Raw genomic sequence first — 115,343 nt, forward strand, 5'->3', positions numbered from 1 at the left:
CACCGCTGGAAACTACGTCCAACCCAATTTGGTTGCTAATAATTTACATATATTACCGCTAAACTGCTTTGAAATAGCTTTTCCTGCGCAATTAGCTGCTAATTATACCGATGATACCGATATGATTTTAACAGTCAGCAATGATGCTTGGTTTGGTGACTCTCATGGCCCACATCAGCACTTTGAAATTGCGCGAATGCGTGCACTAGAGTTTGGCCGTCCATTAGTAAGGGCAACGAATAACGGTGTTACCGGTATGATAAACCATTTAGGAGAAGTTACCGCAATTGCGCCGCAATTTGAAGAAGTCGTATTAAAGGGCACGGTCGAATTTGTAAAGGGTGATACACCCTATAGTCAATGGCCAAACCTTATATTATGGCTAATGATATTGCTACCGATAACCTTGATGAAAATAGCTAAACTCTAGCAATGTAATACCAAAGCATTCAGTTATTTCCCTCTCAGCGAGAACTAATAGCCTTAGAGGTTGGCATTGAGAAAGGAAGTGGTTATTCAGGAGAAAATGCTGCAGCATTACCTATTAAGCTGCATTCATCAGCATCCTTGCCAGAAAAGCTATATCGGTACATATTTTATTTGTTATAGTCCTACTGGTATAGCTTTGATAATTAACAACGAAAGTATTGATTATTCGTGTAAAATGACAAGTAGAATAAATAAAGTGAGTAGTGACAATACCTTATTTATTCTTGTAAGGCTGTTACCTTTGTTGCTTTGGGTGCAATGACGTCTTGTTCCGGCCTGTCTCTTTAGAGTTATACAAAGCAGCATCAGCGCATTGAATCCAAGCTTCTGGACTGGTAATTCCTGCATCAACTTCAGCAACACCGACACTTATGGTGTAATTAATGTCAATATCATTATAAGTAACGATGGCTGCCGCGACTTCCCTACGCAGTCGCTCAGCAAATACATAAGCATTTTTAAGTGCGGTATCTGCCAATAAAATAGCAAACTCTTCTCCACCATAACGACCACAAATATCAGTCTCTCTCACATGAAGGCTTATGAAGCTAGAAAGGTGGCGAATAACTTCATCACCCACGACATGCCCATAGGTATCATTAACATTTTTGAAATGATCAATATCTAACATCACTAATGAGCTAGGGTGTTTACTTCGCCCCCAGCGTTTATATTCAGCAAATAAGCATGATTCCCAATGCGCACGATTAAATAGTTGGGTTAAACCATCTGTTTGACTCAACACAGCCAACTCTTCATTCGCTTTTTTCAAGCCTTGTTTATGTACAGCATTGTCTGTGACATCATAAACTAATAGGCATAAATGGCTAACATCGCCGGTAGATGACAACAGCGGAATAAACGTGGTGTTCTGATACATAAAATCAGCACTTCCGGTTACAGGGCGATAACTATCAAACTTAAATAAGTAAGGTCTTTGCTCCCATATGGTAAAGGCTTTGTTTTTTAATAAAAAAACTGATTCAGCTTTACGAGTAAACCAATCTTTAGGGATTTCTTCGAATAAATCGAATATCAATTTCCCCTTTACTTGACGTGGCAATAAACCACTATGATTTTCCATAAAACCATTAAATATTTGAATGGTAAATTCTTTATCTAGCACAACGAGACCAACATCAATGTTATGCAACATTTCCATTAACCAATGTAGTTCATTTAATTGTGATTTTTCTAACGTCATAAACAATTCCTGTCGTCGCTTTGTCGCGCTAACTCATGCCCATTTTATTAATACCAAGTGAATATTACTTTGCAACTCATCAGTTATTCAATTAGATAGGCCAGTTTGTTATTAAGTGTTTGCATCGATTTTTCCGTAAAGAGTAATAACAAATCACACTTTATTGGGTAGTTTTCTATGCTATAACTAATTTCTATTGCGAGTGTTTTTTTCCATTTATTGGCATTGTTAGCGATGAGGTCTGAGATTTTTCTATGTTGCCCTAATACCTCAGGGTGTCCTTGACTAAACTGTATATCAAGTTGTTCAGATATCCCTTTCAAGCAGGCGCCAATAAGAACATTTGCTAAGTCCATTAATAGCTCTAATTCAGTTCCCATATCAGCATTATATTGATAGTTCATCAAAGACGCGACATCTTTAAAGCTTGAATCATTTAGGATCAACAAAGCTTCCCCTGAAATCCCTGCGCTAATAAAACCCTGACAAATACCCGATGTACTTTCATGGTTTTCAATATCTTTCAATGCCATTCGAAGCTCACTCACTTCGATAAAATTAACATTAGGAATAGGTAACTCAACAAAAACATTGAGTAAACGAGCTAACAAATCGCCCGCTCTTCCCATAGCAACATTCGCTATTTCTTGATAACAATCCCGAATGTCTGTTGATAAGGTAATATCAGATTCAGCAAACCGTGCTTCACTATCATTGGAAGGAACATTATCTTGAGTATTTATAGGCTTCTCAGGAGTAGTTATAACGTCAACGCTTGAAGCAACAGCGGCATTGTTTAACGCACTGTCCAGTGTTTCTGGTTCATCATCCGTATCAGACGTTTTATTCGTAAATACTCCATAAGATGATAGCACTTCAGTAAGAATATCTTTATTGACAGGTTTCTTAATAAAACCTAACGCCCCTAAACTGGTAACACGTTGATGAGCTTCAGGTTGGATATCACCAGATATCACGATGGTAAGTGTTGGTAAATCTTGTGCTAAAATAGCTTCAAGCACCTGATAGCCATCCATCTTTGGCATATTAAGATCAAGCAAAAGCACATCGCCTTTTCCTGCCTTTATCGCTTCAATTCCTTCAACACCATCAGCGGCAAAACTTATATCTACATCCCAACCATCAGGTAATGAGCGTGCAACTTGCTTGCGCGCCATATTAGAGTCATCGCAAATTAATAATTTAGTGGTCATATTAATCTTAGGCCTTACATAAACAATAACAACGGCCGAGTTTACTCCCACCACCATGTAAAGAGCTGTATTTCAGTAGACGTTGAAATAACTTTAAGTAAGTGAAAAAACTAATGCATAGTTATTCTATGAATTAGTGATTTTACGTGGGATAAAGTGATTTAACCTCATCAAATAAGTATTTGTACAACATCACTTTTTCGTTGAAATGATAGAATAACAGGTTGACCATTACTTCATCACAACATCTTGGGTTGAGATTGTTCATATACTTTGAAATTACACCTTGATGGTAATGGGTATAAATATATCTAGCCTCTATTGATAACCTTAAAGTATCCAAGATAAAACACAATGATTAAGTTCTATTTATAGAAATTTTATTGCTAAACAGCTAAGATAATTTCACCTTAACTATTAATTTCAATAAATCATGAATTTTCCTACTTCAAACATTGCCTTATGTGTGTTTTTTATCGTCAGTTTTACAATCGCTTTTAATGGCCACAGCGATAACTTTGACTCAAAAAAGCTGCAATCAACACAGAATCTCGTCAAAGCTGGGGATAAATATATCACCCTATTAGGAGAACAAGTAAATGTTGGCGAGCAGGCGCCTCAATTTAAAGTTGTTGACAAAAACTTTGCTCCCGTGACATTGGCTGACTTTCACGGACAAACAATACTGATTTCAGTAGTACCAAGTTTAGATACTGGCGTTTGCTCTATACAAACAAAACGCTTCAATGAAGAAGCAGCCAAGTTGCCTGACAATATTGTCATTCTTACCATTAGTAATGATCTGCCTTTCGCTCAAAAAAGGTTTTGTGATGTAGAGAAAATTGACGGCATTAAAGTACTCTCTGACTCTGTCTGGCGTGATTTTGGCGTAAACTATGGCTTATTAATTAAAGATATGGGACTGCTCACACGGGCAATTTTTGTCATAAATAACCAAGGCAAGATTGTTTACAAAGATTTAGTCGCTAACATTTCTCAGCACCCTGATTATGATAAAGCGCTAGCTAAAGTTAGGTATACAGCACCTGTTATTGTTATTGATCCAGAAGCAGAAGTTGAAGCGACTAAAGCGCTTCCTACGGAAGAAACAGAAAAATAACAAAAAAATAAAATTTAATATTTCATTATAAAACAACAAACTAAACGAGTTGTAATTTTTTATTCAACTTTTTTCTTGAAAAAATAGTAAACAATCCCATCTCTAATTGTGTAGTCGCCGTAAGGGACTACACAACAAAAATTGCCTGTTCATTGTGAAAGGCAGCATTATTTTAAATAACACTTTTTTTAGTTCAACTCTAGGCAATTTCATTGCTAGAAAATCACTAAAGTACAAACGTCGCTATTTAAAATAATAATCATTTTATTGCTATATTATAGGATAACTTATTATGCGTAACTCTACAGATTTCAGCCCTCTATATCGTTCATTTATTGGTGTCGACCATTTAGCTAGCTTAATTGACAAAGCTTCTCAACCTGGAAAACAATCATCATACCCGCCTTATAACATTGAGTTATTGGCCGAAAATCAATACCGTATTACTATGGCCGTTGCAGGTTTCAGTGAAGATGATATTGATATTGAATCTAAAGACAATAGTTTAATCATTGTTGGTACTAAGCAAGTTGCTGCCAATTCAGATCAGGAAAATACTTCAGCTCCTCGTCATTTTTTACATCAAGGTATTGCCGAGCGAAATTTTGAACGTAAGTTTCAGTTAGGTGAACACGTAAAAGTCATCGGTGCCTTTATGGAGAACGGATTATTGCACGTGGATTTAGAGCGAGAGGTGCCAGAAGCATTAAAACCTCGAAAAATAGCGATTAACGGCAAAAGCTTATTAAATGTAAATTCATAAACCTTCACTTATTCATGTTTCTCCTTTTGTTTTGCCCAGTCTTTGACTGGGCTTTTTTGTTTTACTATGCTACTTAAATAGTTATACCAATTTCACTAACTAAGTTTTATATTCAGGCGGTCAAAATATCCAACAACATTGTTGCTTAAAATTCCAAAAGCCAGCTAATACTTAATCAAGCGCATTGTTCTTGAAAATTTATTCTCACTGCATATTTTACATTGGAAACTGTAACCTTAATTAATGCGAATGGTATTAAATAGTCTGAAAATAATTAAGTAGCAACGCCATTGACTGAATTATCAAACTTTAAAGATAAAATTACTATCGCCGGGGCAGGTCCTGTTGGCGCTATGCTAGCCATTATTCTATCGCGTGCCAATCACCTAGTCGATGTCTATGAATCACGCCCTGATCCTAGAGCGCACAATGCACAGCAAGGTAGATCTATTAATATTACCTTATCAGAGAGGGCGTGGGCAGCCCTTGAAATTATCGGTCTTGATAAACAGGTACGTCAATTTGCTACGCCCCTCTATAAACGTGTATTTCATAGTAAAAATGGACACTTATCAGAGCACAGTTATGGTAAAAAAAATCAAGCTATCTGGTCTATCTCAAGAGAAAAGTTAACTGAAATATTGCTCAACCAAGCCGAGCAAGAAGCACAAGTGAACTTGCATTTTGAGCAGCGATTAACACACATTGATTTTACCACTGCTTGCACTTCTTTTAGCTACCTGAAAGCTGGCAGAAAAGGTCATAAAGAAGTCGATGCAGATTATGTATTTGCCGCTGATGGTGCCTTTTCTAAAGTCAGGCGTCTCGCTCAGGAAACGCCACGCTTTAGTTATTCTCAACGTTATATGGAGCAATCTTATATAGAATTAACCATAGCAACAAATGTCGATGGTAGTCCAAAGCTATCTCCTAATGCCAGTCATATTTGGCCTCGCAAAGACTTCTTATTAATTGCACTCCCTAATAATGACGGTAGTTTTACTTGTACCTTATATTTAAATTACCAAGGGGAAACTTCATTTTCTTCACTTACAACCCAAAAGACAGTTCAGGATTTTTTTCACCATAACTTTAGTGATGTTATCTCCCTGTTAGAAAACCCAGTCACTGAATTTCTAAAAAAAACACCTAACCCACTATTTTTAGTAAATGTTGACCCTTGGGTGATCAATAACAAAGTCGCGTTAATTGGTGATGCTGCTCATGCCATGTTGCCTTTTTATGGTCATGGTTTAAATAGTAGTTTTGAAGATTGCCATGTCATTGCAGAGCTTATTCAGCGACACAATGATGACTGGATAAAAATTTTACCTGCTTATTATTTACAGCGTAAAGATAACACCAACGCGATCAGTAAATTATCTAATGACTATTTTTTTGACATAAGCCATTTTGATACAGATAACGATGAGTTATTAAGTCAAAAGATAGCCGATAAATTCGCACTAAAATCCCCCGAACTATGGCCCTCACTCGATCATATGATCAGCTTATCTCGTGATATTTCATATGCAAAAGCCAGAGAAATATCATTAGAACAAAAAAAGATCATGACAGAAATAATGAACATTAAAGATATTCATTTATGCTGGCAGGAAGATGACATTTACCAGAAAATAAAAAAAATGGCCTTAATGAGGCTTCTACCACTATTGAAGTAACCCAAAAATAACAACCATTAAGCGATAAAAGTTAATTAAAACTCAAGAGCAAACAACAACTCAGATAAATCTGGTTGCCACTGGAAATCCTTCAGTTTAATTCTACTACCGATCACAACGACCTGCTCGTCTTGCAAATGATGCTTTTGTTTATCAAAATTATCACTGCCCGGAGGAAACGAAATCTTGCCTTGAGAATTAATGACTCGAAACCAAGGAACCGCTTGCCCTCTCCAGCCATCCTTTGGCACTTTGCCTAATGACTTGCCCACAAGACGCGCTCTACCAGGTAAGCCTGCTAAATCAGCGATTTGTCCATAACAAGCAACTTTACCTTGAGGAATTAATTGCACCGTTTGCCATATTTGTTGGTAATGTGGGTTTAGCATTTTATCTGTCCTGTTTGTACCCAAATTTTTAATTGCCGCATAAATTACTGTATCATAGCAGCATAAGTAAAAATAACGCGAGTGGTCAATAGACCCTAAGGTAAAACATGAAAATTTGGGTGGATGCAGATGCATGTCCAGTGGTGATCAAAGAAATATTATTTAAAGCAGCCGATAGAGCGAAAATTGCCATAACTTTAGTCGCTAATCATTATGTTCGAATTCCCCCTTCCCCCTTTATCAGCTTTATGCAGGTAAGTAATGGCTTTGATGTGGCTGACGATGAAATAGTTAAGCGTGTCGAGGCAAATGATTTAGTTATCACCAGTGATATCCCCTTGGCAGATGAAGTAATAGGTAAGTCGGGTATTGCCTTAAGCCCACGTGGAGAGCTTTATACTAAAGAGAATATAAAATCACGACTCAATATCCGTGATTTTATGGATACCATGCGTGCTAGTGGCGTACAAACTGGTGGGCCATCGGCATTAAATCAAACAGATAGGCAAAACTTTGCAAACCACCTTGACCGTATCATTACCCAATTTAACAACCACAATAGATAATCTATCTATTAACAATAGGCAGTGACTTTGGTGGATACTGCCTATTAATATGACTCACGATTTATTCAACACAAACTCATATCACTGCTCATTTTTGTCTAATAGCAGAGCTTTAATTTCAGCGATTTCATTTTCCAACTTATCAATTTGCGCACGACTAGCAGGCTCGCCACCATCACCCGTTTCTCCGTGTTGCTCAGCCCGAAACTGCTCATGTTCTTGGCCCATCACTTCCAATACCGTACCCACCATCATATTTAGAAAAATGAAAGCGGTTAGAAAGATAAAGGTTAAATAATATATCCAACTAAATGGATGTACTGCCATAGTTTCATACATGACATCAGTCCAATCTTCAAACGTCGCAACACGAAATAATGTCAACATAGATATAGAAACATCCCCCCATAATACTTCGTTGATTGGGTGGAAATACATACTACCAATAGCAGCGTAAATATAGAAAATGACAAACATCAGTAGCGCAATATACCCCATACGCGGTATCGCTTTAAGTAATGCATTAATCAACAGACGTAATTCTGGCACCATAGACACTAGACGTAGCACACGAAATACTCTCAATAATCGCGCCAACAACACGCCTGAGCCACCCGATGGTATTAGGCTGCCAATAACGATAACAGTATCAAAAACATTCCAACCATTTTTGAAAAAATGCTTTTTCTTGGGGCACGCTAAATAACGAATAGAGATTTCTATCGCAAAAAATACCGTAACCGCAACATCCAGAAGCAATAAAATTGAAACAACCTTAGAAGATAGGTTATGTGTTTTTGCGCCAATCAATAACGCTGATAATAAAATAACAGCAATGACAATACCTTGAAAAACCTTACTATTATCTATTTTTCTCAGTTGGCGTTGAGCCTTAAGTACCAACACCCCCATTATCTCAATCCTAGTGCAGCATCACTGACATGAGGGTTACTTCTTCGCTCTTGGCCAAAAGTACTCATAGGGCCATGTCCGGGAATAAAACGTACTTCATCACCTAAATTGAATAAATTATTACGAATTGAATTAATCAGCATTGCGTGGTCACCACGGGGGAAATCAGTACGACCAATTGAGCCACTAAATAACACATCGCCAACTTGGGCAAGTTTTGACTCGCGATGAAAAAACACAACATGCCCAGGTGTATGACCGGGACAAAAATACACTTCCATCACAACATTGCCAAAGCTAACCGTGTCACCTTGTTGCAAAAATCGATTTGATGTAAATTTTTTAGCATAAGCAAAAGCACCGCCAAAACGTTGCTTTTGCTCTTCAATACTGTCAATCCAGAATTGATCTTCCTTGTGTGGTCCTTCAATAGCGACATCGTAAGATGTTGCAAGATCATGAGTTGCGCCCGCATGATCAATATGCGCATGAGTGATCAAAATTTTTTCAAGAGTTAAACCATTTCTGGCAATGCCCGCTTTGATTTTTTCTATATCTCCGCCAGGGTCAACTACTGCTGCCATTTTAGTGTCACTACACCAAAATAACGTACAGTTTTGCTCAAAAGGAGTTACTGGGATAATTTCATGCTTTAACATATATTGCTCTTCAGTCGTTATTAATTTCAAAATGACAGTATTATATACTCAAGCTACTTCAATATGCGAGTTTAGGTCGTGCCTGTGTCCATAATTTATTCCACTACTTTGCTAACAAAAATGCAACAAAAGCCATCAATAGTACTTCCCCTCCGCGTCTTAACTCGGTAAGCTTTGCGCAACTAACTTTATCGACTACTCACTATTTATGACCACTGCTTCTTCTCGTGATTCCTTTCATTCTCGTCTTGGTTTTGTTCTCGCCGCTGCTGGTGCAGCTATTGGTTTGGGCAATATATGGGGTTTTCCCACTCAAGCGGCAAATAATGGTGGTGGAGCCTTTTTAGTTGTTTATTTAATCGTAACTTTTTTACTTGCCCTACCCGCGTTATACGCGGAGATATATATTGGCAATCAAGCACAAACTAATCCCGTGTCGGCCTTAGCGAGTGCATGTGGTAAACGCTTTAAAAGCGTTGGTCACTCTGCCGGCATTATAGGGATTATTGGCGCTATGATGATGCTAAGTTTTTACACCATAGTGGCCGGGTGGATGCTGTCCCATGCGCTTTCATCCTTAGCGGAACTCATCGGTTTGTTAGACTTATCACAATGGCTTTCAACCTCCAGTACAATGCGAAATGTGGTATTTACCCCAATCTTTATCGTGTTAGGCGCTGCTATCGTCCACCAAGGCGTACATAGTGGCATTGAGCGTTGGTCAGCTCGACTAATGCCATTATTATTAGTGATGTTACTTGGTCTGATTATATATATATTGCAGCAAGATGGCGCAAAAGAAGGATTGACGCTTTATTTAGTTCCAGATTTTACTCAGGTAACTGAGCCAACGTTGGTTATTTCTGCGATGGGACAAGCCTTTTTCTCACTGGCTATCGGTGTTGGTGCAATGATGGCCTATGGCTCATACATGCCTAAAGGACAAAGTGTTGGCAAACTCGTTTTATCGATAACATTACTTGATACTTTTATTGCTTTTATTGCTGGCTTACTGATTATTCCTGCTCTCTTTGTCGCTCAACATAGTGGACAAGAAGTCTTTATAGATGGTCATCTCATTGGTGAAGGACAACTTATTTTTAATATTTTGCCAACACTTTTTAGTTCTATGGGGAGCATTGGTTTACTAGTTTCTTTTGCTTTTTTCACCCTATTATCAATTGCAGCTCTCACGTCGACCATTTCATCTACTGAAGTACCCGTTGCATATTTAATTGAAGCTAAAGCAATGAACAGAAAGCGCGCGACCTGGTTAATCTCTGGGATAGTGTTCATCGCCAGTATGTTACTCATTGCCTTTTTTGAACAACTCTTTGGTTTAGTGATCCAACTTTTAACCACTATTTTACAGCCGCTGATGTCATTATTTTACTTTATCGTTGTCGGTTGGCTTTGGAAACGTGGTAATCAGCTGACGGATATTGCTCAGTTAAACAAACATACATCACTGAAATTACTAGCATTTTATTTGCGTTTTATCTGTCCTGTACTTTTAATATTCGTCTTTATTAATGTCGCTTTTTAAACGTTACTATCTGATAGTTTAATAAGACTAGTTACTGTGAAGAAATGAGAATTAAAGTGAATTGCATGTTCAACTAAGCAGAGTTATTTGCTGTTGATGCATTAGGAATATTAACCAAATTAGCGATGTTTCCGATAAATAGCTTCTATCGTTCCGTCAGTCGTCAGGTCTTTAATAATCTGGTTAACAGAGTCTCTTAGCGCTTTATCTTTAAAAGCAATATGTGAATAGACGTCTGGCCACAACCTATGAATGGTGAAGTCTTTTACTGCTGTTTTCTCTTCGTTTTTATAACGTTTGTCCGCTAAATCATGGAGAAAAATATGTATATCTCCAATGCGGACATCTTTCTCACCAGCAACCATCATATAAGTGGTTTCATCTGGATGAGAATACTCACTGTAATTAGGATTAGCCAGCGCCATTGCTTTAAAGTCATCTCCAAGCATCTCTTTAGCCCCCTGATAGGCAGCAATAGAATGACCTTGTAAATCAGAAATGTTGCTAATCTTTAGTTTGGCTGAATTTTTTGACACAGCGACATCGGTATAGCGAAAAACAGGTGTGGATAGATAACCATTAACTGGTGAGTTTAAAAAAATATTACACGCAACATCAATTCTCTGTCCTGAATTTATTTCATGTAACAATCTATTGTTACTCATATAAATAAACTTCACATTATAGTTTGGTAATTGCTTAAATATTTCCTCAGTCAGTTCAAGAAACAAACCATGGTGATCTTTTTCAACAAGAAAAGGTGCAAAGTTGCCAATACCTATCTTTAAGTCTTGCTTAGCCATTAGCAAACTTGATGTACAGAGTAGTGAGACCAATAACAAACGGCATAATATTTTAATCATATAAAATAGCCCTCTGACATAATGTTATAATGAGATTAAAGCAACTGATCAACGACCTTAGTCACTTTGCACAAGTCACAAGAACCAATAAAGCACAAATAAACAGCAAATAGTAGCTATTTTCTATAAATTAGACAGAAAATAGGACTATTATCACTTGGAATCAAGTAACTCTAACGGTTCTTTTTCACTGAGATCCACCTGTTCAATTTTCTCAAAACGGCTAGATATCTTATCTGCCGAGGTATGTATCTGCTTCACATCTGTCGCAGCTTGATCTATATGTCTAGCAAGATTGGCAAAGCGGCCTTTAAAGCGATTAAAGTCTTGTGCTAAATCTGACAAGTGCGCCTGAATAATATGTATTTGTTGACGTGTCGCCTCATCTTTAAGTACTGAGCGTGCAGTTGTTAATATCGCCATTAAGGTCGTTGGCGATGTCAACCAAACGCGTTTTTTATTTGCATATTCAACCAGTTCACTTTGGTGTCCATGAATCTCAGCAAAAATAGCTTCTGCGGGTATAAACATTATCGCACCATCTGCTGTTTCATTATCAATCAGGTACTTATCACTTATATCATTAATATGTTTTTTGATATCCATTTTAAACTGACGCATCGCTGATTTTCTTTCAGCCTCATGGGTTTCAAAGTCCACCATTTTTCGATAGTTCTCTAACGGAAACTTAGAATCTACAACAACATTACCTGTAGGTTTAGGTAAAAAAAGTACGCAATCGGCAATTTTACCATTTGACAATGTATGCTGTAATTTAAAGCTTTGTTCTGGCAATACATTTCTTATCAAACTATTTAACTGTACTTCACCAAATGCCCCGCGAGAGCGCTTATCATTAAGTACTTCTTGCAAGCTCACTACATTGGTCGATAACTCGGTGATTTTCTTCTGCGCATCATCGATTAATGCTAAGCGCTGCAAAATATCACTAAAAGTTTTTGTCGTTTTTTCAAAGCCCTCAGCCAAGCGTTTTTCTACTTGGCCACTAATCTCTTGTAAGCGGTTATCGGTCGCCTGAGTTAAGCCGTCAATGCGTTTACTCATTTGCTCACTGCTTTGTGCCAGCGTTTTAGCCAATTCTTCTCGGTTTGCTTGGCCGGTATTATTTAGATGGTTAATCACCTGGTCTAATGATTGACTTTGGTTAGTAGCCAGCTGGGTTTGTAACTCGTTAATTTGCCGCATAAGCTTGATACGTAAATCAGCCATTTGCTGTTCAATATTATTCGATAAATGCAGTTGTTGCTTATCATGGGCTTGTGTTAACTGCTGTTGGTTTACTTGTTGATAATGTTGCTGTAGATGCAACAATTGTTCTGAAAAGTGTTGACCAAATAACACTTGCATACGTTCTTCTTGTTCAAGACTTTGCGCGAGCACAGCATTTTTGATACTGCTTAATCGAAATAACACCCATATCAGCATTAAGAAAAACACTACTGCCAAAGTAAGCGCGAGTGGTAAAAGCTGTTGTGTCTCTATGAAAAAGTTCATACTGGATACCAATGTCATTAAATAATTGTTCACTTGGACTAACTAGACACTGTATTTTATTACAGTACTCATGAGCTATTAAAACATAACTCACTATATTCAACCAGCATTTTAGTAAGCTAACTGTTCAATAGCTGCTGCACAGGCTTTGAGCGCAGGTAAAATGCTCGTTAATACTTGCTGTTTTGTTGTTTGAGAAATATGCGTACTGATACTTAACGCCCCAAGAGCTTTTCCAGCCTGACTTCTTACTGGAACAGAAATAGAGGTTAAACCTAATTCTAGTTCTTGTTCTACCAAAGAATAACCTTGTTGTTGTACCCGTGAAATTTCAGCTGTTAATTCTGCTTTGTTCGTGAGGGTGAACGCAGTATATTGCTCTATGTGACAGGTTGATAAAAAGTCATCTAATACCACATCTTTCATATCTGCTAATAATACGCGACCTAGAGAGGTTGCAAATGCAGGTAAGCGAGTACCCACATTTAGGCTAACAGACATCACCCGTTTAGTGGTTGCAACACGCCCAACGTACACAACATCTTCACCTTCTAAAACCGCTGCAGAACATGACTCATTGAGCTGCTCAACTAACTGTTTCATCAAAGGTTTTGCATTTTTCCATACATCTTGAGAAGCCAGATATGAGAAACCCAACTTAAGAATTTTTGCCGTTAACGAAAACTGCTTTCCTTCTTGTTTTGCATAACCTTCACTGACTAAAGTTAGTAGAAATCGCCTTGCTGCAGCTCTCGTATAACCTGTTTCAGCCGCAACTTCAGACAAGGTCATCGTGGGTCTTTGCTGATCAAAGGCCTGAATAACCACTAAACCTTTGAGCAATGATTGTACAATTTCAGATGATTTGATCATAACTTGATCACCATCATGTTTTTCTTGTTCTTGCTTTGACATTGAATTACCTCAAACCTACACTAATGTTCGATATACTAACAAGTGTGCGCATGACGCACAAATTATTTTGATTAACTTAGTTTAATTAACCTTAACTAATTGTCTGGTGAATCACCTAGACTCTTAAATAATGCCAATAGGACGTATTTATTGCTCCGTTAGGTATAACACGAACATGATATGAGTAGGGCTAAATGATTGATAAAAGAGTAGCAAGTTGCGCCAGTGCTGTTGCCGATATAAAAGACGGCGATACAGTAATGATTGGTGGTTTTGGTGAAGCAGGTAGTCCAATAGAGTTGATTCACGCGTTAATCGATCATGGGGCAAAAAACTTAACCGTGATTAATAACAATACCGGCAGTGGCCGAGTAGGTTTAGCCGCGCTAATTGAAAATGGTCAAGTGGCTAAAATGATCTGTTCCTACCCGCGCACGGCTAATTCTTTAGTTTTCCCCGAGCTGTATCGCAGTGGAAAAATTGAACTGGAGCTTGTTCCTCAGGGTACATTAGCCGAACGTATTCGTGCTGGTGGCGCAGGCATTCCAGCATTTTTCACTAAAACCTCAGTCGGAACCCCACTTGCTGACGGTAAAGAATGTCGACGTTTTGAAGGCGATGATTATGTTATGGAACGCGGTCTAAAAGCTGACTTCGCCCTTATCAAAGCCAAACAAGCTGATAGATACGGTAACTTAACATTTAACAAAACAGCCCGTAATTTTGCGCCAATAATGGCGATGGCGGCAAAAAACACCTTAGTACAAGTCAATGAAATGGTTGAATTGGGTGTGCTTGATCCCGAAAACGTCATTACACCAGGCATATTCGTTAATGCGTTAATTGAGGTGACTCACCCCCAGCAAGAATCTCAACTAGTGAAAGATGGCATTGTTTATCCACAAACAAACAACCCAGCAACAAGCAGTATAAAAGAAGTAAACGTAGGAGAAACACAAGCATGAGCCAAGTAGCAGAAAGACAAAGCATTGAAACCAGCAAACAAATAGGCTGGAATCGAGAGCAAATGGCGCAACGCTGTGCACAAGATATTGAAGATGGTAGCTATGTAAATCTTGGCATAGGTATCCCTGAAAAAGTCGCTCAATATGTTCCTGATGGTAGAGAAGTTATCTACCACACAGAAAATGGTCTACTTGGCATGGGCGATTCTCCCAGTGATGAAGAGTTAGATGCTGATTTAATCAATGCCGGTAAAAAAGCAGTAACCGCTATTCCTGGTGCTTCATATTTTCATCATGGTGATAGCTTTGCCATGATCCGTGGCAATCACATCGATGTTTGTGTGCTCGGTGCCATGCAAGTTTCGATGAAAGGTGATTTAGCCAATTGGTCGACTGGCGCCGTTGATGCAATTCCTGCTGTAGGTGGTGCCATGGACTTAGTAGCAGGTGTTAAAACCATCTATATTATTACCCAACACACAACCAAAAATGGCGTAGCTAAAATATTACCTGAATGTACTTTCCCACTCACAGGACAAAAGGTTGTTAACCGAATTTATAGTGATTTATCTGTCATTGATGTCACAGAAAAGGGTTTGATACTTATAGAACTTGCCCCCGGTATTAGCTTTGATTACGTGCAAGAACGCACAGGGGTTGCATTAATTAATGGCCTTGCTCAAAAAAATGAACTTGCCAACAAAAACATTGTTAATAGCACAGATAAGGCGCAGCACTAATGACGACTAAAAGCGAGACATTATTTAACAAAGCAGTGAAGGTTTTACCCGGTGGTGTGAGTCGTAATACTATTTTTAGAAAGCCCTATCCATTTTACGCTGATAAAGGTGAAGGCTGTTATGTTACCGATATAGAAGGTGTTACCCGCATCGACTTTGCTAATAACATGGCCTCATTAATTCATGGTCATGCCTATCCGGCAATTGTTGAAGCCGTATCAGAACAACTGACTAAAGGCAGCTGTTTCACTATGGCGACTGAAGCTGAAGTTAACTACGCTGAGTTTTTATGCGAGCGAGTATCTAGCTTTGATAAAATTAGGTTTGTAAATTCGGGTACCGAAGCGGTCATGGCAATGCTAAAAGCATCACGTGCTTATACAGGTAAAGCCAAGATAGCCAAAGTTGAAGGTGCTTACCATGGCGCTTACGATTATGCTGAAGTAAGCCAAACAGCAAACCCCAGTAATTGGGGAGAACAAGATAAACCAAGCAGTATTCCCGTCGCTGTTGGCACACCAGCAAAAGCATTAGAAGATGTTGTGGTTATTCCTTTTAACGATCCCGAGCGAGCAATTAACATTTTAGAGCAACACAAAGATGAAATTGCCTGTATTCTTGTTGATTTACTACCTCATAGAGTTGGTCTAATTCCCGCCAGTAATGACTTTGTTAAGGCATTACATCAGTGGACCCGTGATAACAAATCACTTTTAGTTTTTGATGAGGTCATTACTTTTAGAACTAATTACAGTGGTGCTCAACAAAACTATGATGTTACGCCTGACTTAACGGCAATGGGTAAAGTGATTGGTGGTGGCTTCCCAGCAGGGGCTTTAGCGGGTTGTGATAAAGTAATGAAAGTACTCGATCCAACTGAGCCAAAGGTTTTATTACCTCACTCAGGTACTTTCTCGGCCAACCCAATTACCATGACAGCAGGTTTAGCCGCCATGAAAGACTTTGATCAAGCAGCCGTTATCAAGCTTAATCAACTTGCCAGCTATGCAAGAGAAGCCATTACACAAGCGATAGCCGATGTCGGTATTAAAGCATGTGTGACTGGTGCAGGCAGTATGTTTAGAATACACCTTAAAGCACAGCCGCCTAAAAACTATCGTGAAGCTTATGTCGATAAAAAAGAAAGCCAATTAATCACAAAATTACTCGATCATTTATTCGATAATGGCATTATGATGATAAATACTTGCACAGCAACATTATCAACCGTCATGACTAAAACAGAAATTGATCACTTAGTTTGCGCACTAAAGGATGGCTTTGAACTCATAAAACCAGACATGGCTTAACATGCTTTGTTATTCCAGTAGTTATTGGACAATGGATTCCCGCTCAAACACGTTGGGAATGACTTAAATTATAAGATGTAGGAGTTCAATTCAAAGATATTTGAATTAATTTCTAGGAAAAAGTACGGAGTTGATGACTATCAATGAGTACTTTTGACAACGAAATTATTCACATAGCAAAGGAGTGAAACCTACAAAGGAAATAAAAAATGAAAGACGTTTACATCTGTGACGGCGTACGCACGCCAATTGGAAAATATGCAGGCGCTTTATCATCAGTACGCGCTGATGACCTAGCCGCCATTCCACTTAAAGCATTAAAAGATAGAAATCCTACCTTAGATTTAGCACAAGTAGATGATGTTATTTTAGGCTGTGCCAACCAAGCTGGCGAAGACAACCGTAACGTCTCTCGCATGGCACTGTTATTAGCAGGCTACCCAACTCAAGTGGCGGGTTGTACCATTAATCGTTTATGTGGCTCGGGTATGAATGCCATCGCCATGGCGACAAATGCAATCAAAGCTGGCGAAGCAGAGATGTTAATTGCTGGTGGAGTTGAAAGTATGTCGCGCGCTCCCATGGTCATGGCTAAAGCTGAAACAGCTTTTTCACGAAGTGCGGAATTATTCGATACCACCTTAGGCTGGCGCTTTGTAAATCAAAAACTGCATACTGCCTATGGCACAGACTCTATGCCTGAAACTGCAGAGAATGTTGCTGAGCAATTTAATATTAGCCGTGAAGCGCAAGACAAATTTGCATTTGCTAGTCAAAGCAAAGCAAAAGAGGCACAAAATAAGGGCCGATTTGCCGAAGAAATAGTCCCTGTGGTTATCCCGAAACGTCGCGGTGACGATGTTATCGTTGAGAACGATGAACACTTGCGCCTTAGCCCGTTAGATAAACTAGCAAGTCTCAAAGCTCCTTTTCGCGAAGGAGGCTCAGTTACCGTAGGTAATACCTCTGGCGTAAATGATGGCGCAGCAGCGGTTATTCTCGCTAGTAAAGAGGCGGCCTTAGCAAATGGCTTATCCCCAAAAGCAAAAATACTTGGCTCTGCTGTTATTGGTGTTACGCCAGAAATTATGGGGATTGGCCCAGCGCCAGCGAGTGCTAAACTATTAAAACGTTTGGGCCTTAGCATTGACGATATGGACATCATTGAATTCAACGAAGCTTTTGCCGCACAAGCGCTCGCCAGTGCGCGTGAATTGGGCCTTGAAGATGATGATGCACGTTTAAACCCACAAGGTGGCGCAATTGCTTTGGGTCATCCATTAGGCATGAGTGGCACACGTTTATTAATCACAGCAACAAAACAGCTTGAGCGTAGCGGTAAGCGTTATGCGCTTTGTGCTATGTGTGTCGGTGTGGGCCAAGGCATTGCCATGGTCATTGAACGGTATAGTGAAAAATACAGTGAGAACGTACAGTAGCTATCTACCATAAAAACTATCACGAGAGAGAATAAGTAAAACGATAGTAACAAACGAATGATAAAAAGGGAGAATAACCTCCCTTTTTATCCTTTTTTCACTTTTAGCATGTTACTAATATTGTCCTATTTCTTTGTTCTTCCAAGCCGTGATCAAATAAGACGAAATTGAATCAACACTACTCATTTTGTATTCTGGCTTATCAAGAACATCTTGCTTTTCGTTTACTAAACTATTAACGCCAAAGTTAGCGAGTTGCTCGCGGGAAAACCACTGAGCATCTTCTAAATCATCTTGGCTAATATCAATATTGTCTGAAGTAGCCACTGCAGTAAAACCTAACATAACCGAGGCAGGAAATGGCCATGGCTGTGAGGCAATATACTGTGGATTTTCAACATGTATCGCTGTTTCTTCAACGACCTCTCTAATTACCGCTTGCTCAAGCGTTTCACCAGGATCAACAAAGCCTGCTAATGTTGAGTACATTCCCTCAGCCCAACTAGCTTGCCGACCTAATAAGCACCGTGGAATACCATCAGCGAACATTTTTTCTACCAACATGATCACCGCAGGATCGGTGCGAGGAAAACTCATATTCCGACAATCAGAGCATCGCCTTGCATGCCCCGCTTCTACTGAACGGTTGACATGCCCACATTGGCCGCAAAATTGATGACTTTTATGCCAATGTACTAAACCTTTAGCCAACGCTAATATTGAAGCATCAATGGCTGATAAGCTGGCAGTCACTTTTCTTAATCCTTGCCATTGCCCCAATTCACATAATACTTCTTGTGTTGAAAAGCGTAATTTATCAAAATCGATAGCAAAAATTGAAATTGCTGAAGACTGACGAGTATTACTATTACCGGTAATAGTAATATCTAAACGGTCATTTTCTCTCTTCTCAAGAGCAAGACTTGGTTCTTTTAGCTCTCCTTTACCTAAGTAAATACAGCTTTCCACACTTACTGTAGGTACTTGTGATTTACTAAGATAAATCGGCGAAAGAACATCACCTTGTTCAAAGAGACATTGGCCATCATTAATAACGCAAAATAGCGTCTCTTTACGGCTAAATTCTGCGGCTAACCAGCGCTTATTTTTTCGTTGGTTAGTCGCTCTATCTAATGGCATATTGCCATACGCTAATGTCATTACTTACTGTCTTCCTTAAGTACTTGTGCCCATCGAGAAGACCAGCTTCCTAACGGAGAAATAATGTCAAATAGGTCACGACCTTGATGAGTTAATTGATAACCAACTCCTTTGCATTCAACAAGTTGTAATGCTTTAAGTTCTTTTATTCGCGTATTTAACAAGGTGGGTGAAATTTTCTCACAGCGTTGTTGTAACTCTCTAAACGTTGCAGGACCACTGTGTAAATGCCAAATAATACCTAACGACCAAGTGCGGCCAAGTAAATCCAGTAATGCCATAATAGGCTTACCCGATTTTGAACCACGCACTTCTAATCCGGGAAATGGTATTGTCATAGTTACTACTACAAAGAGAAAACACCATGCTACAATATTTGTAGCATGGTTACCATAACAATATCATTGATAGTAGGTGCTTATTAAAAAAGAACATTTACCGCTCTTTTTTAATAGGAAAAAACATTGAATGCACTACAAGTTGACCACCAGTCTATTTAATACAATTTTTCCAGTACTTATTGATGCAGCTAAAGAATGTTCAGCATTGACTATCAAGTCATCATTGAGAGTGCCCTCTAAGTTGGCAATGCCTAAACTAGGCAGAGTTAGATAAGGGCTCTTTTTGGCTAACCAAGTAATCCGCTTCGCGAGTAAAATAGCATCATCGGCACTCGTTTCGATTAATAAAATGGCAAAAGTATTTTCGCCCCACTTTATTAATAGGTCTGATGATCTGCGCTTTAATAAGGTGCTCATTTCTGTGTCTTTATTTAAAAAAGATGATTTCCTACCGATTATTTCCATCTTTATCATCAGCAAACTTAAGGAGTGCTGAAATCGTTGTGCGCGTGATATTTCATAATCTAGCCAATACTCTATAAATTGATGTTTAGTTAAAATACCATCATATTCAATATAAGCTGTCGTCTTGTTTGCGCTTTGATTAAATAAACTATTTTCAATACGAATAAGCAAAGTTTTTATGTCAAAAGGTTTGATAATATAGTCATCTGCGCCAGAGAGTAAACCTGCACCTTCCTCAGATATTTCACACGTTAACATCATGATTTTCGTTGCAGAAAACTTGTTATCATTTCTTAAAATACGGCAAGCTTTTAAACCATCCATTATCGGCATGCGCATATCCATAATAATTAAATCAGGAAGAAAACTGTTTGCCGAAGCAATTGCTTCTTTACCATTGCTCGCCTCACTAATAGAGACTCTATTTTCTTCTCTATTAAATTGGCGATGTATGCCTCTTTTTAATGCCTGTCGAACACCTTTTTCATCATCAACTATAAGAACACTTTTTTCTTTTAACATCCGCTTCCTCCTGCTGGAAAATATAAAAGGAAATAGCTAAATTGAGTTCTCGCTTGTAAATTCAAAGCGAGTAAGCCTTGAATAACAGCTAAAATGCAATTGATATACCAAGGTATACAGGTAAGCTTGAAAATTTATTTAGCCCTTTATTTATCGACGTTATGCTATTACTCAGTTTATATAAGGAAGTTCAACGGTGAAGATGATATTTTCAATTTGAGATAGCTTTTGCAAAAAACATTGCAAGAGAAAAAAGCTAAAGTGACAATAATTTTAAAGTTCTTTTTAATCTAAAGCGACTGCAAAAGGGATTATATAAGCAATTAAAAAAGCCAGCGATTTGCTGGCTCCGAGCGAGTGAGCATAAGAAAAGACAGGACTAAATTCTTACACCTTCAATATGTAATGCCATTTCAACATGTGTTGAGGCTGGACCTAAATTATAGCTAATACCATAATCAGCTAACTTAAAGCTGGTGGTACCAGAGAAACCAGCACGATAACCACCCCAAGGATCTTGTCCTTCACCTATTTTTACAACAGGAAATGAAATAGTTTTAGTTACGCCTTTCAAGGTAAACTCACCGGTAACAATAGCATTTTCATCGTCACTAAATTTAATATTTTTGCTTACAAACGTTGCTTTAGGGAATTTACTAACGTTTAGAAAGTCTTTACCTTTAAGGTGCTTATCACGCTCTGCATGGTTTGAATCAATACTTTTTGTGTCTATTTCAATATTGATATTTGCATTGTTTGGTAACTTATCATCATAAGAGAAATCGCCATCAAAGGTATTAAAACGACCAAGCAACCAGCTATAACCAAGATGTTTGATTTTAAATTGCACAAAAGCATGTGCCCCTTTTACGTCAACTTTATAATCGGCGGCAAGTACTGTAGTCGGCGCTAAAGTGGCCAATAGCGAGCTTGCTAAAAATGTGCTTGCTAGCGTCGTAGTCATTAATGTTTTTTTCATGTGATGTTCCTTGTCTATTCTTAATTTAAAAGGGCTGTAGTGTAAATCAACAGTAAATGAATTAATTTACCGCTATAGATAAGTTAATTTGTTCTTTATTTATTGATTCAATTCAATATTATTCAGGTATTTCTAAGTCTTTATCTAATCTAATTATTTTCTCGGAAGTATTTTAACCATACGTACTAAGGTATTATTTTTATTAATAAAGTGATGTTTAAGTGCTGCAAGTGCGTGGCCAGCACTGAGCACAATTAAGCTCCATGCTAAAACTTCATGAACAAAACCAGTAAGATCTTCTTGGTTAGCAAACTCAATGGGCAATGCGGGAATCGATACTAAACCAAAAACATCAATTGCTCTGCCATCGGCTGTTGAGATCAAAAAGCCACTCATCATCAAAACGACCATCAAGCAATATAGTGCTATGTGTGCGTAGTGTGCAGCTTTCACTTCAATTTTACTCGCAGAATTATCAGCACTTTTTGGCGTAGCATTAACCATGCGCCAAACGATTCTTAGCATCAATGCAACAAAAAGCGTCATACCTATATTTTTATGTAAATCTAACGAGCCTTTATACCAGGCGTCGTAGTATGTTAATTCAACCATATAGAGACCTAAGCCAAATAAGGAAAATATACTTATCGCCATAAGCCAATGAAACATTATGGCAATGAGGCCATAGCTGTCTTCGGTATTTTTTAATATATTATTATTCATGATGTAATCTATCTATTAGTCAGCATATTAATCAAAGTGCTAACAAAACCTTTGTAAGTAGTTAAGGCCACTATATCGAACTCCCCCCTATTAAAAAACATCAATAAATGCGAAACTATTGTGCATATATGCACAACTCAACAACTTTTATATAGTGTAAATAACCAGGTGTAACATGAAAGATATCTCGTGGGATGATTATAAAATTGCGTATCAAGTCGCTATCGACGGCAGCTTAAGTCAAGCAGGCGTGTCCCTTAGAATAAATCATGCCACCGTATTAAGACGTATCAATCAATTAGAACAAGCACTTGAAGTTAAGCTTTTTATTCGCCATCAACGAGGGTACAAACTTACCGATGCTGGCTGTGTTTTAATGGACGAAATGCCCGAAGTGCTGGCGAGATTTTCCAGTTTAGAAAATAAACTTCAAAATGTAGAGGGTGATATTAGTGGTGAATTAAGAATTACCACCGTCAGCTCATTCTCTCCGGTGATCACTCCCGCATTAAAAGCTTTTCGAACAAAGTACCCTAAAATACGGCTTAAACTTATTTCCACTGATGACATTGTACCACTCGACTCAGGTGCTGCGCATGTGTCTTTACGCGCGGGTCCAAGTCCTGTTGGCGTTGATCTTGTTGTTAAAAACCTAATCCAACTGCAAACAGCATATCATGCAACACAAGAATATATTGATGAATTCGGTCAGCCTAAAAGCATCCATGAATTTAACGATCATCATTGGGTATTACCGACACCTGAAAAATATCGAATTCCTTTTGTTAATTATATTGTCGATAAAATTGATAAAAACAGAATAGTTTTTCAAAGTAATAACTTCTCAGATATACACGACGCAGTAATTACAGGTATGGGTATTGGACCTTTGAGCGATCATCAAGCGAGTCTAAATCCATCAATGGTTAAAATAGATTTAGACATTCCCAATACCGGTGAGTCAATCTGGTTCGTGTACCATAAAGATTTAAAACATAGTGTCCGCATTCAAAGTTTTTATCATTTTTTAAAAGCGGCCTTGTCAGATATAAAACAAGAACATTTACCCGCGAAAAATAAAGTAGCTAGCAATACCTAGCACTCTTAGCAACCGATAATAGTTTTAACTGGTTAGCTTTCTAGACAGCGTTTGTTCAAGCACTTTGTTTAGTATCAACAAACCTGCTTGCTATTAAAGACAGTAACGCGATAAATGCGCCCGCATAAAAAACTAACGAATGATCATAAAGCCAAATTAAACCGAAAGTCGCAGGGATCACAACAGCAGCAATATGATTAATACTAAAGCTTACCCCGGCACTTGAAGCAATATCTTTCGGGTCTGCAATTTTTTGAAAATAGGTTTTTAAAGCAATAGCCATGGCGAAAAATAAATGGTCGATCACATAAAGCGCTGCAGCCATATTAGCCGACTCAACCAATGCATAACCAACAAAAACAGTAATCAAGCCAATATACTCTAGCGCCAGCGCTTTACGCTCCCCTACTTTTGCAATCCAAACTCCTATTTTGGGTGCTAAAAAGAAGTTAACAACATGATTAATCATATACAAAACAGTGATTTGTTGAACACTGTAGCCGAATTTTTCAACCATAAGAAAACCAGCAAAAACAACAAATATTTGTCTACGTGCTCCCGATAAAAAGGTCAGTAAATAATACAAACTATAACGTTTTCTTAAAATTATTTTTTTATGTTGTGGATGCTCTATAGGAAAGTTAGGCATTGTAAATGCTAGCCATAACGTCAGTAATAAACCACTTAAACCAAAAAATAAATACATCACTTGATAATTAGCGGAGAAAACACTGAACCCCAGCCAAATCAAAGCATAACAAGTTAATGAAGCTGCAGATTTTATTGACATCAATTGACCAAGCTTGGCCGCAGCCTCATCTTTTTTAAACCATTGCAAGCTTAATGAGGTATTTAATGTTTCGTAATAATGAAAACCAATAGACATCAATACCGTTGTTGCGTATAGGCCGTAAATGCTGGGAAATAGCCCTGTAGCAGCAACGCCTATGGATAATAAACACAAAGCGATTAAAGCAAAGACTTGTTCGGAAAATACCAGTAAGACAAAAATAGCAGTGAAAGCTAAGAAGCCAGGGATTTCTCTTAAAGACTGCAACATACCTATTTCAGCCCCGGTAAACGCGGCTTGCTCAATAACAAAGTTATTGAGCATCGCCATCCAGCCGGCAAAAGTTACTGACATGACAATGCTGGCAATCGCTAAAAAAACAAAAGGGCTATGCCATGTATTACCCTGCTCAGCTAAAACGGATGTTGCTTTTTCTGCGGTTACTTTTTCCATTGAATCTATTGCCTTAAATTAACTAACGCTCAGTTACTGATATTCAATCACTCGATGAAGTAGTTCACATGCAGTAATTCGACTTTTTAACTCCATTTAAGTTAAAAAGTGTCACTACCTAAGTATTTTTAATACGCTCAACTTGTGTCACTACACCGACCATTATATGATGCTTTCAGCATGACCAAAAGTGACAATTATGACAGTTAGTTTATCAATTCAGACAAAAAGCACGTGGCATCAAGAAAGTCCTAGCAGGCTTTACCCAAGTTTGCCTCGCTCTGTATTACCTTTATCGGCAGAATTTAAGCCGATGACACAGATTATTAGCCACTCTCATCCATGGTCGCAACTATCTTATTCCTGTGTTGGTGTTATGCATATTGAAACTGATGCAGGTGTATTTGTTATTCCGCCAGAGCAAGCATTGTGGCTCCCACCTGGTATGGCGCATCAACACTTTTGTAAAAACAAGGTCAGTTACCGTAGTTTATATATCGACCCAGTGTTAAGTGAAGCATTAGGTAATGAAGTACGTCCGTTAACGGTAGATCCTTTATTAAAATCATTGATATTAGAGATTTCAAACTGGCCTGAAGACTATAAAGAAACAGCAGAAACACAACGTTTCCTGCTAGTATTATTAGATCGCTTAGCGATGGCAAAAAGTCATCAACTTTTTATGCCAACCATTCAAGATAAAAGACTTTTGCCTATCATTGAAACTTTAAACCAAGAACCCGCCAATAAACTTACCGTTGAGCAATGGGCTCAAAAAGTAGGTGCATCAAGTCGCACCTTAAATAGGTTATTTAATCAAAATTATGGTATGGGTTTTAGTCGATGGAAGCAAAAACTGAGAATACTTAAATCATTAGAATTACTTAACAGCAATTCGCAACTTGTTGATATCGCTTTTGAGTTGGGTTATGAATCGACATCGGCTTTTATAACTGCTTTTAAGAAACATTTAGGTTGCTCACCTAAAAAGTACCTTGCTACATAATCGACCAAGAGGAGAATTAAAAGAAAGAAAAAATTAAGCTGGTCGGCTCTCCCCATTTATCTAGAGATTTTAGTAAAAAAAAGCCCTGCATTTTGAACAGGGCTTTGGAGTAAGTTTACTCAATGATAACGATTAAATTATCACAAATATTATTGTTGTAATCTTTTGGTTAATGCTTGAGCTAAATCATTCTCAATTGTCTCAAGTTCATCCTCAAAGAAAAACTTGTCAGTATCAAATGGTTTGAGTAATTTTACATCGTTAGTAGTTTCATCATATTTTGCTAAAAATACTTTATCCATCCATTTCATGTTTCGCCCTTCGGTAAACATCAATGCAAAGGCTCTTTCTCCACCAACCTCACACTCGCCCATAATCGAAATCTTACCCGCTGAAGTCGTCATAGAGAGATGGCGTGATGGGCGATTTATTGATGGTAACTCACGGTATATTTTATCAAATATTTGACTAACGGCACTTAGCGGCGCGGTAAAGTAATGATGTTCACCTGTTGGTCTAGCACAATACATAGAATGAAAGCTGATGAGCATGGTTGCTAAGATATTAGATAAATCAATCCAGTTTTGCGCACTGCGATCTATATCGATAGAGCCGTCTTCATGCTCGAATAAACTGATATGATTCATCATAGGGCTTTGACTTCGAATAACCACACCATGGCGTTGCAAGCGACGAATAGCAGCAATCGTTGTAGGATTTAATAATTCACGTGGTGTAGAAAAATGCGCCATCCATGCCAGTTGAATACCATTTTCATGTAACTTATCAAATACCGCTAACATGTTATCGTATTTACTACTTAGAATCATTTCCGGCTGGAAAGTTAAGGCACGCGTAGCAAGGCGAACTGTTTTAATGTGCAATAAATCTCTATCTTCCATTAATGGCGTAACATATTGTTCAAAACGACTAGCCGGCATATAACCGCCGTCACCACCAGTAATTAACATATCAGTGACTTCTTTATGCACTTTTAAGTAACGATGAATTTGATCAATTTCTTTTTGGATAAACATATCTTCATCACCACGAACTTGTGCATGACGGAAACAGTAAGTACAAAATGAAAAACAGTTTTGGGTGGTTTTATCAAAAATCAACTGACACTGTGGGTATTTATGCTGACTACCATCAAGAAACTCTATTTCACCTTGCTCATTTTCAAACCAAGGTTTATTGAGTTGCTGGTTGCCATCATGCGGGCTGGTTCTTTCTTGATACTGGGCAACTATTATTTTTTTCTCGGCCACACTTGCCGCTAAATATTCATCAACGGTTTCTTGGTTAATCATATTTGGTTGTGGCATCACTAATTGAAAGACAGAGTCTTCATAAAAGTTAGTCCAGTCAATGCTATTTAAACTGTGTTTGGTGGCTAAAAAGCGGTACACCTCGATGAAAAGTTCACGCTCTTCAATATCGCCAATATCAATATTATTCGCTTCAAGAATTTCAACAACACGGCGAAAGCCTGAAAGCCCAGTGTATTGATCTTTCTCATCAAACATATGGGGTTCTTTATCTAACAGACCCGAGTGTTGAGGATAAGACGCATGTAAACGGCTCAGTAAACCTGGTGACAGTAGTTTTTCATCTTTTATAGTTTGGCGAACATCATCACTGTAGTGATATACATCCATCATGTCATTTATGTCGACTTCACTTACATCACTAATCCCTCTTTTTCGAACATGAACATTACCATCTAGCACTAAACTATTAGGCTGACAGTCACTGGGGTTAAGCTCTTTTGGATCGAGTAAAGCCACATCAATATGTTGCGCTTTATTGGCTGAATCTTTAGAGGTGGAATTAGTCATAACAAGGCTCTCTTGTGCAAACTCAATATATTAATGAGTTGACACTTTTGTTTAAAGTTATTGAAAATATGAGTACAAAATTAACTATTTTATGCGCTAATTTTCAAAGAAAGCATCACATGAATCAAACGAGTAAAAATCACCAAGTCATGAGCTTTGGTAATAACCTTAATAAAAAAGTGTCTTTCGAGAACTTTTTTGATGTTAAGTAATAAACTGAACCTTTCTCTTAGATATACTGGCAAGCATGTAACGCGGGCTTATTAATGACCGTCAGCTTATTAATTATTACTTCAATACCTATTACACAATGAATTACTTAGCCAATGACCTCACTGCCTACTGAAAGTCCACAATCAAAAAAGCTACTACCCAGTACCAGTATGTTGGCTGCCTTTGATGCTGCAGCAAGAACAGGCAGCTTTACTGCCGCAGCAAAAGAGCTAGCATTAACGCAAGGGGCGATTAGCCGCCAAGTGAATGCGCTAGAGCTGCAAATAAGTGTGAATTTGTTTCACCGTCATAAACAGAATATATCACTCACCGAAGCAGGGAAAACTTACGCTAAAGAAGTCAATTCAGCGTTAAGTCATATACGTTCTGCTACATTAAACCTCATGACCAATCCCGAAGGTGGCATACTTAATATTGCAATATTACCCATGTTTGGTTCTCGCTGGTTAATGCCGAGACTAGCCGATTTTTTAGCAAAACATCCTCGCGTAACTATCAACACGGTATGCAAACTTTCACAATTTGATTTTTCTCACGAGGATATTCATTGCGCCATTCATTTTGGTAAAGCTGACTGGTCAAAAGCCAATTGCACTTTTTTAATGGCCGAAGAAAGTGTTCCTGTGTGCTCACCTAAGTTATTCGAACAAGCCCAATTGGCAAAAACCGATAATGTTTGTGCCAGTCTAATTCATTTACCGCTTTTGCATATAACAACTAGGCCTAATGCATGGCCGCGCTGGTTTGATGAGCATAAAGTTAGCTCACTAACCAAAGAGCAAACAAAGAAAAAAACACTACAAGATATGCATTTTGAACAATTCTCCATTGCGACTAATGCTGCAGTGGCAGGACTAGGCGTAGCACTATTACCAAAATTTTTAGTTGAAAGTGAATTACAACGAGGTGAGTTGCAGGTAATTTGTAACAAAGCCCAACGCACCGATAATGGCTACTACTTAGTTACCCCTAATGACAAGCTTAGCTATGCTCCTATGATTGCTTTTACCCGATGGTTATCAGAAGTGATTAACAGTGAAAAGCCTCATCTACTTACTAAATAAAAATCTTTGTTGAGCTAATAACAATTGAATTTATTTTCAGATAAATTCAACATAATGCTTTTTTAATTATATTGATATTTCAACTAATTAAGGTGGATTAAAGTTCATTCGCAGACTATAACTATTTAACTTTTGCTATCAGAAGCTGTTCAATTATAATCAGTAGTAATCAAAATATAAATTTTCTATAGCGATAAAAACCAAACTAGCGAATTGAACCAGACTTGTAAAAGTTGGCTATACTCCGCTAGGCCTCACATGTTGAAAACTATTACTTGCCTCTCAATATGGCAAACAGTTACTAGGAGCCATCAATGAAATCAATATTTTTTATTTTACTTTGTTTCATAACTAGCAGTATCCATGCAGAAGAGCCTGAGCATGGTTTTGTTAATAAAAGCGACTCAGGGGTGCTTCAGGCTTGGAATGCCGACAAAAATGAGTGGAATGATATTGATGCCTTTTGGCATGATTTTGCTCAGAACAATCAGGCAAAGTCATGGGGCATTACCGATACATACCCCCAATATGACGAGGTAAATGAATTTGATACGCTTGTCATCAAGTTAAAACAAGGCACCTGTTTGATGCAGTTTTATCATGCCCGTTGGAGACGTGCCAATGACGTTCAACGTTGGCACGATGCCTTTAATGAGTATAGTGCTTGCCCTTATGTCTTTGATTAACTAGAGTATCGATGCAAACTATCACGTTTTAGTTTAAATATAATAAACAATAAGGAGAGTCCAATAATGGATTATTTTATAGGCGCACTAAAAAAATATGCTGACTTTACTGGCAGAGCTCGTAGAAAAGAATACTGGATGTTCATACTTATTTATATAATTATCAATGTTGTTTTAGGGATTCTTGGTTTGGAAGTTATTTCCGCATTGGTAGGTCTTGGACTATTAATTCCCAGTATCAGTATCGCGGCACGAAGATTACATGATACAGGCCGTTCAGGTTGGTGGCAGTTAATAGTATTAGTTCCTGTCATCGGTATTATTGTGCTTATCGTATTCTTAGCGCAAGATGGACATGATACAAATGATTATGGCGTTAATCCTAAATCTGGTGCAACCGCATAACACCTATTAGCTCAGCAATGCAGAAGTTATCGCCGCGTTGCTGGGTTGAGAAAAATAACTGGCGACTGCTTAAGTAAAACTTGCTGGACGACTACCTTCCATTAAACTATCTAATTTCACTTGTGCTTTTTTGGGGTTAGTTATATCTATGACTTCAATCATTTCACATTCATCTCTAATCATTTCAGCAATAAGGCTAGGATAATGACGACAATCTTCAGGTCTGTCTAAGTATATACTGCAGGTATACATGTTTTTCTCGAGTGGACTTTTCTTCACGGCAATCTCGAGAAAGGGGCAACTTGTTTGCTTTTTTCCTGTTTCAGGATCAAACCATATCTCGTTGTTTTTTACGTACTTGAATATATCAGGGTTAAATATCTCCCACAGGTCAATTTCTTCTTTGGTGGCACTAAGGTCTTCTCCCCCGTACTTGATACAACATTTTCCGCATTGATTACAGTCTTTCATAGTTCGCTATATAACTCATTAAATACAAAAGTATTATAACCCCGTTAGCAGTCGAAGTGCACATTGGGTAGTGTTTGAATCATGAAAGCTAGCTCATTTGAAGCTTAGGCAATGATTGAATTAACCACTAATAAGGTAAATAAATAGTAAAGGTAGTGCCTTCATTTTCCTGACTTGTTACCTCTAGTTTACCTTCATGTTTTTCGATGATGCCAAAAGAGACGGATAAACCTAACCCTGTGCCAACACCAATAGGTTTAGTGGTAAAAAAAGGATCGAAAATTTTATTGATTATATCCTGAGGTATACCTACACCATGATCACTGATTTCAATCGTTAAGTATCCCTTTCCCTCTTTTTTTACGATACCAGTAGAAATGTCTAACACACCTTTATCTTTTGTTGCATGAGCCGCGTTGATAAATAAATTCAACAGCACTTGATTTATTTCACCTGGATGGCAATAAACTTTAGGTAACGGTTTAAAATGCTTACTCACTGTTAAACAATATTTCAGTTCATTCCAAACAACTTTAAGCGACTCATCAATAAGTGCGTTAATATCACAAGGCTCTTTTTCAAAAGTACCTGAGTGACTTACTTTGTTCAAATTGCTAACTATTTCTTTAACTCGATTTAAGCCTTTATCTGTTTCAGCTAACATCGATTTTATATCGCCTTTTATATAATCAATGTCTTCTTGTTCCCTCAATTGTTGATATGCTTGTGCAATATCTTGTGATGCTAAGGAAGGTAAGTGAGCTATCATGAGTTCATCTAGCATTAAAAAAGAGTCGAAATACTCAGACAACATAGATAAATTACTGATTGAGTATCCTATTGGATTGTTTATTTCATGAGCAACGCCTGCAGCAAGTTGGCCTATTGAGGCCATTTTTTCAGATTGTATGAGCTGTTGCTGAGTTGTTCTTAATTCTTTGACAGTAGACTCGAGCTGAATGCAGTTGTCGTAAAGACTACGCGTTTTATCATTTAATAACTGCTCAGCAAGTAATCTCGCCTGCCTCTCTCGCTCGTAGGCAATTCTATAGGGATCTGGGTTATTCATTGTAACCTTCAAAGCTTACGACTAATTTACAGCGCGAAGCACCCTGGTGCATACATTCAGGATGGTCGATTGATACTTTTTCATTGAACTGATCAGCGGCCCCCAGAATTAGTCCAATACTCACATGACATAATTTACGCTTAGAGCTGTAATACATTATGAGAGTCTTATCATCTACCGTCTCATACTCAAAAGTAGGTAAATAAGCTTTAGGGTGAAGGCGTTTTACTTCGACATGAATAAGGTTGTCTATAGCCAGCAAGAAACTTTTTAAGCTATCGATTGTGGAGATGTCTACTGGGCTTGTATCATATAATTTTTTAAATAAATAACGACCAAACTTTTCGATTAATACTTCAATTTCAATACCAGTTTTAGTCGATAGAGCAACCACCATATTAATCAATTCGCTATCTAGATATTGCTCGCCACTTGTATATATTCCGTGTGATGGAGGGTTGGTTTGCTCAATTAACTCATTCCACTGCTCCATGCCCATTTGCTCAACAATCATATCTGAAAATGCTGTATATATAGATCCTTGCATACTATCTCCATTATTTTTATATAATACGAATGATATTAACTCAGTTTAGTACTTAATTGATTAAACCCATAACTAATATAAAAATCAATAGATAAGGTCGCTTTACTGTAAGACTTCACTATAAAGCTTGCTAACAAAATCAATAAAAGCTCTAACTTTAGGTATTTTGGCTCGATGTTTTGGGTAAAGGGCATACACATCAACTTTGGCCATGCCCCAATCGGGCAGAATATTAACTAATTGTCCTGCTGCTACTTCTTGTCGACACATATAATCGGGGAGCACAGCAATGCCCACCCCATCAACAATACTTTGTTTAAGTATGGAGAAATCATCAACTAATAAGCGAGGCTGACAGTGCACCGTGATGCCTTCACTTGTTGCTGAGAGTAAATTGAGTTTGAAGTCATTATTTTCTGGAAAACTGCCTGAATTATTAAGTGGGTTCATGATTAACAGCTGATGCTCAGATAAATTCTCGACCCTACCTGGATTACCTTGTTTGGCTAAATAACTTGGGCTGGAGAATATTTTTCGGCTAACTGTGCCTAATTTTTTTGCCATTAGCATAGAATCTTTTAACTGCCCAATGCGAATGACTACATCAAAGCCCTCTTCAATAAAATCTACCCGCCTATTAACGATATTGAGTTGTACTTTAAGATCAGGGTACTGGTGCATAAACCTGCTTATGGCCGGTCTTAAAATTTGTTGGCCCGTCGCAACAGATGCTCCAATTTTTAAATCACCAGCATAACTGTGAAAAAGCTCACATACTGAGGCTGTCGCTAAATCGAGTTCTGTGTGTATGCGTTTACAGTGTGCTAAATAACGTCGCCCCGCCTCAGTTAAATGCTGAGATCGTGTGGACCGCTCGAGTAAAATAACATTAAGGTTTTTCTCTAAACGCGATACTTTTCGACTGACGTTAGCTTTAGGCATTCCAAGTCTGTCTGCAGCAAGAGTAAAACTCCCCGCTTCTATAACCGCTAAAAAGATCATCATGTCATTTAAATCATGTTTCATAACATTCCTTAATCCATAGAGACTTAGATAAGCCCACATTGATAAGGCTCAAACAGACCTATCAATACGCAAGCATTGTTGTTGATAATGAAATTATCATATCAATAAAGCGGTATTTATCAAACAATGCATAACACTTAACATTGTACTCACTGAAACAACTTATCTCATGACTAGGAGCAGAGCATGCAAGTACTTAGCAAAAAATCACTACCATTAGGCGGTTTTGCCGGCCTAACCGAACATCGTTTAGTAACGGATCGTCGTGTTTTTGGCTCACGCAAAGCCCCTAATACTTTTGATGGTATTGGCAATTTTGTTTATTTAGCTGACGCACAGTTTAACCCTCGCGGTGAGACTCACATGCACCCTCACAAAGAGATTGATGTGATTTCGATCATGCTGTCGGGTCGAGTAAGCCACGAAGGCTCTTTAGAGCATGGACAAAGTTTAATAGCGGGTGAAGTACAAGTGCAGCGTGCTGGTGGTGAAGGGTTCTCACACAACGAGATAAATCCTGACAGCACTAAAAACCGCATGCTGCAATTATGGGTATTACCTGAAGTGGCAGGAGAGCCAGCGGGTTATAAGCATTACCCATTAAAGGCAAATGGTATCAACCGTATTTATGGCGGTAAAAAATCAGCTGGCCAAAAGAATCAAAATGAAACGTTTTCGAGTAAAACAACCATAGATATCGTGCGCTTAACTGCGGGTGAAAATATAAATTTTAATGAAGAGATTCTTGCCTATGTCAGTATGGGCACAGCGGACTTCACAGATGAAAACAATCACTTTAGTGCCGAAGAAGGTGATTTAATTCGTAGCTATAAAACCGATATTTTAGCCACTAGCGAGGTAGAAATAGTCGTGGTGGGTGAAAATCAGCCATAAGACATAATAGTGGGATACTGGATGATGGTTCACTATCGGTCAATATGCAGTAGCTAACAGTGTTTAATTATAATATTTGGAGTTATGTATGAAACCACCTAACAAACACTTGCTTGCAGTGATTAATTATATCACGCTAGTGCCTTTAGTATATTTTATTCCTACCTGGATTAGCCCTTATCTTCCCAATAGCAAACTACTGCAAGTTTCTATTGTCGTCGCTATTATCGTGCCGATTATTTCTTATATTGTGATGCCTATGACTGTGAAAATATTAGTAAGAAAAAAGTCTGAGCACTGTGGTCCGAAAAGCTATACCACAAGTTAACATTCAACATGCTCGTACAGCATGACTTCACCTCTAAGACAAATCACACCTCCAGATTTCAGGCACAAAAAAGGCGCGATAAGCGCCTTTTCATCAAGTGCTAATGAGTAGTGACTAGCCTCAGCTAACTACCTATTAGATTAAGACGTTGCTTTGTCTTCAGCTTCTTGAATTTTAACTTTCCAAATTTCAGGGCCTGTTACATGAGCTGATTCGCCAGCGCTATCAACAGCAACAGTTACTGGCATGTCTTCTACTTCAAACTCATAAATAGCTTCCATACCCATGTCTTCAAAGGCAACAACTTTGGCTTTCTTGATTGCTTTTGATACAAGGTAAGCAGCGCCACCGACAGCCATTAAATAAACAGACTTGTGGTTTTTAATGCACTCAACGGTAGCTGCGCCACGCTCTGCTTTACCGATTGTGCCTAATAGGCCTGTTTCAGCTAACATCATTTCAGTAAACTTATCCATACGTGTTGCGGTTGTCGGGCCAGCAGGACCTACCGCTTCATCACCGATAGCATCTACAGGACCTACGTAATAAATAAATTTGTCAGTAAAATCTACCGGCAGTTTTTCGCCTTTAGCTAACATATCTTGAATGCGTTTATGTGCGGCATCACGACCCGTTAAAATGGTACCGCTAAGTAAAACAGTTTCACCTGTTTTCCATTCACTAATGTCAGCTTTACCTAAGTCATCAACATTTACACGACGAACATTTTCCCCAACTTCCCAAGTGATTTCAGGCCATTCTTCAAGCTTAGGTGGTATTAAATCAGCCGGACCCGATCCATCAAGGTGGAAATGAACATGACGAGTCGCCGCACAGTTAGGGATCATAACAACGGGCTTAGAAGCAGCATGTGTTGGCACTGAATTAATCTTTACATCAACTACGGTTGTTAAACCACCTAATCCTTGTGCGCCAATGCCTAATTTATTAACACGCTCAAAAATTTCAAGACGTAACTCTTCTTCCGCATTTTGTGGGCCACGAGCCATTAAGTCTTGAATATTAACTGGGTCCATTAAGCTTTCTTTCGCTAAGACGCCTGCTTTTTCAGCCGTACCACCAACACCTATACCTAACATGCCTGGTGGACACCAACCTGCGCCCATTGTAGGTAGTGTTTTAACAACCCAATCAGCAATCGAATCAGATGGGTTTAACATCACCATTTTAGTTTTGTTTTCACTACCGCCACCTTTAGCAGCAATCATGATTTCAAGCCCTGAGCCGGCAACCATATCAATATGTACAACAGCTGGTGTATTGTCTTTCGTGTTCTTACGTGCGCCTGTTGGGTCTGCAACGATAGAAGCTCGTAATGGGTTATCAGGATTTAAGTATGCACGACGCGTACCTTCATCAACCATTTGCTGCACTGTCAAATCAGTTTTATCCCACTGAACATCCATACCTACTTTAACAAAACAGGTAACAATACCAGTATCTTGACAAATAGGACGTTTACCCTGTGCAGACATACGTGAGTTAATTAAAATTTGTGCTATTGCGTCTTTCGCCGCCGTTGATTCTTCTTTGTTATAGGCTTTTTCTAATGCCTGAATGAAATCAATCGGATGATAATAAGAAATATATTGCAATGCATCTTCAATACTATCGATTAAGTCTTGTTGTTTAATGATGGCCATAGTGCTCTCTATTAACTTGAATATTCTTTAATATTCTTTATACCCTTTAATACTGGGTGGTTGAAAGTTATAATAATTCTACTTCATATAATAACCTGCTATTGAAAGTGCTACCAGTCTCTTATCACTGATAATAACTATTTAATTAGCGAATACGTAGAGTATGTAAACCTTGTTCAAGCCCACTAACAATACATTTACTTCTAGCATTAATGCCAACCTTAATAAGATAAAAAGCAAGGTATTAATTACAGCCAAAGAACTGCCTCTAAAAAGTGGTACTACTACAGAGGACATTTTTGCGCCTATAGCTCAACAACCTTGGGCAATGTGGTTAGACTCCGGCAATAGCGATCATATAGATAGTCGTTACGATATTTTAGTATGGCAGCCGATAGTAACCCTGACATCAAAGGGTAATAGTACTGACATATATTTTCCCAAATCAAAAAACACGGTCAAAAGCACTGACGACCCGCTTTTACTGCTTAAGCAACTGCAACTTCAGATCTTTAATCCCCCCAAGTCCCCACATGAATCCCTGCCTTTTTTAGGGGGAGCACTCGGTTATTTCTCTTATGATTTAGGCCGTCGATTTGAGCGACTACCTAACATAGCTAAACAAGACATTGATTTACCTGACATGGCTGTTGGACTATATGATCGCGCCGTTATTTTTGACAGCATCTCAGCACAGTTTTATCTAGTTTGCCCTGATGATGAACGCAATGAGATTGAATCGACATTAGTTAACTCAATGATCAGCTCAAATGAAACACTAAATAGCCTAAAAAATGAAGAAGAAACAAAGCACTTTCAATTAACAAGTAACTGGCAATCAAATATGGATAAAGCTGGTTACCTTGATAAATTTAATCAGGTGCAAAATTATTTACTGAGCGGAGATTGTTACCAAATCAATTTAGCCCAACGTTTTAGTGCACAATACCAAGGTGACGAATTCGAAGCATATTTAGCATTAAAGTCAGCAAATAAAGCGCCATTTTCTGCTTTTATACGCTTAGAAAATGCGGCTATATTAAGTGTATCTCCTGAACGTTTCTTGCAATTATCGCAAGGTAAGGTACAAAGTAAGCCAATTAAAGGCACAATGCCACGCAGTGATGATAAAGTGCAAGATACTAAAAATGCCGAGATATTAAGGCACTCAAGTAAAGATAATGCTGAAAACTTAATGATTGTTGATTTACTGCGTAATGACATCAGTAAAAGCTGTCAAGCGGGGTCGGTAAAGGTACCTAAACTATTTGATATTGAAAGTTTCCCTGCGGTACATCATTTGGTGAGTACCGTTGAAGGATCACTTGCTAGTGATAAACATGCAACTGATTTACTACGCGGCGCCTTTCCTGGCGGCTCAATTACTGGCGCACCGAAAATACGTGCCATGGAAATCATTGAAGAGCTAGAGCCTCACCGTCGCAGTGTCTATTGCGGCTCAATTGGCTATCTTTCTAATTGTGGCACTATGGATACCAGTATTACCATTAGAACCTTAATTTGTCAGCCTAGCGACATCTCAGCTAACGCCTCTGAGACTGATGAGAAGACAATTCATTGCTGGGCAGGCGGCGGATTGGTCGCTGATTCAACCGCAGAAAGTGAGTATCAAGAAACCTTTGATAAAGTTAATTGCATTTTACCTGTATTATCAAAGCTCAATCAGGTGTAGGATTTAACTAACACCTTAGTTAATGCCTTTCCTAAGACCTTAACTAAGCAAACAAATCAATACTAATTACGTAGTACTGTTAACGAGTGATGACAATGACTAAAGATGAATTTTTATTACGCTTTAACTTGCTACAGTTGACCGAATCTGAACATAACTATCAGCACCCATTACCGCTAAGGTCGGCAGCAGTACTCATCGCTTTGGTAGAATCGGACAGTGATGATGGTTTACAGGTATTATTAACAAAAAGAGCTAGCCACCTTAAACATCACCCTTCGCAAGTGAGTTTCCCTGGTGGAAAAGTAGAAAGGGAAGATAAATCACTAATAGATACTGCTCTTCGGGAAGCTTTTGAAGAAATAGGCTTGTCTCGTGAAGCGGTAACTGTGGCTGGACAATTGCCCCCCTATGAGACTATCAGTGGTTTTCAAGTTACCCCGATTATTGCCATTGTTGCCAGTTCTCAAATTTACCAAATAGATAAAAATGAAGTCACTGAAGTATTTCAGGTACCTTTACAACACTTTTTAACCACTACTGACCACCATGTATTTGTCGCCCATAGAGGGGGCAAACAACACAAGGTGCACTTCTTACCCTATAAAGACTATAATATTTGGGGTGCTACCGCGGTTATGCTCAAAGATTTAGTTGCCCACATAAACTAGTTGCTCCGCTAATATTATCTTATAGCCAAGCTAGTTGCAGATGAAGATTTTTATTCGCTATATAACCCAACTAAAATAAGACCTCCTCTATTTAGCCTCATCTATACTGCTACCTTATCAAAATTAATAGCACAGTATAAACCGGATCAAAGCCAGGCTGGCTGTGACTTCTCTTCAAGTGACTCGAATATATATTTCCTTATTAGTGCATTTAGTTCTTTAATAGTTGAATATTTTGGTTCTTTATTTGTTCACTTTCAGCTAGAATTACTACCGATAAAAAGAATCGACAATAATCCCATTATTCAGACAAAAACCAGTTATAATTCGGAAAATAGCGTAAAAATCTAATTTTGATATTGTAACAGCCCATATGTTCGAGCTTTCGCTTAGAGGGCATTGGGTCTATAATTAAAGAATAGTGCAAATTACATAAGCAGAGCGAAGGTAAAAATTATGATCAGTGTATTTGATATGTTTTCTATTGGCATAGGTCCATCAAGCTCACATACAGTGGGCCCTATGAAAGCAGCGAAACTTTTCGTTGATGAGTTAGTTAAACAGAATTTATTAACTAGCGTTGACAGAGCAAAATGTGAACTGTTCGGTTCATTAGGACAAACAGGTATTGGTCATGGCACGGGTAAAGCAGTTATTTTAGGCTTTACCGGACAAACACCTGAAGGCATTCCTGTTGAATCAATAGAATCGACCTTAGCCGACGTTGTAAGTAGCCAAAAAATATCACTTAACGGTACTCACGAAGTTAGTTTTCCTAAAGATGACGCTATTATTTATCACCGTAAAAAAACCTTGCCTGCTCATTCTAATGCTATGACTTTGTATGCCTACCAAGGAGATAGCTTGCTATTAGAACAAACCTATTATTCTATTGGTGGTGGTTTTATTGTTGAAGATTGTGACTTCGAAAAAGAAAAAGATGAAGCATTAACGCTACACACCAGCATTAATCCTCCTCATGTATTTTCTACTGGCGATAAATTACTCCATGAAGCCAAAGAGCATGGTTTAAGCATTAGTACCATTATGATGAATAATGAAAAGTGCTTAAACGATGAAGCGACAATACGCACTAAATTAATTGAAATTTGGCATGCGATGAAATCAAGTGTCGACCGAGGAATTGCTACAGAAGGTATTCTCCCTGGTGGCCTAAACTTGAATCGTAGAGCCCCTGCCCTTCATCGCGCCTTGATGGTAGAAAATTCTAACGATCCTCTTAACGCTATGGACTGGGTTAACTTGTTCGCAATGGCGGTAAATGAAGAAAATGCATCAGGAAGTCGCGTAGTTACCGCACCAACAAACGGCGCTGCCGGTATTCTTCCCGCGGTACTTTGTTACTACGACAAATTTATTAAACCTGTTACCGATGATGATTGTATTCGTTATTTACTTACCGCTGCAGCTATCGGTATTTTATATAAAACCAACGCATCAATTTCTGGTGCTGAAGTAGGCTGTCAAGGTGAAGTTGGTGTTGCTTGCTCAATGGCCGCAGGTGCATTAACAGAAATAATGGGCGGAAGTCCTTCACAGGTGGAAAATGCTGCTGAAATTGGTATGGAGCATAACCTCGGTTTAACTTGTGATCCTGTTGGCGGGTTAGTGCAAGTACCTTGTATTGAACGAAATGCAATGGGTTCAGTTAAAGCAATAAACGCTTCACGCCTTGCCCTTCGCGGTACAGGCACACAAAAAGTATCTTTAGATAAAGTAATCAAAACCATGTGGGAAACAGGTAATGATATGAAAACTAAATATAAAGAAACATCACGTGGTGGTTTAGCGGTTAACATTATCGAGTGTTAAAAACTATTCTTGGCGCTATTTAGATATCACTCGCAATTAATGATGACAGTTCAATAGCGTCAATACCGTTAAAATTTCAGAGCTCCAATAAGTAATACTTACTGGAGCTTTTTTATTTAGTCATTTCTTTAGCGCTTTTATTTTTCAACGGAACTTGTTGGATAGGTAAATAATACCCGATACTTAGCTTTTAGCCCTTTTGCATCAACAGTTTTTTTAAATAGATAAACCCACTGATGGAAACTAATATAAAATGGGTTGTTGGATTTTATTTGACCAACAATACCATAACGACAAGGACCATTTTTCTCAGTATTTTCTTCAACATAAGTGCCAAACATCTTATCCCAGATAATTAATACACCGGCAAAATTTCTGTCTAAATAGGCTTTATTGGTGGAGTGATGCACTCGATGATGAGAAGGCGTATTAAATATTTTTTCAAACCAACCTAACTTATGTACTATCTGAGTGTGAACAAAAAATTGATACGCTAAATTCAGTGCAACTACGGTAAATACAGTAATAGGGTCAAAGCCGATAATGATCATCGGCATCCAAAAAATCCACATACCTGCTAGTGGGTACATCAATGATTGTCTAAATGCGGTTGAGAAATTCATATGAGTAGAGCTATGATGCACAACATGAGCGGCCCATAACCAATGGATATGATGTGACGCTTTATGAAACCAATAATATAGAAAATCTTGTAATAAAAATGCGATAAAAATAGTCGCAAAGTTGAGTGAGATTTCAAATACTGCAAATTGATGTAACCAATAAAAAAAAGGCATTAATACGATTAAAGAAAGTGCATCAGAGCCTTGGTGTAAAAGTGCTAACGCCGTATTTGATAAACTGTCTTTAATGTCATACAGTTTACGGTGCTTAATAAATTCGTAAACAATGAAAGTTAAAAATATTGGACTTAATGCCAGTAATATTATTTCAATACTCATGCGGCATCCTCCAAAGAAATACGCTCGTTAGCAAAGTGCAGTGCTAATTTTTTCATCGCCTTGCGAATATCATTACCAACAAAGAACTTTAGCAAAAAAGAAGGCAACCATTTAGGTCCATTAAATTTAATCACGTAGTTAAGCTGCGTGGTTTGATTGTCTTCGCCACGTGACATTAACTGAATATCGCCATGATGATCTGATACCGGATAGTTACCAACAATCTGATAACAAATATGCTCATTACTGGCACTTAATATCTCTTCCTCAAAGACTACTTTTCCAATAGAGACTTGACGAATAGCACCCTTACCGCCGATAAACTCACCACTGTTTTGTGATTTAACTAAGTTAAATTTGGCATTAAAAAATCGATCTAACTGTCGATGTTCTAATAACACTTGCCTCACTTTTTCAGCAGAAGCCAATATTTTCTGTGTCACTTTAATGGTGATCATAAGTCTCACAAAATAATTCATACACGCGTTTAATTAAATCGATTCAACCAGAATTAGTCTGAAACAACAAGCCTTTATTTTCTACGATAGAATAAACTTGGCATATAACAATCGGCGAGACTTGTGTAAACCGAACATTTCTCATCTTAATCTATGTGCGCTGATGACAAGTAAAGCGGGGATATATCTTAAGTTAATCGAAACTCATGCATGAATAAATAGACTATGATTCAAATAAACACTGTCTAGCAAAAAATTGTTAATTCTATCTTCACTAAGGCGATTATTCACATTTTCGTCTAGGTGCAGATACGTTATAATGAGTTGTTCATAATAGTTTTTTTTGACTATATTTGGTTATGGCTCAGTAAGTCAATTTAGAATACGGCTTAACCATTATTTACATAACACCACAGCCCCTAAAGTTTTTTCAAACACTTACGGGAATACATATCGACAATAATAAGCCGCATAAGTTTGGACTTAAGAACTTAGCGTTTATTAAATTAAAGTAGAGGATCGAAAATGTCCGATATCAAACCAGTATCGCAAACCCACATTATCACCGCGAGTTGTCCTAGCCAACCAGGTACGGTTGACGTGGTTACCCGTTTTTTATTTGAACAAGGGTTTTATATTAACGAAATTCATTCATTTGATGATACCGATGAGAGTCGTTTTTTTATACGTGCAGAGTTTAGAGCCGATACTGCGACAAACTTTAATCGAGATGACTTTTGCCAAGAATTCGGTGAACGCGCAAGTGAATTTGACATGAAATGGGAACTGGCATCGAGTCCTTATAAGTCTAAAGTTGTCATCATGGTATCTAAGCATGATCATTGTCTTAATGACTTGTTATACCGCTACCGTACTGGTGATCTTAGTATTGAAATTCCTGCAATTATTTCTAATCACCCCGATCTAGAAGAGTTGGCTAAATGGCATGATATTCCTTATTACCACCTACCAATCACTAAAGAAACTAAGCCTGAGCAAGAAGCGAAGGTTTATAAAATTATTCAAGAATGTGATGCCGATTTAGTGGTATTAGCACGGTACATGCAAGTACTCTCTCATGATTTGTGTGAAAAACTTTCCGGCAAAGCCATTAACATTCACCACTCTTTATTACCTGGTTTTAAAGGCGCAAGACCTTATTATCAAGCCTATGATCGTGGTATTAAGTTGGTTGGCGCTACAGCGCATTATGTCAGCGACGATCTTGATGAAGGGCCAATTATCAGCCAAGGTGTTGAAACAGTTGATCACAGTTATTATCCTCAAGATTTAGCGGCTAAAGGACGTGATATTGAATGTTTAACGCTAGCCCGAGCGGTGAGCTGTCATATTGAGCATCGAATTTTCTTGCACGGTAAAAAATCCGTGGTATTTGCTAAGTAATACCTAGTAAGCGAGTACAAGACCACAAAAAAGGCCACTTTATCAAGTAGGCTGGTAGAATATTAAGGGATGATTTTCATCCCTTTTTTACGTCAACTCATTGAATTCATTAAACTTGCAAAACTAAATCTTCTTGTTGAAACATAAGTTTGCACATTATTTTTCATTAAAAACAATAGATTATGTGTCAATCCGTATTAAGCAATAATTAAGTCTAATAATATCAACAGGTTAAAATATATATTTTTGTTTTTTTATTTCAATTTCATAAAGTTAAAATCCTTTTAAATCAAAGTATTAAAAAGCAAAGTTTAGATGAGTAACCTAACCGCATAATATTAAAAGAAAAAAGCCCGTAAACTTATCATTTACAGGCTTTTTAATAACCATTTAATGTGGCTTTGAGGGGAGTTTTTGTAAAAAAATATCCCTCAGTTTCCTACCGTCCTATTTATCAAGTGGCCTTTTTATTTAAATAATTTAGCAAGACTTTTAATAATTACACAGCAAATGGGTACTTAATCGCGTCATGGCATTGATAACCTTCAACTTTGAAGTCATCCATTGTCACCCAGGTTTCAAGATCTTCTAACGACTTGATATCAGGGTTAATGATAAGCTTTGGTAAAGCTAGCGGCTCACGTTTGAGCTGCACTTCCTTCATCAGTGGTAACTGATCTTCGTAGATATGCGCATTCACTATTTTGTGATATGCCATACCGGCTTTCTTACCTGTTATTTGCGCCATTAACGCTAGAAAAGCAAAAACTTGAACTTGGTTAAAATTAAGTCCTAGCGGCACATCACATGAACGTTGAAAGCTAGTTAAATGCAAAGTATCGCCAAGTAATGAAAAGTTATGGGTATGCATGCAAGGTCTTAAACAGCCCATATGAAATTCACCTGGATTATAAAAGGTCATGATCTCAGCACGATCATCAATACCATTTTTAAGGTTATCAACAATCTTTTTCAACTGGTCAATAGTTCCACCATCAGGCTTCGCCCATGCTCGACCTTGAATACCATAAACGCGGCCCATATCGTCTTCACCTTTACGGTGAGCGTTATTAAGCCAAGCATCATTTAAATTAGCATTAGCATCCCAGGTTTTAGTGCCCAATTTACGGAAATCGGCAGCGCTATCATAACCACGAATATAACCTATAAACTCAGCAATAGCCGATTTGAAAAAGCTTTTACGTGTGGTGATTAAGGGAAATTCATTTTTACCAACATTGTACTCTAAATCAGCATTAATTACGGTCAAACAACGTTTGCCAGTACGCTCATTTTCAACCCAAGTGCCTTGGTCAATAATACGTTGACATAAATCTAAATAAGCGCGCATTAATTATTTCCTTTTACTGTTTTTTTACCTGATTTAGAAGCTGATTTTCCGCCCGCTGTATGCGACTTTTTGTCCTGAGCTGAACGTCCTTGAGCAATAGCTGATTTCTGTTGCGATACATATCCTAAATAAATAATAAGCATACCCACTAAGATCATTGGAATACTCAAAATTTGCCCTTTAGAAATAAAAGAGAAGTATAAACCAAGGTGCGCATCTGGTTCACGGAAAAATTCAACAATACTTCTAAAGACACCATAGCCAATTAAAAAGGCACCAGATGCTAATCCAAGACTGCGAGTTTTACGACTAATAATATATAAGATGGCAAAGAGTACAACTCCCTCTAAAGCAAACTCATACAATTGCGATGGGTGACGTGGTACTTGTAGTGGATCTGTTGGGAAAACCATTGCCCAAGGAACATCCGTTTGACGCCCCCATAACTCTGCATTAATGAAGTTACCTAAGCGTCCCATACCTAAACCAATAGGAACTAACGGTGCGACAAAATCGCCCACAGCTAAAAAGGATTTATTGGTTTTACGGGCAAAGATATAGATCGCCAGTATCACGCCCAATAATCCTCCGTGAAAGGACATACCGCCTTGCCATATTTCTAACAAGTAGAGAGGGTCTGATAAGAAGTATTCGAATTGATAAAAGAGTACATAACCAACACGGCCACCGAGAATAACACCTAAAAATCCATAAAATAATAAGTCACTCACTTGGTCACGAGTCCATAGACCATGACTTCTATCTGCCGCTTTATTTGCCATAAACATAGCCGCAAGGAAGCCGATAAGGTACATAGTGCCATACCAACGTAGTGAAACCGGGCCAATACTAAAGATGATTGGATCTATCACCGGGAATTGTAAAAACTTATCTGTCATTGCTTGTCCATCTCTAATAAGTAGAGGTTAAAAGTAGAAAATTAGAACTAAAAACTATTATAAAAAATATTTCAAAACTGTTCTGTTCATGTCGCCATAATAGGTGATAAAACAAAATCTTTTATTTCGCAATATTATACGCTGTAAAGTCGCAAAGTACTCACAGAAAAAGCATTAAACCATCATCATTTTCAAAGCGACGAAAATAAGAAATACAGCAAAGCATTTCTTCAAGGTTTTTACCGGTAGTTTACCCGCATATTTAACACCTAATGGTGCGAGTATTGACGAACTTACCACAATACCTAAGAGCGCTGGCAAATATAAGTAGCCTAAACTCAAATCAGGGAGATCCGGTGAGTTAAACCCCGTAATAATGTAGCCAAGAGAGCCAAACAGCGCAACCATCACACCACAAGCCGTGGCAATACCAATTGCGTGTCGAACCGGGACACCAAAAAAACTCAAGGAAGGTACAAGAATTGCTCCGCCGGCAATCCCCATTAAACTTGAGATGATACCCGTGATAAAGCTAAGTAATTGCAATACATATGCAGCGGGTAGCGACCTTTGCTTAGAAACATTTATCGAGAGCAACATGTAAGCGGCAAGTAACATAACAACAAAAGAGAAAAAGCCAGTCAATGCTTCACTTGAAAGAGAATCCGCAATAAAAGCGCCTATTAATGCTCCCACCGCAACTAATATCAATAACTGTCTTGCTAATGGCCAGGGAATATTACTTTTTCTATGATGAGCATAAGCAGCACTGGTTGAAGTAATAACAATTGCGCCTAGCGAGGTGCCTAACGCCATGGGCATAACCACCTCATTACTTATTCCAACCATAGGCAGTAAATACGCTAATGCAGGCACGATAATAAGACCACCGCCAATACCCAGTAAACCAGCTAAAAAACCAACAACGCTACCTAATACGAGACAAGAAATTAAAACGGTTAAAATCATTCAACTGTGCGGTAAGACCGCTCCTAACTATGAAATAAAACACTGTGTGGCATAAAGTTTTTTAGAGTTGCATGACCACTAAAAACCTGCCCGAATAAAGCCACCTAGGCCAAGTGCTTCAAGCTGTTCATTAAGATAACTATGTACTTCCTTAGCGGTGGTCAATGTTAATGCTTTATCTAAAATATTCTGTGCTTGTTCAAATGAAATATGACGAATAACCCACTTAATACGTGGGACGTTATGGCCATTCATACTTATTTTGTCAAAGCCCATTGCCAATAATAAAATAGCCCCTGCAGGTTGTGAGGCTAACTCGCCACATAAACTAATGGGCGTTAAACATTGCGCTGATTGTTGTGCGATACTATTTAACGCATTTAATACTGCAGGATGAAAAGCATCATATAAATTGGCGACTTGACTATTGTTTCGATCAACGGCTAATAAATACTGGGTTAAATCATTACTACCCACAGAAAAGAAATCAACGCGTTTAGATAAAGCTTCCATTTGAAAAATAACAGAAGGCACTTCCAGCATAATACCGACTTTAGGTCTTACTACTTTGGCTGTAACCGCCTGTGCTTTTTGTTGTGCCTGCTGTAGGGTTAAATGACCATCTTCATTACTCGCAGACATAAGCTCTGTCGTTATATCTTTGGTCAATTCAGCTTTAAGTTCAAAAAAAGCCTGATTAATTAATCGATTCGCTTCATCAACCTCTTCAACACCTGAGATCATAGGTAACATAATCTCTAAGTTATTTAACCCTTGATTTGCCCGTAACATGGCACGTACTTGTACCAAGAAGATTTCTGGGTGATCTAAGGTTATCCGGATACCTCGCCAACCAAGAAAAGGGTTTTCTTCATTAATGGGGAAATATGGCAGTGATTTGTCGCCGCCAACATCAAGGGTTCGCATGGTGACACCGTGTTTAGGAAAAACCTGTAATACTTTACGGTATAACTGCGTTTGCTCTTGCTCTGACGGAAAACAGTTACGGTTCATAAACGGAATTTCTGTACGATATAAACCTATACCCAAGGCACCAAGTTTAGCTGAGTGCTCAAAGCCAGCAGATAAACCAGCATTAAGTAATACTTCAATTGCTCTACCATCTTGGGTAATACAAGGTAATGAAGCAACTGCCATTACTTTATCGGTAAGGGCTTTTTCTTGGCTTAATAAATATTGATATTCTTTTATTAACCCTTCATCTGGATTAATAAATAACTCACCACTGTAACCATCAATTATCGCTTGCTGCTGATGTAACTGACCAAGCACTAAAGCGTTAACTCCCATTATGGCAGGTAGCCCTAATGAGCGCGCTAAAATGGCGGCATGGGAGTTATTAGAGCCCGACAATGAAATGATGCCTAACAACCCTTGATGTTGATATTGTGCCACCAATGAGGCGCTGACATCTTGGGCCAACAAAATAAATTCTCTGGGTAACTCCAGTTCCTCTGCTGCTTGCTGCTGAATATTAACCAGTAAACGGGTACCTAAATCTCGAATATCACTAGCGCGCTCTCGAAAGTAGCTGTCTTCAATGGCTTCAAACTGAGTGATGTAATGCTCTATTACAAGTTTTAATGCACTATCTGCACGCCAACCCTTTGATATTTTAGCTGCAACTTCGTTGCCTAAGCTTGCTTGATCTAACAATTGTTTATACACGTCAAATATAGCTAAGCTGTCATCATCAATGGACTTGCTCAATTGGTTACTTAGTACATCAAACTCGATACGTGTTTTTTCTACCGCTTGTTCAAAACGTAATAATTGTTTCTCGCTATCAGGGGATTTTTTTAATGAGATCGCAGCAAGGTCTGCCTGGGGTTGGCAGACAATAATTTCACTTAGCGCAATCCCAGGCGCGCCAGCAATACCATGCAATTGCTTTACACCATGATTTTTTTGCTGCTGGTGACTTAATAAATTTTTAACTTCGGCATTGGCCAAAGCACTGGCAAGTTGTGCCGAGAGTGTCACTAAAAAAGCTTCATCATTTTCAGTATAGTAACGTGATTCTTTTTGCTGAATAGCTAAAATCCCAAGTACTTTACGTTGATGAATAATAGGAGTACCTAAAAAGGCATTGAATTCTTCTTCTTCAACTTCTGGGGCATGGATATAATCTTGATGCTGCTGGGCATCAGCGATGTTTAATGGCTCTTCTCGTTGACCAACTAAGCCGACTAACCCTTCAGAGAAACCTATACTGGTCTCTCCTACTGATACTTTCGCCAAGCCATCAGAGGCCATTAATAAAAAATGTTGGTGGTGATAATCAGCGAGATAGATCGAACAACAATCTGTTTTCATCGCTTTCTTTACACTGTAAACCATGCGTTCAAGGGCATTTTGCAGTTCAGCTTCTTGACTGAACTCTAATACGATTCGGCGCAGGGTAGTTAACATTTAATTCCTCAGTAATATTATTCGAGTTAATAAAGTTGTTCGAACGATATAATTAATGATTACTGTAAAGTGAATATTGATAAAAAAATAGCCCACAATAAAGTGGGCTATTAGGATTTACAATCATAGTAATAATTAGACACTATGGTAATTAAGCCCTACGTTTACGGCGATCAGGTCGTCTTTCGTACGTAAGTGGTAAAGCAAAATTAGCAAACTCTTTCATGACCATACGATAAACATCACGTTTAAAAGACACTACCTGTCTGACTGGATACCAATAACTCACCCATCGCCAATCATCAAATTCAGGATGCGAGCTATGGAGTAAATCAACGGAAGACTCAGCGGCAGTTAGTTTTAGTAAAAACCACTTTTGCTTTTGACCTATACAAACAGGTTTTGAGTCATGCCTAATATAACGTTTTGGTAATCGATATTTTAACCAATGCTTAGTTGAAGCAACAATTTTCACGTGTTCAGGTTTTAAACCAACTTCCTCATGTAATTCACGATACATGGTTTGTTCAGCAGTCTCACCTTCATCAACCCCACCTTGTGGGTATTGCCATGAATGTTGTCCATACCGCCTTGCCCAAAATACTTGTCCCCTGTCATTAATTATTACTATGCCGACGTTGGCGCGATAGCCTTCGGCATCGATCACAGGAACTCCTGACAATATATAAAATACTTGCCTCAATTCAACCATATTAACGTCAGTGGAGCAAATGATTACTTTAATTTTTTTAGTAAATCCATGATAATAGTCCGTAACCTTAGTAAGAAAATATTTCCTAGTTAATGTCGTTTCATTTATGAACATACCCTCTTCTGAACAAGCACTCATGCACAGAGCGCAAAATTTAGCCGGCTTAACGTTAGGTGAATTGGCTGAACAAGCAGGTATCGTCATTCCAACTGACTTAACGCGTAATAAAGGGTGGATAGGTTTATTACTTGAACATGTTTTAGGTGCTAGCGCAGGCTCTCGCCCAGAGCCTGACTTCCCGCACTTAGGCATTGAACTAAAATCCTTACCAATTAATGAGCATGCCAAACCGCTAGAAACAACCTTTGTCAGTGTTGCACCATTAACAGGTCTTGTCGGTGTGAATTGGCACAATTGTTATGTGCGCAAAAAATTAGCGCGAGTATTATGGGTACCCGTAGTCACACCTAAAGGTGTACCAATACATGAGCGTATCGTCGGCGCACCCTTTTTATGGTCGCCTAATGCTGAAGAAGAAGCGTTATTAGCACAGGACTGGCAAGAGCTTACCGACATGATTGTGCTAGGAGAAGTGGAAAACATCCATGGTAAACATGGACAAGTCATGCAGTTAAGGCCCAAAGCAGCCAACAACAAGGCAAGAACCCAAGCCTTTGATCGTAATGGTAAACCTTTTATGACCTTACCTCGAGGTTTTTACCTTAAGATTAATTTCACCCAAAGCTTGTTACAACGTTATTTGCGGATCAATTAAGGCTAGATAACCTTATTCACTTTCGTAGTGTTTGACAGTTATCTCTTGTGAAATAACAACGGTTTCAGCCGCGGGGATTGTTTGCCAACGAGTATTTGCCGCTTCTAAACAAACATATTCTTGCTCACCTTGCGGATGAATATCGGTCATAGTACTGGCTAATTCAGTCCCTGGATTCCATAAGACCCATTGCTGACAATTACCGCTTTTTATCTCAATTTTTCGCTGCCAGTTATGATCAATAAGAGTCATTTTTTCATCACTTTGATATTCCCGATCAATTTCGCCCACACAAGATACAGGCTCTTGTTGGGTATTTGAATTGCCCGTTAACTTGTCATGATAAGTACGTCCAGTAAGTGCATCAATACTAACATTGTTGGGATTACTGACGGTAAAATAACTATGTAGGGCGGCAGAGTATTGAACATCTTCAGAAGAGAGGTTGCTCATTGCGAGTGATTGTTTAAGGTTTTTTCCAAAAAATAGCGTTTGCGTTAACCTAAATGCATTAGGCCAGAGTGGGTGTTGATCATCACCACTTAACACTAAAACTAAAGTAACGCCGCTCTCATCTGCGTCAATACTTGCTATATGCCAAGGCAACTGACGAGCAAAACCATGGTTCAGCGTTTTAAGGGTTATCGTTGGATTTTCAGTAAGATATTCATTTTGTTTATCATTCGCCCCAAACCATGGCCAACATAAAGGAATACCGCCACGAATAGCCTTGCCCACTTGATAACTCGCTTGCTCACTTAACCATAAAACATCTTTATGCCCATCAGGTTTAAAGCTTAAAACTTGACCACCATACAAACTGACCTTTGCTTGGCAATGGGCATGAGAAATACTGAGCCCTTCAAAACATTCCTTACCACTTTCTTGGTGTAGTGTGATTGCAGTAACTTGAGCATAATCATTGTCTAATGGTATTTTTGTCATGGGCTAAACTAATATGGTTAGGTTGTGAAACGTAAATTTTACTTTAAAAATGTGAAAACTCTATCAACAGACAAATTCTATAAAAAGGAAAGACTGTTTGATACCCTAAAATGTTACCTCACTGCTTTTACGTAACAACAGCTTGTATAAAAATAGCCATAACTATCACTACCAGTTTTTGCCAATAGATAAGAAAAATGAATGTTCTCCACTCGTGGCAAAGCCGACCCCAAATACTGCAGGTCCAAAACTGGTATCCGTGCCTAAGTAAATGCTACCAGAACTAATCAAGTCGTTATACTTAATCCTATCTTCAATGCCCCATACATTACCTGCTTCTACACTCGTGCCTAAATAGATAGGTAAACCTGAACCACCTGGAATTTCACGGCCTAAATCATATTGATAAACAACGGCTGCAAAGACTTTATGTACACCAATTAACGCATCTTCTTGGTAACCAGAGAGATTTAAAAAGCCACCTAATTCAGTAACATGGACGCTAAAGTCGCTCTCATTATCAATAGTAGCGAAGGAGGCAATTCCGACAAAAGTATGACCTCTGATCCCTATAGCGCCACGCCAATCAATGGTATAGGTAAACGCCGTATCTTTTTCTATATCACTTAATTGAGGAGAGTATTCATCTTTTAACCACTTCACTTCAATTAATAATTTATTACCATCGGTGGGGAAATTAATGCTATCAAGGGTATCGTAACCAAACGTTATAAAACTACCGTAACTGTCATAATCAAAATCATCAGTGCCTGGTTTATCAAGAGAAAGATCCCCCGTTTCTGCAATAATACCTAGCTCAATAATTCCCTTAAAAGAATAATCATAACCCAATGCTAGCGCTGCTTGATAATACTCCTTTCTGAGCTCTTCACGAAAACTTGTTTTTTCCCACTTATCTTGAGCAAAAGAGACCCTTGCTCGACTATAGATATCATGGCTGTGATTAAGCGGTTGATAGAACTCACTCGCCAGCAGACTTTCCCACCCTAATTCAAGCTCGTTTAACCAACGTCCGCCATTTACCGAAACATTTGTCATCAAATACGACATATTGATTGATGTAATCGACTGATCAGCAAAATCTGTTTTTAAGTTAAAACCAAAGTCAAAATAATTAGGCCCCCAAGACTTAGCTTGAGTCGTTAATGTAATAATTCGTCCTTCTGGCGAGTCTTCAAACTCAACCGTAACGTGTTCAAATTCATCTAAGGCATAGACTCTATTTATAGCTGTATCTAATGCTTCTTTCGTGAGCTCTTTTCCTAACTCAACGGCAAAAACTTTTTCGATGATGTCGTTCTCCACTTTGGAGTTATTGCTGATTTTAATTTCAGAAATATATCTAGGTAAAGCATCAAACCATTGTTGGGCCTTCAGTTTTTTTTGGTTTTTATAAGCTTGATAATCAACATCATTAATTGATAATTCCATTAAGGCTGCAGATTGTGCCTGAGCTTCATGCTCGCCTAAGGCCAAAGCTTGCGGCATAACAGACCAATCAGTAGTACTTAACTTATCAATTGCAGGGCGCAGCAAAATATCTTTTTCGGTAAGTAATGTTTTTTGCGCCAAACTGGTATTGTTGGTGAGAATGGTTGATAGCTGATTAAGCACAGATACCGTACTGGTTAGCTCACTTTGTTCTGCAAGTGGCGAACCAATATCAACAGCAATGACAATATCAGCGCCCATTGCTTTGACGACATCGATTGGCATGTTATTAGTGATACCACCATCGACGAGGGTTTTGCCATCAATAACCACCGCGGCAACTATGCCAGGAACCGCTGCTGAAGCTTTCATCGCTTCATTAACACTGCCTGAGTCAAGCACGACCATTTTTGCTGTGGCAATATCAGAGGCAACAGCACGATAAGGAATGGCTAAGTCATCAAAACTATCAAAAGAGCTCACCGTATCCGTTGAACGTTGCAGAATTTGGTAGGCACTTTGACCTAACAGCAAACCCGCTGGAACTTTAAATTCCCCCTCGCTGTAGCCTAATCGTATCGATAAATTATACCTATCGCGATGTTGTTTTTTATCGTAAGCCAATGACTCTCTGGGGATAAAATCAGAATAGCCATCATCCCAAGGCATGCCGAGCATAATGGCTTCAATATCACTGACTTCATAACCTAACGCATACATACCACCAACATAAGCACCAATACTAGTGCCCACAACATAATCAACAGGAATATTATGCTGTTCAAGCACTTTAAGCACACCTATATGAGCAGTACCTTTAGCACCGCCACCACTTAATACCAGACCAATTTTGTCTCTTGCATGGGCAGAGAAAGCCAACGTAGTCAGTGGAAGTATTAAAGATAAAAAAATAATGAAACGCATGATAGTTGCTTATAAAAGAGTTAGTTAAGAATGAGAATGACTCCAATCATAGAGATCAGAGGTAAAAATACAAGTTTATTCTCTTTAAGCACGGCAATGATTATATCGAACTATACAGTCAAACAGATGACTCAAGGTATCCATTGCAGTAACTAAAATAGAAAGTCCCATATGAAAAGTAAAGCTTAACAGATGGGACTAATGTAACCTTGTTTAACCACTCGATATCCATACATTAATTATGTGGTTAATTATCTGCTTTTGATTTTAAAAAATCATTTAGTATACGCTCTTGGCAGATTCGTTTCAGCAGTATAACGTTCGCGCAATGCATCTTGACGAGACTTTAATGACATAGCTTTTCCATTAATCCACATCGCATCAACTTTACTGCTTATTTCAAATGGGTCACTACTCCACAAGACTAAATCAGCATTTTTCCCCACGGCAATACGTCCTGAGTTTAAGTTAAAACTATCAGCAACATTGGCAGTAATTGCCGCTAAAGCAGTAGTTTCACTAACGCCATTGGCAATAGCGACCCCCGCATCAAAGCGCAATTGATTGATATTATAACTTTCACCACTATTACTGATAATCACTTTTATGCCCGCATCAGTCAGCTTAGCAACATTGGTAAGCGAGTTATGTAATGAATCAAAACTACTGGGCAAATTATCAATTGCGCTCATCATCACAACAACATTCGCTTGAGCAATTTCATCACTTACCAATACCGCATCACTTGCCCCAGCAAGCACCAAATTCAGACTAAACTTCTTCTTCAATTTAAGTAATGCTAAGATATCAGTCGCCCTATCAGCATAAGCAATTAAAAGCTTATCACCCGATAATAACTCATACATGACTTCGTCAGCACGTGATGGCGATTCAGTCTCATTTTCTTCGTTGTCTTTTTTATTGCTGGCCTTCACTTTTTCATTGTTAGTTAATTCTTTTTGTGCATCTTCAAGTTCATTATTCAATGTTTGAAGCTTTGTTGCGCGCGAGCCTTTTTCTGAAGAGCCTAGTGAAGCAATCACCGCATTTTTCGGCATGACCACGCTGTCAAAATCTCCTGATAAATTAACAACAAAACTTTGGCCAGTAATAACTTTTTCACCACCATAAGGCATAACGACACTACTCGTAATCCCACCTTTACGTGCATAGGCAATTAACGTAGATTTAGGATTAAATGCTAAACTCGCATCGAAAGTAATATCGGCTTTTTTATCCGAACTATCACGTGTATTAGATACTGCACCTACTTCAACTAAACCAAGTAAGTTATTCGTTGCAATAAAACCTGGGGTTAAAATGCGTCCCTTGGCATCAACCGTCGTATCGACACTCAGTAATTCAGGAACTTCATCATTACGGTATACAGCAGTAATTTTTCCGTTATCTAACACAACAGTTGCTTGAGATAGCACGCCTTTTTTCGCTACCGTGTAAACAGTAGCATTAGTTATTGCGATTGATTCAGCCTGAACAACACAGGTTGTTAAAGTTAGTGCGCCAAGCAAAACATAGCGCAATGAAGTAAGTAATTGGGTATTTTTCATTGTGATTCCTATTCTTTGCTTGCTGGCTTAGTCGCCGCATTATTTACTGAAATATTTTCTGTTAGGCTAACAGCATTAGTATCGTGGTTATCTAGTTGTTGACCCAGTAAAAAATCACTTTTTGCCTGGTATTTTTCATCCAAACGATCAAAAACTTTAGCACCATCAATAAACACTTGCTCAGCTTTTGCGTAAACACTAAACGGGTTCATATTCCAAACGACAACATCGGCATTCTTTCCGGCTTCTAAACTACCTACTTCATCATTAATGCCTAAAGATTTCGCAGCATTAGCAGTTATCCATTTAATGGCATCCTCTTCTTTTAGGGCAAAGCCATTTTCATTGGCACGGTACATCACTTTCGCCGCTTCTTGATTTAATCGTTGAATAGTAGTCGCTGAATCAGAATGGACCACGGCACAAGAGTTTTTAACCGCATCAACAATGGCAACATTTTCTTCTACCATGTCATAAGCTTCCATTTTAAATCCCCACCAATCTGGCCACATAGCAGCGCAATTGCCATTCGCAGCTAATAAATCTGCAATTTTATAACCTTCAATCGCATGATGAAAAGTACCTGAGTGATAATTAAACTCATTACTTAGGTCAATCATTACTGCCATTTCTTCCGCTTTATAACAATGGTTGTGGATTAATATTTCGCCCTCTAAAACCCCCATCAGTGTATCAAGTGCCAAATCACGTTTAGGTGCCTCAGGGTTTTCACCTGCACTGTAATCACGGTCATATTTATCCCAAGCACGTTTGTATTCTGTGGCAGCAAGCCAAGCACTTCGGTAACCAGCAACATTCCCCATACGCGTTGAAGGTAATACTTTTCGACTACCATAAACACGTTTAGGGTTTTCACCACACGCCATTTTTAACCCATAAGGTGCGCCAGAAAATTTCATGCCTTGCATTGTTTCACTCGGCACATTGCGTAACGTTACCCCTCGTCCGCCAAATAAATTAGCCGAGCCAGGTAAGATCTGTAAGCTGGTTATGCCGCCAGCACGAGCGGCTTGAAAAGCAGGGTCTTGCGGCCAAACACTATGTTCAGCCCATACTTCCGAAGTATTAGCAGAGGTCATCTCATTACCATCTGAATGTGACTCAACTTCTGGGTTTGGGTAAACACCTAAATGAGAGTGAACATCAATTATACCTGGCGTGATCCACTTTCCTTTCACATCAATTACAGTGGCTTGCTCAGCTGATAAATTTTCACCTACTTGAGCAACTTTGCCATTGACGAATAAAATATCAGTATTATTTAAACGCTCCCCTGTGCCTGTTAGTATAGTGGCATTGGTTAATAATGTACTTTCAGTGAGTAACGCTTGGTAGGTACTCGGGTAAGGGTTTTTATTAATGACAACCTTAGCATCTTGTTTTTCTTTAGGTAAACATGCGGTTAAACCTAAAGCCAACAGACTGGTGGTGATCAATGTAAACACGTTTTTCTTATGGTCAAACTGACGAAAGAGTGTAGTAGTAGACTTATTATCTGGATCTGAGGTAATTAAATTACGTGGTGATGACGTCTTAAGCATTGAAATTCCTGTAGCGAACTATAATGCTTAGTACCTTAAATTTAATTTGATAAAACAACAAGCTATTGACGATAAGTAGTCGCTTATCTAGGTTCATTTACATGTATATACTTAAGCCACTTGAAGATAAGTGTCACATTGCAATTTAAGCCTGCATTTTTAGCCCTTGGATATATACAAAATAATCACTGTTGAGTAGCGACGACTTTATTTCTCCCACTATTTTTTGCTTGATAAAGAGATTTATCCGCATGTGCTACGAAGGTTTCAGCATTGGTAAAGTAATCATTTTTCCATTGACTTACCCCGATACTAACCGTTATGGATATTTGCTTATCAGCAACATTTATCTCAAGTTTTGCTATTTTCTGTCGTAAACGTTCGGCAAATTTCTCTGCATTGTCTAACGTAGTATTAGGCATAACAATTACAAACTCTTCACCACCAATACGAGCGACAACATCACTGCTTCGTACAGCTTCAACACAAGTTTGATAGAATAAGACCAAGACTTCATCCCCGACCCCATGACCATAAGTATCATTTACTTGTTTGAAGTAATCAATGTCCAACAGCATTATGGATAAAGGGTTGCCATAGTTATTAACATTGGAAATTTCTTGGTCAAGCACTTCATTAAAATGATGACGATTGACTGCTCCTGTTAGCGCATCGGTAATTGCTAGTTGTTGAAAATGATCCTGTTGAGATTTTCGGTACTTGATTTCTTTTTGCTGTTGACTAACCGTTGCTTTATAAACATCCCCTTGGAGGAGTTTTCGGCGCAGCTTTTCAAAAGCAAGTTGCATCGAGCCTATTTCGTCTTTACTATCAATACTTTCAAAGTGTATGTTATTTTGACCTTCAGACATATCATTCAATGCAAACGTGAGCTTTCTTACGGGGCTAATAATACTGTAATTTAATACTAGCGCAAAAAATATAGCTGCCAGTAAAAATACCAACATGGCAAGAATTATCAAATAACCTTCAGTTTTTAATTGCTGGCTTTCATTATATATCTGTTCATCAAACTCGCTAATCAACTTTTCAACGACAGTATTTAAAATATCTATTTTTTCAGACATAACATTGAACCACCTTGCAGCTCTGACATCCTTATCATTAAATTGCATGGTTTCCAGATATGAAGACTCTAAATGTTGTCGCTGAGATATTGCATTGCAATAACTTCCGCAAATTAACTTTTGACCTGCATTGGCTGAGCTTTCAAATATTCGTAGGATATTTAATTGTTTACCTACCAATAAACTCACATCAACATTATCATAAATACTATCTTGATGATTTTCATCGATTTTCATACCAATCGCCCGAATTTGCCCCATAAACTCCTTATATCGCAATACGGCATTAATGGCTGAAATATCATTGGCATGACTCGAACCTATCTCGATATGAACCAAGTGGTCTGATACAGATAAAAGCTGCTCGATTAATTCTGTGTAAACATAATAAGTATCTTCAAAACCAACTATTTTCTGATCTAAGTGCATTCTATGACGCGATAAATTTTCAACTATTTTTTGAAAGTTAACCATGTAACGATTAACACCGATTTTCACTTCTTGATTAGCTGATTTATCTAATAAACCTAAGAAGTACTGTATTTTTGCATCTGTATTTTTTCGTCGTTTGCTTAATTGCTCGGCAAAACTTCTATAGTTTGAACTGGTATAACCGGTTGATAGTCCCCGTTCAGCTTGTAATGAGTGAGTAATACCATTGACTTGCTCAATAACAGAGTTTAGTCCTAAAACCTTAGAGATATTGTCATAACGTTGGTAGTTATCTTTAAGAATAAAAAAGCAAAGCAACAGCGTTGCAGCAACAGGGATTAGTGTAGTAATTAAGACACGGTGGCTTAAAATAAGAGATTGAGATAGCTTTACTGAGAAAAGCCTTAACAACGGATGTTTGGATTTTTTATCTTTTTTATAACGGCTAAACTCTTCAAAGCAATGAATCGCAGGAACATAATCGAGATCTTCCTCTAAAATATGTTTGATTAGCCATTGCTGTAAAAATAAGATAACTTTATCTTTTACAACTTCTGACTCAGTTCCCTTTGCAAACCATTGTTCCTTTAACTGTGGAATTCTTTTAATAAATGCTTGATGACTTTGTTTATGAGCATCAAACTGCTGATAATTAATTTTAGCTAAAAGCGCTTCTTCTCGAGCAAAATGTGACTGACAATACCCTTCAAGCCGTTCAAATATTTCATCAATGCCTTCCGGCCCCAGTTTTTCATTTTTGGCCGACATCAATTGCGCTAAAATGGCAATAAGCTGTTTATGATCATTATCAAGGCTATCAATGCCAACACTCATTCCCTCGTCCCAGACTAACTCCGCCATAAAACTCGAACTTCCCTTTCATTACACTATAGTGAAACATTAACTTGTATATATAACACTCAATTAGACTGGGTAGATTATAGAAAAAGGTAATGTTATACAAATGTAAAAAGAGCTATTTTGATGTTATTTTTTTAACAAATATAGACAAGATCAATTCTTTAATTTTTTTATAACGAAATGCTAATAAAATTAAGGTGAGTGACATGTAAAACAGCGGTAATAGAATTTCCGACTTAACCGACCAATAAAAGTGAACTGACACTAAAATAGCGATAAAATAACTGTAATTATGCAAACTTTGCCATGACTTTCCCATTTTACGCTTAATACGATTAAGGGATGTAACTGCAAGCGCCGCTAATAAAATAAATGCAACCATGCCAATAGTGATGTACGGCCGTTTGACAACTTCATTGAAAAATAAAGACCAAGCAAACTGTAAATCAAACATCAAAAAATTAAGTAAGTGCAAGAAGGCATAACAGAAGGAATATAAACCAAGCAAGCGCCTAACCTGTAGGAGGTAACCCAACTTAAATCTTTTAGCGATCGGTGAAACAGTCAGTGTTACCAATATTAAGTTAAAAGCACCAATCCCAGTAAAGTGAATAACTTCCTGTACGGGATCAGCACCAAGCTGATCATTAAAGGCAAGATAATATAAACTCAGTAAAGGTAAGAACGCGGCTAAATGAATAACAAACTTTACCAGTATAACTTTATTCGATGTAGTGAGAAGCATATAAACATAGAACCTTAATAGTACTTACTTAAATCCATATTTTTATACATATGCGCTACCTGTTCACCATAACCATTAAAAGGTAAGGTCTCAATGCGATTTTTAGCAAACAATCCCCCTGAGGTGATGCGCCGCTCACTGGCTTGGCTCCAACGTGGGTGATCATGTGCAGGATTAACATTGGCATAAAACCCATATTCATTTGAGGCGAGTTTATTCCAGGTCGTTTGAGGTTGTTCACGCACCAACTTAATTGACACTATCGATTTAATACTCTTAAAGCCATACTTCCAAGGCACAACTAAGCGAATTGGCGCACCATTTTGCGGTGGTAAAGTTTTACCATATAAACCAACACTCATTAACGTCAATGGATTCATAGCTTCATCAATGCGTAGTCCCTCAACATAAGGATATGCGATGCCACCACCTAAGCGTCTATTACTTTGTCCAGGCATTTGCTCTGGGTCAAAAAGCGTTTCAAAAAGCACATATTTAGCAGAGGAGTTCGGCGCAACCTTTTTTAATAATTCAGCTAAAGAAAAGCCAATCCAAGGAACTACCATTGACCAAGCTTCAACACAACGCAGTCGATAAATCCGCTCTTCTAAGGCGAACATAGTTGTCAAATCATCATAATCTAAGGTAATAGGGTTTTCACATTCACCAGAAATAGTTAGCTGCCAAGGATTTACCTTAAAATTTTGCGATAACTCGGCGGGTTGATTTTTTTGTGCACCAAATTCATAGAAGTTATTGTGACTAATAACCTTCTGTTCAGGAGTTCTGATTAAAGAAAGGTTATCTTTATCTGCTTTGTAGTTTAATGCTGTGGTTTTAAAACTAGCGTCGGCGTCTTTACTATCAAAAAATCCAGCGTTGGCTTTATGCGAGATGGCTGAGCCCAAGAGTGCTCCGGCACCGAGAAACCCCATACTTTTAACAAGTTGACGGCGTTGTATATAAACCGATTCATCGGTAATGTCGGATGTTTTTAATGTGGAGCTCGATGGGATTTTTATCAACATAAGGGCCTACTAAGTTTTCTGAACAAGAGATTAACTTAATAGACACAATTTTCTGACAAATAATTTCAAAAATAGCATTATAATTATCACGGGGGGCTGCCACGAACAATTCAATAAAGTATTCGTGGCTAATAGCTAATTAATCGCTAGGCTGCTTTTGTTAACCCTTGTAAATGGCTAACAACATCACTTGATTCATACAACCATTGAACTTGACCATCTTCTTTTTCAATGCGTAAACATGGTACTTTACGCTTTCCGCCTTCACGAACCAGTTCTTCACTAAAGTCATTGTTACCACTGATGTTACGTAGCTCTATTTTCAAACCTTCACGCTTCATCGTACGACGTACTTTCACACAAAATGGACAAGAAGGTAGTTGGTACAAACTTAGCGATTTCGTTTGCTCGTCAAGTTTCGCTTGCTCACTTACCGCCCGTTTTGGCGATCGGGGTGAAAAAATAACATTTAATAATAAAATTAATTGACCTATTGGCCAACGGATAGCTTTCATCAACATAATAAATAACATCTCTTGTTAATCAAATCAAAAGTTAACATATTGTTTATATTAACTATTATATAAAATAATGTACTCTTATTCTCTTGCACACAAAATTTCCGATATTCTAGCACATTCAACGAAGAGTTTATTCGCCAGCCGGTAGCTGAAAAAAATTTTCCTAGAGTAATCGAACAAAAAATAGCTTGCTCGGTATCTCTACCACATCAAGTCGTCTGGAATTTGGTAGTCTGCATACGGATCATTTTCATCGGTTTCTTCCGCTTCAATCTTATCGTTTTGTACGAGTATGAGGCTCTTATCAAGTTCAGCAACTTTTTCTGCCGTTTCACTGGTTACAATATACGTTATTTCATTTAAGCCACACAAAGCCAAGCGACCATTTACTAACGCTTTATGTGTAATAGTATCAAGTGCTAATTTTTTTACTTTATTATCGAACGTATAGTTATATTCACTTTCACCTTTGACGCCCGTTAATTGATGATGTTCAAGTATTTGCTTGATACGTAATTGCTGCTCTTTATGCGCAAGTTCGATGTTTTTCGCCTCATTAAGCTCACTATCTTTTGCAAGCTTTTCAGCTTTTGAAAGTGCTAAATCTTGCTTTACTTGCTCTTGTAAACTTGCACCATGCTCAACACCACTACGCTGTTGTTTGTTTTTCTTACGCTTTGCTGAGTTAGCTTGACGTGTTTTTTGTTTAGTAGTTAATCCTGCTTTGAGCAATTGATCTTGAAGGGAGGCCATAGGTAATCCTTACTGTCTTATACCAATTGAACTAGTTTATTGCTCACGAGTGTATCCCTAAGCAGATTAATAAAGTAATGCGTTTGGTATTCATACGATATCTGTAAAGTATCAGTACATATTGGTGAATCAAAAATTTCCGCTATTCTACCTATATTTAGCTTGAAGTGCGAACTTACGCCGCATTGGTTTACAAAAAGAACAGACCTGCTTAAAGGAGATGTTGGTACCTAAACTTTCACCTTATATAAATCATTTACCTAGCTTAAGCTATTAATATTTCAAATTAAAAGCCAATAGAAAAGTGGTATCTCATCGAAGCTGTTTAAAACACTCCGCCCTAGCTATAATCAATGAGTAAATTCAAAGGTTAATAAATTACTTTCATTTCGCTTACTTTCAATTGTAAATTAGATGCGTTACTGTAGCTCTGCTCGATTATAATTATTTTGAATTAGTTATAATTTCACAATACAGAAATAGGAAAGAAGTATGTCTCAAGCAAGTGCACGCCACCTTTTAGTGGATACAGAAGAACAATGTTTAGCCTTAAAAGCAGAAATTGAAGCTGGTAAAGATTTTGCTGAAGTAGCTAAAGAGCATTCGAACTGCCCATCAAATGCACAAGGTGGTGATTTAGGTAGCTTTGGCCCAGGTCAAATGGTTCCTGAATTTGATAAAGTTGTTTTTTCAGCTCCTTTAAATACAGTACAAGGCCCAGTACAAACTCAGTTTGGCTACCACTTATTAGAAGTTACTGAACGTAGCTAAGCCTAATTAACAACATCATTTATTAACGCGTTAATTAGATAGCTTTTTAATCATGGTACTTTAGAGATTATGGTTAAAAAAGAGAATAAAAAAGCCGCAACATGTTGCGGCTTTTTTGATTCTGTTTTCTGATATTATATGACTAACTAAATATAGCCTGCATAATCCAAAAGAAGATAATAGATAAACCAGCACCTACAGGTAAAGTTATTACCCAAGAAACGACGATGTTACGTACAACACCTAAATTAATCGCGGCAATACCACGAGCCATACCTACACCTAACACAGCGCCTACAAGGGTTTGTGTTGTTGAAATGGGTAAACCTGCACCAGATGCGATAACAACAGTACTAGCTGCCGCTAATTCTGCAGCAAAACCACGACTTGGTGTTAAATGTGTAATGCCTTGACCGATAGTTGCTATGACTTTATGGCCAAATAAGGCAAGACCTGCAACAATACCAAAACCACCTAATGGTAATATCCACCAAGCAATTGCTGATTTAGCAGCAATTTGTCCATCTTGTTCAACAATACTTACTACGGCAGCTAAAGGTCCGATTGCATTGGCCACATCATTCGAGCCATGGGCAAATGCCATTGCACATGCAGTGACAATCATCAGTATTGCAAAAACTTTTTCTACGTTAACGTAATGAGCTTCTTTAGCAAGATTCTCATCAAACTTTAAGCGGCTAATAAAGAATTTACCAATAATAGCAACGATAACAGCAACGAGGGTAGCCAAGTAGAAACCACCTGCGCCTTTAATTTCAAAATTAACAAAGCCTAAATTGACATTTTCTAAGCCAATATGTTTTAGACCTTTTTTGATCGTTACCAGTGATAATACAAAGCCCGCTAGGAACATATAAGCAGGAACCCAACGTTTAGCTTGTTGTAATGGTTTATCCGTATCAAAAATTAGCTTTTGTGCGCTGTTAAAGATAATAAACGCAATAACACCTGATATTAATGGTGTAATGATCCAACTACCAACAATACCAACGACTTTGCTCCATTCTACCGCTTCAGCACTAACACCTACCGCAGCAAAACCAACTATAGCACCAACTATTGAGTGGGTAGTCGAAACAGGCCAACCTAAGGCAGAAGCGATTAATAACCATGTTGCCGCTGCAAAAAGTGCTGATATCATGCCGTAGACTAGTAATTCAGGTGTATCGATAAAGTAACTGGCGTCGATAATCCCCTTACGGATAGTTGATGTTACTTCGCCACCTGCTAGGTAAGCACCTGCAAATTCAAATACCATTGCTATGATAATGGCTTGTTTAATGGTTAAAGCTTTTGAGCCAACAGAAGTGCCCATTGCATTTGCTACATCATTGGCACCAATGCCCCACGCCATGAAGAAGCCAACAACAGCAGCAAGAATTACAAAAGTGCTGCCAGAGTTAAGTATAATTTCCATTAGTTAAACCTTATTTTCGAGCAAGAAGAATTTCTAAACGTGCACCTACACGTTCAGCAAGATCAGCTAAATCGCCAACCCAATCAATAATTTGATATAAGAATATTACATCAACTGGATTCAAATCCTTTTCAATCGCTAATAAGTTTTTACGTAAAATAACTTGCAAGTCGTCAGTATCGTCTTCGATAGCATCTAACTGGCTTATCATCTTCTCTACCAATTCAACTTCACGTCCACGGAAGCCTGTTTCTAACAAATCATCTAATTCATTAATTGCTTCAGCTGCTTTTTCCGTAGCATCAAGACAACGCGATAAATAAGCACAAAATTCTGCTTGCAAACTAGCAGGTATTTCAAGTTTACGCCCAAGAACACGACCAGCGATATCTTTTGCTTTGTTTGCTATTTTGTCTTGTTGAGAAACCAGTTCTAGTAAGTCAGCTCTATCAACGGGCATAAACAAACCACCCGGTAATTCTAGACGTAACTGACGTTTTAAGGCGTCAGCATCTTGCTCTAATTTAGAGAGCTTACGGCGTACTTTAGCCGCTTCACTCCACTCTTCAGCAGTACATGCTTCAAAAAATGGGATCAGTTGTTTACTACATTTAACAACTATTTGAATATGTTTCACTAACGGTTTTATCGGTGATTTTGCAAATACACCTAAGATTGAATTTTTAGCCATAATTGTGTTTCCAGTAGGTCTAACTCTCGTCATTGCTATTCGTCGCGGATAGTACCCCATTTAACTTCTAATGTTAAATGCTAATATCAGCTTAAATGCATGCCTTTATTAACTAAGCACTGTAATGTCGCTTTTTTTTTGCTAAACGTTAGCAAAATACAGAGTTAATCAATTGAATTTATTATAATTTTAAACGAACACTATTGATATAAGTATGTTATAAGTTTTTCATATCTTCTGCTGTGGTATGGCGAACAACCTTACCTTTAACAAAATAAATGATGTATTCACAGATGTTTTGACAACGATCTCCAATACGTTCAAGAGCGCGTGCTGACCAAATAACTGTCATAACTTGTGGAATTGAACGGGGATCTTCCATCATATAAGTCATTAATTGACGCATTAACGCTTCATATTCACGATTTATTTTGTCATCCATCTGGTGAATTTTAATCGCCGTTTCATAATCCATTCTGGTAAACGCATCAAGGCTAGCTTGAAGAAATTCCAGCACTCCTCGACCTAGGTTATCTAAATTAATTAGTAAATCTTGCTGTGATGAAGAAAAACTTTCCAAAGCAACTTTGGCAATTTTTTCAGCCTCATCACCGATTCTTTCAAGATCAGCAATTGTTTTCACCACAGCCATAATTAAGCGTAAATCACCTGCCGCTGGCTGGCGTTTAGCAATTATCCGCGTACATTCATCATCAATACTGACTTCATAAGCATTAATTTGGTAATCGTTACTTAATACCTGTTTCGCCAAATCAACGTCCGATTGGCCTACGGCAACAAGGGCATCGGTAAGTTGCTTTTCAACTAAGCCCCCCATATGCATAACATTATTAATGACTCGCTCTAAATCTTCATTGAACTGGCCAGAAATATGACGACCAATTTGCAAATTATCCATGGTTATTTCCTTTCATACTTTCTTAACTTACTTTTAGCCGTAACGGCCAGTAATGTAATCTTCAGTTTTCTTTTTCTGTGGTGTGGTAAATAATGTATTGGTGTCACTGTATTCTATTAAGTCCCCCATATACATGAATGCGGTTTGATCGGATACACGTGCTGCTTGTTGCATATTATGCGTCACGATTACCACAGTAAATTGCTTTTTAAGATCATTGATTAGCTCTTCAATGGTCAAGGTCGAGATAGGATCAAGTGCCGATGTCGGTTCATCAAGCAGTAAGACTTCAGGCTGAATAGCTATTGCTCGGGCAATTACTAAGCGTTGTTGTTGACCACCAGAAAGACCTAAAGCACTTTCATGCAACCTGTCTTTTACTTCGTTCCAAAGCGCCGCACTGCGTAATGACTTTTCGGCAGCTTCATCAAGTTTTCGTCGATTATTTTCGCCCATAATACGTAATCCATAAACCACATTTTCATAAATGGTTTTAGGAAAAGGATTTGGTCGTTGAAATACCATACCAACTTTACGCCTTAGTTCAGCGACATTAACATGCTTATCATAAATGTTATTGCCATGAAGGTTTATCTCGCCACTAATATGGCAATCATCAACTAAGTCATTCATACGGTTGATAGAGCGTAATAGCGTTGATTTACCACAACCACTTGGCCCAATGAACGCTGTTACCTGCCCTTTTGGAATAGACATGGTAATATTATTTAATGCTTGTTTTTTCCCATAGAACAAATTTAATTTATTAATATCTAAAGCAACTTGTTCTGGTGTTAAATTAGTCAAATCTAACTTTTTTTCAATGGCTATATCAGAGCCGGGCGTTAGTATTTTTGGGCTAATAGAAATCATAATAGGTGTTTCTCTAATTATTTTTCAGTAATCATTTAGGTACAAATGTAAAATTGCTAATTGCAACTTGCCAATTATTTAGATAAGTAAACTAGTGCTCTAACATCTTATATCTTTCACGCAATTTGTTACGTATTGAAACAGCTGTCATATTTAAAGCAACAATTATGCTTACTAAGAGCAACGCAGTTGCATAAACCAATGGCCTTGCCGCTTCAACATTCGGGCTTTGAAAACCAACATCATAAATATGAAAGCCTAAATGCATAAACTTTCTGTCCAAGTGTAAAAATGGGAAGTTACCGTCTAATGGTAAATTAGGAGCCATTTTAACAACACCTACCAACATTAACGGCGCTACTTCACCAGCTGCGCGTGCAATGGCTAAAATAATACCTGTCATAATAGCAGGACTTGCAATGGGTAATATTATTCGCCATAACGTTTCGGCTTTAGTTGCCCCGAGAGCAAGTGAGCCATGGCGCATGGCCGACGGTATACGTGATAATCCTTCCTCAGTTGATACAATTACAACGGGTAAAGTTAATATGGCAAGCGTTAAAGCTGACCATAAAACCCCCGGTGTCCCAAATGTAGGGCTAGGTAAATTTTCTGAATAAAACAATTGGTCAAGTGACCCGCCAACCATATAGACAAAAAAACCTAAACCAAACACCCCATAAACAATAGAAGGGACGCCGGCTAAATTGATAACCGCGATACGTAAAAGTTTAGTAAAAGCATTCTTGCCTGCATATTCGTGTAAATAAATTGCAGCAATCACGCCAAAAGGAGACACGATAACTGTCATTAATAACACCATAAGAACGGTACCAAAAATAGCAGGAAAAACACCACCTTCGGTGTTGGCTTCACGTGGGTCTTCAATTAAAAATGAAGCTATTTGACTAAAGAATAAAGCGATTTTCTCTATCAGGGTAAGTTGATTATTAAAGGTTACCTTTAGAATGTATTCAAAATTGATAGTCACTAGCTGACCATCCATCGCACGCATAACAATATGATCACGCGATACTTCTTTTCGATATCCCAGTAATTCTTGCTCTAGCTCAGCATATTCTTGGTTTAATGTGGCTATCTCACTATCAATTTGTGCTTGCAGCTCAGGGGTTAGCTTATTTTGAAGTTGATATTTGCGCGTTTTTAATCGCAAACGTTCTAATTGGTAATTTATCGCGCCAATATCTGATTTTTGTAATTCGTTTATTTGCTCTTGGAAATTATCAACACGCGATAATAATTCAGGCAGCTTCTCAAGAGCAACTTCTTTACCATCAACGACAACAGTTTCTATGTATCCATAAAAATTCCCGTTAGTACGACGTTCAACAACGACCAAATCTTTGGGGGTTTGTGTCTTTTGAATGTTATGACTTAACAACCAACGAAAATCTAGACTAACCAATTCACGGTTACCTGTTTTGATCAACAGGCGTTCTAATATCTCTTGGTCAGGCTCAAGCACTAAGTCTAAATGTGCTAACTGGCTTACCGGAATTTGCTCTCTGTCATAGATTTCACCAATGACAACACTCTTTGTGCCATGCTCATCAGTTAAGTCAAATTGATAAAGCTCACTTGGCCAAAAATACGACAGTCCACGAGAGGCTATTAACCACAATAGACCTAACACTGAGATTAAACTGAGACTTACGCCACCTGCTGATAACCATATCCACGGTGAACCTGATTTAAACCACTTATTCATATAACAACTCTATAATTAGTTCATAACTTCACACTTTGTTGCTGTTTAGCCCAATTTATTCGGCGAAAGTACTCATTGATAGTCATCAACTTAGTGCTTTCTTCTTCAAATTGGACCATACAGCTTAAAAGTGAGCAGCTATATAATTCATTAAATAAACTACTTGTCGAAAATTCATAACCTACGGTGCTACATTGAACTGTATTTTTCGCGTAATCGTTGGCGTACAAACTCTGCTGCGGTATTGAAAATAAAGGTAAATATAAATAGAACAAAAGCCGCTAAGAATAGGATGCGGTAATGAGAGCTCCCTACCTCAGATTCTGGCATCTCTACCGCAATATTAGCTGCAAGTGTTCTCATTCCTTGGAAAATACTCCAGTCTAAAATTGGCGTATTACCCGTTGCCATCAAGACAATCATGGTTTCCCCCACTGCTCGACCAAGTCCCATCATAACCGCAGAGAAAATCCCAGGGCTTGCCGTTAACAACACGACTTTTATCAGTGTTTGCCACTGGGTAGCACCAAGCGCTAATGAGCCACTCGTAAGATGACTAGGCACACTAAATATTGCATCTTCTGCCATGGAAAATATGGTCGGTATAACAGCAAAGCCCATGGCGATGCCAACCACTAAAGCATTTCGTTGATCAAAATCGATACCTAAGTCATTCGTTAAGTATTGGCGCATATCACCATTAAAAAAGGCTAACTCTAGTACGCCTGAGAGTGCAAAGGCAGCATAGATTGCTAACACCATAACGGGTATAAGTAACAGAGGAGCCAATGTCTCTGGCAACTTATCTTTCCAGTGGTTTGGTAAGTTATACCATGCAAAGGCTGTTATTAACGTCGATATAGGCAGGAATATAAAGAGTAGAAAAATTGCTGGCAAGTATTCTTCCATCAATGGTGCCAACCATAGACCAGCGAGAAAACCGAGGATAACGGTTGGTAAAGCTTCCATTAATTCAATGGTAGGTTTTACTTTTTTACGCATTACGGGTGTCATGAAGTAAGCAGTGTATATCGCAGCGGTCAGGGCAATAGGGACAGCAAATAACATTGCATATAAAGCCGCTTTAATTGTGCCGAATGAAATAGGTACTAAAGAAAATTTACCTTCAAAATCATCTGAGCCTGACGTTGATTGCCAGATGTAGTCTGGCTCTGGGTAACCTTCATACCAAACTTCTTGCCATAAAGCTTGCCAGGTCACTTCTGGGTGTTCATTGTGCACACTAAATACTTGTAAGTTTGTTTTTTTACCATCTATTGAATCATTATCAACAATGATCAAACCATTTGCCCTCGGTGCTATTGCAAATGCTTCCGGTTGTGCTGAGCCAAGCTTCCCTTGCCATAAATGGGCTGAGCTAGTGGTATAAAAGACATTGACCATACCGTTATCGGTCATGGTATAAAAACTCTTTCTATATTGTTCAGTATAAATGGTCGTTATCGCGTTGGATGTTTGACTATTACGGCCTTCTATTCCGCGCGCATCGAAACTTCTGATTTGCTTAAATTTTCGTCCTGCCTCAGTTGCGACTTCAAACCACTGACTGATTTGACCATTACTATCACCAAGCAAAACAGAGCTACTACCTGAAAGCAGTGCCATAGAAGTGAGGTAAGTTCCATTATTATCCAGCGTAGGTTTGATAGTCGCTTTGAGGTTTACTTCGTCGTCATCACTAAGCGAATAAACATATACTGTTGAAGCAACTCTTATAAATGCTAAACTTAAATCCGGCGTTACTTTTATTTCATCAACCTTACCCTCAAGCAGCTCTATTTGTTGAAAAATGGTCTCGTATTCAACGTCTTCACCATCACTAGAAGAGCTAAAATCATCTTCAGCGATAAAGCTAGTTTTTATCAAACGTTTATCTTGGGTAAAGCCTACAAAAACAATCTTTTCATCATCCATTGCAAAGGCTAAGTTAGACAAGGGTGCCTGTTGTTCATCAATGATTAATGAGTCTTTACCTAGAGGATAATTAACTTGAGGAATAATTTCACGGGTATCATTAGCATATTTAGCATAAAAACTTGGCTGTATTAACACCGTGTTGCCTTTGGCGGTATGAAGTATTTTATTCGCTGAAAAAGAGTTAACGACATTAGTCACTCGCTCTTGATTGAGGTCATCACTGGCAAATAAGGACATTGAAAGTGCATTATCACCAACAGAAAACTGATTATCAGCTTTAGGTGCGCTAGCTTTTAAATGATAAAAGTCTATGTTACCCGTTTCTGTAATTTGATAAGCCACCTCTTGTAACTCATCAACACCAGTGCTCAATACTTTATCGTTAGCTTTTAAATCAAGAGTAATACTAACTTTCGGTTCTATTTGAGCAGATTCAAAAATAGGTTTTACCACGTAAAGTAAATATAAAAAAATCAGTACTAGGGTAAACAAAACGCTAATACCACCAAGGGTTATTAACCATTTTGCCAATGAGTTTTTGACCCCACGGCTTCGATTCGAACTAACAAGAGTTGCCACTTAATTAACCTTATTATCAACAAGCTAAACATTAGCTCATTCAATATAGAGAATATGATAAAAATAACTGAGCGCAGTATAAGTCAGTTATGTGACAATTTTATTACAACTAAAAATCGAATAGAAAATTAATAATTCAGGAAATAAAAAAGCAGCCCTAATAAGGAGCTGCTTTTTGAATTTTATTAGTTAACATAGAACTAAATACTAATGTCTTATCTTACTAAGATTAAATCTTACTATGACTAAATTTTACTTTAAAAAGTTAATATACCAAGGCATCGCTTTATCTATACCTTGTTGAATTTTAAACTCAGGTTCAAAACCAATTAAGGACTTTGCTTTAGAAATATCAGCTTGTGAATGTCTAACATCACCCGCTCTGAAATCTTGATATGTTGCAGATTTTTGATAATCGACACCATTTGCTTTTAAGGCTATTTTTAAACTATCAAACAGGGTATTTAAGCTAGTTCTGTCGCCTAGGGCGACATTATAGACTTGATTTTTACCAGCATCATTCGCTGTTGCCGCTAAAATATTAGCTTGTACTGCATTTTCAACAAAACAAAAATCACGGCTGGTTTCACCATCGCCATTGATAAGTAACTCTTCATTAGCGATCATTGCAGCTGTCCATTTAGGGATAACTGCAGCATAAGCACCGTCAGGATCTTGTCTTTTACCAAAGACATTAAAGTAACGCAAACCAGTACAATTTAAACCATAAGTTTTGTGAAAAACATCCGCATAAAGTTCATTAACATATTTAGTTACAGCATAAGGGGATAATGGTTTACCGATAGCCTCTTCAACTTTTGGCAGTGCGGGGTGATCCCCATAAGTAGAGCTTGATGCCGCATAGACAAAACTCTTTACCTGAGTTTCTTTAGCTGCCGTAAGCATAGTTAAAAAACCAGTGATATTTGCTGAATTAGTTAATAATGGATCAGCAATTGATCTTGGTACTGAGCCAAGTGCTGCTTGATGAAGAATATAATCAACACCATTATCGTAATAATTTAATGCAGTTTGGCAATCGTCTAATTGACGAATGTCCCCTTGAACAAAATAAAAATTTTGCCATTGTTCAGGGGAAACTTGTGCTTGAACTTCATCCAGATTGTATTGATGACCTGTTGCGAAGTTATCTAAACCAACAACTTTCTGATCTAATAAAAGCAGTGTTTCTAAAAGGTTTGAACCGATAAAGCCGGCACAACCAGTGATCATCCAGGTTTTAGGTGAATTGGTAAGCTCTTGTTTTATTTTTTGAAACTGAGTCATTGCGCTAAGTTGTCCTGTCCTTTATAAGTCCCACTTAACCAAGTGTCCAGATAGTAGGGATTAAGATATATCTAAAAATTGTTACTAAAAGGATTTATAAGCGGATATCAGCTAAATCTTTCTCTAGCATATATTTTATATCGTAAATTACATGATTTTCTTTCATCAATGCTTTAATTTCAGCAGAAGATAAAATCTTAAACTCATTATGTGCTACCGCAAAAATAACCGCATCATAGTAGGCAGTTTTAGGCGCAGAGATTAAATCAACGTCGTATTCTTGCTTAGCTTCCTCTGGGTTTACCCAAGGGTCATAAACATCAACATTAATATCAAATTCTGCTAATTCAGACAAAATATCAACTACTTTGGTATTGCGAACATCAGGACAATTTTCTTTGAAGGTTAAGCCCATCACCAGAACATTAGCACCGTTAACTGGCAGTTTTCTTTTTAGCATGGTTTTTACTAACTGAGAAACAACATATTCCCCCATAGAGTCGTTAATACGACGACCTGCAAGGATAACTTCAGGGTTATAACCAATAGCCTGTGCTTTATGAGTTAAATAATAGGGATCAACACCAATACAGTGACCGCCAACAAGACCTGGCCTAAATGGCAAAAAGTTCCATTTCGTACCAGCTGCTTTTAACACTTCTTCCGTATCAATATTTAGCTTATTAAAAATAACGGCAAGCTCATTTATCAAAGCAATATTTAAATCACGCTGAGTGTTTTCAATAACTTTTGCAGCTTCAGCCACTTGAATACTTGATGCTTGGTAGGTACCTGCTGTAATAATAGATCTATAGAGGCTGTCAATAAACTCTGCAACTTGCGGCGTTGATCCTGAAGTGACTTTTAAGATATTTGTAACTCTATGCTCTTTATCACCTGGATTGATACGCTCAGGGCTATAGCCGGCATAAAAATCTTGATTAAATATTAAGTCTGAGTGGCGTTCTATTTCAGGTAAACAAACTTCTTCTGTTGCTCCTGGATATACCGTAGATTCATAAATGATAATATTGCCCTTATCCAGCACATTGGCCAGCATAGCACTCGCCTTGACTAAAGGCGTTAAATCTGGACGCTTATGTTTGTCAATTGGGGTTGGAACGGTAACAATAAAGACATTACAATTTTTTAAATCGCTAACTTCTGAAGAATACGAAATAAATTCAGAATCGGCTAACTCTTCATTGGATACTTCTAAGGTAAAATCGTGACCTTGCTTTAGTTCATCAACACGCTTGGTGTTAATGTCAAAACCTAAGGTTGGATATTTTTTACCAAACTCTACTGCGAGGGGTAAACCAACATAACCTAAACCTATAATGCCTAGCTTCACGTTCTCTAAGGAGTGCAACATACCATGTCCATTTATTGTATTTCGATTAAGAATATTATTAAAGGGATGTACAGAGATAATGGTATAGGGCTACCCTTATCTCTAACCACTTTAATTAAATACCACTGATAGCAGCAATTGCAACTGCAGAATTATAGATTATTCCCGTGACACTAGACCACAAAGCCAAGTTATTCATATACTCAGCATCAAGGGGTACAACGATAGTATCACCTGGTCTTAAGTTATCACCTGCATCACTGCTAAACCAATTACCACTTTCCATCATTTTAATACTGCCATTAGCAGAAATTATATAAATGCGCTCTTCATCTGCTCGCTTTTTACTACCACCACTTTGGGCTAAATAGTCATCTGCAGATAAATTAATATCATATATATGGGATGATGTAACTTGTACTTGACCAACAACGTTAATAGAGTTCTTCAAAGTAGGTACATATAACACATCACCACCTTCCAATAACACATCGTAATTTTTATTGCTCATTACTTTTGGTAAATCAATAACTAGTCGGCCAACGGGTTGCACATTGGCCATATCTGCTAACATTTGCTGAACTTCAGCGTAGGATTGCGAATAGTTTTGGTCTGTCATTGACTTAGAGGCCATTTCTATACGTAAATCAGCAGTTAATTTTAATAAGTTTTGTTGCTCGATCTCACGCAGTTGTACTCGTGTAAAAACAGAGCCTTCTTGGTGGGCAAATTTGGTAAAACCACCGGCTTTAGCAATTAAATCAGCTAAACTTTCACCGCGACGAACCGTATACTTACCAGGAAAGACAAACTCACCTCGAAGCTCAACTACATTATTTTCACTCCACGCCGGAATTTGATGAATATTCAATCTATCTTTTGAACTTAATAAAACATTATCTTTTTCATCACCAGCAAGCGCTGAACTTAAACTAAACATCAGTGACGTTTGTTGCGCTCTATGATTGATAATTTGATTACGAGATACTTCCGCACGCACCATATAAGCCGACTCTGTTAAACCACCAGCGGCAGCAATTAAATCCGATACACGGGCATTTTTGGCCAGCGGGTATACGCCTGGAAATTTGACTTCACCATCGGCTTCAACTAACTGAATTGGTTGACCCGATCTTCCTTGACGCTTTAATTTTTCAACAATGGGCATCAATAAACGTTGACGAGAGAACAGAGTTAGCTCTTTCAGGTCAATTTCTTCTTCTAGTTCGCCACCACTAAACTGAGCAATGGATTGTTCAACTAATTTAGCGGCAGCAGCTTCATCACTGTCAAGCTGAGCAAGCTGTTCACTATCACCATATTTCAACCAAAATTGTTTCTGCTTATACTTCTCTTTTGCTAACTCTTGTTCTTTTTTCGCCAAGTTATCTTGAGTAAAAGCCAAAGAGTCTAAGCTAATTTTACTATCAACTAATTTAATAACATTGGCAAAAACTAAAATTTTATCATTACCTTGCAAAACTATATTATCTTTTGAGTTAGGCGATGAAATCGCTTTGGCTAAATCAAACTGTAAAATTTCAATATTGCGGGCAATATCAATTTCACGTACAACAATTGAATAGTTTAGGTCGGCTGAATTTAATAAATGCGAATCGATATTTGGGAAGATATCGGTAATGCGCTGACCTGTTTGCCATTGATATTTTCCTGGACGCGTCACTGCACCGATAACAGTAATAGACTGTTCAAACATTTCAGCAGCCTTCATCACATAAACGGCATCACCTGCATGTGCCTTTTTATCTAGATCGCTTTTTTTAGTCAAATCAACATTAACGACGGTGCGCAAAGAGTCTTGATTATAACGTTCTACACGAGTTGTTTTAGCAAAAGCTGTTGGCAACAGCCCGCCTGACATGGCCAAAACATCATTAAAGTTTTCATTTTGACTTAATTCATAAATAGCAGGGCGCCTAACTTCACCTTCAACACTGATAGTATTACCTTTAGGGGCAATAAATATCACATCGCCAGACTGTAATAACACATCGCTTCGTGAATCACCTTTAATCAATAAGTCATATAAATCTAAAGTAGTAACTAACTTGCCAGCGCGTTTAAGCTGAATATTACGCAAGCTACCAATATCACTAATACCACCCGCTGCAAAAATTGCATGAGTAATACTCGATAACGAACTTAGGGTATAAGGTCCTGGTTTATGAGCGTCGCCTAAAACAAAGACACGCATTGAGCGTAAGGAAGCAATGCCAACAACAACATCAACACCAATAACTTTTTCTTTAATGCGTGCAGTTAATAAACGCTTCATTTCATTAAATGATAAGCCTGACACTGTAAAAGGTCCATGAGCAGGGAAAATAATTTGCCCTTCACGGTTCACTGTTAATTCAAGTTCATCTTTTTCTTTCCCAAACACTTGGATAGATATCTTATCACCAGGACCAACGATATAATCAGCGGGGATAGCAATATCCATCATAGGAGCAAATGTTTGTGGTGAGTTAGCAAAAACATCATAACCAAAAGGTTTCAACTCATCACTCTCTTCAAGCTGTTCTAAGTCTTCTTCAGAAATAGGGTTACCTTCAGCATCAAATTGAGTTCCACGCGGGAAAGTTTCGGTATTCTTTTGGGATTCACTAGACCCTGCTTTCGATAGTTGCCCTTTGATACTGTTTAGATCAACGCCCATACTCTTAGCAAGCGCTTCTTGTTGAGAAGGAGGTAATTTTTTAAATTGCTCCAATTGCTGTTCACTTATTTGACTTGCAGCAATAGCCTTCGAAGGTAAGTATATTACGAAGAAAGTCAACACCAGCAAAATACTCAGCATCAATTTAAAAAAACTAACATTTTGACTTTTAATGTTTTTTTCTGTAGCGGTTATCATTTTAACAAAGAGTTCCTATATAGTCATACGGCATTAAAAAATGTCGAAGACTTCTGCCTATCCCTGAATAATTTCAAGAACCTTAAAGTTTGTCACTAATTTTAGTGACGACGAAGTTTACCAGCATATTGTTATGCAAACAATATGTTAGCTTGGCTAGTCGTCTTTATTATTAACCGACCACACTGCAGGCGCTAGGAAAGATTTCTCTACACCTCCCAAAGCATGGTAATCATTGATTTATGCCAAAACTTGCCTTTATTTGTTCACACGGGTATAACACTCTCTTTACTAAAAACTAAACTTACAATGTTACGGTAAAAACTAACGCAAATGATTATAAAAAATAAAATCTAGGATAATTATATGACTCAACCTAATGCGGGTACCCTATTTGGCCACCCGAAAGGACTTTTCCTTTTATTTGGTACTGAAATGTGGGAGCGTTTCGGTTATTACGGCATGCGGGCTTTATTGGTATTATATTTAGTAGCCTCGGTACAAGATGGAGGTTTTGGCTGGACCTCAGGTGAAGCGCTAAGTCTTTATGGTACATTTACCATGGCAGTATACTTAACACCTGTATTAGGTGGTTGGTTAGCTGATAATTATATTGGTCAACGTAAAGCTATAATTTACGGTGGACTGATCTTCGCATTAGGTTATTTTACCCTAGGTATTCCTAAATCAATGATTGCTGGTATGGAAGAAACTGTCTTCTATATTGGTTTATCATTAATCATCGTGGGCAATGGTTTATTTAAGGCAAATGTATCTAGCTTGGTAGGTGATTTATACGAAGAAGGCGATCACAGACGTGATGGTGCTTTTACAATTTTCTATATGGGTATTAACCTAGGTGCATTCTTAGCACCAATCACTGTTGGTGTCTTGGGCGAACAGGTTAACTGGCATTACGGTTTCATATTGGCTGGTTGTGGTATGTTAGTTGGTTTAGCTATGCAACTTACCCTAGCTAACAAATACTTAGGCGATATAGGTATTGTTCCGTCAGCTAAACGCTCAAAAGGCAAACAAGAAGCTCACGCACCTATTACTTCACAAGACATTGACCGCATGAAAGTCATCTTAATCATGAGTATGTTCTCAGTCATATTCTGGGCTGGATTTGAACAAGCTGGCGGGTTATTCACTATTTATGCGTCTGACTTCACGGATCGTACTATCTTCGGTTTCGAAGTAGCTGCTTCTTCTTTCCAATCATTAAATGCAATGTTCATCATCATGTTAGCACCGGTTGTTGCTTCTGTTTGGGTTAAAATGGGGTCAAACGAACCAACATCACCGAAAAAGTTCGCATTAGCAATGGTATTCTTGGCTTTAGGCTTCTTCGTTATGCTATGGGCTACTATGGTACAAGGTGGCGATGTTACAGTTAAAGTAAGTATGTTATTCCTAGTGTTTGCTTATCTATTCCACACCTTAGGTGAACTATGTTTATCACCTATTGGTTTATCAATGGTGACCAAGTTAGCTCCACTTAAGTTTACCTCCGTTCTAATGGGTATTTGGTTCTTATTTACCGCCTTATCAAACAAGTTAGCTGGTTTTATCGGTTCATTTGTTGGTGAAGGCCAAGAAATGGTCGATAATGCAGCTAACATATTCATGGGCGTTGGTGTCGCTGCTTTAATTACCGGTATTATCATTTTCCTATCGGCTGGTAAGTTAGTAGAATGGATGCATGGTGCAGAAGGTGATGATATTGTTGATTTAGATGAAAAAATTGAACAAGAAATCGCAATTACCGGTACTCACGAAGGTGTTACCGAAACTCACAACTAATTTTCAATAACTGCAAGTAGAAAAATGCTATAAAGCTGGGTGAGCAATCCCCCAGCTTTTTTATTATTTAAAACAAATGTTAAAGCATATGCTAATGTAAGCGATTATAATTGATAATTAATAACTGTTAATTTTTTAAATGATAACCCCTCTTATGAATGCACGCTCACAATTACGAAAAGAAATCAGGCAACGCCGTAATGCACTTTCAGCAACGGAGCAATCCACTGCAACGGTTAAATTAACCCAACGATTATCTTGTCATAAGGAGATTCTGAAAGCGAAACGGATAGCAATTTATTTAAACAATGACGGAGAATTGTCAACCACTAGGTTTATAGAATGGTGTTGGCTGAATGAGAAAGAGGTTTTTTTGCCTGTAGTGCACCCTTTTAGTAAGGGGAATTTACTTTTCTTGCAATATCAACAAGAAACGAAGCTGGTAAAAAATGTTTATGGTATTTTAGAACCTAAATTAGATGTCACTATAGTTTGTCCTATAGCCAAACTTGATGTTATTTGCACGCCTTTAGTCGCTTTCGATAATTCTGGCGCTAGATTAGGCATGGGCGGAGGCTTTTATGATAGGAGCCTAGCAAATTGGCAACAAACTAAATTATATCCCCTCGGTCTTGCCCATGATTGCCAATTGGTAGACTCTATACCAGTAGAAGGCTGGGATGTGCCCTTACCCGAAATAATCACTCCCAGTAAGAGCCACTGTTTTATTAAAGCAAATTAATTCAATTGCTATTGATTTAAACATAAAGCAGTTCCAAGTTACACTTCACTATGTGCCACCACATGAGGTAAATTAGCTATAAAAAGGTTAAATACCCTAGAGTGATGGCCATTGAAGTGTATCAAAAACATATTGCCATTGCGCATCAAACGGCGCCGATATCTTCATTCTTTTTTTGCTAATGGGGTGGTTAAACTCTAAAGACTTGGCTATTAACATCAAGCGTTTAAACCCAAAGTGTTCAATAAAAAAAGGATTTTGTTTATTATCACCATAGTTAATATCACCGATAATTGGATGACGTAAATGCGCTAAGTGACGACGAATTTGATGACGTCTGCCCGTGTTGGGGCGCACTTGAATTAACGAGTATCGCACGCTATCAAATTTACCGACTCTAATTGGCAAACTTGCTTGCTGCTTAACTTGGTAGTAACTTTGGGCAGATTGTGCCGGCTTGTCACGGCTTACATTTTTATCACCCAATTTATCTAGTTTTTCTTTCAAAGGGTGATCGATTAAACCAGCAGGTACTGCCAAGTGACCACGCGTCAAGGCATAATAAGTTTTCACCATAGCTAAATCATCATTACTACTTTTATTGTACTTTTCTTCATTTGTTAGTTGTTTTTCCTGAGTACCTTGAAGTACAGCATTATTGCCAATTGTTCCTAAGGTACTTTTCACTGCAAAAGCTTCACTTAACTGAGTAGCGATATCCTTGCTTAAAGCAAAAAGAAGGACCCCAGAGGTAGGTCTATCTAATCGGTGAACAGGGTAAACATACTGTCCAACTTGATCTCGAACTAACTGCAATGCAAAATAAATTTCGTCTTTATCCATATAACTTCGATGAACAAATAGCCCTGCCGGTTTATCAACAGCGACCAGATACTCATCTTGATAAAGAATATTTAGCACAGGTTTTTCCGGATCGATACCCTCGGTAGTTATTGGCTCTACAGTATCGTTATCGAGATTAATCATGCTGCTTACCCTGTTCAGTCAAAGCTTTATCTATTTTGTGAATAACACCAAGTACAGATTTTGCACTCATTGATAAATGTTTAAAAGCCTCTTCGGCCATAGGCGTTATAGAAATTTTTGACGGCAATGCTTGTTGATGATTTATCATCATCGTTATCTTAGGAATAAATATAAACTGTAACCATTGCTCAAATGCTAAAGTATCACAACAAAAAGGAGCGCTACTTGAGAGCGCTTCTTCAGTAGGCAGAGGTATTTGCCAGAGATTAAGTAATTTAAGCTCAAAAGTTAGGTCGACTAATAAAGTATTGATATACTCAGGAGTTGTTTTGATCATCATCTGTGACTATTTAGATTTAGGTTATAAAGTGATTAGGTTAAGTAGATAATTACCAGCAAACTATTTCAGATAAATAATTTTGCTATGTTAATGGCGCCATTATCCTTATAATAACGCGCTATAACAAGCAGCAATATTTTTGAATTTATGACTGACACAGCACCAGCAACTAACATAGCGACTCTATCAGAATTACTTAAACTTTCAGGTTCACAATATCGCCTCTATGATATTGGCCGGTTAGTCAGTAAATTGCCAAAAGATCTATTTGAAAAAGTTGAGTTAAATCAACTACCTTATCCTACGCCTACCCAAGGGTATGCTTGCATTGCTATAGCATTTTGGCAAAAAAAATCATCACAACCTTACTTGTGGTTATTAAAATTACCACTTGATGAACGAGGCTTATTAAATCAAGGGGCAAGAAACCACTTCATTGCCATCATTGTTGAAGCGTTGGGTGCCGATTTAACTCAAGAAACCTCTAAAAAGCAGGAAGAATTACTTAGCAGCAATCCTTACCTTTTCACCCCTGCTCAATATAAATTAGCGAGTTTAAATAGCAAAATAAAAGTTGATTTAAAGCAAGCACCCAGTGCATATTTTTCTCCTTTTAAACAATACCTAAGTAATGGCGCTGACTGGGATAATTGGCAAGGTGTCGGCGTACAAGGGATTACTGACTTTATAGCTAGAATTGAACATGAAGACCATATTGTTCTATTACTCAATGCACTACCACAGCTACCTGATGAAGTGCTTTCGCCTGTGTGTAGTGCTTTAGAAAACCAACAATATCCCGTTGCCTTAATTGATGCTATTGTCGCAGCATTTGAGAATGCACTGACAGACTCGGCCTCCCTAGCAAAAGCAATGCATTTATTACGCGCTTTGGCTGCGAATAGTCAGCATATTCATGTGAGAACAGCCGTAGAAAAACTATTGCGAAATGAACACATCAGCAGCGAACTACTCATTATTTTATCTGGAAGGTGCTGGCAAGCCCTAGCAGATGAAAAGATGCTTATGTGTTATTTTGAACAACTTCTTAGTCATGATGACTTAACCTTATTTTCTAGCATATTTAAAGATTTAGTAAGCATCCCCTTAATTAGACCTGTTGCTTTTCAATGCATTCGTAGTGAAAACCGTTCACCAGCTTTAGCGCAAGCCATTGGGCAATTATTTGGTCAAACTTAGGTATTTTATTTATGGAAAATATTTATTATTTATTACTTTTTTGCTTGTTTTGCTGGTATTTTGTTTATTTAAGACAAGTCTCCGAAGCAGCTAAACGGCATGTTCATCGCTACTGTAAAGAGAGTGGTTTGCAGTTTATTTCATTGGCCAGACGCTCTAGTAGGTTAAAGTTTACCAAGAAACACGGTCCCTGTATTTATAGTGTTTTTGACTTTGATTTTAGTGGCGATGGTGAATCAACCAATCAGGGTTGTTTAACACTGTATGGTTTAAAGCTTGATAAAATTGACTTGCCCGCTTATCGAGTAAATTAATTCTGACTTAACTGCAACCATTCTTAGGTTGTTTTTTAGTCACACATATCATCTACTAGTGTTATGCTCTTAGTCTTTAACACCTAGTACTATTTATCTTTTGGAGTTTTTGTGCCATTTTTACAAGCCGTTTTTTGTCTAAAAGGATTTGATGATCGTAATCGATTTTTTGCAACATCCCTAGTTGCTATTTTAGGCTTTATTTTTTGCTCTGCGCTTTTTTCTGATAACTTAGCAGTTAGTGTTGTCACTTTATTACTATTGACCCTTGTACTAACTTGTAGTGCTAAACGCCGATTACATGACGCTAAGCTTAATAAAAACTGGCAATTAGTGCCTGGTGGTTTACTGCTCCTTACTGGCATTTTAAGTCTACTTCTTAAAAATAGTAGTAGTTATTACTTTTTAATTTTACCATTTTTAAGTACAGCCCTTTTACTTACCTATCCAAGTAAAAAAACAAAAGAAAAAAGGAATTACATCCTAGGCTATTATGGCCCTGTTGATCTAAGTGAATATAAACAAAAGACCGAGGTAACCAACACACCAAAGCAACGTATTGAGCCAACACTAGCTGCTCAGGGAGCAAGTGAGCAGCCTACTAGTTATGATATTATCGATGAGCAAAATATTTCCGCCAACGACACGATTACTGATGAAATTGATAATAAACAAGCAGACATTGGCGAACTTATTCGCTTAAAACTCCTTGGCAACCGTAAAGTACAGCTCGGCGTTATCGCCAGTATCAGCTTAATCTTTCTCGCTGTTTTGGTTAACAGTGCAGTGAATTTTATTCCCACCAATCAACATCAAACTACCAGTGCTGAGTCAAATGAACCGCAAGGACCTGCGATCAAAGTAACCTCAACTATCCTTACCAATAAAGCTCACTTATTGGCGATGCCTGATAACTTCAATTTATACTTATCTGAATATCAAGGCCTTATTATTCATTGGCAAGCGGATCAAGTCGCTAATGGAGAACTTTGGTCACAATTATCAATAACGGGTGATAAAAGTTGTCAACGTATTGAATTTAACAAAGGCTCATCAATTCGTCCCTTATCGGTATGGGTTGAAAATGGTAGCGAATACTTTGCGAGCTTCTCTCCTCTTGATAGCGGAGAGTTAATAAGAGCACTTGCTTTTCGCGGTAAGTTTTCACTCTGTGGTTACCGTTTTTCTCTGAAAGGTAGTCAAGCAGTATTGGGCAAGCACAATCAATACGCACCTTTCTTAGAGCAAGATGCATAAATAAGTAAATTATCCCTTATAGAAGCATAAAAAAGCTGCTCAATGTCATAGGCAGCTTTTTTAATACGCTGTGTGCTATTGATTGCTTTTACTTTTATTGCTTATTGCGCAAAATCAATGCCTGCTTCAATTAGACTTGCATATACACTTTTCATCGCAACAGTATTCTCGGTAAGAGAGTCATCCCACTTATCGCGCTTCTCAAATCCTAAGTCGCTAATTTTAAAATAATGATCGGTTTTTATACCACTTTTATCTAAACAAGCTTTTGTACACCCTAACCCACAACCATCAATAGCTATAATGGGTCGGCCTGATTTTGCCATAGCCATTATTGGCTCTATTTTACCCACAACCCCCGCAACACAAGACATCTCAGCAATACCATCACCATCTAGGGTTAATGAAATATTATGCGCCATTTGCGCGAGGTTTGAGCAACCAGAGCAAGAGTAAACGATTGGTTTACTCTTTGCTTTGTCACTGACTGTTTTCGGTAATTTATGTACATTTGACATTAAAGTCACTCCTTAGCTACTTATCAGTTACCTTACTAGCGTAGGCAAATTTACTAATAGGAGCATTTTAACAAGTAAAAATAACGACGAATTGATTTAGATCATTACAATAAATAATACCCATGATAGTTATGTGGTTATCTGTACCATTGTGTAACTATTTGTTCGATTTTCACCATATCTAGATGTGTTTGACAGGCATGACTCACTCGTTCAATAGCCTGCTCTTCGAGCACTTCAATGCTGGGCGATTTACTTACCTCATAACCAAGCCACCCCATAAACAGCTGCAACGCTTCAGGTTGGTCAAATAATCCATGAAGATAACAACCCGCTATTTGGCCGTCATCGCTAAGTACGCCTTGCTCTTCTTCAGCAAGGGTCATTAGGTGAGACTGCTTAATGTCATTAGTAAATGTGCTTACACCAGCATGAATTTCATAACCACTTATGGCTGTCTTTTTTTCAGCTAATTCCAAAACACCTGACACATTCATTAAGGTTTTTTTCGATGCTAATACCGTATTCATTGCAAAATAGCCTAAACCTTCACTAACGCCTTTTTGCCCTTCTACTCCTTCGGGATCTGAAATAAGCTCCCCTAACATTTGATAACCACCGCAAACGCCAATCACTTTGCCTTGATAACGTAAATGTTTGGCGATCTCATCATCCCAGCCTCGCTGCCGTAAAAATTCGAGATCACTTCTAACATTTTTACTACCCGGTAATATAATAAGATCACACGCAGGAATAACTATTTTTTCAGCGTTAACTTCACCTTTTGAACCTTTAGCAAAAAGAAATTGGCAATCAATATCTTCATGATGGCGCAGCGCATCAAAATCCGTATGATTACTCATATGTGGATAAACTAAAACCACGATACGCACTTTTTCTGATGACCTAGAGCCTTCTGTTGAGGCTTGATTAGTTACTAATGCATCTTCAGATGAAATATCTAAACCGTGTAAATAGGGTAAAACTCCTAATACGGGTTTATTGGTCTTCTCTTCAAGCCATGTCAGCCCGGATTCGAGTAACTTTATATCACCGCGAAAACGATTAATAACAAAACCAACCACTCTGTCTTGCTCTGATTGGGAAAGCAACATCAAAGTACCAACAAGCTGGGCAAAAACACCGCCTTTATCAATATCAGCAATAATCAATACAGGACAATCAACAGCTTCAGCAAACCCCATGTTAGCAATATCTCCTTTGCGTAAGTTGATCTCTGCAGGACTTCCAGCACCCTCAACAACTACCAAATCATACTGCTGTGCTAAACGTTGATGTGAGTCCAATACTGCTCGCATAGCTACTTTTTTATAATCTTGGTACTCACTAGCCTCCATATTAGACGATGACCTATTCATCAGTGCTTTACCGTGCACAATAACTTGTGCGCCAGTATCACTATTAGGTTTTAACAAAATGGGATTGAAATCGACATCTAATGCTAGTCGTGCGGCTTTAGCTTGCAATGCTTGTGCTCGTCCAATTTCACCACCGCAAGGTGTCACAGCACTATTAAGCGCCATATTTTGCGGCTTAAAAGGCGCTACTTTGACCTGTAAATCTGCAAACACACGGCACAGTCCTGCCACGAGAGTCGTTTTTCCCGCATCAGATGTAGTACCTTGTATCATCAAAGTACTAGATTGATTCGATCGGGTAAGATCCAAAGTATTCGAAGAAGAATAGCTATTATTTTGCCTAGCGTTCATTTGATATTTCCTCAAGAAACGGCATTGCTATAGTCGTAACATGTTGGGTTAATTGTTTATACTTTATTTGCTTTACCGCGTGTCCTCTTTGTTTTTCTTGATAAGGCTGACTAATTAAAATGCGAGAAATACTGCCGTGTCCAATATGTAGTTTTTGGTGCCAACTGGCTTGTTGCCAATCAAGCTGCAATATTTCCGCTAAAATCATACGAATAACACCGCCATGTGCGATGACTAAAACCCGCCTATTTTCATCAGGTTCTTTTAGTGCTTGTTGTCCTAATCCGAGCGTTCTTTTTTGTTTCGTTGCAATCAAGACTTGCTGCTCTATTAGTTTTCTCCACGTTCGCTTTAGTCTCAGATGAAAATCAGTTAATGATTCAGCTTGCGGTAATACAATATCTGCCGGAGCCTGAAAAAAACCTTCAAGTTGTGACCAATGCAGTTTAGTTTCCTCATCCACCTCAGATACCGCTTTACAAACACTTTCTTCGAAAAAAAGATCATCAAAAGGCATACCATCAAAACTACCGAAGTGCATCTCTTGTAAATCAGGAAAAACCTCTAAGGGCAAGTGGCCTAATTGTGAAAATTCTCTTGCTAGATTTTGACATCGTATTAAGGGGGAAGAGATAATAGCGTGATATGCCTTAGACGTTTTTTGTTGTGCTAATAAACGTGCAAGTAAACGTGCATTTTCTGCAGTGATTGGGGCAACATCTGTAGAGCCGTATAAGGCTGGTTTTCCCAACACTTTCACATGCCTTATTAAATCAATTTCAATCATGTTGAAGGCCCATTTTATTTATTCATCAATTTTCTTAATACAAAGTGGTATACCCGCAGTAACCAAGGTGACTTTATCAGACACGTCAGCTACCTTTTGGTTTAACCAACCACAATAATCAACATATAATCGGGTAGATTCCCCCATGGGGATTACACCTAAACCTATCTCATTGCTAACAATAATAATGTCTGCATCTACAGAAGCTAAACGCATAGCTAATATGTCTATTTCAATTTGTAAATGTTGGGCTTGTTTTTCACGACTTTCTTCATCAACAGCGTAAAGTTGATTGTTCAACCACAATGTTAAGCAATCGAGTAAGTAAACATTATTATTATCAAGGTTAGTTAGGGTTTCAGCCAGTGCTAATGGGCATTCAATTAATTGCCAACTATCACCTCTATCATTTTGATGTTGAGCTATTCGATTATCCATTTCTGAATCAATAGCCGTTGCTGTTGCAATATAAACGGCTTGTTTTCTCTTTTTTACTGATAATTCAAGTACCTGTTGCTCTGCAAATCTCGATTTGCCAGATCTAGCACCACCTAATATAAAATGAATCATCCGACTATTCCCATAATGTGATGTCCGGTACGCGCAAGCTCTATGAATACATCTTTGTTAATATAAGAAACAAGCGTTAAATAAATAAGTAACTCAGAAAGTTGCTGCCCAGCACCTAAACAGTCACCGGTAAAACCACCTATCTTCGCCATAAGCCACCGTTTAAATAGATAGCGAAATAGCACTAAGATAATCAACAATGTGAAAATGACTTCACTTGGATAAAAAATAAGTGGTGTTATACCTATAAATAACAATAAGGTTAGCTCTGATAGAGATTGTGATTGGGCTAATGGTTTACTTTTACTCTGTTCAATGTCACTTACATAGGGCATATACGAAATTAAGCTTCCAGCAAGCGCTCGAGATAAAACTTCAGCTAATATAATAGCAAAAAGTAAGTGATTACTACCTTGTTCGGCTAGCTTTACCAGTAAGGTAAATTTTAATAATAAAGTCATGACTAGTGTCACAGCGCCGTATGTACCGATACGACTATCTTTCATAATGGTCAATCGCTTTTCTATAGTAAAGGCTCCACCTATACCATCAGCCATATCAGCTAAGCCATCTTCATGAAAAGCACCAGTTAACAACAAACTTATCGCCATAGTTAATAAAATAGCTATGTTTATTGGAAAAAAGCAGTTAAATAAGACATAAGCTAACGCAAGAATTCCTCCTGTCACTACACCAACGAGGGAGAAATATCGATTAGCCTTATTTAATAATGCCTCTGAATAATAGATAGTTTTAGGCATAGGTAAGCGAGTAAAAAAGCTTAACGCCAAATAAAATAAGTTTAACTGTTCAATTATTTTATTTTTTGGTGGCTCAGTTACTGGTGTACTCATACCTTAACACCCGCACTTTCGAAGCTGGCCATATTATTATAAAAACTTGCCGATGCTTTTATAAGAGGTAAAGCAAGTGCTGCGCCTGTCCCCTCTCCTAAACGCAGTCCCAAATTCAATAAAGCTTGACTGCTTGATTCAGTAATTTTTTGCGCCGACATAAGTTTATCAAGTAATAATTGATGAGCCTTCTCTTGAGAAACATGAGAAAAGATAAGGTAATCAGCGACATTTTCATCTAAGCGTAGGGCAACTAAAGCAGCAACACTGACAATAAAACCATCAATAACAATCGGTATATTAGCTGTTGCCGCGGTTAATATAGCTGAGACCATTTGAACTATTTCAAAACCGCCTAATTCAGATAACAACTCTATCACTGTATCTTCAGTTAAATTATTAACATTGTGCCCTGATATTTCAACACGTTGAAGTGCACATTCAATGAGGCTGATTTTTTTTGCTAATTGCTCATCTGTAATACCTGTACCGCGACCTACACAGTCTCTTACACTGGATGAAGTTAATGCTGACATTAATGCAGCTGCGGAGCTAGTATTGGCAATGCCCATTTCACCGAACAAAAATATTTCAGCGCCTTGGTTAACTTGTTCATTAACCAATTGTCTAGCGTAGTCAAACCCTTGCTTCACTTGCAGGGTAGACATAGCAGCTTTCACTGAAAAATCATTGGTTCCTGCACCTAATCGCTGCTCAATAAAGTTGACCCTGCTAGTTGCCTCTGCTTTAGCTCGAAGAGCAACATCATGGGAAATTGTTCGTAAAATACCACAGTCAATCACTGTTAACGCAATATCATTACTGTGACAAAAACAATTAATAGCGGCTCCACCTTGTAAAAAGTTAAGCACCATCTGTTCAGTAACGGCACTAGGCGCAATACTGACATTGTTTTCATTTATTCCATGGTCAGCCGCAAAGACTAGCATGGCGGGATTATTTATACTAATTTGGCCTGAACTATCGTCTTCCGTGAGATGAATACCTGATCGCTTTTGCACTCTTTGCCCGGTAATTAAAGCGAGTTGTAGAGCCAAAGGTTCTAGTGCTCCTAAAGCGCCGACGGGTTTGGTTTTGTTATTAATTTTGGCTTGTACAAATGCTAAGCTTTTGCTATTTAAAGGCGAGATACTGCTCATTAGGTTTAGTCTAAATAGTTGTTGGATATAAAAAAATAATGACAGTATTTTAAGCTATTTATATCACTAAAAATATAACTCTTTTTCACTATGATATGCCGTTAAATGCATCTTAAAGTTATGTTATGACTTATAATGTTAATGTTAACATCATTTACATTGCACTGATGTTAACTAGGAAAAAGAGTCAAAACTCTGTACCATCAGTACTAGAAAGAATTTAAACCAATCAAACGAACTTATTGGTATTACCTTAAAATTTTACGTCAGGCTGATATAATTTTATGAAAACATATGCAAAATATCCCATAATCCTTTCAAGTATTTTATTAGCAAGTTGTGTTAATCAAAATACAAAAATTGCTACTAACATCATGCCCACTACTAATCCTTGTACTAAACTCGATTTACTTAAAAGTGCCTACTATGATGATTTCACTTCATTAAAAGAGATTAAAGTTGCTGGAAGAATCACTAATATATGGAAGGCGAAATACCAACTTTTTGGTGAGAACTGTCAGGTATTTTCTTGGGGAGGAAAACAACATACCTATTCTTGCAACTTGGTGGCGCCCAATGAAGAAACAGCTAAGAATTATTACCAAAGTGCGAAAAGAATCACTCAAGAGTGTTTAGGTGAACAATGGCAATTAGAAGAAAGCGAGAGAAACCACGACGATGGTATGAAAGCGGTGTTTACTAACCATGAGGCAAAACCTAATGAGAAAGTAACCTTTTCAACGCACTTAGTGCCAACTTCAGGTTTATTCTCTACCACATGGACTATTTTTTATTATGTTGGCAACAGCTCTAAGCCAAGTCAGAAAAACTGATAACGGTTATTAGATTACTGAAACAAATAAGCTGATAAATACCAAGTACATGCCTAGGTAAGTATCAGCTTTTATTAATCACAAAGTGATTATCTTAACCCTTACATGTTATCGGAAGAGTCAAAACCGTCTAATGTAACACCAGATAAACCACCAGTCCCACCTTGATCATTACTACGCAATTTAATCATTAAGCGTAAATCATTGGGTGAATCAGCATGATGTAGTGCATCGGCATAAGTAATCATTCCATGTTGATAATGATTGAATAATGCCTGATCAAATGTTTGCATGCCTAATTCATTTGATTTTTCCATCACCTCTTTAATGCCGCCAATATCACCTTTTTTAATCAGTTCACTGATATAAGGTGAATTAAGCAATACTTCAATGGCAGCAACTCGACTATGACCATCTTTTGTTGGTACCAACTGCTGAGCAATAATCCCCCGTAGGTTTAACGCTAAATCGAATAACAACTTACCATGTTGATCAGCTGGTACTAGATGCATAATACGGTCAATAGCTTGGTTAGCATTGTTTGCATGTAAAGTAGCAATACATAAATGCCCTGTTTCAGCAAAACTAAGTGCATGCTCCATTATCGCTTGGCTTCGAATTTCGCCGATTAAAATAACATCTGGAGCCTGACGCAATGAGCTTTGTAATGCTGCATCAAAGGATTCTGTATCTAAACCCACTTCCCGTTGAGTGATCATGCTCTTTCCATGTTCATGAACAAATTCTACAGGGTCTTCAATAGTAAGAATATGTCCATAGGAGTTACGGTTACGATAACCTATTAATGATGCCATTGAGGTCGACTTACCCGTACCAGTACCACCAACAAATAGCACTAGTCCACGTTTAGACATAACGACATCTTTTAGAATGGGTGGTAAACCGAGATCATCAACATCAGGAATGTCGGTAACGATACGACGCACAACCATTCCTGCCATATCTCTTTGCCAAAAAGCAGAAATACGAAAGCGACCAATGCCTTCAATTTCAATGGCAAAATTACACTCTTTTTCGTTATCAAATTGCTGCTTTTGCTTCTCATTCATGGCGTCATATACTAAGCCTAAAGACTCTTCTGCAGTTAACACCACTTCATCTATCGGCTGCAATTCACCATTTATTTTAGCGCTCACCGGTAATTTAGCCGTAACGAACATATCAGAGGCGTCTTTTTTTACCATTCTTTCTAATAATTCATGGAGCTTCATTTACTATCCTTTATTCCATTCATTCATTCATTCATTCATTCATTCAAGGGTATTAAAAACCAGAAAATTGATTTTTATCAACCGCTTTTTCCATCGCGTCTTGCTTAGTGATCATACCTCGGTTTACCAGGTTTTGTAGACATTGATCCATTGTTTGCATGCCATGCTGCATACCCGTTTGAATAGCCGAGTACATTTGGGCGATTTTATCTTCACGTATAAGGTTTCGAATAGCAGGAACACCAATCATAATTTCATGGGCGGCAACACGTCCGCCACCGACTTTTTTAATCAGTGTTTGTGATATAACAGCGCGAAGTGATTCTGACAACATTGAACGCACCATAGATTTCTCTTCTCCAGGAAAAACATCAATAATACGGTCAATCGTTTTAGGTGCTGAGGTTGTATGTAGTGTACCAAAAACCAAATGCCCTGTTTCTGCTGCTGTCATCGCTAAACGTATGGTTTCTAAGTCACGCATCTCACCAACAAGAATGACATCAGGATCTTCACGTAATGCAGAGCGTAACGCCGCTTCAAAACTTAAGGTATCACGATGAACTTCACGCTGGTTAATTAAGCATTTCTTATTTTCATGAACAAATTCAATTGGATCTTCAATCGTGAGGATATGATCGTGTTTATGGTCATTAATATAATCAACCATCGCAGCTAATGTGGTTGATTTACCTGAGCCTGTTGGACCAGTCACTAATACTAAGCCACGTGGAGTATCGGATATTTCACGAAATATTTCAGGACAGCCTAAATCATCAAGTGTTAAAATTTTACTAGGAATGGTACGAAACACCGCTGCAGGGCCGCGATTTTGATTAAATGCATTTACCCTGAATCTTGCTAAATTTGGCACTTCAAAGGAGAAATCGACTTCTAGATTTTCTTCATACTCTTTACGCTGACGGTCATTCATAATGTCATATACTAACGCATTGACATCTTTGCCATCAAAGGCTGGAATATTAAGCTTACGTACGTCCCCATCAACACGAATAGCAGGCGGCGTCCCTGTTGATAAATGTAAATCGGATGCATTATGTTCGACACTAAATGCGAGTAATTCGGTAATATCCATAAAAGCCTCTTTTTATAAAGCGATAAAAAATAATAATATTATCTTTTATCGGTAATAATTTAATAGGTTATACTAACCAGAAAATAAGGTAAATTAACACAATTCAATATTTAACATGATAAATATAAAAGATAATCTTGATAAAATTAAAGCGCAAATTCAGCAAGCTTGTCAACAAAGCGGCAGATTTATTCCCCTTGGTGAATTATCACCTCAATCACCTATTGTTTCCCTTTTAGCAGTAAGTAAAACTAAACCTGCCTCACTCATTGAACAAGCCTATTTAGCAGGTCAACATGAGTTTGGTGAAAATTACCTACAAGAAGCAGTAGAAAAAATAGCAGAGTTAGCACATTTACCTGAGATAGTTTGGCACTTTATTGGACCTATTCAATCAAATAAAACCAAACAAATTGCCAATAACTTCTCTTGGGTGCACAGTGTTGATAGAGAAAAAGTAGCTTTGCGCCTAAATCAACACCTCACAGATGATAATCCTCACAATACTCCGCTAAACATTTGTTTACAAGTGAATATTAGCAATGAAGAGTCAAAGTCAGGTATAAGTATTGAGCAGGTCTTTTCACTTGCTAAAATTGTCGATAACTGTGATAAACTCACCTTACGTGGCTTAATGGCTGTTCCCGAAAAAAACGCCCCTAAAGCCAGTTATGAGAAAATGCAACAGTTATTTACCCAACTTAAAGAGCAGTATCCCAGTGTAGATACTCTCTCTCTTGGTATGTCTAGTGATTTAGATAACGCTGTGGCCCACGGTTCAACCATGGTAAGAGTTGGCACCGCCATTTTTGGTGCCAGAGAATATAAAGTTTAACCATTAATCGTTAGGAACTCCCTTTATGAATAAAATAGCCTTTATAGGTGCCGGTAATATGGCACGTGCCATCATTATTGGTTTAGTTAACTCTGGTATTACTCCTCAAGATATTATTGTAGCCAATCCATCTGAGTCCAAGAGACTTAATCTTGCTAAAGAGTTTGGTGTTTTACAAACGGATGATAATATTAAAGCCAGTGAGTTCGCTGATGTTATTGTGCTTTGTGTTAAACCACATTTTATCACTGATGTTTGCCTTCAAATCAGCCAAACAATCGATATTGCGGGGAAATTATTCATTTCTGTTGCCGCAGGCACGACTGTTGAGCAAATTCAATCCGCATTAGCAAAAGACATTTCTGCAAGCCATGCCCCTGTTGTTCGTGTCATGCCAAATACTCCTTCTCAACTGGGTTTAGGCATGAGTGGTTTGTTCGCCTCAACTGAAGTGACAGTAGAGCAAAAAGCTAATGCCGAAAAAATTACCAACGCTATTGGCAAAAGTATTTGGTTAGATGCAGAAGATAAGATTAATAATATTATCGCAGTCGCGGGCTCTGCCCCTGCCTACTACTTTTTATTTATGGAAGCGATGGAACAACAAGCGAAAATCTATGGATTTTCTGCAGAAGAAAGTCGCATGCTAGTGCAACAAACAGCTCTTGGCGCTGCCCAAATGGTAGCTCACAACAGCATTCCTATCAGTGAGTTACGAGCTAATGTAACCTCAAAAGGTGGTACAACACATGCAGCTATTGAGCAATTTAAACAAGATGGTATGGAAGCTATGGTAAAAAATGCCATGACAGCTGCCATTGCTCGTGCAGAAGAAATGGCTAAATAGTAGCCTTGATTGTAATTATATTTAATTAGAGGAAAACCAATGGAAGCAATTATTTATTTGCTTAGATTCGCCTTCGATGCTTTATTAATGATATTAATCATGCGCGTTTGGTTGCAATGGGTTAAAGCTGACTTTTATAACCCATTAAGTCAGTTTATTGTCAAAGTAAGTAACCCGTTAGTAATACCACTTCGCCGAGTTATTCCTGGCTTAGGTGGCTTAGATTTAGCAACGGTACTAATCGCTTATATCGTTGCAACACTAAAATTTGTTACGCTTGCTGCTTTATCCGGTGAAAGTTTAGGCGTGCTAGCTTTTTACATTGGTTTATTAGTGTTATTAAAACAAGCCGGCTTTTTACTTTTCGTTATCATGATCATTATGGCAATTATGAGTTGGGTTGTGCAGGGCTATAATGCGACATTAATGGTGCTTAGCCAATTGACTGAACCTTTTTTAAACCCAATTCGAAGAATAATTCCAAATATGGGTGGTTTAGATTTATCAATGCTATTTGCATTTTTAGCGATGAATGTCATTAACATCTTACTTTCAAACTCATTGCCTTACTGGGGGGCATTGTAAAACAATAGTATTTTTTGGGGGCTGTTCTATACTATAGACATGTAATAGAGCAGTACCAAATCCTCTGTATTATGTTGGAGAATCACATGAAAACGTCAATCATCAAATTATTTATTACCCTTAGTCTTAGCTTGTTTTTGATGAGCAATGTTAGTGCTGAGAACATGAAAAAACTAGGCTCTATGAATGTGCATTATATGGCTATTGGTTCAACATTTTTCACACCTGAAATAGCAAAAGTCTATGGTATTACACGTAGTCGCTATAATGGTTTGATCAATATTTCAGTCTTAGATAATAGCCAAAAAAATACGCCTTCAAAGACAGTGAGCATTACAGGTAAAGCCAAAAACAACCTAGGCCAATTTAAAGATTTAGCATTTAAAGAAGTTAAAGAAGGTGGTGCTATTTATTATCTAGCACAAGTTAACTATAGCAACGAAGAGACAATTCATTTTGATATCATGATTAATGATGGTAAAGAGAAACAACAATTGAAATTTTCACAAACCTTCTACGTAGATTAATTCTAAAACCTAGTTAACGCCTTTATGAAGAGAGCTTTTAAAAGCTCTTTTTTTTACGGTTAACTTTAGCGAAACAGGCAATTCTAGGATAGAATAGCGCGATTATAGAACACAAAATAGCAGTAGGTAACCATCATGTCGAAAATTGTATTAGCCACCGGAAATAAAGGTAAAGTTAAAGAGTTGGCCCAATTACTGGCTGAACAATCCATTGAAATAGTTCCACAAAGTGAACTTGATGTTTCTGACGTAGCTGAAACAGGCACCACCTTTGTAGAAAATGCCATAATCAAAGCACGCCATGCTGCAAAAGTTACAGGATTACCCGCTATTGCAGATGATTCAGGCTTAGAAGTTGATGCGCTAAGTGGCGCTCCTGGTGTTTATTCAGCGAGATATGCGGCAGATATCATTGAAGGTGAAGTTACTGACGATGACAATACTAACAAGCTGCTGACCGCGTTAGCTAATACACCTAACACATTGCGTACTGCCCGTTTCCACTGCGTTTTAGTTTATATGAAACATGAAAACGACCCTACACCACTTATTTGTCACGGTATATGGGAAGGCACTATCTCTAAAAATAAGCAAGGTGAGCAAGGTTTTGGTTATGATCCTGTTTTTTGGCAAGATGACTTACAAATGTCGTCAGCACAGCTATCACGTGAAGTGAAGAATCAACGTAGTCACCGGGGCCAAGCATTAGCTAAGCTAGTTGAGAAACTCGCTCATACTATCACCCCTAAGTAAGATCGAGCCCTGTATTTATGTTAGAAATGTTAGGAAATAGACCTTTATCACTCTATATCCATATTCCATGGTGCGTGGAAAAGTGCCCGTATTGTGACTTTAATTCACATGCCGTTAAAAGCGCCATCCCAGAACAAGATTATGTCACCGCTCTAATCAGCGATTTAGACGCAGACATTGAACGTTTCCAGTTAAGCGAACGGCCCTTACATTCAATATTCATTGGCGGTGGTACGCCTAGCTTGTTCTCAGCGTCATCGATTAAGAGTTTGTTAACTCAGGTTCTTAGTCGCTTCGAACACAAAGCAGACATTGAAATCACGTTAGAAGCCAACCCAGGCACTGTTGAAGCAGATAAATTTAAAGGGTTTTGTGATGCTGGTGTTAACAGACTCTCTATTGGTGTACAAAGTTTTGCCTCTGATAAGTTAATTAAGCTTGGTCGAATTCATGATAGCAATCAAGCAAAAATAGCAGCAAAACTTGCAACAGAAAGTGGTGTTACTAGCTTTAATTTAGATCTAATGCACGGCTTACCAAACCAATCATTAGAAAACGCGCTTGATGATCTTAAAACAGCCATCAGCCTGAGTCCTAAACATATTTCTTGGTATCAGTTAACGATTGAACCCAATACTATATTTCATTCTAAACCACCAAAATTACCTGTGGATGACGTTTTATGGGAGATTCAAGACCAAGGTGTTAAATTACTCAAAGAAGCCGGATATCTGCAGTATGAGATTTCAGCATACGCTAAACCTGGATATCAATGTCAGCATAATTTAAATTATTGGCAATATGGTGATTACCTCGGCATTGGCTGTGGCGCCCACGGGAAAGTCACGGACACAAGTACTCAAAAAATAATGCGTACTATCAAAGTAAAGCATCCTAAAGGATATTTAGATAATCAGCGTGAATTTTTGGATAAATTATCAGAAGTTGATGAAGGTGACCGCGCCTTTGAGTTCATGATGAACCAATTAAGACTACACAGTCCTTTTAGCGCTGAACACTTCCAAAAAAGCACGGGCCTTAAGATCAGCTCGATATTACCTTTACTGAAAGAAGCTCAGCAACAAAAACTCATGACTTATGAAGTGAAAAACGAGAAAGAATTTTGGCTAGTCACTCAAATGGGACAGCGATATTTAAATGACTTACTGGAGATATTCCTGTGACAGAGCGCTCATCGACAGATGCATCATTAGCGTCGAGTACAGAGGAACAAGCACAGCTTGATTTAACTTTTATGCAAAGGGCTTTTGAACTAGCGCAACAAGCTGAGCAACATAATGAAATCCCAGTTGGCGCAGTAGTGGTTTACCAAGGTAAGATTATTGGTGAAGGCTTTAACCAATCAATCATGCTTAACGACCCTTCAAGTCATGCTGAGATGAATGCAATTAGACAGGCTGGGGATTTTGTTAATAATTATCGATTACTTGACTGTACCTTATACGTAACACTTGAGCCCTGTCCAATGTGCGCCGGCCTGCTGGTGCATAGTCGAATAAAGCGCTTAGTATACGCGTGTAGCGATCTTAAAACAGGTGCAGCTGGCAGTGCTTTTGATTTAGTAAATAACCAGCAGTTAAATCACCAAATAGAAGTATATTCTGGTGTCATGGAAGAAGCATGTAGCCAAATGTTATCTGCCTTTTTTAAACGGCGTAGAAAAGAAAAAAAAATAGCCAAAAAAGCCGCTAAAAACACCTCGTTATAATAGCTATGCTCTATTTAAGCGTTAACAATACTGATGAATTATAGAGCGAAAAGATGTCCATCTGTCTTGCTTGATACTTTTTCTTAATTATCGAGACGTTTACGCGTCAAAAGTAGCGCTATTGCAAGGAGATTTAACAAAGCAGTAAGTAAAAATAGTAGCTAAATAAGTTTCTATTATGCAGAGATCAGCTTACTGAACAATTGACATTCCATTATGAGCCAAAAGTAAAAACACTTATGTGCTTAAATTTGATATGCCACACGCTTTCAGGTATTAATAGGGGTGTAACAGTAGCAGAACAATAATACTAAGAAACAGCTGAAGGTTATCACTACACATGGTTAAACGTTTTCTGCCCATCTATCATACGGGTTGGTTTTATCTACTTTTATTATTCTGGGGGTTTTCATTTTGGTATGTCTGCACCGGCGGTCTAAACCAAATAAACCAATTAAATGTTCAGTGGTTAAATCAGCTAAAGCCGAGCCCAGTTTCAATAGATAAAAAACGAGCCTTAGAAGCCAGTGACATTTTGACCTTGCACTCAAATTTCAATGGGCAAGATATAAAATCACTAACAACATTTTTATCTTACTATCCACATAGCCAGATAACACTGTTAGGTGAACATTCAAACAGGTTTATGAACAAGCTTGAGGGCTACCTGTCCTCTAAACCCCGTGACAGTAAAATAGTTATTGGCTCAAATAGAGTTAGCTCTGCTTCTCCTTTGAAACCGCAAGAAACCATGCCTTTTTCACCATTACTTAACTGGTTTCGCTTTTCATCACGCACTCACATTGAGATGATGAATTCGAAACACTTTATTTTTGCACCTTTACTACAAAGTAAGCGACAGGCTTTTCCTTTAGTATGGCAACAAAAAGGGATGTTATTTCTTAGTTTACCCGGCGAAATTATGAAACAACTAAGCCCAAACACCAATCTGCTCATTCAACAAAACTGGCAATTAAGCCTAATAAAGCAAAAAAGTACTTTTCCTTTAGAAAAATCCCCGTTAGGTTTTTTTGGTGAAGTATTTGTTTCAACAAACGCCCGCTCAATTGATACAACAAACCAAAAGCAAAACGCTGTAACAGATACTAATTCTCCAAGGTTAGAGACAGTCACTGAATTTATTCAACATCATTCTTCTAACACTAGACCTAACTACAAAGTAATCTTCATTACCGATGGTAAAAACTCTCAAGATAGTGTGCTCAAATCACTGCTTAACAAAATGATGCAAAACGATTATGCGTATCAAAGTATAGCCACTCATATCTTTACTTGGTTTCTCTTATTTTTGAGTGTTACCTTTACCTGGTTTATAGCTCGATTATCCTTAAAGCAACAATCAATCAGTGTGCTTAGTTACGTCTTCCTGCTGTTCATGTTGCAATATTTCTTTTTCAATCAGCAACAATGGCTTGAAGTGACTCCTATCACAATAATAATGATGGGGACATGGTTATTACTTTGTGGTTATCAAAAAGAATATAAGCTATTTTTGTCTGCATTAGATGAACAAAGAAATTCGAATGCCACTGAAGGTTGTTCATTAACATCTAATAACCCAGCAAACGGTAAAAGAACATCTACCATTAAGTCAGGGCTTAAAACAAAATTAAAAAACTTAATAAGTACTAAACAGGTTCCCCCTACTCAAGTACAACAAAGCAACGCATCACCTGAAGAAAGAACTCGCAATACAAGTTATAATCAGACGTCATCAACAAGAGACTTTACATCCACACTTGAAGAGGATGAAGGTCAAACATTAGTTATCGTTGATAACCCAGTATCAAAAAGCGCCTCAACAACTCAGCAATCTAGCGTTGAAAGCTTTGGTCGTTACCAAGTAGAAGGCGTGTTAGGCAAAGGAGCGATGGGTATCGTTTATCAAGGAGTTGATCCTAAAATCAATCGGCATGTTGCAATAAAAACATTGCAATTGGGCGATGATGTTGATTCCCCAGAGTCTGGTGAGGCTAAAGCACGTTTTTTTAGAGAGGCACAAACAGCGGGTGGCTTAAGTCACGCCAACATAGTCACAATTTATGATGTTGGCGAAGAGAATCACCTAGGTTATATCGCCATGGATTTGCTAACAGGTGCGCCATTATCATTATTTACCCAAGCAGATAAAATACTGCCCACCCCTTTGGTGTATCAATTATTAATTCAAATAACCGATGCATTAGAATATGCTCATCAACAAAATGTTGTTCATCGTGATATTAAGCCCGCTAATATCATATATGATGATGACTTGTTTAAAGTAACAGTTACTGATTTTGGTATTGCCTACGTCAGTGACAACAGTAATACTCGAACAGGTATTATTATGGGCAGCCCTTATTATATGTCCCCAGAACAAATATTAGGCTTAAAAGTAGACGGGCGTAGCGATATTTTCAGCTTAGGCGTCACTTTTTATCAATTACTTTGTGGGTATTTACCCTTTGAAGGTGAGTCCATTGCCACAGTAGCCTATCAAATAACAAAAGCGAAAGCTGTTGCGGTGAATCAACGCAACCCGAATTTACCCACAAGCGCAATGCGTATTTGTAGTAAAGCGATGCATAAAGATATTGATAAACGTTTCCAGTCCATGTCTGAGTTTAAGCTCGCATTAACCAATGCCCTTAAGCGAGATTTTAAAGTCACTGTGAATTAGCTAACATACTTCTGAGTATATAATTTAAAATTAAATAGCCAAGTTCTCATATTAAGAAAAAGGTAGACAGAGTTAACCCAATGAATTTTCATATTAAATCCCTTTGCCATCAGGGATCAATTCGAGACAATAACGAAGATGCAATCAGCTATGCTGTTCATAAAGAGCTGGATGTTGTCTGGATGCTCATTGCTGACGGCATGGGCGGACATAATGCCGGTGAAGTCGCTAGCGCGATGCTCGTTGACCAGATCAAATACGCCTGGGGTAAAGTATCAATAACTAAGCAAGCTAGCTGGCTAACATGGATTTCAGAGCAACTTAATACCGCTAACTTAAGCATCCTAAAACAAGCAAAAAAAACAGAGGGCCAGCAAGGAATGGGGACTACTGGCGTATTAATAGTCATTGAAAATAACAAATGTCATCTTGGTTGGGTTGGTGACTCCCGTGCATACACGCTCAAAAAGAAAAATTTGGTACAAGAAACAATTGACCACACCATGCTACAAGAATTAGTTAATAAAGGTGCAATTAGTGCTGAAACAGCAAAAAATGCAAACACTAAAAATTTACTTTCACAGGCGATAGGTGTTCGAGAAAAAATATCTGTTGATACCGCAACCATTGCGATAGAGAGTGGTGATACGATTATGCTTTCAACCGATGGCTTACATGATTACCTGACAGAGCAAGAAATAAATGACTATTTATCTGAGTTCTCTTCTGGAAAGGATGTTTGTGGAGATATGGTCAAACAAGCGATAGCCCAGAATAGTCGAGATAACCTCACGGTAGGTTTGATCAAGTTATGTGATTGAACGAAATAACCTGATAGCCGAAAGTTTATTTAAGGAAGATTATGGCGTCAAAATAACTGATAATAAGTTATTCTATTTGAAAGCAAGTATATAAATTGCTCTTATCGACTTCACTTATCTTCATTGATTTAAATAACGTTAAGTAAATTTGATAAAATGCTTTTTGTTGAAGCTAATTCTAGCTTAATGGGTTACTTGCTAGCGTTTCATATATTTCAGTAATAGATTGATTAAAATGAGACTGCCTACGTGAAGTCATTTTATGGTGCTGACGGTTTAGTTGTTTTCTACGCTGGTTACTCTTTAATGGTCTTTTCATCGTATATATTTCCAATTGGCTTTTAAATAGTCTGTTTACTATAGCCTGCTACCATGACATTTTTATGACATGGGCAAAATACATACAAAAGGACAAACTAGCTCAGGTTTAATATCATCGATACCTCAAAGTACGCAGTATCAAGTAATGGATACTACAGCGCTTCACTCGATTATTGAGCTGTTTCAGTGCTAACCTCTTCTTCTGAAACATTTCTATCAGTCAGGTTGCCGTCTGAAGGCAATTCGCTTTCTGATTTGTTTAATAATAAAGCTTGGGCAGCTTCTTGTGCTAACTGTAACGCAACAGCTTGTTCTTTAGCTTTCTCATCTAACCAAGTTAATGTGTCGTAATATCGCCTAATATTGTCAACATAACGAACGGGTTCTTCACCGCGTGCATAGCCGTGTTTAGTGCTTTTATAATATTTTTTCTGCTGTAATAAGGGTAAGCGACTTTTAACTTCTACCCAGCGATCCGGATCTCCACCTTGGCGTTGTGTAATTATCCTCGCATCATTTAAGTGACCAAACCCAATATTATATGATGCTAACGCAAACCAAATTCGGTCAGGCATCGGAATTCTATCGGGCATCATAGCAATCATACGCTTGAAGTATTTTGCGCCACCTCGAATACTTTGCTCAGTATCTAACCGACTTTTTATACCCATTTGTTTTGCTGTAGCTAAGGTTAACATCATCATACCTCGAACCCCAGTATATGAACGTGCCGTTGGATTCCAATGTGATTCTTGGTAGCTAATCGCCGCCAATAAACGCCAATCTAACTCTTGCGCATACTTCTCAAATAGCGATTGATATTTAGGTAACGTTCCTGCTACCGCTTTAATAAAAGTTCGCGTTTCAACATAATTAAATTGCTCAATATGACCATAGTATTTATCATCCAACGCTAACAATGTGCCATCGTGATGCACTGTACCAAAAAACTCGACCAAACTTGCTAAAATATCATCATGGCTATTGTTACTTACCATCCATGCTAGCGGCTCAGGTTCATTAATGCTAAAACCAATACTTATTTCAGGGTAATAGCGTCGATTAATCGCCAAGTTATTACTATCAATAATGGTATAGTCTATTTCGCCATTTAATACCTTTCTCAGCAATTCTTCACTGTCAAACTCAGTTGACTCTTGCCAAGACAATTCGCTATTTGTTTGTTTTAATTTTTCAAGGTTTTCGACGTAACTTGATGCCGAGGTAACCATCAAGCTCCCAGTTAAATCAGCCACTTTTCTCGGTCTAACATTGCCTTGTTTAAACACAAGTTTCTGACTAATAGTTTCATAACTAGGAGAAAACCTAAAACGTTGTAAGCGTTTATCCGTAACAGACAATCCTGCAGCAAGTAAGTCAACTTCACCAGTATTTAACTTAATAAAAAGTTCATCAAGGCTATAAGTCGGAATAATGCGTAATTCAACATTGAGTGAGTCAGCATACTTTTTTGCTAACTCATATTCAAAACCGGCGAAGCCAGTTGCAGTGGAATAATAGTTTGTCGGGCCAAAAATAGTACCTACATTAATATAACCTCTCGCTAAAATCCGAGATAAACTTGCAGACTCATTATCTTTATCACAAGCACTTAACAATACCGTAGTGAAAACCACCAAAAACAGTGAAAAAAATTTAGACACTAACTTACTAGTGAGCCTAGGTTTTATTGAGAAAAATATATATTTAGTCATGCCCTTGATTGTGTCGTGTATTGCCCTATTAGCCAAGCATTTTTTACCTGACACTAGTGTTAAGTTATTACTTGACTTTTTCCATTAACAAAGGACTAATTTTCAACTATAATACGCGCGAAATTTTCGGTTAGCATTTACGATGCAAATAAAGCATATAAAGGCCAATCAAAACCTTACATAAAACTTGGTGAATACCCTATGACGATGTTGATTAAAAACCTTCGTGGCGCTCCAGCACTTTCTGACTTTAGAGTTAAAAAACTATTAGCTCAATGTGAACAATTACAACTGCCAGTAGATGATATTTATGCTGAATTTGCCCATTTCGCTCAACTTAATGAAGAATTAAGCTCAAGCGAAGAGAATGTTTTACAGCAATTACTTACTTATGGTCCAACAATTGAAGAACATCAACCGTCTGGTTTGTTCTTATTAGTGACTCCTCGTCCAGGCACTATTTCTCCTTGGTCATCGAAATCTACCGATATAGCGCACAACTGTGGTTTAGCGAAAGTTGTGCGTTTAGAGCGCGGTATTGCTTATTATGTAACCTTACAAAGCGGTGCACAATTAAGCGAAAATCAAGAAGTACAATTAAACGCTTTATTACACGATCGCATGATGGAAAGTGTTTTTAATGACTTCGCTCAAGCAAGTGATTTATTTGCCAGCAGCGAACCGGGTGAATTAACCGCTATTGATATCGAGTCAGGCGGTAAAGCAGCACTAGTTAACGCTAACGTAGAGTTAGGTCTAGCCTTAGCTGAAGATGAGGTGAATTATTTATTTGAAAACTTCACTAAACTAGGTCGTAACCCTCACGATATTGAACTTTATATGTTTGCCCAAGCAAACTCTGAACATTGTCGTCATAAAATATTCAACGCGGCTTGGACTATTGACGGTGTTGAACAAGAAAAATCCTTGTTTAAAATGATCCGCAATACCCATGAAGTTAACCCTGATTTCGTACTAAGCGCTTATAAAGATAACGCGGCAGTAATGGTAGGTAATAAAGGCGGTCGTTTCTTCCCTAATCCTGAAACCAATGTTTATGGTTATAACCATGAAGATATTCAAATCTTGATGAAAGTTGAAACACATAACCACCCTACCGCTATTTCTCCATACCCTGGTGCTGCAACAGGCTCTGGTGGTGAAATTCGTGATGAAGGCGCTACTGGTATCGGCTCAAAACCTAAAGCAGGTTTAGTCGGTTTTTCTGTATCTAACTTACGTATTCCTGAGTTTGTACAACCTTGGGAAACAGATTTTGGTAAACCAAGCCGAATCGTCAATGCGTTTGACATTATGATGGAAGGTCCATTAGGTGGTGCTGCCTTTAACAATGAATTTGGTCGCCCAGCTATCTTAGGTTACTTCCGTACGTACGAAGAAGAAGTTAACTCCTTTAACGGTAAAGAAGTACGTGGTTACCACAAGCCAATTATGCTTGCTGGTGGTTTAGGTAACATTCGTGATGAACATGTGCAAAAACGTGAAATTGTTGCTGGTGCTAACCTAATCGCTTTAGGTGGTCCAGCAATGAACATTGGTTTAGGTGGCGGTGCTGCTTCATCAATGGCTTCAGGTCAATCAGCTGAAAGCTTAGACTTTGCTTCTGTACAACGTGAAAATCCAGAAATGGAGCGTCGTTGTCAAGAAGTTATCGATAAGTGTTGGCAGCTAGGTGAAGAAAACCCTATCGCTTTCATCCATGATGTTGGTGCTGGCGGTTTATCTAATGCTTTCCCTGAATTAGTATCTGATGGTGGCCGTGGTGGTGTATTTGAACTGCGTAAAGTGCCAAATGACGAGCGTAGTATGGCGCCTCATGAAATCTGGTGTAACGAATCTCAAGAGCGTTATGTAATTGCAGTATCAGACAAAAACTTAGCGACCTTTGAACAAATATGTGCTCGTGAACGCGCCCCCTATGCTGTTGTAGGTCGTGCGACTGAAGAAGAGCATTTAACCGTTACTGATGAACATTTTGCTAACGATGAAAAACTCAATACCCCTATCGATTTACCACTTGACGTATTATTAGGTAAAACACCTAAGATTTATAAAGACGTTAAAACAGCAACTGCTGAAGGTGATTCGTTAGACTTAAACACTGTGACATTGAGCGACGCTGCTGACAGAATCCTTAGTTTGCCAACGGTTGCTGAAAAAACCTTCTTAATCACTATTGGTGATCGAAGCGTAACCGGTATGGTTAATCGTGACCAAATGGTTGGTCCTTGGCAGGTACCTGTTGCTGACTGTGGTGTAACTGCTTCTGCACTTGATTCTTACCATGGTGAAGCAATGTCATTAGGTGAGCGTACGCCGGTTGCCTTATTAAACTTTGGCGCTTCTGCTCGTTTAGCCGTTGCTGAATCACTAACAAACATTGCTGGTACTGATATTGGTGATTTGAACCGTATCAAACTTTCTGCTAACTGGATGTCTCCTGCTGGTCACCCAGGGGAAGACGCAGGTCTTTATGAAGCAGTTAAAGCTATTGGTGAAGAGCTTTGTCCAGCACTTGGTTTAACCATTCCTGTGGGCAAAGACTCGATGTCGATGAAGACCAAATGGAACGAGAACGGAACAGAAAAGTCTGTTACCTCTCCAATGTCTTTAGTTATTACCGCTTTTGGCGCTGTTGAAGATATTCGTAAAACAGTGACTCCTGAGCTTCGTACTGATAAAGGCGATACACGCCTTGTTGCAATTGACTTATCTAAAGGTAAAAAACGCTTAGGTGGTTCATGTTTAGCGCAAGTTTACAAACAACTGGGGAATGAAACACCTGATGTTGACAGTGCAGAAACGTTAAAAGGTTTCTTCAATGCGATGCAAACCCTTGTACGTCAAGAAAAATTAATTGCTTACCACGATATTTCAGACGGTGGTTTATTCACTACGGTTACTGAAATGGCTTTTGCTGGTCATACTGGTGTTGATATTGACATCAGCAAGTTATCAAATGGTGCAAACGATGATTTAGCAACATTATTCAATGAAGAACTTGGCGGCGTAATTCAAATTCGCGAATCAGATGTTGATGCTATTCACGCTGTTTTAGCTAAGCACGGTATTTTAGATTATTGTACTGACATTGGTCGTTTAAACAACGAAGATACTATTCGCTTTAGCCGTGATGGTGACGTTGTACTAGAAAACTCTCGTACATACTACCGTACGGTATGGGCACAAACAACTTACAAAATGCAGTCACTTCGCGATAACCCAGAATGTGCACAACAAGAGCACGATGTTAAGTTCGATACTGAAGATCCAGGTTTAAATACTGAGCTTACTTTTGATATTAACGAAGATATTGTTAGCGATCTAATTGTTAAAGATGCACAAGCTTCTATTAACGGTACTGCTAACGGCATCACTAACCCACGCGTAGCTATTTTACGTGAGCAAGGTGTTAACTCACATGTCGAGATGGCAGCAGCGTTTGATAGAGCCGGCTTTGTTGCAGTTGATGTTCATATGTCAGACATTTTATCTGGTCGTACTGACTTAGCTGATTTTAACGGCTTAGTTGCTTGTGGTGGTTTCTCTTACGGTGATGTATTAGGTGCTGGCGAAGGTTGGGCAAAATCAATTTTATTCAACGCCAACGCACGAGAGATGTTCAAAACATTCTTTGAACGTGAAACAACTTTCACCTTAGGTGTGTGTAACGGTTGTCAAATGTTGTCTAACTTAAAAGACATCATTCCTGGTGCACAGCACTGGCCTCATTTTGTACAAAACAAATCAGAACGTTTTGAAGCGCGTTTCTCATTAGTTGAAATTCAAGAAAGTCCTTCAGTATTGTTTAAAGGTATGGAAGGTTCACGTATGCCTATCGCTGTTTCGCACGGTGAAGGTCATGCAGAATTTAGCTCTGATGAAGCAATTGATGCAGCTAATAATTCCGGCACAGTGTCAATGCGTTATATCAACAACTACGGTGACGTGACTGAAACTTACCCTGCTAACCCTAACGGCTCAGTAGATGGTATTACTTCACTAACAACAACTGATGGTCGTGTAACCATAATGATGCCACATCCTGAACGTGTATTTAGAACCGTTGCTAACTCTTGGCATCCAGATAGCTGGGGTGAAGATTCACCTTGGGTGCGCATGTTCCGTAACGCGCGTGCTTTCATTGGGTAAAGAGTTAGGTTGATCTTTTTGCTATTAAGCCCAAATCATTTGTCAAAAGTACTCACTGACATTCGTCAGCTCCGTGCTTTTTCCTTTGATTTGGACTGAGTAGCTGCAAGATAAACAATAAAATAGAACCGGTAAATTTCTATGAAGAGATTTTCCGGTTTTTTATTGCCTTTTTTTTATTGTTAAAATATTGTAACAACTAGAAGAGATAACCACTAAAAATAAAGGCCATCTTACTTATGCAACAACATGACTGCTCTCCCCTTTCAGATTTCATTGAATACCCAGAAAATGAAATGTTAAGCCGATCGAAAAATTTCTATGATTTAGTGAAACGCCGTCATTCTATTCGAAGCTTCAGTGATAGAGCAGTTGATAAACAAGTCATCGAGAACTGCTTAAAGGCAGCGGGTACAGCACCCAGTGGCGCGAATCATCAGCCTTGGCACTTTGTTGCGATTAGCTCGAGTGATATTAAAAAACAAATTAGAGAGCAGGCAGAGTTTCATGAACGTGGTTTTTATGAAGGTCGAGCAGGAGAAGAATGGTTAGCGGCTTTAAAAGATCTAGGTACAGATGCTGATAAACCTTATTTAGAGCATGCACCTTGGTTGATTGCTATATTTAGTCAGAAAAAAGGTGGGATTACAGAGGCTGATAAAAACACTAATTATTATGTGCATGAATCAGTTGGCATCGCTACCGGAATATTGATTACCGCACTGCATAATGCAGGTTTAGCAACGTTAACGCATACACCAAAGCCAATGTCTTTTTTAAATAAGGTTTGTCAACGCGGTGATAATGAACGAGCTTATATGTTACTTATTGCAGGCTATCCTGCCAATGATGCTACCATACCGGCTCATGCACAAGTAAAAAAAGACTTAGCCGATATCGCTAACTTTTTGTAAACGCCTGTACCTAGATGTACATCGCTCATTCCAATATGAACATCAGTTACCAATGCTCAGATTGAAATGGGTTAAGCAAAGTCCAATGCTATATCGGTACAACCTTTAACGCAGCGGATGCCGGTCAGTGCACTTTGCTCTGGCGTATGGAGCGTTAATGGTTGCTGACAGGTTTTGCACAGTACTGTTTTGCCAAGCATAATTTGTTTAACTAATTTCTGCTGCTCAAAAAAAGAAGCTTTACTGGCTTTTTGTAAAGCCGCAAACTGTTTAATATCTATGTTCATACATGTCCTGAACTAAAACTAATTACTGTAATTATATTGCTAATTTATCGCAAGTTACCCTACAAAATAAAAGCCGTCAAAGTGCCCTTTTAACGACGCCGAGCTCGACACTAGTAATTCTTGGTAACTCAAAATATTTTCATAACTTGCTGGCATAAGAGGATACGCGGTTATTTCCCAAGGTAACTCTTGGTTTGCTTCATAGGGAGTAAAAGACAGTTTTTGATTATTTTCTAATAGTAATTGACCAAATTTTAGCGCTAACTCTTGGCTCGGGAAAAGCACCGAAAACTCTATCTCACGAGCAGTTGTTAGGTCATTACCTTTTTGCTGCATTTCCCATAACGTATTACCAATTTCATCTTGAGGAAAAAGTATTAAATCTCGCGTCATTGTTGACTCACCTTTAGTTTTATAGGAATTATTAGTACTAATCGTTTATTTTAGCTTTGCTAAGTTAATAAACCTAGTAAAATAACGACAAAGCCTTCGTTATCACTTTTAAATATGCCAATAACCCAAACACTTTCAAATCTTAAAGATGGAAAAACAACAAAAAAACATCAACCGTTTGAATGGCATATTACTGTCACGAATAAAATGGCCACTGATGAAAGCTCTGCTAGTACAATTTCCATATTAGAGAAGTACAGCATGGATCAGGACATTCATCTTTCCAAGTCTGAATTGAAACAGGCGATAAGCAAAGGTGCATTATGGTTGACTCCTGCGAAAAATAAAAAACAAACACAGCGACTACGTCGCGTTAAAAAAAAGTTACTTACCGGTGATGAACTTCACTTTTATTTTAATAGTGAAGTACTTTCCACCGCTGTACCGCAAGCAATACTAATTGAAGATTTAGTCGATTACAGTGTTTGGTATAAACCTTATGGTATGTTATCTCAGGGTTCTAAATGGAGCGACCATTGCACCATTGCACGCTTCGCGCAACAAAACTTACCTAATGAACGCCCTGCTTTTATTGTCCATCGATTAGATAGAGCTGCGACTGGATTGATATTAATAGCACATAGTAAAAAAGCTGCGTGTGCATTATCTAACATGTTTGAGTTTCACCAACTTGAAAAACATTATCAAATAATAGTTCATGGTGATCACCGTAGAAGATCTCAACCAGATGTCATTGATAGTGACGTTGATGGTAAAAAAGCACGAAGTACTTTTAGTTGTTTGACCTATGATGAAATTTCAAAACGATCACTGATTAAAGTCAAAATAGACAGTGGAAGAAAACATCAAATTCGTATACATGCTGCAAGTATTGGTATGCCAGTTGTTGGAGATAGGTTGTATGGCGTTGCTGATAAAGGTGAGCAATGTGATTTACAATTATGTGCGGTACGTTTACGCTTTGTCTGTCCACTGACCCAAGAAGAACGGTTCTTTGAATTGCCAGAAACATTAAAGCCCCAGTTATGACTGAGGCTTTAAATTTATAGCAGAGCTATATAGCTTAACTAATTTACGATTACATTCTGATTAAATACAGTAGTTAAAATCGCTATCTTCAAGTAATGACAAGCCATCACCTACTAAATCTTTTGTCTCTATCGCTTTTAACAATTCAAAACCAACCTCACGCTGTTCTTTAGTAAGTGCGATATAAGGTAAGCGGAAATTGTTTGGCACAGCATCGGTCATTATCATAGCGGTGTTAATGGCGATAGGATTAGGCTCACAAAATAACCATTTCATTAATCCCTGCAGATTATCATTAAGCTTAGCCGATTCTTCTACATTATCTTTATCCATTAATTGACGCATAAAACCAGGAATGATGTTAGAAGCAACAGAAATAACACCATGAGAGCCATGTACATGACGGCCAACATAACTTTCATCGTCATTGCCTGACCAACAAGCAATACCTTGTTTTTCATAATAGGCAATACGATCGTTGCCAGAACATTCCTTCACACCAATAAAGTTTTTATGAGTTGATAATGGCTCAATAATTTCAGGCGTTAAATCCTGCCCTGTTCTACCCGGCACGTTATAAATAAAAGCAGGACCAATATCAAGAACACGTTTAAAGTGTTCAGTAACACCCTTATTTGAAGTACGGCCGTAATAAGGATTGATCTGTAGAGCAGCATCCATACCAATAGCAAAACCATTTTCAGTCGCTTTTATAGCTTCACGAGTGTTATTACTACCAGTATTACCAACAATAATTAACTTATCACTAAAGTTATTTACACAATGAGCAATTAGCATTAAGTGCTCTTCCCAGCTAAGTAAATGTCCTTCACCAGTCGTGCCACCAACAATTATGCCATCTACACCAGCAGAAATTTGTTGTTCTATCAAGAAATCATACGTTTTTAAACAAACCTCTCCTTTATCCGTATAAGGAGTTTTTATTGCGGTCATTAAACTTGCTGCTTTTAATCGTTTCATTAACTATCTCTAATTCTTTTATTTAACTTCAATTAAGGGTATACCAAACCGCCTAATTTATTGCTCTACTTAGTGCGTTAGCAGCGAACTTTGAACAAGAAAAATGTAATAAATATAGTAATTCTATATTTTACTCATTATGTAATGTTATCAGTTTGTTAATCAGCTCACTAAGTGCTCAATAATTGGCAACTATTGGTAAAAATCAGTAAATTCTTGCCAATCATTCTAGCAATGACCGGGGTTATCAACAACCCGTCTCATGATATATTCATCATTCGTCAACCTATGCTTATAATGGAATATTTGGTGGTCTAGCGATAATACCTTATACGCTTGATAATTATCATCATTATTTAAGTCTGCGGCATAAAGTTCGTCCCCAATCAGTTCATTTTTAGTCAATGTAAAATGAATGTCTGCCACCAGACCCCAATCACCCAATTCGGTAATCTCTTCAATAATATCTCCCTTTTCATCAAGTGTGATGAAGGTAAACTCAAAACTACCATCGCTACTAAGTTGAGCATATTCAACGGTTTCATTGCCATGTTCATCAACATCATTTCGATACCAGCGGCCAAAAAGTAATGTTCTGGGATAATTCTTTTTACTCACTATGTCTTTTCCTATTATTTTGCGATGTGGAATTATAAGTTTAAGTTATTACTTAAGCGTCTAAAAACTGCAAACCTTATCAACAACAATATGGCTATGTTAATGAAAGAGTGGACCTGTAATAAGTTAATCTATTGTCATAAAAGTAACGCTGTATTATTTTGTAGTCAACTTAGCTTTAGGCGCTTATTAGCAAAGAAAAAGAACCGAATTAATAAGATGTTACATTTCTATGTTTCAATTCTTTTTATTGGTCCTAGCTAGCCAAGGGTCGTTATACCTTGCAAAATAAAATGTTCCAGGAGATTTTATCTTGACTGAGACAGAGAAAGTAGATGTAACTTTAGGTAAAAAGGTATAAATTTGTCAGCAATGAAACCATTTAGGAAAATGAACTATGTCAGCACCCAAAGTGCAGTTATTATTAACAGGGAATGAGTTGATGACAGGCGATATTGTTGACAGTAACTCAGCAATGATGGCACAAACACTCAAAGACATTGGACTTGGGATTAAACGTAAGGTCACAGTAGCTGACGATTTAACTTTGCTTGTTAGTGAAATAACTCACATGACAAATTCCAGTGATATATTAATTATCAATGGTGGTTTAGGACCAACTATCGATGATTTAACAGCACAAGCTTTAGCACTGGCCGTTGGAGTAGAATTAACCCAACACCCGCAAGCACTTTCTCATTTAAGCAATTGGTGTCAACAAAGAGGAGTTGAGTTAAACGACCCGAATTTGAAACAAGCAATATTACCGAAAGGCTGCCAAATAATAGCAAACAAAAACGGTAGTGCTGTTGGTTTTTCTCTTCGATACAACAACTGTGATATTTACTGCACGCCTGGTGTTCCCCATGAACTAAAGACAATGCTAAGAGAAGAGATAATACCAAGAATCTCTGAAGATTTACCTGCTAAATTAATCACTGACGTTACCCGCTTACAGGTTTTTGGTCTTGGCGAGTCAAGCTTGCAAAAGATAATTAATGAACAGTTTCCTCAATGGCCAAACGCTGTTGATTTAGGCTTTCGTGCTGGTATGCCGCTACTTGAAGTTAAGCTTACAACAGGTACTCAACAGGGCTTAGCATTGAAGAAAGAATGGCAAGAAAAACTAAGCTATGTTCTCGGAGATCATTTGATCGCTGAAATTAACGAAAGACCCAAATCCCTTGCTGAGCACCTGCTTAATCAATTGCATCAGCATAATTTAACAGTCACTACAGCAGAGTCTTGCACCGGCGGCCTGATCGCCAGTCAGTTAACCGAGATAAGCGGTTCATCTATGAATTTTGAAGCGGGCTTTGTCACCTACAGCAATGCAATGAAAACAGCTATGCTTGATGTCCCTGCTCATCTCTTTGAGCAATATGGCGCGGTAAGTGAAGAGGTGGTCATTGCTATGGCAAAAGGCTCATTAATTAAATCTAATGCCGATCTTAGTATCGCAGTATCAGGAATCGCCGGCCCTGATGGCGGAACGAATGAAAAACCGGTAGGCACGGTATGGTTTGCTTGGGGTAGCCTAAATGACATAAAAACTCAGTGTTTATTGCTACCTTATAAGAGAGTAAAGTTTCAACAATTTGTCGCGGCCATTGGCTTGGACTTACTTCGCCGTTATCAACAAAAGGTTACAACGATCCCAAACTATATAACAGAACGATCTTTCGACCGTGCAGTGAAGTATCAATAAGAATAGACAGAAAATTAACCAAATGATGAACTAGAATAATGTATCAGCGGATTGTAGCCTGCTTTGTCATTGCTTAGTTTAGTAAAAATTTATATATTAAGACTAATAATAACTAGAAATTATAAATTAATTTCAGGAGCCAATTTTGATAGAGAGAAATTTTATAACCAGTGGTCGAAATACCGTTATTCACAAAGTAAAGAAATTCGATTTACTTATTATCAATGGTGAAAAACCCGTTATCATTATTAGCCATCGCGGTATCGGCATTTATAAAGGGGAAATCCCCGCGAAACGCTCTATTGCTAAAAAGGCTTATCAAGATATTGTTGATATTTCATCTGCTGAGTTATTTGGTGAAGAAAAAACACTTTTATTTGTTCAAGCCCTCGATGGTATTGAATATAAAATAGATTACTCAAAAGAGGATACAAGCAGCTTTATTAAAATTCATCAAAACCATTATATGTAACAAAGTCCGTATATTACATACCTGTATTAACTCTATAAAAGAACAGCACCTAACCGTTATTTGGCTCAGCAGTATATAACGGTGTAGGGGAGCCAGCGCAATGACCAAAGCCAGTTTAATCTGTAATAAAAAAAATAATATAGATTTAGTTTTAGAGCCTATCAAGGGTGGTGACACCATATCTACCTTGAGCATTAAAGAGCTAATTGAGGCATCAGAATATACAAGTCTTCGTATTAGCAACAGTAATATAAAAAATGCTGTTGCTGAATTAACCGATGTTTTAAAACCTCTACAGGACAAGAAAATCGGCAGAACAATTCGCTATCAAGTGCTTGAACGTATTGATGCGAAAATCAGTATCACAATAGAATCTGATGAAATGGGAGCTACTGCTGAGATTACTAGCGCTCAAGGCGGTAAACACCTGTCTGCCAAAGCAATCCTAAATGCAGCCCAAGAAGCTGGTGTCAAAAAAGGCTTTAGTAAAGAGCATTTAATTCAACTTGCGCAACTTGCCGCTAAACAAGTACCTAATAGCCAAGTTGAAATGCAAATTGCATCAGGGAAAATTGCAGTTAATGGCAAAGATGCATTAATAAAGCCCTTAGTAGAAAGTGCACAAGCTAGGATACTGAAGCCTAAAAAACGAGAAGACGGTAGCGTCGACATGAGAGATTTAGGCGATATCATCTGTGTCAACGTAGGAGATCCTATTGCACAAAAGGTCCCCTTAACTCAAGGGAAACAAGGTTATACGGTGACAGCAACCCTACTCCCCCCTGAACCAGGCAATGATGTTGAACTCGTCGCCGGCGAAGGAACGAATATAAGTACCAAAAACACAAACATACTTGTGTCTGAAAAAGTTGGTTTACCTAAACTCATTAATAATGGTATGGAAGTTGATGAAGTTTATAAAATCAAAAATGTTACCGTTGCCACAGGGAATATCAACTTCACTGGCAGTGTCATTGTGGATGGCGATGTTACTGAAGGTATGAGAGTGACCGCTTCAGGTGATATAACCGTTGGTGGTTTTGTTGAGTCAGCAACTCTAGAAGCAGGTGGTGATATCACTATTTCTGGTGGTCTTATCGGCCGAAAACATGATATTGAAAAAAAACATATTACCAATGTAACAATGAGTGTAAATATTAGCGCAAAGGGCAATATTTATGCAAAATATGGCCAATATGCTCAAATTACCTGTCATCAAGATGTCCATATTGAAAATCAATTGCTGCACAGCAGTTTAGATATAAGTGGCCGACTATGGATAGGAAAAAGTGAACACGCGAATGGCAAACTGATTGGAGGCTACACTAAAGCAGGCACCTCAGTACACGCAGGAATAATTGGTGCAACAGCGGGTAGTAATACTATCATTAACTTTGAGCATAAAATGCTTTCATTTAAGCACGAGATTCAGCAATTAGAAGAACGCCTAAATGTCATGTCTGAGAAAAACAATGAATTGAAAGCAGCGATCAATAAATTAAAAAAATTGCCTAAAGAGAAAGCAAAACCTGAATTATTAGCCAAAATTGTACCTACCTATCAATTTCATGCAAATCAAATGGGTGAATTACTCAATGAAAAGCTAGCACTTGAAGAAAACCTACAAGAATACATGACGAGTATTTACATTGAGGCAACCGAGAAGCTTTACCATGGTGTAGAGTTAATTGTTGGCGACTATAATGATAGATCGCGTCGTGAATATGGTCCAAGTAAAATGTTCTACCGAGATAGAAAAATACTCATTGATCCAATAGTGAATACATAATGACTACAGCTAAAAAGCCTCTACTTAAATCAGGTTTATTTATTCTAGCACTTACGCCATTGTGCCAGCAGGCATACGCTCAACAATGTTCTATTAACCTTAATTATGGGGTCATTATTGACCCTAAACACATCCGGATTGTCGAAAAATCGAAAACTCAA

At 38.1% G+C, this 115,343-nt stretch carries 105 protein-coding genes (2 of these 105 cut by a window edge); 45 read left to right on the top strand and 60 right to left on the bottom strand.

Annotated features, from left to right (window positions below; genetic code table 11):
- A protein-coding gene (lnt, locus tag ND2E_RS14020; RefSeq protein WP_052056376.1) for an apolipoprotein N-acyltransferase crosses the window boundary here: on the top strand, nucleotides 1-430 show its 3' end. It extends 1,169 nt beyond the left edge of the window; only the last 430 of its 1,599 coding nucleotides appear in the window; its start codon lies beyond the left edge, outside the window; the stop codon is at nucleotides 428-430.
- Nucleotides 431-724: 294 nt separating this feature from the next.
- Here the strand turns inward: lnt and ND2E_RS14015 are convergent, their stop codons facing one another.
- Both ND2E_RS14015 and ND2E_RS14010 read right to left on the bottom strand, forming a co-directional pair.
- Nucleotides 725-1,693 carry a sensor domain-containing diguanylate cyclase gene (locus ND2E_RS14015; protein WP_033093241.1) on the bottom strand — a complete coding sequence of 323 codons (969 nt, stop codon included), beginning with the start codon at nucleotides 1,691-1,693 and terminating at the stop codon, nucleotides 725-727.
- Between the two features lie 83 nt (nucleotides 1,694-1,776).
- Nucleotides 1,777-2,907: a response regulator gene (locus ND2E_RS14010; RefSeq protein ID WP_033093242.1), complete on the bottom strand. Its 1,131-nt coding sequence runs from the start codon at nucleotides 2,905-2,907 to the stop codon at nucleotides 1,777-1,779.
- Between the two features lie 433 nt (nucleotides 2,908-3,340).
- Here ND2E_RS14010 and tpx point away from each other — a divergent pair, with 433 nt between their 5' ends.
- The 3 genes from tpx to ND2E_RS13995 all read left to right on the top strand — a co-directional run bounded on the left by tpx (nucleotide 3,341) and on the right by ND2E_RS13995 (nucleotide 6,472).
- On the top strand, nucleotides 3,341-4,027 hold the full coding sequence (tpx, locus tag ND2E_RS14005; protein WP_033093243.1) for a thiol peroxidase: 687 nt from the start codon (nucleotides 3,341-3,343) through the stop codon (nucleotides 4,025-4,027).
- 292 nt (nucleotides 4,028-4,319) lie between these two features.
- Nucleotides 4,320-4,790, top strand: coding sequence for an Hsp20 family protein (locus ND2E_RS14000; RefSeq protein ID WP_033093244.1), 471 nt, complete (start codon nucleotides 4,320-4,322; stop codon nucleotides 4,788-4,790).
- A 290-nt stretch (nucleotides 4,791-5,080) separates the two neighbouring features.
- Nucleotides 5,081-6,472, top strand: coding sequence for an FAD-dependent oxidoreductase (locus tag ND2E_RS13995; protein WP_033093245.1), 1,392 nt, complete (start codon nucleotides 5,081-5,083; stop codon nucleotides 6,470-6,472).
- A gap of 35 nt (nucleotides 6,473-6,507) precedes the next feature.
- Here ND2E_RS13995 and ND2E_RS13990 read toward each other — a convergent pair whose 3' ends face one another.
- Nucleotides 6,508-6,861, bottom strand: a complete 354-nt coding sequence (locus ND2E_RS13990) for an MGMT family protein (RefSeq protein WP_033093246.1) — start codon at nucleotides 6,859-6,861, stop codon at nucleotides 6,508-6,510.
- A gap of 107 nt (nucleotides 6,862-6,968) precedes the next feature.
- On the opposite strand from ND2E_RS13990, the gene ND2E_RS13985 reads away from it, so the two are divergent.
- Nucleotides 6,969-7,427, top strand: coding sequence for a YaiI/YqxD family protein (locus ND2E_RS13985; protein ID WP_033093247.1), 459 nt, complete (start codon nucleotides 6,969-6,971; stop codon nucleotides 7,425-7,427).
- Nucleotides 7,428-7,508: 81 nt separating this feature from the next.
- Here the strand turns inward: ND2E_RS13985 and ND2E_RS13980 are convergent, their stop codons facing one another.
- Entirely contained in the window at nucleotides 7,509-8,339 is an 831-nt protein-coding gene (locus tag ND2E_RS13980; RefSeq protein WP_052056378.1) for an ion transporter, read from the bottom strand.
- A complete protein-coding gene (locus ND2E_RS13975; RefSeq protein ID WP_033093248.1) occupies nucleotides 8,339-8,998 on the bottom strand; it encodes an MBL fold metallo-hydrolase in 660 nt (219 codons plus the stop codon). Before ND2E_RS13975 ends, ND2E_RS13980 begins: the two co-directional genes overlap by 1 nt.
- A gap of 208 nt (nucleotides 8,999-9,206) precedes the next feature.
- Here ND2E_RS13975 and ND2E_RS13970 point away from each other — a divergent pair, with 208 nt between their 5' ends.
- The gene (locus tag ND2E_RS13970; protein ID WP_033093249.1) at nucleotides 9,207-10,544 is read left to right on the top strand and encodes a sodium-dependent transporter; all 1,338 of its coding nucleotides are present in this window, start codon (nucleotides 9,207-9,209) and stop codon (nucleotides 10,542-10,544) included.
- Between the two features lie 119 nt (nucleotides 10,545-10,663).
- Here the strand turns inward: ND2E_RS13970 and ND2E_RS13965 are convergent, their stop codons facing one another.
- From ND2E_RS13965 to ND2E_RS13955, 3 genes are all read right to left on the bottom strand, one after another.
- Nucleotides 10,664-11,347 carry a substrate-binding periplasmic protein gene (locus ND2E_RS13965; protein WP_223303572.1) on the bottom strand — a complete coding sequence of 228 codons (684 nt, stop codon included), beginning with the start codon at nucleotides 11,345-11,347 and terminating at the stop codon, nucleotides 10,664-10,666.
- A gap of 213 nt (nucleotides 11,348-11,560) precedes the next feature.
- Entirely contained in the window at nucleotides 11,561-12,922 is a 1,362-nt protein-coding gene (locus ND2E_RS13960; RefSeq protein WP_223303573.1) for a DNA recombination protein RmuC, read from the bottom strand.
- Nucleotides 12,923-13,033: 111 nt separating this feature from the next.
- Entirely contained in the window at nucleotides 13,034-13,837 is an 804-nt protein-coding gene (locus tag ND2E_RS13955) for an IclR family transcriptional regulator domain-containing protein (protein ID WP_052056380.1), read from the bottom strand.
- A 194-nt stretch (nucleotides 13,838-14,031) separates the two neighbouring features.
- Here ND2E_RS13955 and ND2E_RS13950 point away from each other — a divergent pair, with 194 nt between their 5' ends.
- The 4 genes from ND2E_RS13950 (at nucleotide 14,032) to pcaF (ending at nucleotide 18,291) form a co-directional block, all read left to right on the top strand.
- Nucleotides 14,032-14,802: a 3-oxoacid CoA-transferase subunit A gene (locus ND2E_RS13950; RefSeq protein WP_052056382.1), complete on the top strand. Its 771-nt coding sequence runs from the start codon at nucleotides 14,032-14,034 to the stop codon at nucleotides 14,800-14,802.
- Nucleotides 14,799-15,542, top strand: coding sequence for a 3-oxoacid CoA-transferase subunit B (locus tag ND2E_RS13945; protein WP_052056384.1), 744 nt, complete (start codon nucleotides 14,799-14,801; stop codon nucleotides 15,540-15,542). Before ND2E_RS13950 ends, ND2E_RS13945 begins: the two co-directional genes overlap by 4 nt.
- On the top strand, nucleotides 15,542-16,852 hold the full coding sequence (locus tag ND2E_RS13940) for an aspartate aminotransferase family protein (protein WP_033093251.1): 1,311 nt from the start codon (nucleotides 15,542-15,544) through the stop codon (nucleotides 16,850-16,852). Before ND2E_RS13945 ends, ND2E_RS13940 begins: the two co-directional genes overlap by 1 nt.
- A 209-nt stretch (nucleotides 16,853-17,061) precedes the next feature.
- Entirely contained in the window at nucleotides 17,062-18,291 is a 1,230-nt protein-coding gene (gene pcaF / locus ND2E_RS13935) for a 3-oxoadipyl-CoA thiolase (protein WP_033093252.1), read from the top strand.
- 114 nt (nucleotides 18,292-18,405) lie between these two features.
- On the opposite strand, the gene nudC is transcribed toward pcaF, so the two are convergent.
- The 5 genes from nudC to ND2E_RS13910 all read right to left on the bottom strand — a co-directional run bounded on the left by nudC (nucleotide 18,406) and on the right by ND2E_RS13910 (nucleotide 22,482).
- Nucleotides 18,406-19,452 carry an NAD(+) diphosphatase gene (gene nudC / locus ND2E_RS13930; protein ID WP_033093253.1) on the bottom strand — a complete coding sequence of 349 codons (1,047 nt, stop codon included), beginning with the start codon at nucleotides 19,450-19,452 and terminating at the stop codon, nucleotides 18,406-18,408.
- Complete coding sequence (locus tag ND2E_RS13925) at nucleotides 19,452-19,790, bottom strand: winged helix-turn-helix transcriptional regulator (RefSeq protein ID WP_033093254.1); 339 nt, start codon at nucleotides 19,788-19,790, stop codon at nucleotides 19,452-19,454. The genes nudC and ND2E_RS13925 overlap by 1 nt, the downstream gene beginning before the upstream one ends.
- 135 nt (nucleotides 19,791-19,925) lie before the next feature.
- Nucleotides 19,926-20,780 carry a response regulator gene (locus ND2E_RS13920; RefSeq protein WP_033093255.1) on the bottom strand — a complete coding sequence of 285 codons (855 nt, stop codon included), beginning with the start codon at nucleotides 20,778-20,780 and terminating at the stop codon, nucleotides 19,926-19,928.
- 379 nt (nucleotides 20,781-21,159) lie between these two features.
- Entirely contained in the window at nucleotides 21,160-21,759 is a 600-nt protein-coding gene (locus ND2E_RS13915) for a YceI family protein (RefSeq protein ID WP_033093256.1), read from the bottom strand.
- Between the two features lie 153 nt (nucleotides 21,760-21,912).
- Nucleotides 21,913-22,482, bottom strand: coding sequence for a cytochrome b (locus tag ND2E_RS13910; RefSeq protein ID WP_190277817.1), 570 nt, complete (start codon nucleotides 22,480-22,482; stop codon nucleotides 21,913-21,915).
- 175 nt (nucleotides 22,483-22,657) lie between these two features.
- On the opposite strand from ND2E_RS13910, the gene ND2E_RS13905 reads away from it, so the two are divergent.
- Nucleotides 22,658-23,581 carry a LysR family transcriptional regulator gene (locus ND2E_RS13905; protein WP_033093257.1) on the top strand — a complete coding sequence of 308 codons (924 nt, stop codon included), beginning with the start codon at nucleotides 22,658-22,660 and terminating at the stop codon, nucleotides 23,579-23,581.
- Nucleotides 23,582-23,636: 55 nt separating this feature from the next.
- On the opposite strand, the gene ND2E_RS13900 is transcribed toward ND2E_RS13905, so the two are convergent.
- Complete coding sequence (locus ND2E_RS13900; protein WP_033093258.1) at nucleotides 23,637-24,824, bottom strand: MFS transporter; 1,188 nt, start codon at nucleotides 24,822-24,824, stop codon at nucleotides 23,637-23,639.
- A 199-nt stretch (nucleotides 24,825-25,023) separates the two neighbouring features.
- On the opposite strand from ND2E_RS13900, the gene ND2E_RS13895 reads away from it, so the two are divergent.
- Nucleotides 25,024-25,830 carry an AraC family transcriptional regulator gene (locus ND2E_RS13895; RefSeq protein WP_033093259.1) on the top strand — a complete coding sequence of 269 codons (807 nt, stop codon included), beginning with the start codon at nucleotides 25,024-25,026 and terminating at the stop codon, nucleotides 25,828-25,830.
- A 149-nt stretch (nucleotides 25,831-25,979) separates the two neighbouring features.
- Here the strand turns inward: ND2E_RS13895 and ND2E_RS13890 are convergent, their stop codons facing one another.
- Entirely contained in the window at nucleotides 25,980-27,671 is a 1,692-nt protein-coding gene (locus tag ND2E_RS13890) for a hypothetical protein (protein WP_033093260.1), read from the bottom strand.
- Between the two features lie 326 nt (nucleotides 27,672-27,997).
- Here ND2E_RS13890 and ND2E_RS13880 point away from each other — a divergent pair, with 326 nt between their 5' ends.
- The 3 genes from ND2E_RS13880 (at nucleotide 27,998) to ND2E_RS13870 (ending at nucleotide 30,060) form a co-directional block, all read left to right on the top strand.
- Entirely contained in the window at nucleotides 27,998-28,969 is a 972-nt protein-coding gene (locus ND2E_RS13880; protein WP_033093262.1) for a LysR family transcriptional regulator, read from the top strand.
- A 314-nt stretch (nucleotides 28,970-29,283) separates the two neighbouring features.
- Nucleotides 29,284-29,655, top strand: coding sequence for a hypothetical protein (locus ND2E_RS13875; protein WP_033093263.1), 372 nt, complete (start codon nucleotides 29,284-29,286; stop codon nucleotides 29,653-29,655).
- 66 nt (nucleotides 29,656-29,721) lie between these two features.
- Entirely contained in the window at nucleotides 29,722-30,060 is a 339-nt protein-coding gene (locus ND2E_RS13870; RefSeq protein WP_033093264.1) for a DUF805 domain-containing protein, read from the top strand.
- Between the two features lie 69 nt (nucleotides 30,061-30,129).
- Here ND2E_RS13870 and ND2E_RS13865 read toward each other — a convergent pair whose 3' ends face one another.
- The 4 genes from ND2E_RS13865 to ND2E_RS13850 all read right to left on the bottom strand — a co-directional run bounded on the left by ND2E_RS13865 (nucleotide 30,130) and on the right by ND2E_RS13850 (nucleotide 33,173).
- Nucleotides 30,130-30,531 (bottom strand): YkgJ family cysteine cluster protein, encoded by a 402-nt coding sequence (locus ND2E_RS13865; RefSeq protein ID WP_033093265.1) that lies wholly within the window; start codon nucleotides 30,529-30,531, stop codon nucleotides 30,130-30,132.
- A gap of 127 nt (nucleotides 30,532-30,658) precedes the next feature.
- Nucleotides 30,659-31,600, bottom strand: coding sequence for a sensor histidine kinase (locus ND2E_RS13860; protein ID WP_033093266.1), 942 nt, complete (start codon nucleotides 31,598-31,600; stop codon nucleotides 30,659-30,661).
- Nucleotides 31,593-32,147, bottom strand: a complete 555-nt coding sequence (locus ND2E_RS13855) for a heme NO-binding domain-containing protein (protein WP_033093267.1) — start codon at nucleotides 32,145-32,147, stop codon at nucleotides 31,593-31,595. Before ND2E_RS13855 ends, ND2E_RS13860 begins: the two co-directional genes overlap by 8 nt.
- 102 nt (nucleotides 32,148-32,249) lie before the next feature.
- Nucleotides 32,250-33,173 (bottom strand): LysR family transcriptional regulator, encoded by a 924-nt coding sequence (locus ND2E_RS13850; RefSeq protein WP_033093268.1) that lies wholly within the window; start codon nucleotides 33,171-33,173, stop codon nucleotides 32,250-32,252.
- Nucleotides 33,174-33,359: 186 nt separating this feature from the next.
- Here ND2E_RS13850 and ND2E_RS13845 point away from each other — a divergent pair, with 186 nt between their 5' ends.
- Nucleotides 33,360-34,067 carry a pirin family protein gene (locus ND2E_RS13845; RefSeq protein WP_033093269.1) on the top strand — a complete coding sequence of 236 codons (708 nt, stop codon included), beginning with the start codon at nucleotides 33,360-33,362 and terminating at the stop codon, nucleotides 34,065-34,067.
- 88 nt (nucleotides 34,068-34,155) lie between these two features.
- Entirely contained in the window at nucleotides 34,156-34,395 is a 240-nt protein-coding gene (locus tag ND2E_RS13840) for a hypothetical protein (protein WP_033093270.1), read from the top strand.
- A gap of 140 nt (nucleotides 34,396-34,535) precedes the next feature.
- On the opposite strand, the gene ND2E_RS13835 is transcribed toward ND2E_RS13840, so the two are convergent.
- Nucleotides 34,536-36,059: a fumarate hydratase gene (locus ND2E_RS13835; protein ID WP_033093271.1), complete on the bottom strand. Its 1,524-nt coding sequence runs from the start codon at nucleotides 36,057-36,059 to the stop codon at nucleotides 34,536-34,538.
- A 247-nt stretch (nucleotides 36,060-36,306) separates the two neighbouring features.
- Here ND2E_RS13835 and pabB point away from each other — a divergent pair, with 247 nt between their 5' ends.
- From pabB to ND2E_RS13820, 3 genes are all read left to right on the top strand, one after another.
- Complete coding sequence (pabB, locus tag ND2E_RS13830; RefSeq protein WP_395858413.1) at nucleotides 36,307-37,752, top strand: aminodeoxychorismate synthase component I; 1,446 nt, start codon at nucleotides 36,307-36,309, stop codon at nucleotides 37,750-37,752.
- A gap of 95 nt (nucleotides 37,753-37,847) precedes the next feature.
- The gene (locus ND2E_RS13825) at nucleotides 37,848-38,423 is read left to right on the top strand and encodes a CoA pyrophosphatase (protein WP_033093272.1); all 576 of its coding nucleotides are present in this window, start codon (nucleotides 37,848-37,850) and stop codon (nucleotides 38,421-38,423) included.
- A gap of 456 nt (nucleotides 38,424-38,879) precedes the next feature.
- Nucleotides 38,880-40,256 carry an L-serine ammonia-lyase gene (locus tag ND2E_RS13820; RefSeq protein WP_033093273.1) on the top strand — a complete coding sequence of 459 codons (1,377 nt, stop codon included), beginning with the start codon at nucleotides 38,880-38,882 and terminating at the stop codon, nucleotides 40,254-40,256.
- A 137-nt stretch (nucleotides 40,257-40,393) separates the two neighbouring features.
- Here the strand turns inward: ND2E_RS13820 and ND2E_RS13815 are convergent, their stop codons facing one another.
- Together ND2E_RS13815 and ND2E_RS13810 are read right to left on the bottom strand one after the other, a co-directional pair.
- Complete coding sequence (locus ND2E_RS13815; protein ID WP_033093274.1) at nucleotides 40,394-41,218, bottom strand: sterol desaturase family protein; 825 nt, start codon at nucleotides 41,216-41,218, stop codon at nucleotides 40,394-40,396.
- The gene (locus ND2E_RS13810) at nucleotides 41,215-41,676 is read right to left on the bottom strand and encodes an SRPBCC family protein (protein WP_033093275.1); all 462 of its coding nucleotides are present in this window, start codon (nucleotides 41,674-41,676) and stop codon (nucleotides 41,215-41,217) included. Before ND2E_RS13810 ends, ND2E_RS13815 begins: the two co-directional genes overlap by 4 nt.
- Before the next feature lie 525 nt (nucleotides 41,677-42,201).
- Here ND2E_RS13810 and purU point away from each other — a divergent pair.
- Entirely contained in the window at nucleotides 42,202-43,080 is an 879-nt protein-coding gene (purU, locus tag ND2E_RS13805; RefSeq protein ID WP_033093276.1) for a formyltetrahydrofolate deformylase, read from the top strand.
- 499 nt (nucleotides 43,081-43,579) lie between these two features.
- Here purU and ND2E_RS13800 read toward each other — a convergent pair whose 3' ends face one another.
- The 5 genes from ND2E_RS13800 to rppH all read right to left on the bottom strand — a co-directional run bounded on the left by ND2E_RS13800 (nucleotide 43,580) and on the right by rppH (nucleotide 49,399).
- Entirely contained in the window at nucleotides 43,580-44,431 is an 852-nt protein-coding gene (locus ND2E_RS13800; RefSeq protein ID WP_033093277.1) for a thymidylate synthase, read from the bottom strand.
- A complete protein-coding gene (gene lgt / locus ND2E_RS13795; RefSeq protein ID WP_033093278.1) occupies nucleotides 44,431-45,330 on the bottom strand; it encodes a prolipoprotein diacylglyceryl transferase in 900 nt (299 codons plus the stop codon). Before lgt ends, ND2E_RS13800 begins: the two co-directional genes overlap by 1 nt.
- A gap of 174 nt (nucleotides 45,331-45,504) precedes the next feature.
- On the bottom strand, nucleotides 45,505-46,299 hold the full coding sequence (locus ND2E_RS13790; protein WP_033093279.1) for a sulfite exporter TauE/SafE family protein: 795 nt from the start codon (nucleotides 46,297-46,299) through the stop codon (nucleotides 45,505-45,507).
- 78 nt (nucleotides 46,300-46,377) lie between these two features.
- A complete protein-coding gene (gene ptsP, locus ND2E_RS13785; RefSeq protein ID WP_033093280.1) occupies nucleotides 46,378-48,732 on the bottom strand; it encodes a phosphoenolpyruvate--protein phosphotransferase in 2,355 nt (784 codons plus the stop codon).
- 151 nt (nucleotides 48,733-48,883) lie between these two features.
- Entirely contained in the window at nucleotides 48,884-49,399 is a 516-nt protein-coding gene (rppH, locus tag ND2E_RS13780) for an RNA pyrophosphohydrolase (protein WP_033093281.1), read from the bottom strand.
- Nucleotides 49,400-49,550: 151 nt separating this feature from the next.
- Between rppH and mutH the strand changes: the two genes are divergently transcribed.
- Nucleotides 49,551-50,219, top strand: a complete 669-nt coding sequence (mutH, locus tag ND2E_RS13775; protein ID WP_033093282.1) for a DNA mismatch repair endonuclease MutH — start codon at nucleotides 49,551-49,553, stop codon at nucleotides 50,217-50,219.
- Between the two features lie 12 nt (nucleotides 50,220-50,231).
- Here the strand turns inward: mutH and ND2E_RS13770 are convergent, their stop codons facing one another.
- The 9 genes from ND2E_RS13770 to ND2E_RS13735 all read right to left on the bottom strand — a co-directional run bounded on the left by ND2E_RS13770 (nucleotide 50,232) and on the right by ND2E_RS13735 (nucleotide 62,098).
- Nucleotides 50,232-51,164: a D-hexose-6-phosphate mutarotase gene (locus ND2E_RS13770; RefSeq protein ID WP_033093283.1), complete on the bottom strand. Its 933-nt coding sequence runs from the start codon at nucleotides 51,162-51,164 to the stop codon at nucleotides 50,232-50,234.
- A gap of 168 nt (nucleotides 51,165-51,332) precedes the next feature.
- Nucleotides 51,333-53,540: a patatin-like phospholipase family protein gene (locus ND2E_RS13765; protein WP_033093284.1), complete on the bottom strand. Its 2,208-nt coding sequence runs from the start codon at nucleotides 53,538-53,540 to the stop codon at nucleotides 51,333-51,335.
- 275 nt (nucleotides 53,541-53,815) lie between these two features.
- Entirely contained in the window at nucleotides 53,816-55,108 is a 1,293-nt protein-coding gene (locus ND2E_RS13760; protein WP_033093285.1) for an amidohydrolase family protein, read from the bottom strand.
- Nucleotides 55,109-55,116: 8 nt separating this feature from the next.
- A complete protein-coding gene (locus ND2E_RS13755; protein WP_052056388.1) occupies nucleotides 55,117-56,670 on the bottom strand; it encodes an amidohydrolase in 1,554 nt (517 codons plus the stop codon).
- 185 nt (nucleotides 56,671-56,855) lie between these two features.
- Nucleotides 56,856-59,051, bottom strand: a complete 2,196-nt coding sequence (locus tag ND2E_RS22370) for a bacteriohemerythrin (protein ID WP_052056390.1) — start codon at nucleotides 59,049-59,051, stop codon at nucleotides 56,856-56,858.
- Nucleotides 59,052-59,166: 115 nt separating this feature from the next.
- Complete coding sequence (gene msrQ, locus ND2E_RS13750) at nucleotides 59,167-59,796, bottom strand: protein-methionine-sulfoxide reductase heme-binding subunit MsrQ (protein WP_033093286.1); 630 nt, start codon at nucleotides 59,794-59,796, stop codon at nucleotides 59,167-59,169.
- A gap of 14 nt (nucleotides 59,797-59,810) precedes the next feature.
- Entirely contained in the window at nucleotides 59,811-60,824 is a 1,014-nt protein-coding gene (msrP, locus tag ND2E_RS13745; protein ID WP_033093287.1) for a protein-methionine-sulfoxide reductase catalytic subunit MsrP, read from the bottom strand.
- Nucleotides 60,825-60,970: 146 nt separating this feature from the next.
- Nucleotides 60,971-61,339: a glutaredoxin family protein gene (locus ND2E_RS13740; protein WP_033093505.1), complete on the bottom strand. Its 369-nt coding sequence runs from the start codon at nucleotides 61,337-61,339 to the stop codon at nucleotides 60,971-60,973.
- A gap of 207 nt (nucleotides 61,340-61,546) precedes the next feature.
- The gene (locus tag ND2E_RS13735; protein WP_033093288.1) at nucleotides 61,547-62,098 is read right to left on the bottom strand and encodes a DUF2058 domain-containing protein; all 552 of its coding nucleotides are present in this window, start codon (nucleotides 62,096-62,098) and stop codon (nucleotides 61,547-61,549) included.
- Nucleotides 62,099-62,590: 492 nt separating this feature from the next.
- Here ND2E_RS13735 and ND2E_RS13730 point away from each other — a divergent pair, with 492 nt between their 5' ends.
- Nucleotides 62,591-62,869 carry a peptidylprolyl isomerase gene (locus tag ND2E_RS13730; protein ID WP_033081198.1) on the top strand — a complete coding sequence of 93 codons (279 nt, stop codon included), beginning with the start codon at nucleotides 62,591-62,593 and terminating at the stop codon, nucleotides 62,867-62,869.
- A 142-nt stretch (nucleotides 62,870-63,011) separates the two neighbouring features.
- Here ND2E_RS13730 and ND2E_RS13725 read toward each other — a convergent pair whose 3' ends face one another.
- The 9 genes from ND2E_RS13725 to ND2E_RS13685 all read right to left on the bottom strand — a co-directional run bounded on the left by ND2E_RS13725 (nucleotide 63,012) and on the right by ND2E_RS13685 (nucleotide 76,555).
- On the bottom strand, nucleotides 63,012-64,307 hold the full coding sequence (locus ND2E_RS13725; protein ID WP_033093289.1) for an inorganic phosphate transporter: 1,296 nt from the start codon (nucleotides 64,305-64,307) through the stop codon (nucleotides 63,012-63,014).
- Nucleotides 64,308-64,317: 10 nt separating this feature from the next.
- Entirely contained in the window at nucleotides 64,318-64,998 is a 681-nt protein-coding gene (locus ND2E_RS13720) for a TIGR00153 family protein (RefSeq protein ID WP_033093290.1), read from the bottom strand.
- Between the two features lie 217 nt (nucleotides 64,999-65,215).
- Nucleotides 65,216-65,917, bottom strand: coding sequence for a phosphate signaling complex protein PhoU (gene phoU, locus ND2E_RS13715; protein WP_033093291.1), 702 nt, complete (start codon nucleotides 65,915-65,917; stop codon nucleotides 65,216-65,218).
- 33 nt (nucleotides 65,918-65,950) lie between these two features.
- Complete coding sequence (gene pstB / locus ND2E_RS13710; protein WP_033093292.1) at nucleotides 65,951-66,790, bottom strand: phosphate ABC transporter ATP-binding protein PstB; 840 nt, start codon at nucleotides 66,788-66,790, stop codon at nucleotides 65,951-65,953.
- A gap of 91 nt (nucleotides 66,791-66,881) precedes the next feature.
- Nucleotides 66,882-68,519, bottom strand: a complete 1,638-nt coding sequence (pstA, locus tag ND2E_RS13705) for a phosphate ABC transporter permease PstA (protein ID WP_033093293.1) — start codon at nucleotides 68,517-68,519, stop codon at nucleotides 66,882-66,884.
- 189 nt (nucleotides 68,520-68,708) lie between these two features.
- Nucleotides 68,709-71,036 carry an ABC transporter permease subunit gene (locus ND2E_RS13700; protein ID WP_033093294.1) on the bottom strand — a complete coding sequence of 776 codons (2,328 nt, stop codon included), beginning with the start codon at nucleotides 71,034-71,036 and terminating at the stop codon, nucleotides 68,709-68,711.
- A 252-nt stretch (nucleotides 71,037-71,288) separates the two neighbouring features.
- Nucleotides 71,289-72,323, bottom strand: a complete 1,035-nt coding sequence (locus ND2E_RS13695; protein ID WP_033093295.1) for an NAD-dependent epimerase/dehydratase family protein — start codon at nucleotides 72,321-72,323, stop codon at nucleotides 71,289-71,291.
- Between the two features lie 94 nt (nucleotides 72,324-72,417).
- Nucleotides 72,418-73,698: a Vi polysaccharide biosynthesis UDP-N-acetylglucosamine C-6 dehydrogenase TviB gene (gene tviB, locus ND2E_RS13690; protein ID WP_033093296.1), complete on the bottom strand. Its 1,281-nt coding sequence runs from the start codon at nucleotides 73,696-73,698 to the stop codon at nucleotides 72,418-72,420.
- A 94-nt stretch (nucleotides 73,699-73,792) separates the two neighbouring features.
- On the bottom strand, nucleotides 73,793-76,555 hold the full coding sequence (locus ND2E_RS13685; protein ID WP_052056392.1) for an SLBB domain-containing protein: 2,763 nt from the start codon (nucleotides 76,553-76,555) through the stop codon (nucleotides 73,793-73,795).
- Nucleotides 76,556-76,921: 366 nt separating this feature from the next.
- Between ND2E_RS13685 and ND2E_RS13680 the strand changes: the two genes are divergently transcribed.
- Complete coding sequence (locus tag ND2E_RS13680) at nucleotides 76,922-78,361, top strand: peptide MFS transporter (RefSeq protein ID WP_033093297.1); 1,440 nt, start codon at nucleotides 76,922-76,924, stop codon at nucleotides 78,359-78,361.
- A 154-nt stretch (nucleotides 78,362-78,515) separates the two neighbouring features.
- Complete coding sequence (locus tag ND2E_RS13675; protein ID WP_081962011.1) at nucleotides 78,516-79,103, top strand: 5-formyltetrahydrofolate cyclo-ligase; 588 nt, start codon at nucleotides 78,516-78,518, stop codon at nucleotides 79,101-79,103.
- A 96-nt stretch (nucleotides 79,104-79,199) separates the two neighbouring features.
- Here ND2E_RS13675 and ND2E_RS13670 read toward each other — a convergent pair whose 3' ends face one another.
- A complete protein-coding gene (locus ND2E_RS13670) occupies nucleotides 79,200-80,090 on the bottom strand; it encodes a tRNA pseudouridine(65) synthase TruC (protein WP_052056394.1) in 891 nt (296 codons plus the stop codon).
- Nucleotides 80,083-80,430, bottom strand: a complete 348-nt coding sequence (locus ND2E_RS13665) for a YqcC family protein (protein ID WP_052056395.1) — start codon at nucleotides 80,428-80,430, stop codon at nucleotides 80,083-80,085. The genes ND2E_RS13670 and ND2E_RS13665 overlap by 8 nt, the downstream gene beginning before the upstream one ends.
- 147 nt (nucleotides 80,431-80,577) lie before the next feature.
- Between ND2E_RS13665 and ND2E_RS13660 the strand changes: the two genes are divergently transcribed.
- The 3 genes from ND2E_RS13660 (at nucleotide 80,578) to ND2E_RS13650 (ending at nucleotide 83,201) form a co-directional block, all read left to right on the top strand.
- Nucleotides 80,578-81,630 (top strand): DUF3549 family protein, encoded by a 1,053-nt coding sequence (locus tag ND2E_RS13660; RefSeq protein ID WP_033093299.1) that lies wholly within the window; start codon nucleotides 80,578-80,580, stop codon nucleotides 81,628-81,630.
- 11 nt (nucleotides 81,631-81,641) lie between these two features.
- A complete protein-coding gene (locus ND2E_RS13655) occupies nucleotides 81,642-81,944 on the top strand; it encodes a DUF3301 domain-containing protein (RefSeq protein ID WP_033093300.1) in 303 nt (100 codons plus the stop codon).
- A 111-nt stretch (nucleotides 81,945-82,055) separates the two neighbouring features.
- Complete coding sequence (locus ND2E_RS13650; RefSeq protein ID WP_033093301.1) at nucleotides 82,056-83,201, top strand: hypothetical protein; 1,146 nt, start codon at nucleotides 82,056-82,058, stop codon at nucleotides 83,199-83,201.
- Nucleotides 83,202-83,302: 101 nt separating this feature from the next.
- On the opposite strand, the gene ND2E_RS13645 is transcribed toward ND2E_RS13650, so the two are convergent.
- The 6 genes from ND2E_RS13645 to cobT all read right to left on the bottom strand — a co-directional run bounded on the left by ND2E_RS13645 (nucleotide 83,303) and on the right by cobT (nucleotide 88,820).
- Complete coding sequence (locus ND2E_RS13645; RefSeq protein ID WP_052056397.1) at nucleotides 83,303-83,719, bottom strand: putative zinc-binding protein; 417 nt, start codon at nucleotides 83,717-83,719, stop codon at nucleotides 83,303-83,305.
- 137 nt (nucleotides 83,720-83,856) lie between these two features.
- Nucleotides 83,857-85,449, bottom strand: a complete 1,593-nt coding sequence (locus ND2E_RS13640; protein WP_033093302.1) for a cobyric acid synthase — start codon at nucleotides 85,447-85,449, stop codon at nucleotides 83,857-83,859.
- Complete coding sequence (locus ND2E_RS13635; RefSeq protein WP_033093303.1) at nucleotides 85,439-86,236, bottom strand: histidine phosphatase family protein; 798 nt, start codon at nucleotides 86,234-86,236, stop codon at nucleotides 85,439-85,441. Before ND2E_RS13635 ends, ND2E_RS13640 begins: the two co-directional genes overlap by 11 nt.
- An 18-nt stretch (nucleotides 86,237-86,254) precedes the next feature.
- On the bottom strand, nucleotides 86,255-86,806 hold the full coding sequence (cobU, locus tag ND2E_RS13630) for a bifunctional adenosylcobinamide kinase/adenosylcobinamide-phosphate guanylyltransferase (protein WP_033093304.1): 552 nt from the start codon (nucleotides 86,804-86,806) through the stop codon (nucleotides 86,255-86,257).
- Complete coding sequence (locus ND2E_RS13625; protein ID WP_052056399.1) at nucleotides 86,803-87,660, bottom strand: adenosylcobinamide-GDP ribazoletransferase; 858 nt, start codon at nucleotides 87,658-87,660, stop codon at nucleotides 86,803-86,805. Before ND2E_RS13625 ends, cobU begins: the two co-directional genes overlap by 4 nt.
- Complete coding sequence (gene cobT / locus ND2E_RS13620; RefSeq protein ID WP_052056401.1) at nucleotides 87,657-88,820, bottom strand: nicotinate-nucleotide--dimethylbenzimidazole phosphoribosyltransferase; 1,164 nt, start codon at nucleotides 88,818-88,820, stop codon at nucleotides 87,657-87,659. Before cobT ends, ND2E_RS13625 begins: the two co-directional genes overlap by 4 nt.
- A gap of 284 nt (nucleotides 88,821-89,104) precedes the next feature.
- Between cobT and ND2E_RS13615 the strand changes: the two genes are divergently transcribed.
- Complete coding sequence (locus ND2E_RS13615; RefSeq protein WP_033093305.1) at nucleotides 89,105-89,653, top strand: hypothetical protein; 549 nt, start codon at nucleotides 89,105-89,107, stop codon at nucleotides 89,651-89,653.
- A 101-nt stretch (nucleotides 89,654-89,754) separates the two neighbouring features.
- Here the strand turns inward: ND2E_RS13615 and ND2E_RS13610 are convergent, their stop codons facing one another.
- Both ND2E_RS13610 and ND2E_RS13605 read right to left on the bottom strand, forming a co-directional pair.
- Nucleotides 89,755-90,885 (bottom strand): PilT/PilU family type 4a pilus ATPase, encoded by a 1,131-nt coding sequence (locus ND2E_RS13610; protein WP_033093306.1) that lies wholly within the window; start codon nucleotides 90,883-90,885, stop codon nucleotides 89,755-89,757.
- Between the two features lie 52 nt (nucleotides 90,886-90,937).
- A complete protein-coding gene (locus ND2E_RS13605; RefSeq protein ID WP_033093307.1) occupies nucleotides 90,938-91,981 on the bottom strand; it encodes a type IV pilus twitching motility protein PilT in 1,044 nt (347 codons plus the stop codon).
- A gap of 115 nt (nucleotides 91,982-92,096) precedes the next feature.
- Here ND2E_RS13605 and ND2E_RS13600 point away from each other — a divergent pair, with 115 nt between their 5' ends.
- The 9 genes from ND2E_RS13600 (at nucleotide 92,097) to ND2E_RS13565 (ending at nucleotide 100,761) form a co-directional block, all read left to right on the top strand.
- The gene (locus ND2E_RS13600) at nucleotides 92,097-92,816 is read left to right on the top strand and encodes a YggS family pyridoxal phosphate-dependent enzyme (protein WP_033093308.1); all 720 of its coding nucleotides are present in this window, start codon (nucleotides 92,097-92,099) and stop codon (nucleotides 92,814-92,816) included.
- Nucleotides 92,817-92,841: 25 nt separating this feature from the next.
- On the top strand, nucleotides 92,842-93,663 hold the full coding sequence (gene proC, locus ND2E_RS13595) for a pyrroline-5-carboxylate reductase (protein ID WP_033093309.1): 822 nt from the start codon (nucleotides 92,842-92,844) through the stop codon (nucleotides 93,661-93,663).
- 39 nt (nucleotides 93,664-93,702) lie between these two features.
- Nucleotides 93,703-94,248: a YggT family protein gene (locus ND2E_RS13590; RefSeq protein ID WP_033093310.1), complete on the top strand. Its 546-nt coding sequence runs from the start codon at nucleotides 93,703-93,705 to the stop codon at nucleotides 94,246-94,248.
- Nucleotides 94,249-94,334: 86 nt separating this feature from the next.
- Nucleotides 94,335-94,775: a DUF4426 domain-containing protein gene (locus ND2E_RS13585; RefSeq protein WP_052056403.1), complete on the top strand. Its 441-nt coding sequence runs from the start codon at nucleotides 94,335-94,337 to the stop codon at nucleotides 94,773-94,775.
- A 135-nt stretch (nucleotides 94,776-94,910) separates the two neighbouring features.
- The gene (gene rdgB, locus ND2E_RS13580; protein ID WP_033093311.1) at nucleotides 94,911-95,528 is read left to right on the top strand and encodes an RdgB/HAM1 family non-canonical purine NTP pyrophosphatase; all 618 of its coding nucleotides are present in this window, start codon (nucleotides 94,911-94,913) and stop codon (nucleotides 95,526-95,528) included.
- Between the two features lie 26 nt (nucleotides 95,529-95,554).
- Nucleotides 95,555-96,712: a radical SAM family heme chaperone HemW gene (hemW, locus tag ND2E_RS13575; RefSeq protein WP_033093513.1), complete on the top strand. Its 1,158-nt coding sequence runs from the start codon at nucleotides 95,555-95,557 to the stop codon at nucleotides 96,710-96,712.
- Complete coding sequence (gene tadA / locus ND2E_RS13570) at nucleotides 96,709-97,257, top strand: tRNA adenosine(34) deaminase TadA (protein WP_033093312.1); 549 nt, start codon at nucleotides 96,709-96,711, stop codon at nucleotides 97,255-97,257. Before hemW ends, tadA begins: the two co-directional genes overlap by 4 nt.
- A gap of 340 nt (nucleotides 97,258-97,597) precedes the next feature.
- A complete protein-coding gene (locus tag ND2E_RS22375) occupies nucleotides 97,598-99,940 on the top strand; it encodes a serine/threonine-protein kinase (RefSeq protein WP_052056405.1) in 2,343 nt (780 codons plus the stop codon).
- A gap of 80 nt (nucleotides 99,941-100,020) precedes the next feature.
- Nucleotides 100,021-100,761, top strand: a complete 741-nt coding sequence (locus ND2E_RS13565; RefSeq protein ID WP_033093313.1) for a PP2C family protein-serine/threonine phosphatase — start codon at nucleotides 100,021-100,023, stop codon at nucleotides 100,759-100,761.
- A 491-nt stretch (nucleotides 100,762-101,252) separates the two neighbouring features.
- On the opposite strand, the gene mltF is transcribed toward ND2E_RS13565, so the two are convergent.
- Nucleotides 101,253-102,797 carry a membrane-bound lytic murein transglycosylase MltF gene (gene mltF, locus ND2E_RS13560; RefSeq protein ID WP_081962003.1) on the bottom strand — a complete coding sequence of 515 codons (1,545 nt, stop codon included), beginning with the start codon at nucleotides 102,795-102,797 and terminating at the stop codon, nucleotides 101,253-101,255.
- A 201-nt stretch (nucleotides 102,798-102,998) separates the two neighbouring features.
- Here mltF and purL point away from each other — a divergent pair, with 201 nt between their 5' ends.
- Together purL and ND2E_RS13550 are read left to right on the top strand one after the other, a co-directional pair.
- A complete protein-coding gene (gene purL / locus ND2E_RS13555) occupies nucleotides 102,999-106,970 on the top strand; it encodes a phosphoribosylformylglycinamidine synthase (protein ID WP_395858409.1) in 3,972 nt (1,323 codons plus the stop codon).
- 239 nt (nucleotides 106,971-107,209) lie between these two features.
- Nucleotides 107,210-107,884, top strand: coding sequence for a nitroreductase family protein (locus ND2E_RS13550; protein ID WP_033093315.1), 675 nt, complete (start codon nucleotides 107,210-107,212; stop codon nucleotides 107,882-107,884).
- 71 nt (nucleotides 107,885-107,955) lie between these two features.
- Here the strand turns inward: ND2E_RS13550 and ND2E_RS13545 are convergent, their stop codons facing one another.
- Both ND2E_RS13545 and ND2E_RS13540 read right to left on the bottom strand, forming a co-directional pair.
- On the bottom strand, nucleotides 107,956-108,171 hold the full coding sequence (locus ND2E_RS13545) for a hypothetical protein (RefSeq protein ID WP_033093316.1): 216 nt from the start codon (nucleotides 108,169-108,171) through the stop codon (nucleotides 107,956-107,958).
- Between the two features lie 54 nt (nucleotides 108,172-108,225).
- Nucleotides 108,226-108,564: a ribonuclease E inhibitor RraB gene (locus tag ND2E_RS13540; RefSeq protein ID WP_033093317.1), complete on the bottom strand. Its 339-nt coding sequence runs from the start codon at nucleotides 108,562-108,564 to the stop codon at nucleotides 108,226-108,228.
- A gap of 114 nt (nucleotides 108,565-108,678) precedes the next feature.
- On the opposite strand from ND2E_RS13540, the gene ND2E_RS13535 reads away from it, so the two are divergent.
- Nucleotides 108,679-109,614 carry an RluA family pseudouridine synthase gene (locus ND2E_RS13535; protein ID WP_033093318.1) on the top strand — a complete coding sequence of 312 codons (936 nt, stop codon included), beginning with the start codon at nucleotides 108,679-108,681 and terminating at the stop codon, nucleotides 109,612-109,614.
- Between the two features lie 60 nt (nucleotides 109,615-109,674).
- Here ND2E_RS13535 and dapA read toward each other — a convergent pair whose 3' ends face one another.
- Together dapA and ND2E_RS13525 are read right to left on the bottom strand one after the other, a co-directional pair.
- Nucleotides 109,675-110,595 carry a 4-hydroxy-tetrahydrodipicolinate synthase gene (dapA, locus tag ND2E_RS13530; protein ID WP_033093319.1) on the bottom strand — a complete coding sequence of 307 codons (921 nt, stop codon included), beginning with the start codon at nucleotides 110,593-110,595 and terminating at the stop codon, nucleotides 109,675-109,677.
- A 228-nt stretch (nucleotides 110,596-110,823) separates the two neighbouring features.
- Nucleotides 110,824-111,213 (bottom strand): hypothetical protein, encoded by a 390-nt coding sequence (locus ND2E_RS13525; RefSeq protein WP_081962004.1) that lies wholly within the window; start codon nucleotides 111,211-111,213, stop codon nucleotides 110,824-110,826.
- Nucleotides 111,214-111,610: 397 nt separating this feature from the next.
- Here ND2E_RS13525 and ND2E_RS13520 point away from each other — a divergent pair, with 397 nt between their 5' ends.
- The 4 genes from ND2E_RS13520 to ND2E_RS13505 all read left to right on the top strand — a co-directional run.
- Complete coding sequence (locus ND2E_RS13520) at nucleotides 111,611-112,921, top strand: CinA family nicotinamide mononucleotide deamidase-related protein (protein WP_033093321.1); 1,311 nt, start codon at nucleotides 111,611-111,613, stop codon at nucleotides 112,919-112,921.
- 145 nt (nucleotides 112,922-113,066) lie between these two features.
- On the top strand, nucleotides 113,067-113,393 hold the full coding sequence (locus tag ND2E_RS13515; protein ID WP_033093322.1) for a hypothetical protein: 327 nt from the start codon (nucleotides 113,067-113,069) through the stop codon (nucleotides 113,391-113,393).
- 100 nt (nucleotides 113,394-113,493) lie between these two features.
- Nucleotides 113,494-115,182 (top strand): FapA family protein, encoded by a 1,689-nt coding sequence (locus tag ND2E_RS13510; protein WP_033093323.1) that lies wholly within the window; start codon nucleotides 113,494-113,496, stop codon nucleotides 115,180-115,182.
- A protein-coding gene (locus ND2E_RS13505) for a YggN family protein (RefSeq protein ID WP_033093324.1) crosses the window boundary here: on the top strand, nucleotides 115,182-115,343 show its beginning. Its footprint extends 645 nt past the window's final position; only the first 162 of its 807 coding nucleotides appear in the window; its start codon is at nucleotides 115,182-115,184; its stop codon lies off the right edge, out of view. Before ND2E_RS13510 ends, ND2E_RS13505 begins: the two co-directional genes overlap by 1 nt.

Source organism: Colwellia psychrerythraea, assembly GCF_000764225.1.
Taxonomy (GTDB): Bacteria; Pseudomonadota; Gammaproteobacteria; order Enterobacterales; family Alteromonadaceae; genus Colwellia; species Colwellia psychrerythraea_D.

Bases quoted from the DNA above. Each gene is read 5' to 3' on its own strand.
- ND2E_RS13670 (WP_052056394.1), bottom strand. From the start codon at position 80,090: ATGATTAATCTCGATAACGATACTGTAGAGCCAATAACTACCGAGGGT.
- ND2E_RS13610 (WP_033093306.1), bottom strand. From the start codon at position 90,885: ATGAAGCTCCATGAATTATTAGAAAGAATGGTAAAAAAAGACGCCTCT.
- msrP (WP_033093287.1), bottom strand. From the start codon at position 60,824: ATGTTGATAAAAATCCCATCGAGCTCCACATTAAAAACATCCGACATT.
- purL (WP_395858409.1), top strand. From the start codon at position 102,999: ATGACGATGTTGATTAAAAACCTTCGTGGCGCTCCAGCACTTTCTGAC.
- ND2E_RS13540 (WP_033093317.1), bottom strand. From the start codon at position 108,564: ATGACGCGAGATTTAATACTTTTTCCTCAAGATGAAATTGGTAATACG.
- ND2E_RS13840 (WP_033093270.1), top strand. From the start codon at position 34,156: ATGAAACCACCTAACAAACACTTGCTTGCAGTGATTAATTATATCACG.
- mltF (WP_081962003.1), bottom strand. From the start codon at position 102,797: ATGACTAAATATATATTTTTCTCAATAAAACCTAGGCTCACTAGTAAG.
- ND2E_RS13970 (WP_033093249.1), top strand. From the start codon at position 9,207: ATGACCACTGCTTCTTCTCGTGATTCCTTTCATTCTCGTCTTGGTTTT.
- ND2E_RS13860 (WP_033093266.1), bottom strand. From the start codon at position 31,600: ATGAATAACCCAGATCCCTATAGAATTGCCTACGAGCGAGAGAGGCAG.
- ND2E_RS14010 (WP_033093242.1), bottom strand. From the start codon at position 2,907: ATGACCACTAAATTATTAATTTGCGATGACTCTAATATGGCGCGCAAG.
- nudC (WP_033093253.1), bottom strand. From the start codon at position 19,452: ATGACATTAGCGTATGGCAATATGCCATTAGATAGAGCGACTAACCAA.
- ND2E_RS13625 (WP_052056399.1), bottom strand. From the start codon at position 87,660: ATGAGTACACCAGTAACTGAGCCACCAAAAAATAAAATAATTGAACAG.
- ND2E_RS13880 (WP_033093262.1), top strand. From the start codon at position 27,998: ATGACCTCACTGCCTACTGAAAGTCCACAATCAAAAAAGCTACTACCC.
- ND2E_RS13790 (WP_033093279.1), bottom strand. From the start codon at position 46,299: ATGATTTTAACCGTTTTAATTTCTTGTCTCGTATTAGGTAGCGTTGTT.
- ND2E_RS13870 (WP_033093264.1), top strand. From the start codon at position 29,722: ATGGATTATTTTATAGGCGCACTAAAAAAATATGCTGACTTTACTGGC.
- ND2E_RS13720 (WP_033093290.1), bottom strand. From the start codon at position 64,998: ATGGCTAAAAATTCAATCTTAGGTGTATTTGCAAAATCACCGATAAAA.
- ND2E_RS13520 (WP_033093321.1), top strand. From the start codon at position 111,611: ATGTCAGCACCCAAAGTGCAGTTATTATTAACAGGGAATGAGTTGATG.
- ND2E_RS13910 (WP_190277817.1), bottom strand. From the start codon at position 22,482: ATGAATAATAATATATTAAAAAATACCGAAGACAGCTATGGCCTCATT.
- ND2E_RS13950 (WP_052056382.1), top strand. From the start codon at position 14,032: ATGATTGATAAAAGAGTAGCAAGTTGCGCCAGTGCTGTTGCCGATATA.
- ND2E_RS13645 (WP_052056397.1), bottom strand. From the start codon at position 83,719: ATGTCAAATGTACATAAATTACCGAAAACAGTCAGTGACAAAGCAAAG.
- pcaF (WP_033093252.1), top strand. From the start codon at position 17,062: ATGAAAGACGTTTACATCTGTGACGGCGTACGCACGCCAATTGGAAAA.
- ND2E_RS13975 (WP_033093248.1), bottom strand. From the start codon at position 8,998: ATGTTAAAGCATGAAATTATCCCAGTAACTCCTTTTGAGCAAAACTGT.
- ND2E_RS13765 (WP_033093284.1), bottom strand. From the start codon at position 53,540: ATGCGTTTCATTATTTTTTTATCTTTAATACTTCCACTGACTACGTTG.
- ND2E_RS13740 (WP_033093505.1), bottom strand. From the start codon at position 61,339: ATGAAAGCTATCCGTTGGCCAATAGGTCAATTAATTTTATTATTAAAT.
- ND2E_RS13545 (WP_033093316.1), bottom strand. From the start codon at position 108,171: ATGAACATAGATATTAAACAGTTTGCGGCTTTACAAAAAGCCAGTAAA.
- ND2E_RS13655 (WP_033093300.1), top strand. From the start codon at position 81,642: ATGGAAAATATTTATTATTTATTACTTTTTTGCTTGTTTTGCTGGTAT.
- dapA (WP_033093319.1), bottom strand. From the start codon at position 110,595: ATGAAACGATTAAAAGCAGCAAGTTTAATGACCGCAATAAAAACTCCT.
- ND2E_RS22370 (WP_052056390.1), bottom strand. From the start codon at position 59,051: ATGGCGGAGTTAGTCTGGGACGAGGGAATGAGTGTTGGCATTGATAGC.
- hemW (WP_033093513.1), top strand. From the start codon at position 95,555: ATGTTAGGAAATAGACCTTTATCACTCTATATCCATATTCCATGGTGC.
- cobT (WP_052056401.1), bottom strand. From the start codon at position 88,820: ATGAGCAGTATCTCGCCTTTAAATAGCAAAAGCTTAGCATTTGTACAA.
- ND2E_RS13510 (WP_033093323.1), top strand. From the start codon at position 113,494: ATGACCAAAGCCAGTTTAATCTGTAATAAAAAAAATAATATAGATTTA.
- pstA (WP_033093293.1), bottom strand. From the start codon at position 68,519: ATGAATAAGTGGTTTAAATCAGGTTCACCGTGGATATGGTTATCAGCA.
- ND2E_RS13665 (WP_052056395.1), bottom strand. From the start codon at position 80,430: ATGATGATCAAAACAACTCCTGAGTATATCAATACTTTATTAGTCGAC.
- ND2E_RS13695 (WP_033093295.1), bottom strand. From the start codon at position 72,323: ATGACTCAGTTTCAAAAAATAAAACAAGAGCTTACCAATTCACCTAAA.
- ND2E_RS13990 (WP_033093246.1), bottom strand. From the start codon at position 6,861: ATGCTAAACCCACATTACCAACAAATATGGCAAACGGTGCAATTAATT.
- ND2E_RS13635 (WP_033093303.1), bottom strand. From the start codon at position 86,236: ATGATTGAAATTGATTTAATAAGGCATGTGAAAGTGTTGGGAAAACCA.
- ND2E_RS13590 (WP_033093310.1), top strand. From the start codon at position 93,703: ATGGAAGCAATTATTTATTTGCTTAGATTCGCCTTCGATGCTTTATTA.
- ND2E_RS13890 (WP_033093260.1), bottom strand. From the start codon at position 27,671: ATGACTAATTCCACCTCTAAAGATTCAGCCAATAAAGCGCAACATATT.
- proC (WP_033093309.1), top strand. From the start codon at position 92,842: ATGAATAAAATAGCCTTTATAGGTGCCGGTAATATGGCACGTGCCATC.
- ND2E_RS14000 (WP_033093244.1), top strand. From the start codon at position 4,320: ATGCGTAACTCTACAGATTTCAGCCCTCTATATCGTTCATTTATTGGT.
- msrQ (WP_033093286.1), bottom strand. From the start codon at position 59,796: ATGCTTCTCACTACATCGAATAAAGTTATACTGGTAAAGTTTGTTATT.
- ND2E_RS13770 (WP_033093283.1), bottom strand. From the start codon at position 51,164: ATGACAAAAATACCATTAGACAATGATTATGCTCAAGTTACTGCAATC.
- ND2E_RS13855 (WP_033093267.1), bottom strand. From the start codon at position 32,147: ATGCAAGGATCTATATATACAGCATTTTCAGATATGATTGTTGAGCAA.
- pstB (WP_033093292.1), bottom strand. From the start codon at position 66,790: ATGATTTCTATTAGCCCAAAAATACTAACGCCCGGCTCTGATATAGCC.
- ND2E_RS13940 (WP_033093251.1), top strand. From the start codon at position 15,542: ATGACGACTAAAAGCGAGACATTATTTAACAAAGCAGTGAAGGTTTTA.
- ND2E_RS13955 (WP_052056380.1), bottom strand. From the start codon at position 13,837: ATGTCAAAGCAAGAACAAGAAAAACATGATGGTGATCAAGTTATGATC.
- ptsP (WP_033093280.1), bottom strand. From the start codon at position 48,732: ATGTTAACTACCCTGCGCCGAATCGTATTAGAGTTCAGTCAAGAAGCT.
- ND2E_RS13850 (WP_033093268.1), bottom strand. From the start codon at position 33,173: ATGAAACATGATTTAAATGACATGATGATCTTTTTAGCGGTTATAGAA.
- cobU (WP_033093304.1), bottom strand. From the start codon at position 86,806: ATGATTCATTTTATATTAGGTGGTGCTAGATCTGGCAAATCGAGATTT.
- ND2E_RS13550 (WP_033093315.1), top strand. From the start codon at position 107,210: ATGCAACAACATGACTGCTCTCCCCTTTCAGATTTCATTGAATACCCA.
- ND2E_RS13535 (WP_033093318.1), top strand. From the start codon at position 108,679: ATGCCAATAACCCAAACACTTTCAAATCTTAAAGATGGAAAAACAACA.
- ND2E_RS14015 (WP_033093241.1), bottom strand. From the start codon at position 1,693: ATGACGTTAGAAAAATCACAATTAAATGAACTACATTGGTTAATGGAA.
- ND2E_RS13800 (WP_033093277.1), bottom strand. From the start codon at position 44,431: ATGCGCGCTTATTTAGATTTATGTCAACGTATTATTGACCAAGGCACT.
- mutH (WP_033093282.1), top strand. From the start codon at position 49,551: ATGAACATACCCTCTTCTGAACAAGCACTCATGCACAGAGCGCAAAAT.
- ND2E_RS13835 (WP_033093271.1), bottom strand. From the start codon at position 36,059: ATGGCCATCATTAAACAACAAGACTTAATCGATAGTATTGAAGATGCA.
- phoU (WP_033093291.1), bottom strand. From the start codon at position 65,917: ATGGATAATTTGCAAATTGGTCGTCATATTTCTGGCCAGTTCAATGAA.
- ND2E_RS13925 (WP_033093254.1), bottom strand. From the start codon at position 19,790: ATGACAATACCATTTCCCGGATTAGAAGTGCGTGGTTCAAAATCGGGT.
- ND2E_RS13660 (WP_033093299.1), top strand. From the start codon at position 80,578: ATGACTGACACAGCACCAGCAACTAACATAGCGACTCTATCAGAATTA.
- ND2E_RS13815 (WP_033093274.1), bottom strand. From the start codon at position 41,218: ATGAGTATTGAAATAATATTACTGGCATTAAGTCCAATATTTTTAACT.
- ND2E_RS13605 (WP_033093307.1), bottom strand. From the start codon at position 91,981: ATGGATATTACCGAATTACTCGCATTTAGTGTCGAACATAATGCATCC.
- ND2E_RS13945 (WP_052056384.1), top strand. From the start codon at position 14,799: ATGAGCCAAGTAGCAGAAAGACAAAGCATTGAAACCAGCAAACAAATA.
- ND2E_RS13565 (WP_033093313.1), top strand. From the start codon at position 100,021: ATGAATTTTCATATTAAATCCCTTTGCCATCAGGGATCAATTCGAGAC.
- ND2E_RS13585 (WP_052056403.1), top strand. From the start codon at position 94,335: ATGAAAACGTCAATCATCAAATTATTTATTACCCTTAGTCTTAGCTTG.
- ND2E_RS13735 (WP_033093288.1), bottom strand. From the start codon at position 62,098: ATGGCCTCCCTTCAAGATCAATTGCTCAAAGCAGGATTAACTACTAAA.
- purU (WP_033093276.1), top strand. From the start codon at position 42,202: ATGTCCGATATCAAACCAGTATCGCAAACCCACATTATCACCGCGAGT.
- ND2E_RS13685 (WP_052056392.1), bottom strand. From the start codon at position 76,555: ATGATAACCGCTACAGAAAAAAACATTAAAAGTCAAAATGTTAGTTTT.
- ND2E_RS13600 (WP_033093308.1), top strand. From the start codon at position 92,097: ATGATAAATATAAAAGATAATCTTGATAAAATTAAAGCGCAAATTCAG.
- ND2E_RS13845 (WP_033093269.1), top strand. From the start codon at position 33,360: ATGCAAGTACTTAGCAAAAAATCACTACCATTAGGCGGTTTTGCCGGC.
- ND2E_RS13825 (WP_033093272.1), top strand. From the start codon at position 37,848: ATGACTAAAGATGAATTTTTATTACGCTTTAACTTGCTACAGTTGACC.
- ND2E_RS13905 (WP_033093257.1), top strand. From the start codon at position 22,658: ATGAAAGATATCTCGTGGGATGATTATAAAATTGCGTATCAAGTCGCT.
- ND2E_RS13900 (WP_033093258.1), bottom strand. From the start codon at position 24,824: ATGGAAAAAGTAACCGCAGAAAAAGCAACATCCGTTTTAGCTGAGCAG.
- ND2E_RS13820 (WP_033093273.1), top strand. From the start codon at position 38,880: ATGATCAGTGTATTTGATATGTTTTCTATTGGCATAGGTCCATCAAGC.
- ND2E_RS13915 (WP_033093256.1), bottom strand. From the start codon at position 21,759: ATGAAAAAAACATTAATGACTACGACGCTAGCAAGCACATTTTTAGCA.
- ND2E_RS13640 (WP_033093302.1), bottom strand. From the start codon at position 85,449: ATGAACGCTAGGCAAAATAATAGCTATTCTTCTTCGAATACTTTGGAT.
- rdgB (WP_033093311.1), top strand. From the start codon at position 94,911: ATGTCGAAAATTGTATTAGCCACCGGAAATAAAGGTAAAGTTAAAGAG.
- ND2E_RS13960 (WP_223303573.1), bottom strand. From the start codon at position 12,922: ATGAACTTTTTCATAGAGACACAACAGCTTTTACCACTCGCGCTTACT.
- ND2E_RS13760 (WP_033093285.1), bottom strand. From the start codon at position 55,108: ATGAAAAATACCCAATTACTTACTTCATTGCGCTATGTTTTGCTTGGC.
- ND2E_RS13680 (WP_033093297.1), top strand. From the start codon at position 76,922: ATGACTCAACCTAATGCGGGTACCCTATTTGGCCACCCGAAAGGACTT.
- lgt (WP_033093278.1), bottom strand. From the start codon at position 45,330: ATGACAGATAAGTTTTTACAATTCCCGGTGATAGATCCAATCATCTTT.
- ND2E_RS13980 (WP_052056378.1), bottom strand. From the start codon at position 8,339: ATGGGGGTGTTGGTACTTAAGGCTCAACGCCAACTGAGAAAAATAGAT.
- ND2E_RS13615 (WP_033093305.1), top strand. From the start codon at position 89,105: ATGAAAACATATGCAAAATATCCCATAATCCTTTCAAGTATTTTATTA.
- ND2E_RS13985 (WP_033093247.1), top strand. From the start codon at position 6,969: ATGAAAATTTGGGTGGATGCAGATGCATGTCCAGTGGTGATCAAAGAA.
- ND2E_RS13965 (WP_223303572.1), bottom strand. From the start codon at position 11,347: ATGGCTAAGCAAGACTTAAAGATAGGTATTGGCAACTTTGCACCTTTT.
- ND2E_RS13865 (WP_033093265.1), bottom strand. From the start codon at position 30,531: ATGAAAGACTGTAATCAATGCGGAAAATGTTGTATCAAGTACGGGGGA.
- ND2E_RS13895 (WP_033093259.1), top strand. From the start codon at position 25,024: ATGACAGTTAGTTTATCAATTCAGACAAAAAGCACGTGGCATCAAGAA.
- tviB (WP_033093296.1), bottom strand. From the start codon at position 73,698: ATGTTGCACTCCTTAGAGAACGTGAAGCTAGGCATTATAGGTTTAGGT.
- ND2E_RS13725 (WP_033093289.1), bottom strand. From the start codon at position 64,307: ATGGAAATTATACTTAACTCTGGCAGCACTTTTGTAATTCTTGCTGCT.
- ND2E_RS13920 (WP_033093255.1), bottom strand. From the start codon at position 20,780: ATGTTAAAAGAAAAAAGTGTTCTTATAGTTGATGATGAAAAAGGTGTT.
- tpx (WP_033093243.1), top strand. From the start codon at position 3,341: ATGAATTTTCCTACTTCAAACATTGCCTTATGTGTGTTTTTTATCGTC.
- ND2E_RS13755 (WP_052056388.1), bottom strand. From the start codon at position 56,670: ATGCTTAAGACGTCATCACCACGTAATTTAATTACCTCAGATCCAGAT.
- ND2E_RS13810 (WP_033093275.1), bottom strand. From the start codon at position 41,676: ATGATCACCATTAAAGTGACACAGAAAATATTGGCTTCTGCTGAAAAA.
- ND2E_RS13675 (WP_081962011.1), top strand. From the start codon at position 78,516: ATGAATGCACGCTCACAATTACGAAAAGAAATCAGGCAACGCCGTAAT.
- ND2E_RS13875 (WP_033093263.1), top strand. From the start codon at position 29,284: ATGAAATCAATATTTTTTATTTTACTTTGTTTCATAACTAGCAGTATC.
- ND2E_RS13730 (WP_033081198.1), top strand. From the start codon at position 62,591: ATGTCTCAAGCAAGTGCACGCCACCTTTTAGTGGATACAGAAGAACAA.
- ND2E_RS22375 (WP_052056405.1), top strand. From the start codon at position 97,598: ATGGTTAAACGTTTTCTGCCCATCTATCATACGGGTTGGTTTTATCTA.